Below are 114,087 nucleotides of genomic sequence, written 5' to 3' on the forward strand. Positions count from 1 at the left end.
TGACTTCGGCTGGTCTTTGGCGATTGGTGCGAAATAGCGCCGATGGCTGGGAAATCGTTAAAAGGAAACGATCTCTGATTTCCAGCCGCTCGTGAAGCGATAACATGGATTGGCTGCCTGACGACCATTACAGATTGCGTGCCGCCTCAAACCGGTCCAATTCTCCCAACAGGTCCTTGATCTGAAAGGTCTGCATCTGCGTTAGCGGAAATTCTTCCTGTATGCGCTGTAGCCTTTTACGCCAGTAATCCGGCGGAATCACCGGCTGTCCCCTGAATGCTTTTAGAGAAGGCACCATCACCCGGGCGACGTGCGCTATATCATCATCCATTGTCATTTGTTAACCCCCGTGAGCCCTCGGTCTTTAATTCTCATTGTTATACAGTGCGTCAGGGTGAAGCGAGTTGGAGTCAGTCCAGGTCAGCGACGCTAATATTAAAAAATCAGCGTCGTGTGGTCAAGGAATTAAAAAGATAATCGTCGCACTGCGGCATCGATATGGCTTTGGGTAATCTAAAGCATAGCGACCGTGCGGCGATCCGGTTATTTCATTGTCAGCGCGTTGTCGAGCGATAGCCTGCTCACACCAGCTTATCGGGAGTATGCGCGATGGCAAGGCCTCAGCCCTTCATCACCGATCCCAGACCTCATCCGGTAAGGGCAAACCGGCAAGATCTTCCGACGTTAGCGGACGATCCACCTTCACCCCTTCGCTTTCAAGCATCAACATGACCTGCCTCGTATGTTGCGCGCTATGCCAGGCAGTCCGTTCAAGTACTTCATGCATCGGACGTCGGCCGTAATAAGTCGGCACGTCGTAAGCAAGCGAACGATCTGTTTCGCCATCCCACCACTCGCGTAAGCGCGCCCTGACGCTCTGTCCCCAGACCGCGATCTCTTCCGGTCCCCACTCGGCGGGCGGCACCTCATCGAAACCCTCAAATCGCAGCTCCGTCTGCTGTGCCGCTTGAATACCCATCTCCGCCACACGGAAGACATGAAAGGTCAGCCCGGCCGGCGTGCGGTTCCGGTTCCTGAACGGCTGTGTAAATGCAGGACCGCTGAATTGCCGTGCGTAGCGCGCGTTGGATTCGAGGACAAGCTCAAGGCGTTGGACCAGCTCGGTAGGGGACAAAGGCTCCATGGCCTTCGTCTTCAGATCGAGGAACTTGATGACGTCATTGATCGTTTGACAGAAGGTGTATTTCCCGCCGAGCGCCACCACCGGCACGCTGCGTGCGCCGAGCGCTGCGAGTTGCTCGCGGCCGTCGGGATCGTTGTGCACGTCGATCGATTCAAATTCAATTCCCTGTTTGGTCAGAAACTCTTTCGTGCGCAGACACGACGAGCAGCCGGGCTGCCAGAACACTTTGATCTTTGCATGGGTCGCGGTTTGCATGGCGTTCTCCTCCAGACGGTTCGCCTCGGACGGGGCGGGGGTTCATGTCATTGTTCCCCCGCCGCACGTCGACGCAAAGCAGTGCTTGACCATGCCGTCATCGCGAACGACGATGGCAGGATGGACGCGCAATGTTCGAACCTCAGTGAGACAGCATGGCCACTCTCGATCCGCTTTCACTCCGGCTCTTTATCAGCGTCGCAGAGGCCGGTACGATCGCCGCGGCCGCGGAGCGTGAGCATATTGCTGCGGCAGCAATCAGTAAGCGAATCAGCGAGATTGAAGCGCAACTTGGCATCGCGCTTTTGCGGCGCACCAATAAAGGCGTCGAGGCAACGGCCGCCGGCCAGCGTCTCGTTGCATTGGCCCATCGTGCACTGCATGAACTGGACGACATTGCCGTGCACATGCGCGATTACGCGAGCGGCGTGAGCGGTCTGATCCGGCTTGGGGCAAACGTGTCGTCGGTCGTGCAATTCCTGCCACGAGAGATTCAGTCGTTTGCGCGCCAATATCCACGTATTCACATTCAGCTCGAAGAGAAGTCGAGTATCGGCGTGGTGAAGGCCGTCGCCGAAAATGCGGTGGATATCGGCATCTTCACGTCCGTGCCGCACGGCTACGATGTGCAGACCTTCCCTTACCATCATGACCGTCTGGCGCTCGTCATACCGCCAGATCAAGCGCTGGCGAGACATCAGTGCGTTGCTTTCGCCGATACGCTCGATTTCGAGTATGTCGGCCTGCCTCCTGATACGGCGATCAGTCAGCAACTCACGCGCGCCGCGCATGAGCATGCGCGGTCGGTCAACCTGCGGATTCAGGTGACTGGCTACGACGCGCAATGTCTGATGATTGCCGCGGGTCTCGGACTTGGCGTGATGCCGCATGCAGTGGCGCAGCACCAGGCGCAAACTCTCGGGTTGTCGGTGGTTTCACTGACCGACGCATGGGCCGAGCGCGAGTTGTTGCTCGCGGTACGCTCCCTCGCCGCGTTGCCGGTTGCCTGCAGTCTGCTGGTCGCGCATCTGCGGCGCGGGTGAGGGCGGCGCAGCACTTCACTGAAGTAAGCGTTTCCCTTTGTGTCGTCGCGCGAAAGGCGGTGCTAGCATCGTGACATGAGAGCAAGACGCGTTGCGTGCGAAGCAAAGTTCGCTCTACCGGGTCGCATTGCCGCGTCTACGGGCGCCGCGAGGAGAAACGTCGTGTCAGATCGCAAACCGTCCGCGTCGCCACGCATGGCGAAACGCCCCGCAGCGGAACAGATCGCGCAGGTGGACCCGCCAATCGAAACGCGCAACGGCAACTCGTCGCAACAGGCCTACGAAAGCCTTCGGCGCAAAATCATCGAAAGCGAACTGGCCCCGGGCTCTTACCTGCTGGAGCAGGAACTCGCGTTGATGCTCGGCGTGAGCCGCACGCCGATTCGCGAAGCCGCGATCCGGCTGCAGGGTGAAGGTCTAGTCGAAATCGTACCGCGCCACGGAATCCGAATCGTGCCGACGTCGGTGTCCGATATCAGTCATATCTATCAGGTGCTGATCAGTCTGGAATCCACCGCTGCTGCGTTGGTGGCGGCGCGCAGCGACGCAGACCTCACTCCGTTGGAAAACGCCTGCCAGCAGATGACGGCGGCACTTGCCTCTCAGGACATGCAGGCGTGGGCTCAAGCGGACGAGGCGTTCCACGAGGCACTCGTGCATCTGGGGGGCAACGCGCGCCTCACGCAGGTGGTGATGAACTGCCGCGATCAGGTTCATCGGGTCAGGCGCTTTACGCAGCAGCTTCGCCCACACCCGCAGCCAAAGAAATCGATCGCCGAGCACTACGAAATTATCGAGGCGATGCGTCGCGGCGACGCAGCGCGCGCGAGCCGTTTGTACCGCGCACATCGCGAACGTGGCTGGCGGGAGCAGACTGCGGTGCTGCAACAGCACGGAATACATCAGGCTTGAATCATGAGGATCGATTCGCTTCAGACGGGTAAACCCAGCCTCTGATGTCCGTCGTTCTTCTGTACTTTTGCCGATTTAATGCATACATTAACTTACACAGTAATCGGATTTGCCTGATTCGACGAGTCCGTTTGTTGTCCCGTTGCCGGCGCAGGAAAGTTCGGAGTCGTAGTTTTCCTGGCGCGCGGCGGCATAACAAAAAGACGGCCCACTGACCGTCAACCGTGGATGGAGACAAACCACATGGAAGCGATTCGCAATGTCGCGCGAGGCATCGGTCTGCGCGTCTGTCTGAGCGCGTGCCTGGCGCTTGCGGGTGTCGGCGCACACGCGGCCACGCTGACGGTCACGCACTGGGGCGACGGCATGTACGGCGTGCCTTTCGCAGTGGCGCTCGACAAAGGCTATTTCAAGGACGAGAAAGTGGACGTGACGGGCTTCATTACGTCCGAAGGCGGCGGCACGAGTATCCGTAACGCGATGGCGTCGGAAATTCCTTATGGCGAAGTCGCGCTACCCGCCGCGATTGCAGCGGTGAAGCAGGGCGTGGATCTGACGATCGTGCATGGCGGCGTGCAAAGTCTCGGAGACCTCGTCTGGGTCGAATTGAAGAACGGCTCGATCTCCAACATCAAACAGATGAAGGGCAAGACGATCGGCTATAGCAGTCCCAAGTCGACCACGGACATGATCTCCACCATTGCGCTCGATCGCGTCGGCCTGCTCGGTCAGGTGCAACGCAAACCGGTTGGCAGTTCGAGCGGGATGCTCACTTCGTTGCAACAGGGTGCGGTGGATGTCGGCTACATGACCGAGCCGTCATATAGCGCGAAGAAAGAGGGGCTACGCATTGCGTTCCGCTCGAATGATGTCGTGCCGAATGAGACGCAGACGGTCGGCATTGTGCGCACCGATTATCTGAAAGCGCATCCTGACGTGATACGCGGGATCATTGCGGCGCGACGCAAAGCAGTGGTCTATATGGCGGCCCATCGCGCCGAGGCGGCTCAGATTCTCGCGAAAGAGTACAAGCTGGACCCGGCGGTCGCGGCATCGGCAATCAACAATGTGCTCGATTCCGACCCGAAGTACTGGAGCGAAGGCAGCCTCGACTACAAGAGCATGGACGAAGTCCTGAAAGGCCTGGTACTCGTCAAGGCTATTCCGGAGGGTCCGTTCGACTGGTCGAAGATCGTCGACGAATCCATGTTGCCGGCCGATCTGCGCAGCAGGAAGTGAGGAATCGATGAGCGCTCTATCACGTCACAAGCCGAATATCTCCGTTGTCGCACCGAGTGCGTTATCGCCTGACGGCAAGCGCGTTCAGGCAACGCTCACCGACGTCACCCGTATCTATCACGGTGGGGACGGGAAGCCGCCCTTTCATGCGCTCGGTCCAGTGAGTCTCGAATTGCGAGCGGGGGAGTTCTTCTCCGTCGTCGGACCATCGGGGTGCGGCAAGTCGACATTGCTGGACGTGCTCGCCGGTCTGAATCCGGCGAGTGGCGGCACGGTGACATTCGAAGGCAGGCCGGTTGGCGCGCAGGTGCCCGATGGCGTGGCCGTCGTGTTTCAGGAGGACGCGAGTTTTCCGTGGCTCAACGTGTTCGACAACGCGGCATTCGCTGCGCGGCAGGCCGGCGTGGCGGAAACGGAAGTGCGCGAACGGGTCGATCACGCGCTTTCGTTCATGGGCCTCAAGTCGTTCGCCAAAGCGTATCCGGCGCAACTGTCGGGCGGCATGCGGCAACGTGTGTGCATCGCACGAGCAATGGTCGTGCGTCCCCGCCTGATGCTGCTCGACGAACCGTTTGGCGCGCTCGACCAGCAAACGCGCCTGCTGATGGGCGACGAAACGCTGAAGCTGTGGCGCGATACCGGCGCAACCATTCTGCTGATCACGCATTCGATCGACGAGGCCGTGCTGCTATCCGACCGGATCGGTGTGATGTCGGCGTGCCCTGGCCGCTTCATTGCGACGATCGAAACCGGCTGGCCGCGCATGCGCGACAGCACGACCGCGCTCGACGCACGCTTCGGAGAACTGACGGCCCAGGTGTGGGGCCTGCTGCGTGAAGAGGCGCTCAAGGCGCTCGGGAGTCAGCAATGAATGCCGCTGCGCGCTGGCGATTCGGGCTCGTCGTCGGCCTCATTGCGCTGCTCGAAATCGCGAGCCGGGCGGCGTGGATCAACCCGGTGTCGTTCATCCCGCCATCGAAGATGATCACGAGCGCGGTGCAACTGCTGCTTTCCGGACAATACACAACGGATATTCTGCAAACGCTCGGCACCGCGCTGCTTGCGATTGCGCTTGCGGTGGTGGTGGGGTTCGTCGGCGGCGTGTTGCTGTTCCGGCTGCCGCGCGTGCGCCGTGTGCTCGATCCACTGCTGTTGTCGTATTACGCGGTGCCCGTATTCGTGCTCTATCCGATCCTGATCGTGGTGTTCGGTTTGAACCGTTGGCCACTCGTGGGCATCGGCTTTCTCTTTGCGGTTGTCGCAATGGCCGTGAATACACTCAATGGCCTCGAACGCGTACCGCGCGTGCTGATGCGAACGGCCCGTGTATGCCGCCTGAACACGTTCGACGAAATCCGGCTCATCACCTTGCCGTCGAGTCTGCCTTTTGTTTTCACGGGCATCAAGCTCACGGTGGTGTATGCGTTCATCGCGGTCGTGGCCGGCGAATTCGTGCTGTCAGGTTCGGGATTCGGCTACCAGATCGCGTTTGCGTACAACAACTTCGACAATCCCACCATGTACGGTCTGATGGTGTTGATGCTGCTCTTCGTCGGCACGCTGAATGCGCTGCTGCGCACGGCGGAAGCGCGGCTTTACCGGCGTATTCGCAGGGAGGCCGCATGAGTACGATTGTCGTAGCCCATACCGCGAGACCCAGGCACGCGCGGCGCTGGCTGGACGGTCTGGCGCTGGTCATCGTGCTGATTGTGTTGTGGCAGATGATGAGCGTCGTGCTCGGACCGGATGCCGTGACCACACCGTGGCGCACCGTGCAGCGCGCGATCCACATTGTCAGCGATCCGGACTTTCCGGCGAGCCTGTATGTCACCGGCGTTGCGTTCGGTTCCGCGTTTCTGATCTCGGCCGTATGCGGCGTACTGCTCGGCATGCTGCTCGGCATGCGCAAGCTGGCCGCCGACGTGATGGAACCGCTGATGATGGGCTTCTATTCCATTCCGAAAGTCACGTTATATCCGGTGGTACTGCTCGCGTTTGGTCTCGGACTGTGGGCGAAGATCGTATTCGGCGTGATGCATGGCGTCGTGCCTATCACGATCTTCACGATGAACGCCGTGCGTAACATGCCACCCATCTATACGCGGGCGGCGCGCACCTATCGCCTGAGTCCCGCCGCCTTTGCTCGCCATGTTCTGCTGCCCGCATGCGTGCCGGAAGTGGTCGCGGGCTTGCGGATCGGCTTTTCGCTGACGCTGCTCGGCACCTTGATCGGCGAGATGTTCGCGTCGCAAAGTGGTATCGGCCATATGTTGATGATCGCGATGAATCGCAGCGAAACGAGCACGATCATGGCGCTTGCGCTGATGTTGTTCGTCTTCGCAACGCTCGTCAATCTGCTGTTGCTCGCGTGGCAGCGGCGCCTTACACATAGCAACTGAGCGGGAGATGTCGATGAGTACTTCAGAAAAGCTGAAAGAGATTCTCAAGAGCGGCCGTTTCGTGGTGGCGCCCGGCGTGTTCGACATGTTCTCGGCGCGTGTAGCCGATCGCCTGCCATTCGCCGCGCTGTACATGACGGGATATGGCGTATCCGGTTCCTATCTCGGCGTCGCCGATGCGGGCCTCGTCAGTTATGCCGATATGGTTGGACGTGCGAGGCAGATCGCGGAAGGCATCGGCAAGCCGCTGATTGCGGACGCGGACACCGGTTTCGGCGGCCTCATCAACGTGCGCCATACCGTGCGAGGTTACGAAGCGGCGGGCGTGCAGGCGATCCAGATGGAAGATCAGGTGATGCCGAAGAAATGCGGTCATACGCAAGGTCGCCAGGTGGTGCCGCTCAATGAGATGTTGAAGAAGATCGAAGTCGCATTGGAGGCGCGCCGTAGCGACGACATGCTGATTATCGCGCGCACGGATTCACGCACCACGCTCGGTCTGGATGAAGCGATCAAACGCGCGAAAGCTTTCGCAAAGGCAGGCGCGGATATCGTGTTCGTCGAGTCGCCCGAAACGGCGGAGGAATTCAAGCGCATTGGCGGTGAGCTGGCGGATACGGGTGCATGGATTTTCGCCAATATGGTCCCGACCGGGCGCTCGCCCGTCGTACCGAGCGCAACACTGAAGGAGTGGGGTTTCAGCATCGCGATCTATCCGTCGATCGGCATGGCCGCCGCCACCGCCGCACTGGATGGCGCCTACCGCCATCTGCTCGAACATGGCGATTCGGTCGACCTGAAAGTCCCTTCGTACACGATGGATCAGTTGCATGAACTCGTCGGCTTTCCCGACGTGTGGGAGTTCGAAAAGCGCCACGCGCAGGCCAGCGAGGCCGCATGATGAGTACGCCACGCACGCTGTTCGACAAACTGTGGGACAGCCACGTCATCGCGAATCTGCCTGGCGGTATCGACCTGTTGCAGGTGGATCGCAACCTGATGCATGAATTGACGGGTGTGGAGGCAATACGCGTACTCGAAGCGCGCGATCTGCCTGTCAGTCATCCCGAGTTGACGTTCGCTACGCTCGACCATGTGATTTCCACGCAACCAGGCCGCAGGGCAGGCGACGCGGACTGGAGCACCACGATGGTGGACGCACTGCGCGATCAGGTGGGGAAGCACGCCATTCCGCTGTTCGATATTGGTGCCCAAGGCAATCAGGGCATCGTTCACGTCATTGGGCCGGAGCTTGGCCTGTCATTGCCCGGAACGTTGATCGTCTGCGCGGACAGCCATACCTGTACGCACGGTGCAATGGGTGCGCTTTCGTTCGGCATCGGCTCGACGGAACTGGTTCACGTGCTCGCCACGCAAACCGTGCGGCAAAAGAAGCCGCGCACCATGCGGGTACGCATTCACGGCACGGTCGCGGGAGGCGTGACGTCGAAAGACATGATTCTCTACGTCATCGGTGCGCTCGGCGCGGGCGCCGGCACCGGTTACGCGGTGGAGTTTGCCGGCGAAGCGGTCGAGGCGCTGTCCATCGAGGCGCGGCTCACGCTGTGCAATCTGACTATCGAACTGGGCGCGAAATTTGGCCTGATTGCGCCGGATGAAAAAACCTTCGCTTATTTGCGAGGCCGTCCTTATGCCCCGCAAGGCGCGGACTTCGACGCTGCACTGAAAGACTGGAAAGCGCTCGCCACGGACCCGGATGCGCCATTCGATCGTGAAGTCGATATCGACGCAACGAAAATCGGCGTGCAAGTGACGTGGGGCACGAGCCCTGAACACGTAATCGCCATCGACGCCGAAGTGCCCGACCCATCGAATGAATCCGATCCCGCGCGGCGCGAAGCATTGCAACGCGCGCTCGACTATATGGGCGTGCACGCGGGGCAGCATCTGAATGAACTTCACGTGGACCGCGTATTCATCGGGTCCTGTACCAATAGCCGTATTGAAGATCTGCAGGCGGCAGCGCGCGTGGTCGCCGGCCAGCACGTGGCCGAGGGCGTTCAGGCGTGGGTGGTTCCTGGTTCGCTGAGTGTGGCGCGCGAAGCCGAGAGACAAGGTCTCGCGCAGATCTTTCGCGAAGCCGGTTTCGATTGGCGGGAACCGGGCTGCTCGATGTGCGTCGGCGCGAACGGCGACGTGGTCGGGCGGGGCGAGCGCTGCGTATCGACTTCGAACCGGAACTTCGTGGGTCGTCAGGGACCGGGCGCACGTACGCATCTCGCCAGCCCCGCCGTGGCCGCCGCGAGTGCGCTGGCGGGACATATCGCGTCGCCCGCAGCGTTGCAGACAGGAGTCGCGCAATGAAAGCGTTCACGGTGGTCAAAGGACCTGCTGCGCCTTTGCTGCGCAATAACGTCGATACGGATCTGATCATTCGCATTGAACGCATTGCGCAACTGGTGCGCGGGCAACTCGGGCCGTGGCTCTTCGAAACGCTACGCTATCGTGAAGGTGGTCCCGACCAGGGCGAGCGCGAAGACTTCGTGCTTAACCAGCCGGCTTTCCGGCATGCATGCATTCTGCTCGGCGGTGCCAATTTCGGTTGTGGCAGTTCGCGCGAAATGGCGGTGTGGGCGCTCGAAGAGTTTGGCATTCGCTGCGTGATTGCCCCTTCGTTCGGCGATATCTTTTACAACAATTGTCTACAGAACGGCTTGCTGCCAATCTGCCTCGACGCCGCGCTGATCGGGAAGATCGCGTCGGTGGCCGCCAATGGAACACTCGTCGAAGTCGATTTGCGAGAGCTGAAAATTCGCGCCGCCGGAATCGACGAGATACCTTTCATATTCGATCCTGCCCGGCAGTCGCTCATGCTCGAAGGGCTTGACGAAGTCGATCAAACGCTGCGCCTTGCCAGCACGATCGATGCGTTTCGCCGCGAGGATCAGGTGAAACGCGGTTGGGCTTACATGAAGTGACATCACGCGTCCGGTGCGCATCGCGTGGCCGGATCTTGCCCGATTCAATCTACCGGAGCAGCACTGTGAGCCGTTCAGCACATTTCAGGGAATTGTTGAAGTCGCCGCCATTCGTGTGTCTCGGCGCGCATGATGCCGTGACGGCGAAACTCGCCGAGCAGGCAGGCGCAAAAGCGCTGTACGTGAGCGGGTTCGCAGCCTCCGCGATCGTTGCAGGGCAGCCGGACGTGGGCCTTTTGACGCAAACGGAAATGTTCGAGCATATTCGCCGTATCTGCCGCGTCACTACGCTGCCTGTTTTCGCGGACGCCGATACCGGCTATGGCGGCATTCTCGACGTGCAGCGCACCATTCGCCTGTGGGAAGAAGCCGGCGCGTCCGTGCTTCATCTGGAAGATCAGGCGGTGCCAAAAAAATGCGGGCACTTCGCCGGCAAGCAGGTCATTCCCACGGAAGAGATGCAGGCGAAATTGCGCGCCATGCTGGCCGCGCGCACCGATCCCGACTTCTTCGTCGTCGCGCGTACCGATGCCATCGCGGTGACCGGCCTCGACGACGCGATTCATCGCCTCCAGGCTTACGCAGAAGCCGGAGCGGACGGTTTGTATGCGGACGCGCCGGAAAGCATCGAACACATGCAGGAGATCGTGCGCAGGCTGAAGCCGTTGGGTAAGCCAATTCTCTTCAACATGGCGCGCTCGGGAAAAAGTCCGTATCTCACACTCGATCAGGTGTACAAACTAGGTTTCGATTACGCTTTGTGTCCGATCGAGCCGATGTTCGCGATGCACAAGGCCGTCAAGGAAATGATGGAAATTTTCATGCGTGAAGGGTCGACGGATGCGGTCGCTGACCGCATGACGTCGTTCGAAGAGTTCAATCGCTTTGTCGGTCTGGATGAGGCCGTCGCGCAAGAAGCGTCGTACAACATCGCAGCAGCGTCAATGGAACGCAAAGCGGACTCTGCGTAGGGGGCGTCGGCTACATGTGTGTCATGTGTCGGCGGTGTCGGCGGTGTCGGTGGGGTTCGATGTGGCTTCCTTCACGATCCACTGACTGAATAGCAACATGGCAGCGGTCATGGGTTTGCCCTTCAGCCAGGTGAGCCAGTAACTGCCCGCATGGACTTCGACGCGAAATGGCCGCACGAGCCGGCCGGTGTTGATCTCGTGATCGAACATCAGGGCCGGCGCGAGAGCGATGCCAGCGCCTTGCATGGCGGCTTCCACCATCAGGCGCGACGAATCGAACACGGGGCCGCGAACCGGGCGCGGTGGAATGCCGGCGGCGTCGAACCAGTTCATCCAGTCGTCGGCACGATACGAGCGCAGCAAGGTTTCGTTGGCAATGTCCTCGGGCGACGAGAGCCGCGCGGCAACTTCCGGCGTGCACAGCAACGCGAGCGGCGCGTCGAGCAGGTGTCGGGCGCGCGAGCCGGGCCACGTGCCGTCGCCGAAACGGATGGCGAAGTCGAGGCCTTCGGTCGCGAGGTCGACGAGATTGTTGTTCGTCAGCAGTCGTAATTCGACGAACGGGTGCGCTTTGCGAAACGAGTTGAGGCGCGGCATCAACCAGCCTACGGCGAAGGTGCCCACCACGCCGACTGTCAGCACTTCGTGAAAGTGGCCGCCTTCGAACTGTTTGAGTACGGCTTCGATCCGGTCGAACGCATCGGTGAGCACGGGACGCAGCGCGAGGCCTTCGTCCGTCATCGCGAGGCCGCGCGGCAGGCGTTTGAAAAGCGTGGTGCCAAGCCGCTCTTCGAGCGATCTGACCTGCTGGCTAACGGCTGCCTGAGTGACGTTCAGCTCCGCTGCGGCGCGCGTGAAGCTGAGATGCCGGGCTGACGATTCAAAGGCGCGCAACGCGTTTAGCGGGAGGTAAGGTCTCATCGCGGATGCATAAGATTTTCTTGTAAGTGGATTAAATTATCACCGTTTCTGATGCGCAGGTGGAAAGCCGGCGGTTGAGGCTTCGCACGAGGCGCGACAACGGTCACGAGACGAACTTTTGCGGACGCACGTGCGCAGCGGATGACGTGGCGTCCTCCGGCCGACCGGACGAGGCCCGGTCATGGTTACAGCGAGTCCGAATCGCGACGAGTGGCAATCCCAGCCGGAGAAATGCTGCGATTACGGAGGCTGGAGCCTTTGTTGTGCAGGTGGGCTGAGTGTGTACGTTGGTTGACAAACGAGAGGCAGTGCCCCAGAATCAATGTTGCCCAAGGGCTACGAAAAATACCTGACTAGCAGCAGACGGTCGGCTATCCGTGGACTTGGGCTTTTTCATTTCCAGGCCGCGTCGCGGCCTTTTGCATTTCGGCGTCTCCTTTGTTTTGAATTGCATTTGCATTTGCGCTCGCCAGGCTCAGCATGCCGGCTGCAGGGTCAATCCGCGATTCCCTTTTCCAGATTAAAAGCCCTTTGGCCTTCCAGCGATCGATGACTGTGGGATCGTCTTTTGCATATGCGCTGGCCATCCAGTGAATGTTCGGCTTGTTTGCTGAATCCGGCACGTCGACCCGCACGGCGATCAGTAAAGGATTTTTGCCGTCTGGCGCCTCGACGGTGACGACCACGATGCTCTCGCGTTCGGTTGCCGATTGAAAGACGGCCGCAGGAATAAGAAGGAGCTTGCGTAAAGAAGCGACCGTCTCGGGCGAAAGGCCGTGTTTTTCCATTATTTTGACAAGCAGGCGCACCGACGTGACGACAGCGCGATCGGGGATTTTTATCGCCGTCAGTGTCTCTCTGGTAAATCGTCCAACGAGAATCTGGTGGCGATAATCAGCATCTGCAAGCTTGCCTTTCTGGTGGCGATGCAGTAACTCGGTAGTCAGTTCCACTGAGAGATCGAAACGGATGAACCTGCTCATTCTCGCTTGTGTTTTTGCCCGGCGGGCATTCAGGAGCTGGGCATTTTATCCATTGCGATCTCGATACATGACACTTTGGGCTCTATTCCCAAGTAGCCTGCAGAATCTTCGCCGCCACTTTAAGCGAGCATCCTGGAGTGGCTGAAATGCGTGCATAAGCGTCTAAGTCTTGGTCTGCCTTTTCGCTTGCTCCCCTCACCCCACCCGCACCACCCGCGCCTCCACCGCTTTCGTCGCGGAAGCCGCAACAGAGGCTGCGGCCGCCGGCGCAGCCGGCATCAGCTTGCCGTTCAGCAGCAATTGAACGGTCTTCACCGTCAGAATCGCAAAGATCACATTCGCGACGACGAAGAGAACCGGCGCGGCCCACTCGACCGGTCCCGTCGCGCCTCGTTCGACCATTCGCAGAACCATCGTCGGCAACGCGGCGACGCCGAAGCTGAAGGCCCAGTAGCCCGGCACGAATCCCTGAGCGCGAATCCACGGCAGCAGGCGCAGCAACAGCAGCCCCTGGTACAACCCATAGCCGAGCAGAGCGAACGCGAACAGATCAGGCATACCGCTCGTCAGGCTCAGGTAGGTCACGCCGCCCACCACCGGCGGCGCGAGCTGAACGCCCAGTGTCGGCCGCAATGCTTCAGGCAGCGCGTCGTGCACGGCTGCGCGATGCAGAATCAGCGACTCCAGCGCGAGCCAGGACAGCATGCCCGCCCCAAAGAACAGCTCGCCAAGCTGGTGATACCCGAACGCAGATGCAGCAGTGCCCGCGACGAAGCTGGGCGCGACCGTCGGCAAATAGATCGCCGGCGTCACCAGTTCGGGCGGTCGTCCACCTTGCCAGAGCCGGCCGTGTAGATAGACGCCGAGTGCCAGTTGTACAGCTACCGCGACCGCGAACAGTCCGAGTGCGAGCGTGTGCGCGTATGGCAGAACAAGTTGCGCGGCGAGCAGCGTCGACACCGGACCGAGTGCTGCGAATGACGACACGACCGGATGCTGCATTTCCACGCGCGCTTCGGCAGCGCGAGTGAGCCACTTGTGGCCGTAAGCGGCGAGCACCACGAGCCAGACGATGAGCGCCGCCAACGTCATCAGCGAGCCGATTGCTGCGGGCAGCTGCCAGAGCCGGATCGCCACTCGCCACAGATTGGCGAACGCGAGCGCGCCCACCGCGATCCCGAAGAAAGCAACTGGAATTGCACCTCGATTGCCATTCATGAACGTATCTCCGTCAGTTGCGACGCGCCCCGCTTTATGCGTGTTGCGCCATCGATGACGTACTGTAGAAGTCCATTAAGAAAACCAGAACGCGCCGAACGCTCAACAAATGGCGCAGGCGTCTCAATGGCAATCGTCCGCGGATGAGCGGCACGACATGGCACGCCGGTGGCCGGCACTCCGGTGGCCGGTGCCGGGCTCGCTCGCGGCACCCTCCGATAGAAGAGCTGATTGTGTTGGCGTAAAATTCCCGCTTCTTCACGAAGCGACCCGAATTCATGCCGACGCCCGCGGACAAATCGAACTCGAAGGAAAGCGAAGGTGTGGCCGTGATCGATCGTGCGTGCGCGATCCTGTTCGCGTTTCGCCCCGACGACGCCGCGCTCACGCTCGCCGAACTCGCGGCGCGCACAGGCTTGTATAAAAGCACGTTGCTGCGTCTCGCGGGTTCGCTGATCCAGCATCGTCTGCTGCTGCGTCTCGAGGACGGCCGCTATCAGCTCGGCGCCGCCACCTTCATGCTAGGCGCGCTCTATCAGCGCAGCCTGAACGTCGGCGACATTCTCGTGCCGTTGATGCACGAACTGGCTGACACGAGCGGCGAAAGCGTGTCGTTCTACGTGCGCGACGAAGCGGTGCGCGTCTGTCTGCATCGCGTAGATTCGAAACATGCGGTGCGCTTTCATGTGCGTGAGGGCGATGTGCTGCCGCTCGAAAGTGGCTCGGGCGGCCGTGCGCTGCTCGCATTCGGCGGCACGCCGGGTGAGCCTTACGAGAGGATCCGGGAAGATTTTTACTGCGTGTCGATCGGCGAACGCGATCGGGAGACGGCCGGCGTTTCCATGCCCGTGTTCGGTGTGCGTCAGAGCCTGCGCGGTGTCATCACGCTGGCGGGTCCGAGTTCGCGCATCGATCAGGCGTTCCTCGAACGCAACCTCGGCGCACTGTTCGATTGCGCGACGCGCGCCACGGATGCACTGGGCGGCGATTCGCGCGCGATGCGCAACGCGCGGCGGCGCGCGCTCGAAGTTCAGGGCAAATGACGTTCGGGCTCGCCCGTGTACGTGTAATTCATCTGGCGCGGCAGCGGACCTTTGTTGCGTTCGTGACGACCGCGCTGTTCCCACGCGTGCGAAAGAATGCCCACCGCGCGTGACAGGCAGAACACACCGCGCGCCAACTCCGGCGCGAAGCCGAGTTCCGCATAAATGACGGCCGTCGCGCCGTCGATATTCATAGGTACCGGCCGGTTCTTGCGCTGCTTGAGTAGCGCTTCGATACCACGCGCGATCGCCGCGTAGCGTCCGCCGATCGTTTTGCTCTCGACGCCATCGTCCACCAGCGCGAGCAAACGCGTGGCGCGCGGGTCGACGGGGTGAAAGCGGTGGCCGAAGCCGGGCAAATACTTGCCATGCTCCTCGACGAACGCGTCCACACCCTGTTGCACCGCTTCTTCCAGCGCAAGGCCGGTTTCCATGCGGGCGCCGATGGCATCGTACAGTTCGACCGCCTGCTGGCCGGCGCCGCCGTGCACGTCGTCGAGCGCGTTGATGGCCGAGGCCATTGCGCCGTTCAGCGGCAGCCCGCAACTGGTCGCGATTCGCGAGATCGCAATGGACGGCGCATGCGGCCCGTGGTCCACCGAGGCAACCAACGCTGCTTCGAGCAGACGCGCCTGCGCCGCGTCCGGCAACTCGCCGCGCAACATCAGCCAGATCATTTGCGGAAAGCTGATTGCGCCGATCAATTCCTCGATCGGAAATCCACGCACGTTGATCGACCCCGGATGAATGTCGATGATCGAGGTGCTCCAGTAGTCCGCGGCCAGCTTCGCAGCGTCGAACGGGGGTTGCGTCATGTCAGATCACTCCTTCTGCGCGCAGGTGGTCGATTTGCGCGTCGTCGTAGCCGAGCGCGGCCAGATGCTCGCGCGTGTGCGCCGATAGAACCGGCGCGGGCGTGGCGGGCGACGTGTCGGCGTCGTTCAGGCGAAAGCCGGCGCGTGTCACGCGCTGCCGGTCGGTCGCCATGTCGCCGTCGCCGCTGCCGGCAAACTCGGAAATGAAAGCGCGCGATTGCAGGTGCGAATGCCCAAGAATTTCCGGCACCGACATCACGCGTCCGGCCGGCACGCCCGCCTCGAAGCACTTCGCTTCCCAGTTCGCGGCGCTATCGCGCGCGAGGGCTTGTTCGATTTCCGCCTTCAACGCCGCACGATTCGCCTTGCGCGCGTTGCGCTCGGAAAAGCGCGCGTCGTCGAGCAGATCGGCGCGGCCGATCAGATGACACAGGCTTGTGAACTGCTTGTTCTCGTTCGCGGCGATGTTCAGCGGGCCGTCGCCGGTTCTGAACGTGCCGGACGGCGCGGCGGTGAAGTTTTCGTTGCCCATCGGCTCAGGCGTTACACCCGCGTTCAGATAGTTCGACACGACCCAGCCCATCGTCGACAGCGTGGCTTCGAGCATGGACACGTCGAGCATGCGGCCGTGCCCGGTGGTGCGCGCGTCGAGCAGCGCCGCACAAATGCCGAACGCGGCGGTAAGGCCGCCCACCGTGTCGGACACCGGGTAGCCGACGCGCAGCGGCGCGCTGTCGGCGTCGCCGGTCACGCTCATCACGCCGGCAATGCCCTGGATGATCTGGTCATACGCGGGGCGCTTCGAAAATTCACCGTCCATGCCGAAGCCGGAGATCGCGCAGTACACGAGCTTCGGATTCACTTCGCGCAGCGCGTCGAAGTCGAGGCCAAGGCGCTTCATGACGCCAGGCCGGAAATTTTCGACGAGTACGTCTGCGGTCTTTACGAGATCGCGCAGGATCTCCTTGCCGCGCGGGTCTTTCAGGTTGAGCGTGACCGACTGCTTGCCGGCGTTCACCGCGACGAACGAAGCGCCCATGTTGCGCGCCGACGCGGTTCTGTCGGCGCCCAGACGGCGCGCGAGGTCGCCGCCCTCGGGATGCTCGACCTTGATGACTTCAGCGCCGAGCAGCGCCAGTTGATACGCGCAAAACGGTCCCGCGAGCACATTCGACAAATCCAGTACCCGCACTCCAGCCAGCGGCAGCGTCATGTGTAAAGCCTCTTTCAATGCGAAATTTCATCGAGATTGCGGTGGTTGGTGCGCGGCCCGAAGAACCCGATCGCGCCCATGACCATCACCATCGAAACGGTGATCAACGCGAACACGCCCGTCACGTTGAAGTGACGCAGCGCAAACGCGATCATGAAACCCGAGAACATGGCGGACAGTCGCGACATCGAATAGACGAAGCCGACGGCGCGCGCCCGCAAACGCGTGGGGAACAGTTCCGTCTGGTACGCGTGATAGCCGACCGAGAGCAGCGTGCCGCACAACGTGATCAGGACGCCGAGCGTCATCAGGATCGCGGGCGAGGTCTGCGTGGCAAACAGGCTGCCGAACACGGCAATGCCGAGCGCCGACAGCACGATCAGCGTTTTCCGTTCGATGCGGTCCGCGAGCGCCATGCCGAGCAGCGGGCCAAATGGATTCGAGATCGCGATCACGAACGAGTAGAGCAGGCTGTGCGTGATCGTCACGCCTTTTGAAACCAGCAGCGTGGGCACCCAGGACGCAAAACCGTAGAAGCCGATCGACTGGAACAGGTTGAACACGAGCATCGTGATCGCGCGGCTGCGATACGGCGGCTGCCAGATTTCGCTGAAGGCGGCTTTGGTCGTTGCCGGCTCGACGGTCGGCACGGCGGCGGGCAGCGGCCGGCCGTATTGCGCGGCGACTTTGGCTTCCAGCGCCTGCAGCACCTGTTCGGCTTCGGCGGCGCGGCCCTGTTGCGCGAGCCAGCGCGGACTTTCGGGTAGACGTCGACGGATCGCCCACACCACAATTGCACCGAGCGCGCCGATGATCACGACCCAGCGCCAGCCGTCGAGACCGAACGGCGTGCGCGGCACCAGCCACCACGCGAGAAATGCTACCGTCGGCACGGCCGAATATTGCACGAGGTGAACGAACGCGAATGCGCGGCCGCGCAAGTGTTTCGGCATCAACTCGCTGACGTAGGTGTCGATCGTGACCAGCTCGACGCCCACGCCGATTCCCGCGATCAGCCGCCACACGTTGATCGCGGGCGCGGTGCTCTGCAGCGCCATGACCAGCGTCGCGACCGAGTACCACAGCAGCGAGACCGTGAAGACGGTCTTGCGGCCATAGCGGTCCGCCATGCCAGCCAGAAAGAACGTGCCGAGAAAGAGTCCCGCGAATGAAGCCGCCACGAAAGCGCCGAGACCGGACACGCCGAAGAACGACGCCGTAGTCGTCGAATACATGCCCGTTTTGACGAGGCCCGGTCCGACGTACGCGGTGAAAAACAGATCGTAAAACTCGAACCAGCCGCCGATCGACAGCAGGAACACGAGCATCCACACGGCGCGGGTGGCGGGCAGGCGGTCGATGCGGGCGTTGATGCCAGTCACGCCGCCCGTCGCGCTGGTGCTGGAATCGGGCGACGCGCGTGGCGTGTCGAGCGGCAGGCTGGCCATGAAATTCTCCGTCAGATGTCTCGTCTGGTCGTTCTGTTAGATAGAACGATGTTCTGTTTAATGAGTGTGTCGAGGTTAGTCGCAGTGGCTTTTGCGAGGAATACGGGGTTTACCTGGTGAACTGCAGCGTGATGGGCGCGCTGTGAGACGGGGTCAGACAAGAGGGCGCGCGGCTGCGCCCGGTTTGCTAGCCGAGCCGTTGCAACATGTCGAGCAGCATGTCGAACGAAAGCGGCTTGCGCGCATACTGGATGGTGGGATTGGGCTGCATGGGAATTTCCGCAGCTGCGCTACACAGGATGATTGGAATCTTGCGCAGATCCGCATCGGCGTTCAGTGCGGCGCACAGCTGCAATCCGGACATGACCGGCATCATGCAGTCGGAAACGATGATGTCGGGCCGCGTTCTGCCTATCTCTTCGAGCGCGGCTGCGCCGTTCGACGCAGTCAGCACCGTATAGCCGTGCCGCTCCAGCAACAGTCGCCAGACCGTGAGGATGTCGAACTCGTCGTCCACGACCAGAATGGTTTTCATGTGGGGCTACGAATGGCGTCGCGGCAACAGGGTGGCCGACAGGCCGGGCGCCGAATAGACGCTGGCGGGACTGACCACCCTGTCCAGCACGTCTAAACCCTCCGACGAGATCACCAGTTCCCGCAGCGACGTGTCGTGCGCGCTCTCGCGTTGCTTGACGGCGGAAATCATGCGCAGCAGGCCCGCGTCGGTTTCGGCATAGCGCAGCAGTACGAGGTTTTCCGTCAGCGCCGAGACGCGCACGCTCTTCGCATGCCCCGGATCGGCGTAAAGCGGGAGCTCTTCGGTCAGCAGCGTGGTGACTGCGGCCTCCCGGAGCTGATGCAGCAGCGCGTTCAAAAACAGGCCGAAGCGCTCACTTCGCATTGACGAGTCGCGGAAACCTTCAACGCCGTCGATCACGATGCGCGACGCACCGATCCGCTTTGCCGTGGCGAGCGCGTTGGCCGCGACTTCGTCGACCGCCAGCTCGATCGCAGGCTGCCACAGAATAACGAGCCGGCCGTCACGGTGCGCGTCGGCGAGCGCAATGGAAACGGCTTCGGCCTTGCCGATCAGCCGCTGTGGTCCTTCGTAAAAGCCCACGTACACGCAGCGCTCGCCACGTGCGACGCCCGCCGCGAGGAACTGCAGGCCGAGCAGCGTCTTGCCCACGCCGGACGGACCGATCAGCGTGGTCGTGGAGCCTTGCGCGAAGCCGCCGCCAAGCAGGTCGTCCAGATGCGGGAGCCCGAAGCCGAGGCGATTTTTCAGATCGACGGGACCAGGCATGTCGGCGCCTTGCGATTCCAGGCGCGGAAACATCAGCAGGCCGCTCTCCGTGATACGGAACAGGTGCTTGCCCATCAGATGATTGCGCCCGCGCATCTTGTGCACTTCGATTTCGCGCGCCCGGCGCATGCCGTCGCTGTAGCGATTCAGCTCGATGAGCCCGTCGACGAGCGTGTGCTCCGGATGCGGTTCGTTGCCCGAGAGCGGCGCGAGCAGCAGCGTGGTGCAGCCCATCGCCGCCACCAGCGCGTTCAGCTCGTGAATGAACTTCGACAGCGACAGTTCGGTTTCGCTGAATTCACGCGCGCTGCGAAACCCGTCGATGATCATCAGGCTCGGGCGGTAGTCGTAGATGCTCGACGCGAGCATTTTCAGGAAGCCGTCGAGACCGTCCTGCATCAGTTCGTGATAGCCGGACACGAACAGCATTTGCTGGGCGACCGCGGCTTCGTCGAAGAAACTCAGGTTTTTCAGGTGGCTCAGCAGTTTGTCGTGCGATTCGGCGATCAGGGTCGTATAGAGCACCTTCTCGCCCTGAGTGACGCGGTGAAATCCAATCTGACTCGACAGAATGGTCTTGCCGGCGCCGGCCATGCCTTCAAGAAGATAGACGCCGCCTTTCACCAGACCTCCGCCGAGAATCTCGTCGAGACCTGGAACACCCGTCTCCACATTGGAGCGGGACGACGCCGCGGGTTCATGCATAGTCATTGTGGTGTGTCATTCAGGGGGCGGACAAACGTAGCCTCGAACGCTGCGTCGCTTTGCTTAAACAGGTAACGGACGCAAGCGCCGTTCCCGCAAGCTGGCGGCGGCGACGACGTGACGACTCGGATGCAGGCGATTCTAACTGGCGCAGCGCAAGTTTGGCGGCACGGTGTGCGTAAGCCGACGCACCTTGCGGGTGCGCCCGCCTTCAGGCATGGCGCGCGGCAACGTGAACGCCCGGCCGTATACAATTCGGCAGCGTCGGATCTGCCGGCAACCCGTTCATCCTAAATCTGCCCCATCCATGCCGAATCAAACCCGGGCCTTTTTGCTTGGCCCGCTCCTGAAAGGCGTTTCACGCTCGTTTTACCTCACGTTGCGCGTACTGCCGGCCGGCATGCGCGATCCGATCGCTCTCGCGTATCTGCTCGCACGCGCCGCCGATACGATTGCCGACACGTCGCTCATTCCCCCGGGGCAACGCCTTGCGCTGCTGCTGTCGCTGCGCGAGCGCATCAACGGCACGACCTGCGACGACGCATTGATTCAACGCGTAGCCGAGGAGGTCGCGGGCCAGCAGATTCAATCCGACGAGAAGGTTTTGCTTGAATCACTCGGGCCGGCGCTCGACGTGCTGTCGCAACTGGGCGATCCAGATCGCGCGGCAGTGAGCGGTATCGTGTCGACGCTCACGGACGGCATGGAGTTCGACCTGCGCACTTTTCCGGACGAGCATTCCGGCCAGATCGTGGCGCTCAACGAATATGCCGATCTCGATCGCTATACCTATCTGGTGGCCGGTTGCGTCGGCGAATTCTGGACGACGATGACCTATGCACACCTGCCGGGCACGCTGAAGGAACGGCCTGACGTGATGGCGGCGCGCGGTGTGCGCTTCGGCAAGGCGCTGCAAATGACCAACGTACTGCGGGATTGCGGCAAGGATCTGCGTATTGGCCGCTGTTATCTTCCACAGACGTTGCTTGCTCGGCACGGACTGGATGCGCGCGACCTGCTGTTGCCCGCCAACTCGATGCGAGCACGGCCGCTGTTGATCGAACTGCTACGCAAGGCGCTCGACCACTTCCGCGCGGCGCTCGACTACACGCTGGCCATTCCCGCGTATGCGGTGCGTTTGCGTCTCGCCTGCCTGTGGCCGATCCTGATTGGCCTCGACACGCTCATCCTGCTCGCGCAGAACGAAGCATGGCTCGATCCGCAAAAAGTGTCGAAAGTGACGCGCCAACAGGTGTACCGGATGATCGCGTCGTCGCTGCTGGTGGCGCCGTTCGATAGCCGCGTGCGAAGCGCGGTGGAAGCGCGGATCGCGCAGATCGAAGCCCGATTCTGAGCGCGGCCCGATTGCGGGGGGGCGCAACGGTTTGTCGGCGATAAGACGAAAATCACGCGTTTTCGCCCCGATTTAATCTGCATCATTGAATAGTCAGCGATCGGGAAACCCCTAGGACCGTGCACCGGCGGTTCGCGTTAGTCTCTTTTAAAAGGAGACTAACCATGAGACAAGTGTTCAATATTGCCGTGGTGTTGCTGCTTGGCTATCTGCTCGCGGACCGGGCGCTGATGCGCGCGCAGGCCGGCGAAATAGGGACGATCACCTGCCACCAGGGCGCCGAAATGGTGAAATCGGGCGCGTTGAAAAAGGGCTTTGGAGAAGCGGGCGCCAGCAGCCAGAGTGAGAATTTCCTGTCGAGCTGTCTGGTGACCGGGCGCGGTCAGGTGGGGGATCTTGTCGCGCGTGACTGAGCGGAACGCCGCTTACAGCGCGGCTGTCGGGTTGCTGGGGTATGTGCTTGGCTGCCGGCCGGTGGCTGTGTACTGCTAATCAGCCGGAGCGCCGGGAAAGCGCTCGGACCGCGGAGGTCCAAGCGAAGTCATTGGTAGCCCGATGACGGAGGTATCGAATAAAGTGCTGGCCCGCGATCGGAAGGCATCCGTTCGCGGGCCAGTTTGTTTCCAGCGACCGTACCCCCAAGCCGATAGATTGCCGCGCTCTACCTGAACACTCTCAAGACCTTCGCGAACAGTCCGTTTCGTGCAATCCACGCTGCGTAGTCACGATATTGCGGATCGCGCATCAGGTGCCGCTCCTCGGTTTTGGCGCGCAGAAAATACAGCAGGTTGACGGCGACGAGCGACGCGCAATGCGTGAGCGCAGCCCGCCAGCCGAGCGGTTCGATGAACGGCACGGCGATCATCCAGTACGACAGGTTCTTTGCGATGTAAGCGGGATGCCTGGTCAGGCGATACGGCCCCGATGTGATGATGCCGCGATTCGTCAGGTTCGAGAAACGCAGGCCGAATGAGATGGTCGCCAACGCATAACAGATCAGCAACGCAATGATGACCGTGCCCCAGATGAATCGCACCACGGGCACCGAGATCAGCCAGTTGTCCCAGAACATCGAACCTTCATAGTGGATGTACTGGCTGGAGATCAGCGACCAGAACGGCTGATAGCAGATCAGCGCGACGAGCCAGCCGAGCGTGGTGGGCTCCGCGCTGCGCACGTGGCTGTCGAGAATGCGCAGCGTGCACAGATAGCCGACGGTGCCGAACATCAGGTCCATCGTGAATGACAGGTCGTACATGAACCTGAACGCCGACAGCGAGAAGGGCGCATTCATCGCCCGTGCGAACGACGCGCCCAGATGGTCGGCGTCGGTCGAAAGGTAGACGATCATCAGGGGCAGAAAGAATGCCTTCACCATCCAGCCGGCCAGCATCTCGCGCACGGGCCGCCAGTTTGCCGGGCGTTCGCCGCGATAAAGAAGGCGTGCCCATGCCAGATAGCCGTCGTCGACTTCGCGCTGGTGGCGGTCCATCCAGGCAAAGTAAAGCGGCGTTGCCACGACCAGATACGGCGCGAGCGTGCGAACGAGCGCCCAGAATGGTTGGTAGAACGCGCCGTGGTATTCCGGCAATAGCCAGTAAAGCGATCCGAGGCCGGCATAGACGGACAGAAGCGCCGCGATCCTCAAGCTCACGCGCGTGATGCTGAACGGCCTTAACGCATTGCTTGCGAGGCCGGCGCTTGGGCGTAAATAGACGCGCGCGACGAACAGTTCATGGCTCGCGATCGTCGCGATGATCACCAGACAGGCGGCTGTGCTGCGGGCCGCGCCATCGAGCGTGGTGTTGTCGCGCAATAGCCAGAGTGTGACCAGCCCGGCGACGATGCCAAGCAATCCTACCGAAAATGGCGTAGCGGATTGGGGCCGCGGGTCGTCGACGCGCGCTACGGTCTGGAAGGTCGAGTTCATGTCATCCTCGTATTCATGACACGGATAGGGGCCGGGCTATTGTTTTTTAAGGTCCGGCCGCTTCGCCAAGCATTGCTTCTCCGGTTGATGCTTACTTGCCAGCCGTCGCCAGCCCGCCAAGCAGGCCGCCGACCAGGTTTGTCGCCGGGGCGAGCGGATTCTTCGTCGTGCTGCTGTTCGAGCCGCTTGTCGTGCCGCCGGTCAGGCCGCTTACCAGGCTGGTGACAGGGCTGGTTGCCGTCGTCTGATTTTGCGTCGTGGTGACGCTGCCGCCCGCACTGCCCGCCACGCTGACCGTCAGCGATCCCGCCAGTCTAACGACTGGCGCGAGCGGGCCGCCCGAGCCCGACGTGCCGCCGAGCGAGCCGACCTTGCCGAGCAAACCGGTGATCGGCGCAAGCAGGCCGGCCGCTGCGCCCGTGCCGCCCGTGCCGCCGGTGCCGCCCATGCCGCCTGAGCTTCCCAGCGAGCCGAGATTGCCGATCAGGCCGGTGAGCGGCGGTATGGACATTCCGCCGCTGCCCGTGCCGCCGAGGCCGCCGAGCGGTCCGACCAAGCCTGCGAGCGGCGCGAGCGGATTGGTTGTCGCGCCGCTGAACAGGCCGCCCGTGCTGGTGACGGTCTTGCCCAGCTGGCTGACCACGCCGCCGACGTCCTTACCGACCTGATCACCGGTCGCGCCCGACACCTTCAGCCCGGCCGCATCGAGACCATTGCCGAGCGTGCTGAGCAGTGTGTCGACGGACGTGCCGAGGCCCGTCACATTGCCGACGGTTTGCGTGGTATTGGATACGGTCGTCGTGATTGGGTTGATGGCCGCGCTGAGTTGCGTTTCGATCTGCTGGACAGGCGCACTTGTAAGGGTCGAGTCCAGACCGGAACCGAGCGCGCCGACACCTTTGCCTGCGCCGTCGACGACGCCGCCGAGCGTCGACGTGACCGGAGCAAGCGGCGAGAGCGGCCCGCTGCCCAGGCTCGTCACGACCCCGCCGGCAGCGCTCGTCGCGGCGCCGGTGTTCGAGGCGACGCCCGAGATGGAGGTGAGCGTCGGGCCCAGCGGATTGGTCGCGGTGCCTACAGTGCCGAGGCCGACTGCCGTGCCGTTGCCCAGCACTTTGACGCCGTCGCCGAGGTCGGTGAGCGTGTCGCCGAGGCTGGTCGTCGTTGAGCCATTGACGCCCGGAACCGTTGTGCCGGTGATCTTGCTGCCGGTGTCGGCGGCGGTCGTGCCGACAGCGGTAATGAGATTGCCGGCTTGAGTGAGGATGTTACCGATGGAGGTGCCCGAGGTGCCCGAGGTGCCCGAGGTGCCCGAGGTGCCCGAGGTGCCCGAGGTGCCCGAGGTGCCCGAGGTGCCCGAGGTGCCCGAGGTGCCCGAGGTGCCCGAGGTGCCCGAGGTGCCCGAAGTGCCCGAAGTGCCCGAAGTGCCCGAAGTGCCCGAAGTGCCCGAAGTGCCCGAAGTGCCCGAAGTGCCCGAAGTGCCCGAAGTGCCCGAAGTGCCCGAAGTGCCCGAGGTGCCCGAAGTGCCCGAAGTGCCCGAAGTGCCCGAAGTGCCCGAGGTGCCCGAGGTGCCCGAGGTGCCCGAGGTGCCCGAGGTGCCCGAAGCGCCCGAAGTGCCCGAAGTGCCCGAAGTGCCCGAAGTGCCCGAAGTGCCCGAAGTGCCCGAAGTGCCCGAAGTGCCCGAAGTGCCCGAAGTGCCCGAAGTGCCCGAGGTGCCCGAGGTGCCCGAAGTGCCCGAGGTGCCCGAAGTACCCGAAGTACCCGAAGTACCCGAAGTACCCGAAGTACCGGAGCTACCTGAAGTACCTGCCGCACCTGAACCACCCGACGTCCCAGAGGTTCCCGCGAGTCCGCCGCCGCCGAGGCTGCCGGTGCCGGTGCCCGACCCAGTGCCAAGTGTCGACCCGCACCCGTAGAGTGCGATCAATGTGGATGTCGCGACAGCAATAGCGGTCCGACTCGCATATTTTTTCATGATGTCCTCGTTGAACGACGTGTGGTGAGGTCATCATCTGCAAGTTGTACGCCAAATGCCGAGTATGTCGCGCCTTGTCCTTTTTGGCGCTAATTCTGCGAAACGAAGCTGACTATAAAAAATTTAATACACAAAAAACCTGTTTTCCCACTCGCCGATCAAGCCGTGTTCCGATGTCGTGCTACGTAACGCGGCGTTCGCCGTAACAGCGCCCCGTGCCTCCCATGCGCGCGCACGACAACCCCACGCATCCGGCCTGAGTGCCGGGCAGCAACAAGAACCGGCGCCCCATCAAAACGCGGCGCTATAAATCGCCAGCGCGTCGGCCTCGGTTACGGGCCGCGGATTATTGACCAGCAGGCGCGTCTGGAGCATCGCGTCGCGGGCCATGCGCTCGAGCCCGCTCTCTTCAATACCGACATCGCGCAGTCGAGCTGGAATCGCCGTCGCGGCGATCAGCGCCTCGAGCCGTTCTATCAGCGCCTGGGTGCGGCTCGCTTCGCTTCCCGACGCCCCCGGCACGACCACATCCGCGAGTTGCGCATACAGCGGGGCGGCCGCCTCGGCGTTGAAGCGCAACACGTGCGGAAGGACGAGCGCATTCGATAGCCCATGCGGCACGTGATAGATGCCGCCGATCGGATAAGCAAGCGCGTGCACCGCGGCGACCGGCGAATTCGCAAACGCCTGTCCAGCGAAAGTCGCGCCGAGCAACATCGCTTCGCGCGCGTCGCGATTGCGTCCGTCTTCGCAAGCCGGCAGCAGATTGCGCGACAGCAGGTCGAGCGCCTTGACGGCAAGCATGTCGGAGATCGGATTCTTCAGATGCGCGGACGTGTAGGCCTCGATCGCATGAACCATCGCGTCGATGCCCGTCGCGGCGGTGGCGGCAGCCGGCAGGCCAAGCGTGAGCTCGGCATCGAGAATCGCCAGATCGGCAATCAGCTGCGGCGCCACCACGCCCATTTTTTTGGCCTCGCCGACGGTGACAATCGACACCGCCGTCACCTCGGAACCCGTGCCCGCGGTAGTCGGCATCTGCACGAGCGGCAGGCGCGACACCGTCACCTTGTTCACGCCGTACATTTCGCTGATCGGCTGTTGCTGCTGCGGGGCCAGTACGGCGATGAGCTTCGCCACGTCCATCGACGACCCGCCGCCGAGGCCGAGCACGATCTCCGCGTCGGCCGCCTGCGCGCGCGACGTCGCTTCGAGCACGATATGTTCCGGCGGGTCGGCGATGACGTCGTCGATCACGGTGACGTCCCAGCCGTGCGCCGCGAGATCCGCGAGCGCGGGCGCGAGCAGGCCGCTTTGATGAAGAAAGCCGTCCGTGACGACGCACAGCCGTTTCAGCGCTGGAAACTGCGCACGCAGCAATGCGCCGAGACGCCGCGCAGCGCCGAATTCGACGACCATCGCGGGTACGGTCTGAAAGCGGAAGGCGTTCATCATGCCGCGTCTCCAGGAACCATGTGGCTCGATACCTCGCGCCGGTCGAGCAGCGGAATGATGGTGCCGAAGCCGAGCCGCTGAAAATGCTCGGTTTCACGATGCTCGGCGAGGCCGTCGGCGTCGCTGTATTGCTCGAGGATCACGAAGTGGTCCGGGTCGAGCGGCGAGCGGAAGAAATCGTAGTACAGGTTTTTCGGCTCGTTGCGCGTGGCGTCCGCGAGTTCCGTGAGCGGCTTCAGGACCGCGTCGCCGTTGCCGGGTTTGGCGAAGTAATGCGCGATTACCTGCAGATATGCAACAGCCATCGATCACTCCAAATGTTGGGGACAACGCCACCGTGCGGCGTCGGGGAAGCTTGTTCGGGCCTCGCGCTGACAATTGCTGCGCGCAGGCAGATGCGTCTATTGTGTTTTACCAGATTTCGCCTCCGTTTCCCTCCGGAGCGGTCAATTAGCGCGGCGGCCGCACCTTCCGGGGCCGCGCAGCAATCGCCGGGCACCTTTGAAGGGGCCTCCGGTTCCCAACGTGCCACTTTCCTCTTACGATACGCCATGTAACGGTTTTGATACCCGGACCGTTACACCGGTCCGTCAAAGGAGGGGCAAAGACGTGGGCGATTTCGAATTAATCGATCACATCACGGATGGCGTGATGGCGCTCGACCGACACTGGAAGTTTCGAAACATCAACGGCACCGCTGCACGACTGCTCAAGCGTCAGCCCGCGGACCTGCTGGGTCGGGAAATCTGGGCCGAATATCCGGACCTCATCGGATCGGGCTACGAAGCAGCCTATCGACAGGCGGCCGAAACGGGCATCTCCACGACGGCGACGGACTTCTACGCGCCGTTAGGATGCTGGTTCGAAGTGCGGGCGTTCCCAAGCGACGACGGTATCGTCGTACTGGTTCGCGATGTCACGGAAGCGCGCGCGATCTCCGAACGTTTGTCGCGCCAGGCCACGCATGATGAGCTGACCGGCCTCATCAACCGCCGGGAATTGCTGATGCGGCTGAACCGGCTCGTCGACCAGGGCACGGCCGCTTCTGTCGATCTGCTCTTCATCGACCTTGACCGCTTCAAGGATGTCAACGACTCGTTTGGCCACGCGACGGGCGATGAGGTCTTGCGTGTCATCGGCGGGCGTCTTGCCGGCATGTTTGGCGAAGGCGTTCACGTTTCGCGCATCGGCGGTGATGAGTTCGTCATCTGCCTTGTCGACGCCGCAGAGGGCGAGGCTGCGCGCGTCGCGCACGACGTCGCGGTGCGCATGCGCGAGTCCATCCAGACGCCGTGCGTGCGTGCCTCGGTCGGCGCGAGCATCGGCATTGCACGCTACCCTGTTTCGGCGTCAGACGCGGGCGACCTGCTGCGCAATGCGGATACCGCGATGTACCACGCGAAGCGCGCGGGCGGTTCGCACGTGTGGTCGTTTGGCAAGGAGGATGCAAAGCGCCTGTCGCATCGCCGGCGGCTACGTGTGGACCTGGAGAGCGCGAGCGCCGGGCGCCACTTCGAACTGCACTACCAGCCCCAACTGGATCTGCATTCTGGCCGCGTCTACGGAGCCGAGGCGCTTTTGCGATGGAACCATCCGCAACTCGGGCTGCTGACGCCGGCCGACTTCCTCGACGTGCTGCTCGAATCGCCGGCCTACGAGGCGACGGGCGACTGGCTGATCCGCCTTGCATTCCGTCAGGCGGCGCAATGGCAGGCGGCCAACCGGAAGCCGTTCAAGGTCGCCGTCAATCTCTCCGCCACGACGATCCAGAACGGCGATCTCGCCGCTCTGGTGTCGCAGGCTGCCGAGGCGGCCGGCGTATGCGCGTCCGCACTCGACATCGAGGTGACGGAGACGGTCGTCATGAGCGACTTTGCCGCTGCATCGCGCGCGCTTGAGGCCGTACGAAGGCTCGGCGTGACGGTCTCGCTCGACGATTTCGGCACCGGCTATTCCAGCTTGGCCTACCTCACGCGCTTACCTGTCGATTGCATCAAGATCGACAAATCGTTCGTGCAGGAAATGACTGCGAGCGAGACTGGCCCCCGCGCGCGCGCGATGGTCGAAGCGATGGTGGCGCTCGCGCGCGCGCTCGGCATGAGGACGGTCGCGGAAGGCATTGAAACCGACACGCAGTTGTCACTTGTCAAAGAACTTGGCTGCGATGCCGTGCAGGGGTATTTCATTGGCAAGCCGGTCCCGGCAGTGCAGATCGAACCGTACGCCGGGGCGCGTTCGGGCCGACTGGAACTCGAACCCGCGGCCCTTCAGCGGCTTCGCTAGCGATCACGTGCGGGCGCCTGGTATGGACGGGTTCCCAACCGGCCGCGCGCACGCGCAACACACGGCGCCCGATCAACCGGGCGCCGCTTCCTCGCCTGACGCCTAAAACTGCAGCGTGGCGCTCGCGACCGCCGTGCGGGTCGCCGACGGCGCCACGTAGTAGCCCCAGGCCGTCGTCCAGTAACGGCGGTTAAATATATTGTTGATGCCCGCGCGGAACGTCACGTCCTTGCCGGCAATCTTCGTCTCGTACCGGCCGCTCAGGTCGAACGTGGTGTAGGCCGGCACGAACTGCGAGTTGGCCGCGTCCACCGCCTGGTTGCCGACGTACTTGCCGCCGAACGCCAGCGTCAGCGGACGCAGGTACGCCGGGTTGTACTCGACGCGTCCTGTCACGGTAAAGCGCGGCGCGCCATAAATGCGCTTGCCTTCGATCGTCGGATCGTCGATGCCCACCGCCTTCGTGTCGAGCCACATCACACCGCCCAGCACGCGCCATTCGCCGGTCACCGCAAGCCAGCCGCTCGCGTCGATACCGGTATAACGCTGCGTGCCGTCCTGCACGAACACGTGGGCCGGATTGGAATAGTAGTAGCCCTGATCCACCCGGAACAGCGCGAGGTTGGCGCCCCACTTGCTGTGGTCCGACTTGAAGCCGATCTCATACTGCTTGCTCCTGAGCGGACCGAAGGTCGCCGGATAATTGACGTCGGTGTTCGACGCCGCGCCGCCTTGCTGCAACGACTGCACATAGCTCGCGTACAGCGTCGAGTACGGGTCGGTCTTGAACATCAGCGCGAAGGTCGGCGAGACCGGATTGGCGCTGTATTGCGACGTGACGGCCTGCGTCGGATCGTACACGTGCTCTCGGTACTGCGTGTAACGCACGCCGGCGAGCGCGGACCAACGCGACGTGAATTGCAGGGTGTCGCTAGCGAACAGCGCGGCCTGCGTGGTGCGCTGCTGGCGATACAGATCTTCGCCAATGCTCACGTCGGCGTTGCTCAGCAACGTGCTGCCGTACAGGTTGCCATTGCCAAGGAAGTAGCCTTGGTTCCAGCCCGTGCTGTTGCTGTATTCGCTGGTCTGTGTTTCGAAGCTCGCGCCCATCACCACGTCGTGCCTGATACTGCCCGTGCTGAATTTGCCTTCCACCATCGCGTCGACGTTCTGATAGAAGTAGCGCGTCATGGCCGCGTACAGCGTGTTCGAGTAATTGCCCGCGTTATCGGATACATACAGCAAGCTGTCCGAATTCGTGCGGTTTTCCTTGGCGAAGCGATATTTCACACTGGCATGCCAGTTGTCGGAAAGGCGGTAATCGAGCCCGGTGCCGAATGACGCGAATTCCGTCTGATAGTAGTTTTGCGGCTGCGTGAGCGCATGCGTGACCGTACTTGCGTCGGGAATGCCCAGACCGCTGCCGAACATGAGGCCGAACAGCGTGCCATTGGTCTTGCGCTTCTGATACAGCGCGTCGGCGGTGAAGGTCAGGTCCGGTGTGATGCGGAAATCGAACGCGAGCGACGCGCTCTGGCGGCGTACGTGGCCGTTGTCTTCTGCGGTGTTGCCGTCTTCGTTCGCCAGATTCAGGCGGTAACCGAAGCGGTTGTCGTTGCCGAAGCGGCCGCCCAGATCGAGCGCCTCCGTGAACACGCCGGCCGATTTATAGCCGAACGTGAAGCTGCGGTACGGCGTGTCGGTGGGACGTTTCAACACATAGTTCACAATGCCGCCCGGCGCGCCGAACCCATACATGAAGCCCGACAGGCCCTTGAGCAACTCGACCTGCTCGAACGGTTCCAGCGACAGGTCGGCATCCCACGACGGAAACGTCTGGCCGTCAATCTTGACGCTGTTCAGCGTGTCGATCGGCATGCCGCGCACGGTGAACATCGAGTTCTCGCTGATTGCGTTGTCGCTCGTCACGGAGACGGCCGGGTCGTACTTGTACAGATCGTTCGCGGTCGTCGCGAACAGATCCTGTGCTTCGTCGCTCGTCACCACGTGGGTCGAAAAAGGCGTGTCGACCTGCTTGCGCGAACCCAGCGCACCGGCGCTGACGGTGTCGGCCTGCGCGACCGCAGCGTCTTTCGAAGCGGACACGCTGACGGCAGGCAAGGTGGCGCCGGCGTCGCTTGCCGCGGCCTGCGCCCATCCGGATTGCGACAATGTGGAAAGCGTCATGCCGACGCTGACCAGAAGCCCGGCGCTCAGCAGCGAAGGGGTACGACGAGGGCCGCGCGTAAAAAATGGCCGGCCGGCGACAAGTGGTTTCTGCATATTTTTTGATCTTGGCAGGCGTTGCCGTGCACGATCGGCGTGCGAACGGACGTCTGCGAGCGAGTGATTGTTTAACAGGTGATGAAAATGAAAGATTCGAGCGAATGTTAATGCATACGATTCGCATTTACAACTGTATAGACGCAGGGAGAGTCATCTATAAGACATATGTCTTAAGACATGGGTGACTTCGCTGGAAGCCTTATCTGGCGGGGCTCGATCACGTTTGCGCCGTTTGGGGAATGTGTTGGTCGGGCAGCGAATCGCCTAAAAGACGCATATACTGACGATCTGGCCGTGAAAGCAGTGCGTCCGCGCGCTGCGTTTTTCTGCCGGTTGCAAACTCGCAGCCTCGCGGGCTTAGCGCCACGAACGCTCTGTCTATCACCTCATTTAGCAAAGCATCAGACATGTCCACACCGCCGAAGATCATCTACACCCTGACCGACGAAGCGCCTGCTCTGGCGACCTACTCGCTGCTGCCGATCGTCAAGGCGTTCACGCGCTCGTCCGACGTGATCGTTGAAACGCGCGATATCTCGCTCGCCGGCCGGATCATCGCTGCATTTCCGGACTACCTGAGTGCGGAACAGAAGGGTTCCGACGATCTGGCGGAACTCGGTGGACTCACCACGCGTCCGGAAGCCAACATCATCAAGCTGCCGAACATCAGCGCGTCGGTGCCGCAGCTGAAGGCTGCGATTGCGGAACTGCGCGATCAGGGCTACAAGCTGCCGCCCTACCCGGACGTCGCCGCGACTGACGCTGAAAAAGACGTCAAGGCTCGCTACGACAAGATCAAGGGCAGCGCGGTGAACCCGGTGCTGCGCGAGGGCAATTCGGACCGCCGTGCGCCGCTATCGGTGAAAAATTACGCGCGCAAGCATCCGCACAAGATGGGCGCATGGACCGCCGATTCGAAGTCGCACGTTGCGCATATGAGCGGCGGCGATTTTTACGGTAGCGAAAAGTCGGCGCTGATCGCTAGGGCGGGCGCGGTCAAGATCGAATTGACAGCCGCTGACGGCAGCAAGACGGTTCTCAAAGAAAAAACCAATGTGCAAGCCGGCGAGATTATCGACGCGTCCGTGCTGAGCAAGAACGCGCTGCGCAAATTCATCGAAGCCGAGATCGACGATGCGAAGGCGAAAGGCGTGCTGTTTTCGGTGCACCTGAAAGCCACGATGATGAAGGTCTCGGACCCGATCATCTTCGGCCATGTGGTTTCGGTGTTCTACCAGGACGTGCTGACCAAGCACGCTGACGCACTGGCGAAAGCCGGCTTCAACCCGAACAACGGCATTGGCGACCTGTACGCGCGCCTGAAAGACCTGCCGGCGGAAACGCGCGAAGCGATTGAGGCCGACATCAAGGCGCAATACGAAAAGCGTCCGCATCTCGCCATGGTCAATTCGGACAAAGGCATTACCAGCCTGCATGTGCCGAGCGACGTGATCGTCGACGCTTCCATGCCGGCCATGATCCGCGAGTCGGGCAAGATGTGGGGCGCGGACGGCGCGCTGCACGACGCGAAGGCCGTGATTCCGGACCGTTGCTACGCGGGCGTGTATCAGGCAGTGATCGAAGACTGCAAGAAAAATGGCGCATTCGATCCGGTCACCATGGGCACGGTGCCGAACGTCGGCCTGATGGCGCAAGCCGCTGAGGAATACGGTTCACACGACAAGACGTTCCAGATTCCGGCTAACGGTGTGGTGAAAGTCACGGACGCCACCGGCACGGTGCTGATCGAGCAACCGGTGGAAGCGGGCGACATCTGGCGCATGTGCCAGACGAAAGACGCGCCGGTGCAGGACTGGGTGAAGCTCGCGGTCAACCGCGCACGCGCCACGAACACGCCCGCTGTGTTCTGGCTCGATCCGGCCCGCGCGCACGACGCGCAGATCATCAAGAAGGTCGAGCAGTACCTGAAAGACCACGACACGAACGGTCTGGACATCCGCATCATGACGCCGGTCGAAGCCACGAAGTTCTCGCTCGAGCGGATCCGCGCGGGTAAGGACACGATTTCGGTCACCGGTAACGTGCTGCGCGATTATCTGACGGACCTGTTCCCGATCATGGAACTGGGCACCAGCGCGAAGATGCTGTCCATCGTTCCGTTGATGGAAGGCGGCGGTCTGTTCGAAACGGGCGCGGGCGGTTCGGCGCCGAAGCACGTTCAGCAACTGGTAGAAGAAGGTTTCCTGCGGTGGGACTCGCTGGGCGAATTCCTGGCGCTGGCGGCGTCGCTCGAACATCTGAGCAACGCGTACCACAACCCGAAGGCGCAGGTTCTCGCCAAAACGCTGGATCAGGCTACCGGCAAGTTCCTCGACAACGACAAGTCGCCGGCGCGCAAGGTTGGCGGTATCGACAACCGGGGCAGCCACTTCTACCTCGCCATGTACTGGGCCGAAGCACTGGCCGCACAAACGGAAGACGCGCAGTTGCAGGCGCAATTCTCGGGTGTTGCCAAGGCCATGGCCGAAAACGAGGCGAGGATTCTCGAAGAGTTGGCGGCGGCACAGGGCAAGCCGGTGGATATCGGCGGCTACTATCGTCCGAACGTCGACAAGACGAGCCAGGCCATGCGGCCGAGCGCTACGCTGAACAAGATCGTGGACGCAATCGCGTAAGCAGGCACCTGAACAGGCGCCTGAATAAGCGCAAGTAGCAGCAATCACGACGATGGCGCTTTTGGGCGCCATCGTCGTTTTTACGTCTGCGTGGAAAGCCGCCATGCCAGCCTTAGACGTGGACGATTTCCCATTCGCTGAGCTTCTCAGGGATTTCCAGCGTGGACGTGTCGTCGCCTTCCGAGAGATGCGAGCAGGTCAGGCCGCGCGCCAGGTCGTCTGCCGCCTGTTGCGGGCTGGAGAACTCGCCGAGCGTCTGATTGCCGTACGTCGCCTCCCAGCCTTCCTGGCCCGGCAAAATGTAGAACGCTCCCTGGGTCGATCCAAAACGAAATCCTTTCATTTTTACTCTCCCAACGCCGATTAAAAAATGGGTGAGGCTACGGCGCTCCATGCACTGAGTGAGGGCTGGTGCTTCTGGCTTGCGTCCCATCTTTTGAAACACCCGTCAGACTGCCCTTGCATGAATCGTCGGCTCTTGTAAAAGAGTCTACGTCAGGCCGTCGGCGCGTAAGAGTCTGTTATCCAGTTCTTTACGTCGAAATAAATCGTTTATAAACAATGATTTGATTGCGACGTCTCGCGATGTGCAATGCGGGGCGACATTGCGAAATGACGGATTTGTGCCACGCACCACGAATTTTTACGAAGCAGTGGTTCGTTTCATATTGCGAAATTTCCGCGACTTTGAGCGTTTCGAAAGTTTTTTTCAACGGATTGCCGTGCACCGGTCGGCCAAACGCAGCCGCTTCAATCCGCCACGTCATTCAGAAAATCCAGCACAACACGATTGAATGCCGCTGGCCGCTGCAAGGGTGCGAAATGGCTGACATCCGCGAGCCTGATCAACTTGGCGCCGGGAATCGTGCGAGCCAGATAGTCGGCATGCTCTGGCTTGATGAACTCGTCGTGCTCGCTTTGCACGATGGCAACGCGCACGCCGATACGCGCGAGGTCGTTTGCGGAATAGTTGGGCTGGGTCTTCATCATGGCGCTGACCGCGGCCACGAACGTGTCGAAATCGTCCGGTGTGGACGAGAGTTCAGCGTAGTCCGCCGAATGACGACGGAAGCAGCGTTCAATCACCGGCGTCGGCACAAATGCCCTCGCGCCACTCGGGTCCATATTGCAGCCGAAGAAAAACACGCCCAACACGCGCTCGGGCGCGAGGCTGGCCAGTACCAGTGAAGTACACGCACCATCGCTCCAGCCGACGAACGCAGCCTTCGTGAGATCGAGCACGTCCATCACCGCGAGCACGTCGGACGCCATCAATTCATACGAGTAGGGCCGCGCGTCGCGCGTGCTGCGGCCATGCCCGCGGCTGTCGATCACGATGACGCGCCGCCCGGCATCGACGAGCGCGAGGACCTGATAACCCCAGTTGCCGCTATGCCCAAGCCCGCCGTGCAACAGGATCACTGGCGCGCCCGTTCCGAAGCACGCGTACCAGATACGCGCACCGTTGTGTTCCACATAGCCCGATTCGGCGGACGCAGGTAGCGGCGGCGCGCCGGACGTTTCGAAACGCTTCAGGTCATCGTCTTGGATCGGCGTGCTGGGTGGCATTGTCGTCCGCTCCATGGCTGGCCGATACGGATAGGTAGCCCGTCGAGATCGGTGCAATCAACGGACCTGCGAAAGGCTACGCGCGAGGAAATCGTTCCCTGCGCGGTGGCGAACGCGCGCCATAACCGGACAGAGTGAACAGACAAGCCGTGCCCGGGAGTCGTCAGACGCCTGCCGTTCCCACCTCATGCGCGCGCCGAAGGCGCTCGCGGCTATTGCTCAAATGCATGCGCATCGCGGCGCGGGCGTCGTCGGCATCCTGGCGTTCGATGGCGCGGTAAATGAGCCGATGCTCGTTGAGGACGTTGCGCAAATGCTCGACATGATCGAGTTCGGCAATCTCGGCGGACCCGAGCCGGGTGCGTGGACTTACGGCGCGCCCAAGCTGACTGAGCACGTCGAAGAAATAGCGGTTGCCGCTCGCCCGCGCAATCTGCAAATGAAACTCGATGTCGTGCGCTACCGTGTCGGTGCTACCGCGCTCAAGCTCTGTCTCGAAGCGTTCGAGCGCGCCACGCATCTGCTTCAGATGGTGTTCGCTGCGGCGCGAGGCCGCGAGCGCGGCAGACGCAGCTTCAACGTCGATCCGGAATTCGATGATCGCCATCACGTCGAGCATGCTGGACAGGTCGGCAGCCGGCAATTGCACCGGCTGCGCCGACACGGGCGCGAGCACGAACGTGCCAATCCCGTGGCGCGTCTCGACCACTCTCGCCGCCTGCAGACGCGAGATCGCTTCACGCACCACCGAGCGGCTGACGGACAGCTGTTTCATCATCGCGACTTCGGTCGGAATGCGGTCGCCGGGCCTCAGCGTGCCTCGGCGGATTTCATCGGACAGGGTGGCGACCACCTTCTCGGTCAGGCTGCTCATGAGTGGAATTAGTCAGTTGATCGGCTGGCGTGCGCACGTCGCGCGAGGGTGAGCGTCGCGTAAAACCCGGAGCGGCGCGCCGGTCGAGCCATCATAGCGCTAGTCAGGATCAAGACGCGCCGCGCTCACTTGTTGACAAGCCGCGCAGGCGTGACGAGCGCCAGCAAGCCACCGAGCACCATGAAGCCGGCGAGCAGGAACATACCGGCCGACGTACTGTGCGTGAGCACCGTCAAGTAGCCGAACAGCGACGGCGAGAAGAGCCCGGCCAGATTGCCGAGCGAACTGATCATCGCGATACCGGCAGCCGCTGCGCCGCCGCTCAGCAGCGCGGTCGGCTGCGCCCACAGCAGCGGCGCCACCGCGAACACGCACATCGATGCCGCGGTCATGATGACAACCGTCATCGTGAGATCGTTGCTCCACAGCGTGCTCAACGCGAGGAGCGCGGCGCCGGCAAACGCGGGTATGGCGAGATGCCAGCGGCGCTCGCGCCGCTTGTCCGAACTCATGGAGAGCGCAACCATCGCGATGGCCGCGAACGCGTATGGAATGGCCGTCAGAAAGCCCACGCTCAGCGAACTGCCGTGTCCCGCGCGCTGCACGAGGGTCGGCAGCCAGAAGCTGATGCCCATGTTGCCGGTGGCGAACGCGAACAGCATCAGGCTCATCAGCCAGATGCGAGGGTTCGTGAACACGCTGCTCGTGCTGGCGGCGGGCTTCTGGGCATTTTCGCGTGCGATGTTGGCCGCGATGACATTTTTCTGTTCATCGGAAAGCCAGCGCGCGTCGCTCACGCGATCGGGCAGCCGCATCCAGATCACCATGCCGATTAGCACGGCAGGAAGCGCCTCGATGAAGAACAGCCATTGCCAGCCATACAGACCCGACACGCCGGCGAGGCGCTGCATGATCCAGCCCGAAAGCGGGCCGCCGACCAGCCCCGAAATCGGCAGCGCCGCCATGAACATTGCGACGATCCGGCCGCGCCGATGCGCCGGATACCAGTAGGTGAGATACAGAATGATGCCGGGAAACAGTCCACACTCGGCCACGCCCAGCAGCAGCCGCAGCGCGTAGAACGACGCGGGCGTGCGCACGAACAGCATGCACATCGACACCAGTCCCCACGACACGGCAATCCGCGCGATCCAGCGGCGCGCGCCTACTCTATGCATGATCAGGTTGCTGGGGACTTCGAAAACGGCATACGCGAGATAGAAGATGCCCGCGCCAAACCCGTAGACAGCATCGCTGAAGCCGAGATCGGAGGCCATTTGCAGCTTCGCCAGTCCAACATTGATGCGATCCAGATAGGCGATGCAAAAGGCGGTCAGCAGAAGCGGCATGAGGCGGCGCGTCACCAGCGAGTAAAGCGAATCTTCTTCGGCCGTCGCGGGTTGTGCGGATCGTGAGTCGGCGGTGGATGGGGTCGCCAGTGATTTCATATGTCGTCTCCGGAATGTTCTTAAAGTGAGTTGTCAGACGTCCGAGTTTCTGCATTTCTCGCGATGGAGGAAGTATATGCCTGAAGGACGTGACGGTGCCCGGCCATAACCACAGGGTTAACGCATATGGAAATGACAATCTTTATGCGCATAATATGTCGTCAGACAACGTATCACATTGATGGAGACTTTTCTTGACATCTGCTCTTGCCGACGTCGCCGGCCCGCTCGAATCGGCCGTCTCAAAGGTCAAGCGGCACGTGTTGCCGCTTTTCCTGATCATGTTCATTGCGAATTACATCGACCGCGTCAACATTGGCTTCGTGAATTCGCACATGCAGACCGATCTGGGCATTGGTGCGGCAGCCTATGGTCTCGGCAGCGGGCTGTTCTTCATCGGCTACGCGCTGTTCGAGGTGCCGTCGAATGTGCTGATGCAGAAATACGGCGCGCGTGCATGGCTGACCCGCATCATGGGCACGTGGGGCCTCGTCGCGGGCGCGATGGCGTTCGTGTGGAACGACACATCGTTCTATGTATTGCGGTTTCTGCTCGGGGTGGCCGAGGCCGGCTTTTTTCCCGGCGTCGTCTTCTATTTCACCCAATGGCTGCCGCAGAAAGAGCGCGGCAAGGCGGTCGCGGTGTTTCTCGGCGGCTCCGCGCTCGCGTCGGTCCTCTCCGGGCCAATCACCGGCAGTCTGCTATCGGTTCGCGGCTTCGGGCTGCAGGGCTGGCAATGGATGTTTCTGATCGAAGGCGCTTTCTCGATCGTGCTGTGCGCGGTGAGCTGGCTGCTTTTGAAGTCGCGCATTCGCGACGCGTCATGGCTGACGGCGCAGGAGCGCATGGTGCTGGAGACGTCGATCGCCGCGGAGCAGGCCGAGCGCGACGCACTCGGCAGCGCGCATCTGCCGGCGCTGAGGCTGCTGAAAGACCCGCAGATCCTGCTGTTCTGCTTCCTCTACTTCGCGATCCAGTTGACGATTTACGCGGCCACGTTCTGGCTGCCCACCATCATCCGGAAGATAGGCGGCCTGTCCGATTTTCAAGTCGGCATGCTCAACGCCATTCCGTGGCTGATCGCGATGGTCGCGATGTACTGTTTCGCGCTGTTGTCGGCGAAATGGCGCTATCAGCAGGCCTGGCTTGCGGTGTCGCTGGTGATCGCGGCGTGCGGTCTGTTCGCATCGACTTCGGGTAACGCGGTGCTGTCGTTCGTCGCCATCTGCTTTTCGGCAATCGGCTTCAAGGCGGCGTCCTCGCTGTTCTGGCCTATCCCGCAAGGCTATCTCGACGCACGTGTGGCCGCCGCCGTGATCGCGCTGATCAACTCGGTCGGCAATCTCGGCGGATTCTTCGCGCCCGCCGCATTCGGTTATCTGCAGCAGCACACTGGATCAATCACCGGCGGTCTGTATGGATTGGGCGTGGCGTCGCTGATCGCGGCGGCGGCCGGTTTCCTGACCCGCAACCGACGGATCGATCGCGACGCGCTGCCGGATAATTTGCGCAGCAACGCGCGCTGACTACACTGATTCACGAACCGTCAGCATGCATGACCCACTGTCCTCGGGTCATCGTAGCTGGCTTTCTGGAAAGCGCCTTGTCGCATGCGATTGCCAGATGCAATGCGCTGCGGCAGGCCGCCTGCTCACTCAACGGATCTTTCCCATGTCGACGAATATGTCCCAAGTCCATGCCACACCGGTCGTCACCGAGTTGCGCGTCGTGCCGGTTGCCGGCCGCGACAGCATGCTGATGAATCTGAGCGGAGCGCATGGCCCGTTCTTCACGCGCAACATCGTGATTCTGCGCGACAGCGCCGGACATACGGGCGTCGGCGAAGTGCCGGGCGGCGAAAGTATCCGCAAGACGATCGACGACGCGCGGCCGTTCGTGGTCGGTCAATCGATCGGCAATCTGCAAGCCATCCTGAATAGCGCACGCACGCAATTCGCCGATCGCGACGCGGGCGGACGCGGTCTGCAAACCTTCGACCTGCGCACCACGATTCATGCGGTGACGGCGCTCGAAGCCGCGCTGCTCGATCTGCTCGGCCAGCACCTGGGCGTGCCGGTCGCGGCATTGCTCGGCGAAGGCCAGCAGCGCGACGAAGTGGAGATGCTCGGCTATCTGTTCTATATCGGCGATCGCAAGAAGACCGATCTGCCCTATGCGAGCGGCGCGGAAGGCCGCGACGACTGGGAACGTGTCCGCGCCGAGGAAGCAATGACGCCGGAAGCGGTCGTGCGTCTCGCTGAAGCCGCGCAAGCGCGTTATGGCTTTAACGACTTCAAGCTCAAAGGCGGCGTGCTGTCCGGCGACGCCGAAATCGAAGCCGTCACCGCGCTTGCCGAACGCTTTCCGGCCGCGCGCGTCACGCTCGATCCGAACGGCGCGTGGTCGCTTGCAGAAGCCGTACGTCTGTGCCGCGATCAGCACGACGTGCTCGCCTACGCGGAAGACCCATGCGGCGCGGAAAACGGTTACTCGGGCCGCGAAGTGATGGCCGAATTCCGCCGCGCAACCGGCTTGCCCACGGCGACCAACATGATTGCCACCGACTGGCGCCAGATGGGTCACGCAATCCAGCTTCAGTCCGTGGATATCCCGCTGGCCGATCCGCACTTCTGGACCATGCAGGGCTCGGTTCGCGTGGCGCAGATGTGCAACGATTGGGGCCTCACCTGGGGCTCGCATTCGAACAACCACTTCGACATTTCCCTTGCCATGTTCACGCACGTCGCCGCGGCTGCGCCCGGCAAGATCACCGCAATCGACACACACTGGATCTGGCAGGACGGCCAGCGTCTGACGCGCGACCCGTTGCAGATCGTCGGCGGCAAGGTGAAGGTGCCGCAGGCAGCGGGGCTGGGCGTCGAACTCGACATGGACGAGCTGGAAAAGGCGCATGCGCTCTATCAGCAGCACGGCCTCGGCGCACGCGACGACGGCGTGGCGATGCAATACCTGATTCCAAACTGGAATTTCGACAACAAGCGGCCGTGTCTCGTGCGCTGAGTGACGAACGATCGAGCGTCGGATGATTGAGCGCGACTGGACGCGATAAACGTCATAGACGTCATGAACGGGATGGAGCGGCGCCGATAACCCGCGACGCGCGTTCAATCAGCGGTCATGCCCATCTCAGCACACGCCGCGGCGCTCGATGCTCCGCGGCGTGTTGCGTTTCCGGCGGCGCGGTGTGCAGCGCTCAACTGCGCCGGAACACCACATGCGAAATGCGCTGCACCAGCAACGCCGCGGCGAGCGCCGCGACCGCCGTCAGCCAGACGCCGATATGAATGGACTGCACGAGCGCATCGCGCGCTGTGTCGATCAACGCGAGCGTATCGAGCCCGGACGGCTTCATGTCGGCAATCAGTTTCAGCCGCGATGCGTCGTCGATCAGAATCCGCAGATCGACGAAACGCGGGCGCCATTGCGATGCCGCGGGCTCGCCCAGCACGCTCATCGTGCGCGTGACGACATTGCGGTAATGATGCGACACGACGGTTGCAACGATACTCGTGCCGAGCATGCCGCCCACCATGCGCGTGGACTGCAGCAGCGCGGTCGTGATGCCGAAGCGCTCGCGCCCGGCAATTTCCTGACCGAACACGTTCAGATTGTTGAGGATGAAGCCCAGGCCGATACCCACCGCGCCCATCGGCAGTTCGAGCCAGACGTGCGGCGTTTCCGGATTCGCGAACGCGAGTGCGATCGACGCGAACAGCAGCAGCGCAAAGCCGATCGACAGAATACGCGTGGGCTTTTTCATGTGAATCACAATGCGCGTGTTCAGCAGGCTGCCGAGCGCAATGCATGCGGCAATCGGTGTGGCGAGCAGGCCGGCCTGTTGCGGCGACAAACCGAATCCGCCTTGCAGCAGCAGCGGCGCGAAGAAAATCAGCGAGAACATCACGAAGCCGGACAGCATGCCGAGCGTGAAGAGCGTGACCAGTTGCGCGTCTTTGAACAGATCGAGCGGAATGATTGGATGCGTTGCGCGCTGCTCGCACACGAGCAGCCCGATCGTTCCGACCACCACGCACGCGCCGAGTGCTAGGGTGCCGGCGGTGAGGCCGTCTTTCGGCACCGCTTCGATGAACGCCTGCAGGCAACCCAGCACGGCGGCCACGAGCGCCGCGCCGAGCCAGTCGATCCGGACTTCGCCGTCGTGCGGGCGGCGGAACGCGGGCAGATGCGCCCAGATGAAATACAACGCCGCCGCGCCGACGGGCAGGTTGATCAGGAAGGTGGAGCGCCAACCCCAGTGTTCGCTCATCCAGCCGCCGAGCGACGGTCCCGCCGCCGTGCCAATGCCATAGGCGGCCGCCATCACCACCTGCCAGCGCACCCGAGCGCGCGGGTCGGGAAAGAGATCGGGAATCGACGCGAACGCGGTGCCCACCATCATCCCGCCGCCCACACCTTGCAGGCCGCGCGCAATCACGAGGAACAGCATGTCGTTCGCGACGCCGCATAACACCGACGCCGCCGTGAACACGATCACCGCGGCAATCACGAAGCGTTTGCGGCCAAAGTAGTCGCCCAGCCGGCCGAACACCGGCACCGTGACGACCGACGCCAGCAAATAGGCGCTCGCAATCCACGCGTAGTACTCGAAGCCGTGCAATTCGGCGACGATCGACGGCAACGCGGTGCTGACGACGGTCTGGTCGAGCGCGACCAGCATGTTGACGAGGCCGATGCCGAGCATGGCAAAAAGGGCGTTTCTGAACGGCAAGGCGGCGGCGGGGGTGGCGGGAGCGGGGGAGTTCACGGGTCGGGAGCGCAGGCTTGGCGGGTCGGCGCAGCATGTGGAGCTGCGCAACGTAGGCCGATTATGTCATCTGGTTGTCTGACGACTTGACAGGTGATTATATGGGTTTTCCCTTAGTCGAAACTATCCGTCGCGCAGCCCGGGCATAAAAATATGCCGCGCGAATGGCGCGGCATGGTACGACATGGCATGCGGGGCGCCGGACCGACCCGCCGCCGACAACGCGCGTCGGCTAGGCGAAGTTCGGGCTCTTGCCAAGCGCCATCGCCATTGCCTGCATCGCAACGAGATAGCCGTTTGCGCCGAGTCCGCAGATCACGCCGGTGGCGGCGCGCGAAATCAGCGAGTGCCGATAGGTTTCGTCGCGCTTATGAATATTGGTGATGTGCAGCTCGATCAACGGATGTTCGATCAGCTTGACCGCGTCGAGCACGGGCACCGACGCGAACGAAAATCCGGCCGGATTGATGATCACCGCGGCGTCGCGTTCGAACGCCTCCTGCAACCAGTCGACAAGGGTAGCTTCACTGTTGGTCTGACGGAATTCGCATCGCAGTTCGAGCCGCTGAGCGAGTGTTTCCACCTGCTGCTGAATTTCCGCAAGGGTGGTCTTGCCATAAAGATGCGGCTCGCGCCTGCCGAGCATGTTCAGGTTCGAGCCGTTCAGGACATAGATGAGATCAGTCATTGTTCAATCGCCTTGGTGCAAATTCGCGCGCAGTCGCCGCGCCTTGTTCGATGCGCTCGCCACGTCGCTGGTCGCCGTGGCGAGCGCCGGGTTCTGATTTAACTGCGGTGACCGTTTCCGGCATTGGAGATGCCCGCCGTCGCAAAGGCGCTGTCGCCGGTTACGGCGGCCGCCGAATCGGCGCGATTCATGTCGATGCCGACTGTTTCACGGGCAGTCAGGATCATCACGAGCGAGATCACGTTAAACACCACGCACACCGCCACCACGCCCCACGGCGAGCCGTTGCAGATGGAGAACAGCCACACCGCGAGCACCGGCATCGGACCGCCGGCGATCAGGTTCGCGCCGGTATAGGCCAGCGCGGAGCCGGAGTAGCGCACGTTAGTCGGGAATGCTTCGGCGAATGCGACCGGCTGGATGCCGCTCTGAAACTGGGTGAAGCCGAGGAAGACGCACATCGCTGCGAGCATCGGCACAAAACTGCGGGTGTCGAGAATCTGGAAGTAGACGAACAGCATCAGCAGCGTCGCAATCGAGCCGACCGCCAGCGCTTTTTTGCGGCCGATGCGATCGCTCAGCATGCCGCCCGCCAGTGCGCCGGCGATCGCGCAGACGTTGGCGCCCATCAGCAGCAGGAAGCCGGTTTGCCTGGGAATCGCAAGTGTCTTCGTGATGTAACTCAGCGAGAACACCACGATCAGATAGAAGATCGCCGCCGGGCCGCAGAAAAACAGCATCCAGCGCAGCACGGTGCGCCAGTGCAGACGCAGCGCGTCGCGCAGCGGACTGCCCACGTGCACCACCTCGGTCTTGCGCAGCGCGACGAAGGCGGGCGTCTCGCTGACGCGCAAGCGAATGTAGACCCCTACCACCACGAGAACGAAGCTCAGGATGAAAGGGATACGCCAGCCGTAGGTGTCGAATGCCTGCGCGGTCATCGTGGACGACAGCAGGAGCAACACGCCATTGGCCATGATCTGGCTGAGCGGCGAACACAGGCCGAGCAAACCGGAATACTTGCCGCGACGCTTGGCGCTCGCATGTTCGATCGCCATCAGTTGCGCGCCGGTGGATTCGCCGCCGAGCGCGAAGCCTTGCACGATGCGCAGTAGCACGAGCAGCACCGGCGCCCATACGCCGATGCTGGCGTAAGTGGGCAGCAGGCCCATCAGCATCGACGCGAGTCCCATGACCGTGACGGTGCCAAGCATCAGATTGCGCCGGCCGAGCTTGTCGCCCAGGTGTCCGCAGATGATTGCGCCAAGCGGTCGCGCCGCGAGTCCGACACCGAAAGTCGCCAGCGACGCGAGCAACGCGGATGTCGAGTCCATCGCGGGGAAAAAGAGCTTGGGAAGCACCGTGGCGGCGAGCGCGCCGTATAGCGTGAAATCGAACCACTCCAGCGCGGTGCCGATCGCGGCGGCGGTGACCGCCCGCGTGCGCATGGCGGCGTGGTTTTCGTTCTGAACATCCTGAATCATGTGTCGTCTCCTTGTCCCTGCACGTTACGGCGTGCGCGTTGTCGGGGGCGCGTGCGTCGGTGACGCCGGCTCTCTTCCTTTATTTATCGATCGGTCGGCGGACGCGCCTAACGATTGCCATGCGGTCGGCGCGACCGTGAACACAGATTATCATCGGCAGGTGGGACACCATTCCAGGGTGGAATTTCATATCACAATGTGGAAGAATCAGCGCGGCGCGTCGGCGCTAACCCGATCCTTCAATGGAGCAACACATGCCTGGCGTGACTGAACGCACACTCGCGGTATTGGAATTTTTGGCGACGCAATTGGAAGGCACACCGCTCGCCATGATTTCAGACGAACTGGATATTCCGCGCAGCGCGTGCCATCGCCTGCTCGTTGATCTGAAGCAGTGCGGTTATGTGAGGCAGTTGCGCGAACATGGCGATTACGTGCTGACCACCAAACTCGTCGGCCTCGGACTCGGCTTTCTCGCGACGTCGGGCATCGTGGACATCGCGCAGACAATGCTCGACCGACTCGCCGAGCAGTCCGGCGAACTGGTGCGGCTCGCGATCGTTGACGGCGACCGTCTAACGTGGGTCGCGAAAGCGCAGGGCGCGTTAAAAGGGCTGCGTTACGACCCGGACATGGGCATGGACACGATTCTGTCGTGCAGCGCCACCGGCCACGCGTGGATGATGACCATGAGCGACGAACGCGCGCTCGAACTGGTGACGCGTCAGGGATTCGGTCAGCCGAAGCAATACGGACCCAATGCGCCGACTACTGTGGCCGGACTGTTGAAGTTCGTGCACGCCGCGCGCGAGCGAGGCTATGCGACGATCAACGAGGTCTTCGCGCCCGGTATGACGGCAATGGCCGCGCCCGTGCAAAGGCGCGGCTATGCCGCGATTGGCGTGATCAGTATCGCCGGGCCGCTGGTTCGCCTGGATGAGAAGCGCATGGCGACGCTCGGGGCAACACTGCTTGCAGCGGCCGCTGAACTGGCCACCGCGAGCCTTGCATCGCCGCTGTTCGGTCGCGGCCGCTAGCGACTAGCGGGCACTAGCGGCCACCGGCCGGACGGCCGTCGATCCAGGTGCGCCAGCGCCTGACAAGCGCGTGCGCACGCGAATCACTGCGGAATGATCCGCTCGGCTTTCAGCCGGTCGAAGAGCGCGTAGAACGAATCAGGCGTGCTTTGATAATCGAGAAAGCCGGCCTTGCGGCTTTTCGACATGTCCGTCAGCACTTCCATCGGCCGGCCGAGATCGGCGTCCGTGTGCCACCACGACGCAAGCTTCTGGATGTCGGGCTCTTTGAGGCTGAAGCGCGTCGCGAGTTCCTTCCACGCCTCGCCGGCGCCTTGCATGCGATTTTCGAGCGGCTGAGTCTCGCCGTCGAACGGCACGGCCTCTATGCCGAAATAATCGGCAAGGCACGACCACATCCACTTCCAGCGAAACACGTCGCCATTCACCACGTTGAACGCTTCATTGCGCGCATTCGCAGACATTGCCGCCCATTCCAGATGGCGTGCGAGCAGGCGCGCATCGGTCATGTCGGTGAGACCGTTCCATTGCGCCGCCGATCCCGGGAAGATGAACGGCTGACCGGTCGCCTTGCACAAGCTGGCATACACAGCGAGCGTGACGCCCATGTTCATCGCGTTGCCGAGCGCGAAGCCAATGATCGTATGCGGACGGTGCACGCTCCAGCTAAAGCCGAAGCGTTGCGCGGCTTCGAACAGGCGGTCTTCCTGCTCGTAGTAAAAGTTTTCGACGGGCTGACGCCCCTGCTCTTCGCGAAACGGGGTGATCGGCACGGCGCCGGTCGCATAGGCCTCGAACGGGCCGAGATAATGCTTCAGGCCGGTCACGAGCGCCGCATGCGTGACGGTGCCGGACGGGCCGACTGCGTCCATCACATGACGCACCATGCCGCCGTTCACGCGAATGTTGTCCCGCTCGGTGGCCTGGCGCGCCCACGCGGTGAAAAACACGTGGCTGAACTGCTTGCCGTCAAGCGCTGCGCTGACGGACTCCACCGATGTCAGATCGGCGGTGATCGGTTCGATCGACGGCGACACGGCCGTGCGGCCGCGCGAAAGTCCTGCGACGTGCCAGCCGTCGGCGAGCAGACGGTCGGCCAGATTACCGCCGACAATCCCGCTCGCGCCGATGATGAGTGCTCGTTTTTCCATGGGAATCAGACTCTGAAAGTGGATGCCTGTCGACACGGCCCGGACCTGCGGCCGTGGCCTCTAAATGTCTCGTGCCATCCGCATCATGCCCTGGTTGCGCGCGACAGGTTCGGCACGTGGGCGGAAGGCACGTGAGGCAAGCGGCATCCGGCGCGTCAGCCTTTTGCCCAGGCGGCCGCCATTTCGGTCGCAAACTCGCGATACGTTTTCGGCTGGCGGCCCAATAGCGTCGCGAGGCGCGCCACGTCATCGGCCGATGCGACGGCGCCGTCCTGCTGATAGCGGCTCATCATCAGGCGCATGTCGTAAGCGAGCCAGCCCGGCGCTGCGCTCTTCAGACGCTGTTCCAGCACGTCGAGATCGTCGCCGCCATATCGCACCGCGCGGCCCAATGCATCGGCCCAGATCGACGCCACGTCGGCGGACGTGATGGCATCCGGTCCAACGAGTTCGTATGTCTCACGCGGCAGCGGACCCGCGGCGCGCTCACGGCGCAGCAGTTCGATGGCGGCGGCCGAGCCGATGTCGCGGACGTCGACCATCGAGATACCCCTGGCTCCAATCGGCATGGCGTACACGCCGTGCGTGAGCAGCGGGTCCTTCTGCCGCACGTCGTTCTGGATGAAGTACGCGGGTCGCAGCACTGTGGCGGGAAGATCGCAATGTTCGATCAGGCGCTCAGCGGTGTGCTTGCTCGCAAAGTGCGGCACGTCGACATACTCCGCGCCCTTGAATACGGACAGATACACGATTCCCTTGACCCCGGTTTCGCGCGCGATATTCAACGTTTGCAACGCCTGGGTGAGTTCGTCGGCGGCGTTCGGCGCGAGGATGAATACCGTGCTGACCTCTTTCATCACGCTGCGCAAGCCGTCCAGGTCCGACAGCTCGCCCTTCACCGCCGTGACCCCCGCGGGAAATTGCGCTTTCTCAGGCGAGCGGGTCAGCGCGCGCACGTCCGCGCCGCTCCCGTTCAGATGTTCGATCACCTGCTGGCCGACTACGCCGGTGCTACCTGTTACGAGTATTGCCATGACCTTTCTCCTTGGTTGGTGAGGGCTGCGCTCAGCCCGTAAGACACACGATAGTCGTTCCATGAATGCACAGAAAGTGCCAGAATCAAGACAACATGTCTCATTTGTGGAACGTTCATGGATCTGATGTCGCTGGCCGACTTCAATGCGGTCGCTCTGCATGGCGGGTTCGGGCCGGCAAGCCGTGCGTTGGCGCGGCCCAAGGCGACGCTGTCACGGCGCGTCGCAGAGTTGGAGCAGGAGCTGGGCGTGCGGTTGATCGAGCGCGGCTCGCGCCGGCTTCGTCTGACGGAAGAGGGCCTCGTGCTGCACGAACGCACGCGCGGTTTGATGGCCGAGATTCAGGCGGCGGGGGAAGCGGTCGCGTCACGCGCGCCGCTGCCGCGCGGCCGGTTGCGGATCAGCGCGCCGATTGTGTTTGCGCACGTGGTGTTGGGCGCGATCGCCGCGCGATTCGCGCTGGCTTATCCGCAGGTCGAACTGGAAGTGGTCGCGGAAGACCGGCTGGTCGATCCCGTCGAAGATGGTTACGACCTCGTGATACGCATCAATCCTTCGCACGACGAGCCACTCGTGGGGCGGCGCATTCTCGGCGACCAGCGGCTGGCCGTTGCCGCGCCGACCTTGTCGATTCCCAATCAGCCCGCGGGCGCAGCCGCCGGCTCGCCCGTGCCTGCCGTCACGCTGGCAACGGCGACGTCGGCCGCGCCCTGGCGCGTGCGCTCGCCCGACGGAGCGCTGCGCGTGTACGAGCCGTCGCCGGTGCTGCGCTTTTCATCGCTGCTGATGGTGCGCGACGCGGCTGTGGCGGGTGTCGGGGCGGCGCTGTTGCCCAGGTTGCTGGTGGAGCAGGATGTGTCGGCGGGCCGGCTCGTTTGCTGGGGCATTGACGACGGGCCGCCGGTGGAAATCTGGGCGCTTTATCATTCGCGGCGTCTGCTGAGCGCCAAGGTGAGGGCCTTTATGGATCTGTTGCAAACCGTACCAGGGGCGGCGTGAGCGTCCTCGTCATTGTTCCGGTACGTGGCCCCTGTCGGTTCGGTCAGATCCGTCCGCGCTGCTCCGGACCGGCCGTCGCACCACCCTCAACTTGCCACTATGGCCGCCGCCGCAGAAAAACCGCTCGTCGCCATCGGACTCCAAACCCGATACGCCGACGCCTTCCGGCATGTCCAGGCTCTCCTGAACCTTGCCCGTGCGCGGATCGACCCGCCTTAATTCGCTCTGCTCGTTTTCCCACGTGCCGTGCCACAACTCGCCGTCGACCCAGGTCACGCCTGTCACGAAGCGATTCGACGCGATGGTGCGAAGAACCTCGCCCGTATGCGGATCGATCTGCACGATTGTGCGCGCCTGATATTGCCCGACCCAGAGCGTTCCTTCTGCCCACGTGAGCCCGGAGTCGGCGCCGCCGCCTGGCGCTGGAATCGTTGCGAGTATCGCGCCGGTTTGCGGGTCGATCTTCAGGATACGGTCTTCGGCGATCTGGAACAGGTGCTGGCCGTCGAACGCGGTGCCGGCATGCGCGGCGATGTCGAGCGAGCGCAGCGTCTTGCCGTTGGCCGGGTCCAGTTCGGTGAGACGGTCGCCGCCCGCGAGCCACACATGCCGACCGTCGTACGTGACGCCGTGAACTTTCTCAATGCCCTCGAAGGGTCCGTATTCGTTGATGATTTCCGCTGCTGACCGGTTCATGGCGCGTTCCTCGCTGACTGGGGTGGACAATTCGTGATGTCATCCTAATCAATCGGTAACGACGCGGGGAGTAACAAGGTCGTCGTGAAACCCGGCATGGGCGGCGCCATCCATCGGCGTGCGCGGCCGCAACCTACTGATTGCACCTTGCGCGCCGCCAGCAGCGAGTCGAGTGCGCGCTGCACGGTGCGCTGGCTCGTGTCGAGCGCCAATGCGAGCGCCGAACTCGACCACGACTCACCGTCCGCGAGCAGCGCGAGCACAGCGGCGTGCCGGTCGTCGACGAGGCGCGCGAGCACGGCCACATCGCGCGCGCGATGCGGCACGAGCGTGAAGCCTTGCTGCGTCGCGTTTATCCCGGCAACGCTCTTGAGCGCCTTGCGCAGCCTGCCCATTTCGACGCGCAGCCGCGCCCGGTGTGATTCGTCTGCGAGCTTCACCCTGAATGCCCGCGCGACGAGCGCGGTGCGCGACACGTCCAGAGGCCACGCCTCGGCCAGCGCGCGAACGAGCGTGAACAGAATAGGGCGGCGCGCAAGCGAGATCGTGTGGCCGTTTACGTACACGACATGCCGGCACGCATCGACCACCAGGGTCGCCGAGGCGAGCAGCGCCTCGACCGCATCGAGCCGCAGCGGCCGCTCTTCGCCACGCGTGATCAGTCGGGCGGCCGGCGTCTGCAACACGGCCAACGCGCTGTCGATCTCCGCAGTCAGCGCAGGGATGCGCGCGAGGTGCGCCGCATGCGACGCACGCGCGAGCGCTTCGCGGGCGGCCTGGCTGTGCAGCCGCCGCATCGCGATGCCGGCGACGGCCAGCTCATAGGCCGCGCGGGAAGCAGGCGGGAAGAAGGTGGGGTCGAGCGCCGCGAGCGCGTGCGCGGCTTCGTCGATCCGGCCGATCAGCAGCAGGCGACGCACTTCGAGATGGCGCGCATGAGCGGCATTGACGCGATCGCCGTGCGCTTCGAGCGTGGCGCGTGCCGAGTCGAGCGCTTTGGTGGGCCAGCTCAGATCGCGTGAGACGAGTGCGATCTCGGCCTCGGCGACGACGCAGCGCGCCCGGGCCACCGGCTCCTTCGGACCAAATGCGCGGGCCGCGCGCTGCACCAGCGCTTTTGCGCGCGCCAGGTCGCCGAGCTGCGCCATCGCGATGCCGCGCAACGCGAGCGCGGGGGCGTCGTCGCGCAACGCAACGCGGTTCAGTGCGCCAAGAGGGTCGCCCGCGGCAAGCGCATGCGCCGCAGCCGTGACTAGCGAATCCACGGCCATCCGAATCCCGTCACACCTGTCACTCCCTACCGTCGAATACCCGGGGCTAATCTATCACGACGCACTGCCTGCGCTTCGCGTCGTCGGACCGACCGCGGCGCGCTGATCGCGCCGGCTCCGCGGTCAGCAGGTCGGCGCGCGCACTGCTATTCCATCTGACATATTTTTTCAGACGCAGGGTCGGCATAATGGGCGGACTTTTTTTAGGCCGTCCTTACTGGCAAGCCGCTTACCTGCTCTGGAGAAACTGAACTGAACCGCGTCGCAAAACTCTTCAAGCCCCGTGTTGCACGGGAACCGGTTCACTTCACGTCTGCCGTCTCGCGCCGTTGCCTACGCTGGTGTGCGCATGGCGGCAGCGTCGTCATGCTGCTATGGATGCAAGGTGCGATTGCGGCTGGAGATACCGGCACCGTCGCGTTGTACGGTGTGATCGACACCAGCCTGGAAGTCACTGATCCGGGTTCGGGCTGGACGCCGCGCGTCGACTCCGGCGCCTATCGCGGCTCGCGCATCGGGCTGCGCGGCGCCGAGCCGCTGGGCAATGGCACGGACCTGATCTTCACACTGGAAAACGGCTTCAGTTCCGCCGACGGATCGCTGCAAACCGCCGGCGTGCTGTTCAATCGTCAGGCGTGGGTCGGCGCGCGTGGTGGGTGGGGCGAACTGCGCATGGGCCGCCAATATTCGCCGATCTATATTCCGTTCAAGGGCGATCTCGACGCGTTCGGCGCGGGCACCATCGCATCCGGCCTGAACAACCTGTCGAAAATCACGCCTTATGCGAGCAACGCGATCGCGTACCTGTCGCCGCTCGTCGGCGGTTTCGACGCGACCTTGATGGTTGCCACGCGCGATCCGTCGGAGCACGACGGCAATGGGCTCGACGGCTACTACCTGACTGCCGCGTACCGTTTCGATCAGTTCAAGTTGCTCTACGCGCGCCAGCAGACGCATGGTGCGGGGGCGTTGCGTGCGAATCTCGGTGGCGTGAACTACGCTTTTGGCAAGCTGCACCTATGGCTGGCCTTCTTCAATGGCGACGGCGGCACGCCGCTCTACCACGGCGCGGGCGGCTCGGTATCGGCGCAATACAGCTTCTCCACGGTGGCACGGGCGTCGCTCGGCTATACGCGCGTTCATGATTACACCGGCACCGGCGCCAATGCCGACCAGTTCAGCGCGTCGTTCGAGTACAACCTGTCGCGCACGTTGCTGCTCTACTTCAGCGCGGCCTATCTGGCCAACCACGACGACGCCAGCTTCACGCTGCGCGGTGTCAACGTCACAGGCTTGCCAGTGGCTTATGCGGGCGCGCCGGTCAAAGGCGTGCAGCTGGGTGTGGTGCGACGGTTCTAGCGGTTTCGTCAGAGACGGACCGGCGCCTGTCGCTGCATGTTTCTGATGCGATCTGTAATGAAGCGCATTTCGTCATACGAATGGAGAGTTGGTCTCTTTTATTTGTTAGGCCTTTACGCCAACCGGTTCTCATTCATGCGCTTTCATGACTTGTGTAAAGCGCGTCAAATTGCGTTTTAAAAGATAATTTGCTCTACTGCACTAGTGCAATTTAATCACCTTCGGCATTATCACTTTTGGGAAATAGCTATCGATTAATAGGAAATGGCGGGAACGCCGCGCGTACTCGCAAAAAAAAAGCCGACACAACGTGTCGGCCTTAAAGACTCTGGCGTCCGAGAAAATGCTTGCCAGAACCTGAGAGACGGTGGAAACGGAGCCTAATCCAAAGGGGCGGCCTCTTAATGGCGGCAAAGCGCGAAAACTCCCGCTTCGCATGCACCGAGACATACGTACTTAAAAGTATTTCGATTCCCGGCAGATATTAAACCAGAAATTCTTGAAAAAGATAGGGTATCGACCGAATCGGCGTTGGATTTTTCAGAACCGTTTGAAACGGAGTGCGCATTCAGGTCGTTGAATTCCCTGTTTCAGTCCATTTCATCAAGACACCGTGCGGACAGTCCGATGGCGAGCCGCCGCGTCAGCCAGATGCGAACCGGAGATCGTCCGAGCGTGACCCTGAGCGGCCAATCCGGCCGTACAGAGTGGGATTGCTCAGTCCCGTGTCCGGCGGTGCGACGTCAGGCACACGCGAGGAGACGCGGCTATGCTAGCGGTTCGGTCCATTTATGAGGAGCAAGCGATGAAACACACACAGGGTTCGATGATTACGTTCAGCCGCCCGGACGGGCAGCAGGCTCAGGGCTACCTCGCCACGCCGGCGAAACCGGAAGGCGCGCCGGCGGTCGTCGTAATTCAGGAGTGGTGGGGAGTGAATGACCAGATTCGCGGCGTGGCGGACCGCTATGCGCAAGCCGGCTACGTCGCGCTGGTGCCTGATCTGTATCGCGGCAAGGCAACCGTGGAAGAGGCCGAAGCCAAGCATCTGATGGACGAACTCGATTTTGCCGACGCCGCCACGCAAGATGTTCGCGGCGCGGTGCTGCATTTGAAGCAGCAAGCGGCCAACGTGGGCGTGACCGGCTATTGCATGGGCGGCGCGCTTACGCTGCTCGCGCTGTGCAATGTGCCCGAGGCGTCGGCGGGCGCGGTGTTCTACGGCTTTCCGCCGCTCGACTACGTCGACGCGTCGAAGATCAAGGTGCCGGTGCTCGGTCACTGGGCGACGCAGGATGAATTTTTCGCGCTGGAAACGGTGAGCGCGCTCGAGAAGAAGTTGCAGGACGCGAACGTGAACGTGGAGTTTCACCGCTACCTCGCTCACCATGCGTTTGCTAACGAGACGGCGGTGGGACCGGGCCGCATCGCTCAAACGCAATACGACCCGGTGTGGGCACAGCAGGCCTGGGACCGTACGCTGACGTTTTTCGGCCGCACGTTGTGGAAGTAATGGCCTTCCACGCGCATGGCGTGGATTGCTCAGAGCTTCGAACCGCCGTCCACGTGAAGTGTCTCGCCCGTGATCCAGCGGGCGGCTTCTGAAGCGAGAAAGGCGACCGCGCCGCCAATGTCGTCCGGCTGCGCCACGCGTTTCAATGCCTGCATGCCGAGCGTGACCGCGCGCCCCGCATCGGTTTTCGTGAAGTTCGACATGTCGGTTTCGACGACGCCGGGCGCAACGGCATTCACCCGGATGCCGCGCTCACCCAACGCGGACGCGAAGTGCTTCACGAGCGTATCCACCGCGCCCTTCGTGGCCGCATAAGCCGGTAGCGTGCCGACGGCGGCGCGCGCCGCGAGCGACGACAGCAGGATCACGCTGCTGCCCTTGCACATGACCGGCAACAGTTGCTGGACGAGGAAATAGGGCGCACGGACATTCACGGCGAACAGGTCGTCGAAATCCTTGACCGTCGTTTCTTCGATACTGGCTGCTTTCGATATGCCCGCGTTCGCCACCAGAATATCCAGCCGATGTCCGACCACGTCGCGTACCTGCCTCGCCAGTGCATGCGGACCTTCGGCGTCGCGCAGATTGGCCGCGACTTTCTGCGCATTGCCACCTGCCGCGCGAATCTCCGCGACGACGGCGTCTGCCGCCTGCTCGCCGCTGCTGTAGTGAACCAGCACCTGTGCGCCTTCTCTGGCAAGCGCAAGCGCCGTGGCTCGGCCGATACCGCGTGATGCGCCGGTTACGAGCGCGGTCTTTCCGGTGAGGCTGTTCATGGCAAGACTCCTTATGAATGCAATGCGATCCGCCGCCGCGCTCACGCGCTTTCGCGTCGGCACGTTTTGGTGTGTGTCGCGGGCGGCGTCTTTCGAACTGGTCTGCTCGTCATGTCCGGTGCCTTTGCGATATGAGCCGGTGCTCGCGAGCGGGGGAAGACGGTTCGCTAGTGCCTGCAAAAAGCGCGTTGCTGCCGCCGTCTAAGGCCAATGTAGAGTAACCTTGCGCGCGGGAAAAAGACTTTGTAGGCTGGCAGGTATGCCTCCAGAGCATACCTGGAGCGGATTGAAGTGCGGCGGCCCCGCATCGAGAAGGGACTATGGAGCTTCGTCACTTGCGGTATTTCATAGCCGTCGCCGAGTCGGGCAGTTTGACCGTGGCAGCCGAACGCCGGCTGCACACGTCGCAGCCCTCGCTGAGCCGCCAGATACGCGATCTCGAAGATGAGGTCGGCGCCGAACTGTTCAGCCGCAGCGCGCGCGGTGTGGAACTTACCGTGGCCGGCAAGGCGTTCCTCGACCATGCACGCCTCGCGCTGTCGCAGGTGGATGCCGCGACCGAGGCCGCGCGCCGCGCCGCGCGGCCGGCTAGGCAGGTGTTCGCGCTGGGCTTTCTGACCGGCCAGGAAATGACATGGTTACCGCGCGCGATGCAGGTGTTGCGCGATGAGTTACCCAATATCGATGTGACCATATCGAGCCACTATTCCCCCGATCTCGCCGACGCGCTCGCACGCGGCAAGCTCGATCTGGCGTTTTTGCGCGCCGAACCCGGTTTCGATCTCGACTATCGCGTGGTGAGCCGTGAAAAACTGCTCGTGCTGATGCCGAGCGACCACCCGCTCACCGAACGCGCGTCCATCCGGCCCGAAGATCTCGCGGGCGAGACTTTCGTCATGGCGTCGAACAAGGCGCGCGTGCTGCACGAGGTGATCGACCGGTATCTGCACGACAACGGGGTGACGGTCGCGCCGGCGCATGGCGTCGACAATCTGGCGATGGCCATGTCGCTCGTGGCGTCCACGCGGGGTCTCGCGTTGATGCCGGAGTACGCGAACAATCTGCTGCCGTGGTCGGTGGTGAGCCGGCCGCTCGATGGCGACGCGCCGACTGTCGATCTGGTGATGGGCTATAGCCGCTCGAACACGTCGCCAGTGCTCAAGCTGTTCTTGTCCCGCGCCGAGGAACTGACGGCATCGCGCTGATCCGGGCGAACGCGGCCGCATGAGACGGGCGCGTTCGCGCCAGCACAGAGGTGAACACCCTGAACGCGCCGGTGCGGCGCACGGATCAGTTGCCGAACAACGAGATTTGCGTGCCGCGCATCGATTCAGCGCGCTCGGCTTTCGCGCTGCGGCCGGATGTCGGCGCGACCTTCGCTTGTGCGTTTGCTTTTTCCAACGGTTGCGCCGCAAGGCCGGGGCTTTCCGCTGCCGTCTGCAGCGAAGCTTGCCCCGCTTCGAGCGACAACAGCAGCATCTTGTTGGCGAGGCCGCCGGCAAACCCCGTCAGCTCCCCAGATGCGCCAATCACGCGATGGCATGGCGCAACGATCGAGATGGGATTTCTGCCGTTCGCCGCGCCGACCGCGCGCACTGCATTCAGGTTGCCGATCTGCCGTGCGATCTCCGAATAGCTGCGTGTCTGGCCGAATGGGATCGTGAGCAGCGCGGCCCACACCTTCTTCTGAAAAGCCGTACCTTCGAAGTCGAGTGCGAGGTCAAATGTTTGACGCTCGCCAGCAAAATACTCGTGGAGTTGCCGCGCGGTGTCGAGCAGCACCGGGCGCTCATTCGCCTCGACCATGGTGCCGAGCCGCACGCGGTTCGGTTTGTCGTTCTCCCAGAGAACCGCCGCGAGCCGGTCACCTCTGGCAACGAGCTTCAACTGGCCGACCGGCGAATCCATCAGTGTGTATGCGTATGTCACGGTGATCATGTGTGGCTGGCTGGTGGCGAATCATCACTGTAGCCCATTTGCATTTTTCATTCGACGATCGGTCGGCGCAGGGCGGATGGCGGCGTGTCCCACCCATCGCGATCCGTCTTCGACGCGCGCGCGTTCACGAACCAGCGAGCGCGCAAAATTGGACGGGGATCGGCAATCGCGCCTTGTCTCAGTAAAATCGGATTCTCGGTACGACACGCACCGGCAACCGGACATCTCCTTCACGACTGTGACAACGACACTGGAACAACTGCGGGCCGGCCAGCTGACGGGCGCGCGCGAGCTCAAACTGGCGTGCGGCCTCACTGAATTTCCACGCGAGATTTTCGAGCTGGCCGATACGCTGGAAGTGCTCGACCTGTCGGGCAACGCGCTTCGCGCACTGCCCGACGACCTGCCGCGTCTTGGCAAGCTGCGTATTCTCTTCGCCTCGGGCAACCCGTTCACCGAACTGCCGGCCGTGTTGGGTCAATGTGCGCAGCTCGGCATGATCGGCTTCAAATCCAACCGCATTCGCCACGTGCCCGGCGGCGCGCTGCCGCCGCAATTGCGTTGGCTCATTCTCACTGACAACGAAATCGAAGTCCTGCCGCAGGAAATCGGCCGCTGTGCCCAGTTGCAGAAGCTGATGCTCTCCGGTAACCGGCTGCGCTCGCTGCCTGCGCAGATGGCCGCCTGCACGCGGCTCGAACTGCTGCGTATCGCGGCGAACCGGCTCGACGCTTTGCCGGACTGGCTGCTGCGTCTGCCACGGCTTGCGTGGCTGGCGTACGCTGGTAATCCGTTTGGCCGGACGCTGGAAAGCGCCGCGCTTGCCGATACGCAGAGCGCCTCGATCGAGTGGCGTGCGCTCGCGATCGAACAGAAACTGGGCGAGGGCGCATCGGGTGTCATCTACCGTGCGCGGCTCGCGGACGGCGGCTCTGACAAGTCGCGCCCGGTCGCCGTCAAGCTCTTCAAGGGCGCGGTGACGAGCGACGGCTTGCCCGACTGCGAGATGGCCGCGTGCATTCGTGCCGGCGATCATCCGAATCTGATTCCAGTGGCCGGGAAGGTGGCAAATCATCCGGCGGCCACGCATGGCCTCGTGATGGAACTGATCGACCCGCACTTTCGCAATCTTGCCGGACCACCGAGCTTTGCATCCTGCACGCGCGACATCTATGCGCCCGGCACGCGCTTGAGCGTCGCCGCCGTGCTCGATATGGCGCACGGTATCGCCGATGCCGCGCGTCATCTGCACCGCCAGGGAATCGTGCATGGCGATCTGTATGCGCACAATATCCTTTACGACGATCGTGGCCATGCATTGCTTGGCGACTTCGGCGCGGCGTCATTCCATGCCGTGCGCGATCAGGAGACGAGTCACGCGCTGCAGCGTATCGAGGTGAGAGCGTATGGTTGTCTGCTGGAGGAACTGATCGAACGATGTGACGCGCCTGACGCTCAGGCGGATGTCATGACCGAACTGGCGGCGTTGAAAGATCGCTGTCTGAGCGAAGATGTAGCCAGCCGTCCGTTGCCGGACGAGATCGTCAGCGCATTGCTGGCGTTGAAGGTCCATTGAACCGGCAGGACTGCGCGATGGCCCCGGGCCACGAGGAGAAACACTGATGACGCACAACATGCGCCGCCGCGTGCTGCTGGCCGGTACGCTGGCCGCTGCGGGACTCATGGGCTCGGCCAATGCCGGCGCGCGCCCGGGCGGCAAGCTGAACATCGCGCTGATCCTGAAGTCGCTTGGCGACCCGTTCACCGCGGCAATGCAGGGCGCCGCGCAGAACTATCACGAGCATTATGCATCGCAGTTCGATCTGACGGTGCGAGGAACGGCCACCGAAAAGCAGACCGACGCGCAGATCCATATGGTGGAAGACATGATTCGCGCAAGGATGGACGCAATCGTTGTTGCCGCAACGGACTCGAAAGCGCTCACGCCAGTGGTTGCGCGCGCGGTGAAGGCAGGCATCATCGTGATTGCGATCGACAATCCGCTCGACGACGCGTCGCAGGCAGCCGCAGGGGTCTCGGTCCCGTTCGTCGGACCGAACAATCACAACGGCGCGCTGCAGGTCGGCAATTATCTCGCGACGAAGCTCAAAGCGGGCGACATGGTGGGCATTGTCGAAGGCAATTCAGCCGACCGCAATGCGCAGCAGCGCACGGCCGGCTGCAAGGACGCGATGAATGCGGCGGGTCTGAGGATCGCAGCAGTCGAGGCCGCAGACTGGGACTATGCGAAAGGCCGCGACGTGGCCGGAAAAATGTTGAGCGACACGCCGCGAATCCGCGGCTTGCTGTGCGGCAACGACAACATGGCTATGGGCGCGGTCGACGCCGTGCGCGATGCGGGCAGAACCGGCGACGTCTACATTACCGGCTATAACGACATTGAAGCCATCAAGCCATTGATTGCCGATGGCCGCGTGCTCGCAACAATGAACCAGTTTGCCGAGCGGCAAGCGGTGTTTGGGCTGGACGTTGCGCTGAAGGCCGTAACCGAACAGCGCAAGCAGAGCGACTTGTCGAGAAGGATAGAAACGCCGCTGCAACTCGTGACGGCGCCGAATCATTGAGCGTGGTGCGAGTCAGGCCGTGCGCCTGCGCCCGGGGTCACCCGGGCAGGCCCGCGACGCTGTCACGGGCGAAGCAAGCGCTGCGTCACTCGACCTTGACCTTGCGGGGTTTGGTCGCTTTTTCGAGCTTGTTGTACTCGAATTCCGGCACCGACTTCAGCGCATCTTTCGTTGCGCCGGCGAGGAACAGATTGCCGTCGCGAATCTCGAAATGGTCGACCGGGATCGCCACATAATGCTTGCCCATGCCGAGGAAGCCGCCCACCGACACCACCGCGTAAGTCGCCTTGCGATCAGGCGCGATGATCACGTCATAGATGTTGCCGATCTTGTCGTTCAGGTCGTTGTAGACCGGTTCATCGACGAGCGCGCGGCGCACGCTCCAGCCTTTGAGCAACGCGTTGGTCTGCTCCACCGTGCCGCCTAGCGGCTGGATGCCAGCGATCTGCGCAAAAGCGCCTTGCGATGCGCAGACGGTGGCGAGAGCGGCAGCGCAAATCAGTGTTTTTGCTTTCAATGTTCACTCCTGGTTGTCTGTCGAACAATCGATTCGTTCAGGAGTGAGCGTGTAGCACGTCACGTGCCCATCAGCGGCGCACACGCGTGACGCTGTGTGCGCGGTCCGTCAGTCAGCGTGCAGTCGATCGAACTCCCATACGCCCGGAAAGCCCATCAGTTCGCACATGTCGGCGAATGGATAAAGCGCCTGCTTCGCACCTTCGGTCCCTTTGAGTTGTTTGATCTCGCCGTACATATCCTTCAGTGCCTTGGCGACGGCGAGAAAGCCCGACGCCGGATAAATCGCAAGCGAGAAGCCCAGCTTCTGCAAGTCTGCCGGTGCGAGTTGCGGCGTGCGGCCGCCTTCAACGACGTTCACGAGCAGCGGCAGGTCGAACGATCGACCGATCTTTTCCAGTTCCTCGACGCTCTCCGGCGATTCGATGAAAATCACATCCGCACCGGCCTTCGCGAACGCTTCGCCGCGGCGCAGGGCTTCGTCGAGTCCGAGGGACGTGCGCGCATCGGTTCGCGCGATGATCTGGAAATTGTTGTCCTGCCGCGCTTGCGCTGCGACCTTGATCTTGCGGACCATGTCGTCGAGCGGGATCACGCGGCGTCCCGGCGTGTGCCCGCATTTCTTCGGGAATTCCTGATCTTCGAGTTGAATGCCCGCCGCGCCGGCCTGCTCGTAGCCGCGCACCGTATGCGCCACGTTCAGCAAGCCGCCATAACCGGTGTCGCCGTCGCAGATCACCGGGGTGCGCGTGCCGCCGCAGAAAGCGGCCACGCGGTTGACCATGTCGGTGTACGTGGCGAGACCAGCATCGGGCAGGCCGAGATAGGACGCCACGGTGCCGAAGCCCGTCATGTACAGGCAGTCGAAGCCCATCGAGTCGGCCATCTTCGCGGAGATCATGTCGAAGATGCCGGGTGCGACCAGAATGTCCGGCTGCGCAAGGCGCGCGCGAAGCGCCTGACGGACGGAGGGCTGGCTGTCGTCGTTTATTGAGGTCATATCGTTTCCATACGGTCAGTGTTGCGACCAGCGTCGCAGCGAGGTTATCGGATCAGCGCGGCAGCGAGGAGCGGGCGAGCGCTGCATCCGTTTGCGGTTCAGGCTCGGGCGCGATCTCTTCGAGCGAGCGCTGATTCGTTTCGATGCCGAACACCGCCAGCACCAGCGCCATCACGATCAGCACGCCGACGATCACGGACAGCACGTCCTTCACGCCGCCCGCTGCATACATGACCACCACCAGTTGCGGCGCGAGAATGCCGGTAATGCGGCCCGCGCATCCGGCAATGCCATTGGCGCGCATGCGGTTCTCTGTGGCGAACAGTTCGGGAATGTAGGTGGCGACGCCGAGCGCGACCATCAGATACGTGAGCGTGAACAGGCAGAAGCCGAGCAATGTCGCCATTTCGAAACTGGTGGAATGGCCATACAGCCAGCCGACCACGGCCGCGATCGCGGCGACGGCGATCAGGCCGTTCCTGCGTCCGACCCGGTCCGCGATCAGCACGCCGAGTAGCGCGCCCGCCGGTCCGCCCAGCGACATCAGCGTCGTATAACCCAGCGACGACGCCATTGCGAGGCCCTGTTTCATCAGGAACGTCGGCACCCATACGATGAAGCCGTAGATCACCACATTCACGCCGATCTGCACGCAGACGGATAGCAGCGTACGGCGCAGTTGCGCGCCCTTGAACAGTTCGACGAGCGTGGTCGGGCGTGTGGCGATCCGCGCGGATTCCACGATCGGCGCAAGCGGCTGCCCTTGCGCGGATTCAGCTTCGGCGGCACGCAGGATCGCTTCGGCTTCGTCGTAGCGTCCTTTTGATTCGAGCCAGCGCGGCGACTCCGGCATTTTCTTGCGGATCACCCAGACGCCCAGCGCGCCGACGCCGACGATCGCGAACATGGCACGCCAGCCGATGGTCGGAATGATGAGGTAGCCGAGGAACGTCGAAAAGAAGAGGGCGGAATTCGTGATCAACGACAGATAGGCCGACCATTTGCCGCGCACCGCAGGCGGAATGAATTCGCCCACCGACCCATAGCCGACGACGATCTCCGCGCCGAGCCCGAGGCCCATGAAAAAGCGGCACACGATCAGCCACGTCATGTTCGGCGCAACGGCGCCCGCAATCGACGCGAGGCCGAAGATGGCCAGATTGAACTGATAGGTAAATTTGCGCCCTTTGGCATCGCCGAGCATGCCCGCGGTGAACGCGCCGACGAGCATGCCGATGAACGTCGACGACAGGAACGCGGCATTCAGTTGCATCGTCGACCAGCCGCTTCGGGTCAGCGCACCGAGCACGCCGCCGGCGAGATAAATGTCGAACGAGTCGAGAAACATTCCGCCACCGATCAACCACAAAATCCGTCGGTGAAAGCGCGAAATGGGTAGCCTGTCCAGCCGGGGCCCTGCGTTGACCGTGCTCAGCATGTCTTTGTCTCCCAAACAACGTCGTTACAGTCGTCTTGCGACTTTTATGGTTGCTACGGTAACTACGTGCGGTGATTACGGTGATTCGAATGCCTCGTTGCTGCTTTTCCCTGACTCGCGCTGTCTGCTCAGGCAGGCCGATGCTCGTCGGCATACCGGCCGAGCACGGCCTGTTGTGCGCCCAGAATGTGGCAACGCGTGATGGCTTCAGCCCACGCGGCATTGCGCTGCTCCAGTGCGAGGACGAGATCGACGTGCTGACGCGCGCTGCGCTCGCGGTCCGCATCGCTATAGGTGACGAACGTCCATTTGATGAGCGGCGTCTCTTTCATCGATCGCAATGAACGGTCGAGCCGCGTGTTGTCCGCGGCAGCGGTGATGATGGCGTGGAATTCGCCGTTCGCAGCGAACCACGCGTCGGTCGATTCGGGTGTGGACGGCGAGCGCGTGATCGACACCATCGCGTCCGCGAGCGCGCGCAGACGGTCCAGATCGGGCGCGCCAATTTTTAGCGCGGCCCGCCCGGCAAGAAACGGCTCGATCAGGAGGCGCGCTTCGAAGATTTCGCGCGCGTCCTGCAACGTCCACGCTTTCACGCGTACGCCGTAATTGGGCCGCGTTTCGACCCAGCCTTCGGCGTCGAGGCGACGTAGCGCCTCGCGCACCGGTGTACGGCTCACGCCGAGGCTTTTTGCCAACTGCTCTTCGCGAAGATATTGGCCCGCGCCGAACTGATTGCCGGCCAGCGCTTCCTTGATCGCGACGTAGACATCGTCGGCGGACCGTGCGGGCGGCATTGTATGCAAAAGTGCTTCGCTCTCGGCCATTGCAATCATCTAACGGTGCTGGATGAGATGATTGTATGCAATGTTTGCAGATTTGCTGCTCCGTGGTTTCCCCTGGTTGGTCAGGTTCTTTTGGGGAGGAGCGTCCGGCGTCCGGCGTCACGCGTCACGCGTCACGCTTCGCGGCGCCGCATCTGCTCGCGAATGGCGTCGACGAAGCGTTCTGCGCTCCATCCGTCCTTCAGTGCCTGCCTGAACAAGGTCTGCTGACTTTGCGGAGCAAGACCACCCAGCGGCGGATCGCGGTCGAGGTTGGTCGGAAACGGATAGCCGTCGGCGCACGATGCGATGACCAGGTCCGCTTCATCGAACGTGATCGCGTGGCTACGCCGCAGATCGATCAGCACGGGATACAGCACCTCGCACATCTTCGTGCGGTTCAGCGACTCCATTGCCCGGCCGTACGCCGATGAAATCTGCAACAGATTGGCCATGCGCTGCACGTTCGCAGTCCGGTTCGATCCGGCGGCATGAAAGAGTGCGGGACTAAAAAATAGCGCGTCGCCCTTTTCGAGCGGCAACTGCACGTAGTGCGTCTCGAAGTAGTCGCGGAAATCCTGGCGGCGCCACGCGAGGTAGCCCTCGGGATAGCGCTGCGAAAACGGCAAGAGCTTGGTGGGCCCGCTCGCGACCGGCATGTCGCCGTGCGCAATCGCGCCCTGCAGCGTGAGGAAGGGCGTCATGGCATGGACATGCGCCGGATAGCGCTCGGCTTGCCCGACGCTCTGGAATCCCAGGTGGTATCCCGGTGCGCCTGCTGCGCCTCGCCGCCAGGACGCACGACGTTCACCTGTGACGTCATCTGGAAGTGCGGGCCGAGCCACGCTTCGGCTATCGCGCACAGCACGGGATTCGCGAAGTAGCGCGTGAACACCCGCGGCGCGTGCAGGCACAGTTTCTCCTGCGCATTCCAGATCCGGTCGTTCGCGCCTGCTTTGGCGAAATGGTCCGCCGCGGCGCTCCCGGCGTCGCGCTCATCACGGATGATGGATTCGAACACCCTGGTTGCTTCGTCCACGGGCGAGGTGTCCGCGTACGCATGCTTGAGCACCAGCACGCCGGCGCCTGTTTTCAGCACGCGCGCCCATTCGGCCTGCAAATCGGCGCGCTGCGACGCGTCCTTGATGACGTCGCCGAGACTTTGGCAGTCATAAAGCGGTACGCAGCTGGTGATGGCACTCGCGAACGGGAGGCTGGTGTCGTGCGGACCTGGTTCGAGTGAAGCGACGAAATCCGTGAGCTGGCAATCCCGCTCGCGATACCACGGGCGAGCCCGTCCGTTTTCTGGCGGGACAAGAGCGTTCATGACGACTCCTCATTCGACGGCAACTCAGCTGGTTTCCGCCGCCGGCACCCGTTTGCGCTGACGTTCGAGTGTCTGCCGATAAATGCCCGGCACCGCGGCCAGTTCGGCGGGCGAGCCATCCTGCACGACACGGCCGCGATTGAGTACCACGATACGGTCGAAGTTCTGCAATGTCGACAGGCGGTGCGCGATCGCCACCACGGTGCGGTTTTTCATCAGACGTTCCAGCGCGGTCTGAATCGCGATTTCCGACGCCGTGTCTAGCGCGGAAGTGGCCTCGTCGAGCAACAGGATAGGCGAGTCCTTCAGGATAGCGCGTGCAATGGCGATCCGCTGACGCTGTCCGCCCGAGAGCTTCATGCCGCGATCGCCGGCGATGGTGTTGAGGCCGGCCGGCATCGTAGATAGAAAGTCCGTGCAGTTCGCGTCGTCGCATGCGCGGCGCACCTCTTCCTCGGTGGCGTCCGGGCAGCCGTAGCGGATGTTGTCGAGCAACGAGCGGTGAAACAGCGTGACGTCCTGCGGCACGATGGAGATCGCGTCCTGCAGACTTTGCAGCGTCACTTTCGAAATGTCCTGCCCGGAAATACGCACGCACCCGGACGCCGGCTCATAAAAATGCTGGATCAACGCGAAGATCGTGGATTTCCCCGCGCCGGACGGACCGATGAGGCCGACGCGTTCGCCCGCGCGAATGTGCAGGTTCAGTTCCGCGAGAACCGGCCGGCGTCCTGCGTACGAAAAGGTGACGTTGTCGAAATCCAGTGTGGCCTGTTCGATTTTCAGCGGCTGCGTGTTGCCGCGCTCCTGCATTTCGTGCGGTATCAGCAGCGTTTCCGTGGCCTCGCCCAGCCGCGCGACGTGTTGCGTCAGATCGACCAGCGCCACGGCGAGGTCGCGCGTGCCGTGCAGAATCGCAAAGCCGAGCGAGCTGATCAGCACCACGTCGCCGGTGGTGGCGCGGCCCTGTTCCCATAGATAGAGCGTCCAGCCGAGCAGCGCCGCGGAGAGCAACGCCGTGGCGACCGAATGCAGCAGCCGCAATTTTTCGAGGTAGCGCAGGCTGCGCGTGCGCGCGACGGTTTCGGTTTCCAGATGGCCGTCGAGGCGCTGGCTCTCGAGCGGCACGGCCGCGAACGAGCGCACAAGCCCCATATTGCCGATCACGTCCACCATTTCGCCGTCCACCGAAGCCGCCTGTGCAGCGAACGCCTGATGCCGCGCCGTGCCCTTGCTCGCGAGCCAGAACAGACAGACGGCAAGCACCGCGGAAATCGCCACCAGAGAGAGGCTCATCGGCACGCTGACCACGGCGACCATGGCGATCGCGCCTGCCACGGTCAGGCACGGCGGCAGCGCGGTCCAGGCGACCGTGTTTTCAATCACGTAGACGGCGTTCGCCATTGCCGAGACGCGGCTCGACAACACACCCGGCTGCTTGTCCGCGAAAAACACCGGGGCGTGCGCGGTCAGATAGCCGAACATCTCGTGCCGGATATCGCCGGTGACCGCGACAAACGCGCGGGCGGCGATCCAGCCGCCGACCCGCCAGAACAGATTGTCGGCGAGAATCAGGCCGACGAGAATCGCGAACGCGCGAATCACGGTTTCGGGATGCTGTCGTCCGCCCGGCAACGTGTCGACCAGATTCTTGATCCCGTATTGCGAAGCCAGCGCGCAACCCACGGCGATGAGAACGCTTGCGAGCACAACCACATGGGCGAACTTGCGCCGTCCGATGTAACGCCACAGCAGCCGCACCGGTTTGCCCGCATAGCGGGAAATTTCGCGCGAGCGCCGGCGGCGGCGCACGCGTCCCGCCCGACTCATGTCGGCGTCGTCGACAATTTCCATCGCACCGTGCTCCTGGCAGTTTTCCAGCGATGACCCGTGCGCAAGATTCGGATGAGCCGGGTGACGGCAATCGTCTTGCATGGAACCAGAGGGGCGCCTGAACGGGCGATTCTGGCGGACACGGGAGTGATGGGATAGTTCGTCCCGATGCGGCAATGCGCAACCGTCGTACCCGCTGCGCACGGAGTATTAATACAGGTGATTCACGCGAAAGTGAACCGCTGTCTCGCGGGATTCAGTCCAGCCAGACGGACCAGCTATCGATCAGACCGCCTGTTGCACCAGGCGGCCGGCCGGCAGAGCGGTGTACTCGGCGGCTCGTGCGAGAAAGAATTGCGTGTCAGCGCGCTCGTATTTCCATTAGGGCGTCTGCTTCAGCGCTACGTCGAAAATTGCGAGGAGTCTGGGCATTTCGCGAAGTTGTGGTGCAGCGACAAAGGACATTACGACACCACGCGTAATACAACCGTGACCCGTGCTGAGTAAGTCGAGCCTACGATTGCACGACGTTGATCCACGGCAGCGTTTGCGGCGGCGGAATGCCATCGTGCAGCGGGGCAGGAATCAGGCGGCGCATTCAACGCTCATCAGTCAGGATTGGGCGCGTGGACCGGTGCGCGATTGTCGAAGTAAAGGCCGTGCGGCGAGCGACCCACTGCAATCGTATCGACGAGCTTGTGAGTGGACATGTCGATGATGCCGACGTGCCTCGCGAAACGGAACGTGACCCACAGATAGCGGCGGTCTGCCGAGAGTTCCATATCGTCGGGGCCGGGCATCAGGCCGGTGATGTCAGCCACTTTCGTCAGCGTGTTGTAATCGAGAATGCTGATCGTGCTGTCGACCCGGTTCGTGACGGCGACGTGCTGGCCATCGTCGAGATTACGGAAGTTGTGCGCGCCGCGGCCGGTCCGGATTTTCTTCACCACCTGTCTGCTGTGCATGTCGATGACGGCAACGTCGTCCTCGCCCGTCATGCCGATCAACAGATAGCGGTCACCTGGCGTCATCCACAAGCCCGCGGGCGTCTTGCCCACCGGCAGCTTCCACAGCACCTTCTGCGAGGCCAGATCGATAGCGGCGACTTCGCCCGTGTCCTGCAGCGTGATGAATACCGTGCGGCTGTCGGAGGAGAAGGTCATGTGACTTGGCGTCTTCGACAACGGCACGCGGCTCGCGAGCGTGACGTTCTGCCCATCGTAGTGATAGATGTCGACCCGATCGAGCCGCAGCCCCGCTGTGACGAGCCATTTGTGATCCGGCGAAAAACCCAGTTGATACGGGTCTTCAATACCCTCGACCCGGCGTTGCACGCTGCCCGTGTGCGGATCCACGAACATCAGGTCGTTGGAGACGGAATCCGCGACGATCAGCGAACGGCCGTCGGGCGTAATCATCAGATGGTGCGGTTCCTTGCCGGTCGGCTCCGTACCGATCACCTTATGCGTGGCTGGATCGATCAGCGTGAGTTGAGCTTCACCGGAGTCGAGCACGATCACATTGTCTGCAGCGTACGCGAGGTGGGGCAAGGTCAGTGAACAGCAGGCCAGTGCGGCGAGAACGCCGGATTTTGTAATCGAATCGAGAGAGAATGTCACGAAGCAGTTAGGAGTATGAAATAAATCTGATAGGTATTGGCGCGGCCGACAAGGAAGACTCAGCCTATCGGTCGGCAATCCAATGGCGAAGTGTAAGCGCGCGGCTTATATACGCCGCTTAAACACACGGTGTAGAAGCGCAATTGGACACGCAGTGTAAATGGTATCGCGACGGCGTGCGCGGATGTTGACATGAAGACGCGCTGCATTGCAAAAAAAGAGTCCGGCACTGCGTCGGGCGCTTTTGCCGATAGCAAGCGGTACAGGCAATAGCAAGCGCAGGCAGCTGCGCAACCGCTCATTGCGCGTGCTGGCCGTTGGGCTCGCGAGGTTCAGCCGCGGCAATCCGGTCATGCAGGTCTTCATGCTGCGCTTTGCGTCACCTTTTTGTCAGGATCATACTGTGACGTATTGCAGTCTGCCTCGCTGATCATCTTTGCAGCGCCCGTCGGCATCGCGCCGCGAGCAAAACCTGAAGGAGACACCCGTTGACCAGTATTCTCTTCCGTAACGGATCACTTCTCGACCCACGCCATGCCGATCTGCTGGAAGGGCATGAGGTTCTCGTCGAAGACGGCATCATTCGTGAAGTGTCCGACAAGCCGATCAAAAGCAGCAGCGCCCACGTGATCGACGTCAAAGGCAAAACGATCATGCCGGGCCTGATCGATTTGCACGTGCATGTGGTAGCGGTCGAATTCAATCTGCCGCGCGTCGCGACGCTGCCTAACGTGCTCGTCACACTGCGCGCCGTGCCGATCATGCGCGCGATGCTGCGCCGTGGTTTTACGACGGTGCGTGACGCCGGCGGCGCGGGCTATCCGTTCAAACAGGCGGTCGAGTCGGGGCTGATCGAAGGCCCGCGACTTTTCGTCTCTGGCCGTGCGCTCAGTCAGACCGGCGGTCATGCCGACCCGCGTGCGCGCTCCGATTACATGCCGCCCGATGCGCCGTGCGGATGTTGCGTACGCGTGGGCGCGCTGGGGCGCGTGGCGGATGGCGTCGACGAAGTGCGCCGGGCCGTGCGCGAGGAGCTGCAGATGGGCGCCGATCAGATCAAGATCATGGCGTCGGGCGGCGTGGCGTCGCCGACGGATCCTGTCGGTGCGTTCGGTTACTCCGAGGACGAAATTCGCGCGATCGTCGCCGAAGCGCAGGGTCGCGGGACCTATGTACTCGCTCATGCGTACACGCCAGCCGCCATTGCCCGCGCGGTGCGTTGCGGCGTCCGGACGATCGAACACGGCAACCTGATCGACGATGAGACCGCGCGCCTCGTCGCGCAGCACGGCGCCTATGTGGTGCCCACGCTGGTCACCTACGACGCGCTCGCGAGCGAAGGGGAAAAGTACGGCTTGCCGCCCGCCAGCATCGCGAAAGTGGCCGATGTGCATGGCGCCGGCATGCAGTCGATCGAGATCATGAAACGTGCGGGAGTCAAACTTGGTTTCGGCACGGACCTGCTCGGCGAAGCACAGCGTTTGCAAAGCGACGAATTCCGGATTCTCGCCGAGGTCATGTCTCCCGCGGAAGTGATCGCGAGCGCGACGCTCGTCGGCGCGGAAGTGCTCGGCATGCAGGACAAGCTCGGCAGGATCATGCCGGGCGCTCACGCCGATCTGCTCGTGGTGGACGGCAATCCGTTGAAGTCCGTCGACTGCCTGCTAGGGCAGGGCGAGCATATCCCGCTCGTGATGAAAGATGGCCGCATCTTCGTCAACGAACTCGAAAGCGGGTGAGCGTACCGGTTCGACGAGCGTATGACCTTGTAGCCGCAGTGCGTCCCAGCCGTTCCTGTCGTCCCTAATGGAGCCCGTTTATGTCGATGATTGCCGCCCGGATCGAACGTTTGCCGTTTTCAGGTTTTCACCGCCGCCTGCTGCTGATGGGTGGCCTCGGCTACACGTTCGATGCGATGGACGCCGCCGTCATGGCATTCCTGCTTCCGGTGTTGCGCACGCAGTGGGGACTGACGAGCGTGCAGACCGGCGTGTTAGGCAGCGGCACGTTCATCGGCTACTTTATCGGCGCGATGCTTGCGGGCATGCTGGGCGATATCATCGGCCGCCGCAAGGTCATGATGTATGCGCTCGTGATCTACTGCATTGCGTCGCTTGCGAGCGCGCTCGCGCATGACTGGCCGTTCTTTCTCGGCACGCGGATTGTCGCTGGCCTCGGAACGGGGGCCGAAAGCGCGATCGTGGCGCCCTTCCTGTCCGAGTTCGTCGCGCGTCGCTATCGCGGGAGCTTTACGGGCAGTCTTGCCGGTTTCTTCTCGTTCGGCTTCGTGGCAGCGGCGCTGCTCGGCTATCTGGTGATTCCACTGTCGCCCAGCGCGTGGCGTGTAGTCATGGTCATCACCGCGCTACCCATCTTGATGCTGCTCTGGTGGCGTCGCGCATTGCCCGAATCGCCGCGCTGGCTCGAAGCACGCAATCGTCACGCGGAGGCTGCGGCAATCGTGTCGCAAATGGAAGCGGAGGTAAGCCGCGCGGGCGTGCATCTCGAACCGCTCGCGCCTGCCCGCGACGCTGCCGTGCCGCTCGCAGCCGGGCGGCCGTCGGTCGTCGCGAACGTGAAAGCGTTATGGGCCACGAAACTCGCCCGGATCACGGCCATGACCTGGCTGATGTGGCTCTCCATCACATTCAGCTATTACGCTTTTTTCACATGGATTCCCGGTCTGCTGGTGCAAAACGGCATGACGATCACGCGAAGCTTTTCTTATTCGCTCGTGATCTACATTGCGCAGATTCCCGGCTACTTTTCGGGCGCGTGGCTCAACGAAAAGATTGGCCGTCAGGCGACCATCGCGTCGTACATGATCCTCGGCGGCATCTCGGCGCTCGGCCTTGCATTGACGCGCACGGACGCGGGCATCATGGCGTCGGGCGTGCTGTTGTCGTTCTTCATGAACGGCACGTATGCCGGTGTGTATGCCTATACGCCGGAGGTTTTCCCGACCGATGTACGCGCGACAGGAACGGGGCTCGCGTCGTCGATTGGCCGTCTGGGCGCGATTGCCGCGCCAATTCTCGTCGGCTATGTGTACCCGCTGCTCGGTTTTGCCGGCGTGTTCGGCGCGACAACGCTCGTGCTGCTGATCGGCGCGCTCGCCGTGCTGCTAATGGGCGTGCCGACCCGCGGCAGATCGCTCGAAGACATTGCAGCGGAGCAGGTCGAGTCCTGATAACGCTCGAGCCTGTCTCAACCCTAACCCTTGCATATTTCGTCGGCGACGCTCGCGGCGGCGTCGTTGAGATACGCATGCGGCCCTACGTCGACCCTGAATCGGGCGCTGTTGTCCTTATCCGCACGATGCTCATCCTGACGTTCTGACGGGCAGATGACGCCGCAAGAAGCGGTCTGCGTGATCTGTCGCCGGACTGCGTCGGGAGCCTGCAGCATCCGAGCCATCCAACAGTCGTGCCGATCAGGTACGGCGCCTGCTTACAACACATCATCGTGCCGCGCGATAACGGCGGACTGTCGCACGACGCTTTCGAATCCCTTGAAGATCGATCGACGAAGATGTCGCGGGAGAAGGCAAATGAAACGGATCTTGTTGATTGCACTCGCGTCGGTGCCGCTGGCGTTCGGCACCGCGTCATGCGAGAAGGCCCACAAGGCGGGCAACGACAGCATGAGACTGCCAGGTGGTCAGATCGTCGCAACCGGCGGGTAACGGGCGTTGCAGGATTTCGCGCGTGACGTGCCTGCTATTCTGCAAGAGGACTGTTTCATGAAAACACCCAACCGACCGTATCGGTCCCGGTTTGCGACCGCGATTTTCGACGTGCTGAATCCCGTTCCTTATGGCATGTTTGTCGGCACGCTGATTTTCGACATCACCTACGCGATCACGCGCAATGTCTTCTGGGGCAAGGGTGCGGCGTGGCTCGTCACCGTGGGGCTGCTGTTCGCGATCATCCCGCGCTTCATTAATCTTTTCCATGTGTGGCTACCGTCGCGTTATCCGCGCGCGGCCGGCGAGAGACTCGACTTCTGGCTGAATCTGCTCGGCATTATCGCGGCGATCCTCAACGCGTTCGTTCATAGTCGGGACGCCTACGGAATGGTCCCGTTGAACGTTGTGTTGTCGGTCATGACGGTGGCGTTGCTGAGTGTCGGGCAATTCACACTGGCAGTGAGCAAGTTCCGTATCAGGGAGTCGGTCCGTGAATAAGTCCTTCCAGAGAAGTGCAATCGTCGTAGCGCTCGCGTTATCGGTCAGTGCCTGCAACGAGCAGGCAGCTTATGACGACCAGCATCAGGCAGGCGGTGCACCACCGTTGCCCAGCGCACGCAGCTTTCTCGCCCCGCCGATGCAGGTGCCGAAATATGTGGGCTGGCGCAACGGCGAAGCGCCAAAAGTGGCCGACGGGTTGAAGATCGAGAAGATCGCATCAGGCCTCGTGCATCCGCGTCAGGTGTACTGCCTTCCGAACGGCGACATACTCGTTGCCGAATCGAATAGCCCGAATGAGGAAGCCGTCACGACGCCCAAGCAGCTTATTGCGGGCATTATCTCGGGCCGGTCGGGCAAGAAAGCAGATGGCGCAAATCGCATTACGTTGCTGCGCAAGCGCGGCGACGGCAGTGGGCAGTGGGACCGCTATGTGTTCATCGACCACCTGCATTCGCCGTTTGGCATGCAACTCGTTGGCGATACGCTTTATGTTGCCGACACCGACGCAATCCTTAAGTATCCTTACAAATCGGGAGAGACGAGTATCCCCACGCGGGGAGTCGAACTCACCGATCTTCCCGACACAGTCAACCACCATTGGACCAAGGCGCTGCTCGCAAGTCCGGATGGCAAGAAGCTATATGTCGGCGTCGGCTCGAACAGCAATGTGGGTGAAAACGGACTGGACGTGGAATACCGGCGCGCCAACGTGCTCGAAGTCGATGTGGCGACCGGCGGCAGCCGTATTTACGCGGCCGGGATACGCAATCCGACCGGCCTGCAGTGGGAACCCGCGACCGGACGACTCTGGGCCATCGCCAACGAGCGTGACGAGATTGGCGCGGACCTGGTGCCGGATTACCTGACGTCGGTTCAGGAAGGCGCTTTCTACGGCTGGCCCTACAGCTATTGGGGTCAGCACGTGGACCGCCGCGCCCAACCACAACGGCCCGATCTGGTTGCCAAGGCCATTGCGCCGGACTACGCGATTGGCTCGCATGTCGCGCCACTCGGCATGATGTTCTACAGCGGCAACAACCTGCCGGCGCAATACCGGGGCGGCGCCTTTATCGGCGAGCATGGAAGCTGGGATCGTTCACCACTGAGCGGTTATGCGGTAGTGTTTGTTGCGTTTGAGAACGGCCGGCCGGTCGGTGTGCCCAAGCCGGTGGTGACGGGATTTGCATCGGACGACCAGAAGGAACTCTACGGCGCACCGGTTGGCGTCACGCAGGATGCCGACGGCGCACTCGTGATTGCCGACGACGTCGGCAACACGGTCTGGCGGGTGACGAAAGCGGGGACGAGCTGAATTTGGTTTATTGATAGCAATTTTTTTTCTGCGTACGCTAGCTCCATACCGCGCGAAGGCACGATTTGCAGAACGCGGCAATCAGAAGACGTCGGTGCAAGACGGGGAGCTTGGCGATGAAAATGTCTCACAGGTTTGCAAGCGCGAATACGGCAGGGCCGGTGTGGGGGCTCTTCCTTGGCGCGCTCATGACGTTTGTTGGAATGGGACTCTGGTTCAACACGACGCTGGCAGTCATGCCCGAACGACAGGAGCAGTCACTGGCCGTGGCGTCCATGCTCGTTGGGTTGTTTCTGGCCGTCTACGCGGGGCGTGAGGTCTGCCGCCAACGCAGGTAGATCGACAGCCAGGAGAGAGAAAATTCCGCAAGCCGCGCGCACCCTACCGGGTTCGTGGCCGCGTGTGCATCTTCGGCGCGGCGATCGACGCAACGGCGGCCGCTCCATGGATTAAGTGGCTAGAGCGCGCGACTGCTCGCGGCAAGTGTGCTCTGTTAATGCCTGTACCGTTTCGAGCGCACACGAGCCGTCGCGGATCCCGCTACTCCGCTCATCTCAATTCTTCACGCACCGGAATCCCGCATACACATACTGGTAATGCGGCTGGAACCAGTTGCGGAATTCCGGCCGCAGCATGCAGCGTGCGGTGCGAGCCGAGCCGCCTTTAATCACGTAATGCTGGCCGTCGAAGAAATTCGCTGAATAACCGGGATAGAACGGAAACGCTTCGAACGCCGGCAACGCGTCGAATACGGTCGATGTCCACTCCCAACCATTGCCGAACTGCCCTTCCACGCCGAACGTGCTGACGTTGTCCGGATGCTCGTCGACCGGATGCGGATCCCAGCTTCGAAAATCGAAATTGCCCGACGCCGCATGCGGCGCGCCGTGCGCTGCGCGCTGCCATTGCGCCTCGGTGGGCAACGACTTGCCGGCCCACCGCGCGTAGGCGCTCGCTTCGGCATGACTGACGTAGACCGGCCAGTCGAGCGGCAGCGGCACTTCGTCGAACATCGTGCGCAGCGTCCAACTGGCTTGTTCGCCCGGCACCTCGTGCCTGGTCCAGCCGGCAGGATGGCCGATCTGCTCGGCTTCCTTCCACGCCCAATCTTTTTCCGACCACCACTTCGGCTCGTGATAACCGCCAGCCTCGATGAATTCGCAAAACGCCCCGTTCGTTACCATGTGACGGTCGATCTCGAACGCAGGCACTTCCACGCGCAATTCGCCGAACTCGTTGTCCCAACCGAAGCGGCCGCTGTCGCGCGGCATGCCGAGCACCGCACTGCCCGCGGGCACGCTGACCATTGACGAGAGCGCGGCGCGCGGTTCCGCTCGCGTTCTCACGGGCTCGCGAAGATGGGTCACCTTCTGCTCGATTGGCAGTTGATGCAGCATGTACGCGAGCGTTTCAGCATGCATCAGCCGATGCTCGATCGCGACGTTCAGCAACTGCTCGCTGACGAGCGCGTCTTCGCTGCTCGCGAGCCGTGCGGAATCCGCCAGCGCATCCAGTTCGCGATCGATCTGCTCGCGCGCGCGCGACGCATATTCGCGAACGGCGTCGAGCGACGGCCAGTCGGCCGGTTGGTCGGTAGGGAAGCCACCGTCGACGGGATCGATGCCGAAAGCGAACAGCTGGTCGAGGTGCGGATCAAACGCCGGCAGATCAACCAGACGCTGGTCGAACAGATTGCGTTCGAACGCTTCGAGGTGGCCGATATAGAACACGATCCGGTGGCGCTCACGGATCGGCCGTTCGTAGAGGAATTCCGGTTTGACAATGGCAAACAGGGCGTCGGTGACTTGACGCGCGTCGATCAGACGCTGGACTAGCGGGTGATGCGGAGCGGGATCACGATTCATTTCGCCGGGTCTCCTTGCGGGGGACGGACCTGAAACTCTACCTGCTCGCAGGAGCCATGCCAAGGCAAAAAACGTGTGGGGAGGTGTGCAGCCGGAACCGTGGCGGCGCACGCCACGTACCGGAATCCTGCTTACACCTGGCGTAACCCGTCCAGATCGACAATACGGATATGTTTGCCCTGTGTATCGATTAGCCCGCGCTTTTGAAATCTTGACAGGGTGCGGCTCACGGTTTCGAGCGTCATGCCGAGGTAGCTGCCCATGTCCTCACGTGTCATGCGCAGGTTGAATTCCGCTGACGAATAACCGCGCTGACCGTTGCGCTCCGACACGTCGAGCAGAAATGCGGCGACCCGCTCATCCGCCGACAGTGAGCCGAGCACCATCATCTGCGCGGCCTCGCGGACAATCTGTTCGCCGAGCAATTTGTGCAAACGCTCCTGCATGGAGCTGATTTCACGACACAGCGATTTCAACGCGATATACGGCACGATGCATACGGTGCTGTCTTCCAGCGCCACCGCGCTGCACGCATGGATGTCCTCGCTGATGCCGTCGAGGCCGAGCGCTTCGCCAGCGAGACGCAGACCGGTGACCTGCTCGCGCCCGTCACGATGCGCCATCAAGGTTTTCAAGGAGCCGGAACGCACCGCGTAGATATTGTCGAAGCGGTCGCCGCTGCGATAAAGCGCTTCGCCGCGCTGAACACTGCGCGCGGAACAGATCAGCGTTTCCAGTTTCGAGAGTTCATCGGGCGCGAGGCCTTGCGGCATGCACAGCTGGCGCATCGAACAGTTCGAGCAGCGCGCGGCCGTGCGCGCCGTTGCTCGCGGCGGCGGCGCGCGGCGCCCGGCACGCGACGACGATGAGTGCAGCGCGGTCTCGGCGGCGCCGGCGGAGCGTGGAACAGCGTTGGGAGTGAGCATGGTTTGCAGCCATTGATCGAAGGTGATGGCTGATTGTCCCACCCGTCGCCGGCATGACTGAGCGACAAAACGACGCGCGCAATCAGTTAGGCATCTTGAGCAAGGTCAGGTTGTGCGCGTGCGGGTTTTGCATTGCTTGACACAGGCGAATCGTCGCGCCGTGTGACTCACGTGTCTTACTGATGACTGCCTGCCGCGGACGGAATCAGCAGCACGGGCAAGCTTGCCTGGCGCACGCAGCGTTCGGCAACGCTGCCCAGAATAAGCCGCTGGACGCCGCGCCGGCCGTGTGTGCCCATGACGAGCAGGTCGGCATTGAACTGGGCGGCGGCTTTCAGCACGGCCGTTGAAACATCATCGAGCGACGACGCTTCGCCGACGACCATTTCTCCTTTGACGCCTTGCCCGGCCATGGCCATGGCGAATTCGGCACCGAGCTCCTTACCTTCCTCGAGCAGCCGGTTACGCAGCACGGATGGATCGTAACCCGGTGCTTCGAAATAAATCGGCGTATTTTCGACGACATAAAACGGTTGCAATTGCGCGCCGTGCGCTTTGGCAAGGGCAAGCGCTGCATCGAACGCACGGCGTGAAGTCTGGCTGCCGTCGACCGCTACGAGAATGCGTGTGTACATATCGACTCCGCGTGGCAAAAAGATCGAATGTCATGGCCGGTGAAGCCGGTGTTGACGATTAATCGTTACTGCAAGCATGGATGATCGACGAAAAAGGTTTAGTGAATGTGGAGGTAGATCAAACGCTTCGTACATCGTGCGCGCCGCCTGCGCGACGGCGGCGCGCACGATGCTCGATCCTCACCACGGGCCGCATGCGTGTCACGCACTTAAAGGCGATGCGCCCCGTTCCGACACGCACGGCCAGCGCAACGGTATTTCCGCCGCATGTCGATTATGCGGCGGCGGCCATCGGTCCGAACAGCGCCGTGCGGGTTTTGGGGCTCACCGCAATGTTGAGCGCCACTGCACGCTCCACGCCGATCTGCAGCGGCGACCCGAGACGGCTGATCTCGATTCCGGTCTTGCGCAACAATCTTTCGATTGGCGTGGTGGTCACCGTCACGTAGCGCGTGATGCCCATGCGGTCGGCGAAGGTGACGAGTTCATGGATGGCCTGCATGGTCACGTCAGCGAAGCCAAACGTTTGCGTGTCGGCGCAGGTTTCGATCGCGAACCGGCTCAGTTCCCAGATGTGGCGGCCAACGGGCGCGGCCGCGCCGTGCAGCAACTGCGGAAAAGTGTCCTTCAGCATGTTGGGGCCTTCTGTCGGCATCAGGCGCCAGCAGCCGCGAACCTGCTGGTCGTCGCCCTGGATCAGCATGTAATGCGGCCCGAGCGCGTCGTAGCCGTCGATTTCCATGCCGGCAATTGTCGGAATATCCCAGCCGAGTCGCCCGTGAAAAACCCGAGCCCTGAGCCGATACATCTCGTTAATGTCCGCGTTATCGAATTCCTGCCGCATTCCAATCCGGATCGTTTGCATGGCGTTCTCCTGAACGTGTTGGGTGGCCCACTACGCAGGAAAACTTATGCATTTTGAATGGTTCTGGCACCTACCTACCTGGATAGGTGTGCATGCTTATCGGATACCGGAGAATTCGAGACAGGCATCAGCCTTTAACGGACGGGACACGAAAATGGAACATCTCGAACAACAATGGCAATCGCAGCCCACCATTGCAACGCGCCCGGCAGAGGCGTCCACCGGTGTGGATCGCGCGCTGATCATCGCTTACCGCAAAAAGAAGAAAGAGAGCCAGCGGCGTTTCTGGGCACGCTTCGGCGTCACTCAGTCGCGCGGCAGCCGATTTGAATCGGGCGCGGAGATCCCGGCACCTGTGTCGATCCTGCTCGGCCTTTACTTCACCAAAACCGTGTCTGACTCCGACCTTCACCGCGCCGAGCGCGTGCTGTATAGCCGCGACGTCGTGACATTGCTCAACCCGGGTCAATAAGTCCCAGTTGCGTTGCTATCACGGCGGCCGCACGCCGCGAATTCACGCCGAATTTGGTCCGGATATTTTTCATGTGGAAGTTCACCACGGCTTCCGAGCAATTCAGAATATGGGAAATTTCCCACGTGGATTTACCGCGGGCGGTCCACTTCAGGCATTCGCGCTCACGGGGCGTCAGTTTCGGTAATAAGGTCTGCGCGTGCGAGTTTAAATGGCGCTGACTGGTATCGATTACCAGATCGCGCAGCAACGCGAGATTTGGTAAAGCCACATCAATGTGACGCCAGAACTCGTTGCTCGGACTACTGTCGTTCACGAAGCACATCATGCCCGCTTCCTGATTGGGGCCGTGTATCGGCAGCGTAATGCCGGCGCGCAGTCCATGCGCGCGTGCTTCCTCATACATTGACTGTTGCTGGGGCGTCGTAAAGACATCCGGCGACCAGATCAACGGCACCGACCGAGTTGCGCAATGCGATACCGTCGGGTCGATATGGACTAGCCCCTGGTCGTCATAGGTGCGCCTCCACGCTGGCGCGTAGGTGCTGCGAACGTAAGCGTCTTCAAGGCGCATGGTAGGCCGAGGCAGCATGGCGACCAGTAATCTGTCAAATCCCCAATGCTCGGCGAGCCCTGCGATTGCACCAAACCATTCCGCTTCATCGGCGGCATTGTGTAAAGGTGCCATCTGCTCGATAAAATGTAGCGACAATTTTTTGCTCTCTCAGGCTCAAACCATCTGTTGTGTATTTCGGTCCGGCATTTTCAACCTGCCGTTCGCATAACACCGATATTTATCTCAATCTAGCACTAAAAAATAATTTTCAAAGCACGATGCGATTTCCCACAACGAAATTTCGCAACGATGACGGTGCGCAAAAGCGAAGAAAATCATGCGCCTATATCGAATCCGGGTTGGAAGAATAGACTTTCCGCCGTCTGCCCAGGCAATTTTATCGAAACAGCCGTTTTAATGCACTCAAAAGGCGTTTTTAACGTTAGCCGTGCGCAGCAGCATCCCCATGTCAGAAATTCGGTCAAAAATAATCTTATTGCCAATGACGTTCGAGCCAACGCTTCCGGCCGGCATCTATTTTTGATTTGCCCATATTGTCATACAAAACCATCTGAAGTTTGTGTCGTCTTTCGCCGGCGCTGTCATGGCTCATCCGCGCCGTGCGCCCGCCCGGCGGTTTGACAATGCAAGAAAACTGATGCTACCGTCAGCGACCCTTCTTACCCACATTGGCGCGCCCGTGATTATTGGTTGATTTCGCGCACCTTTGCCTTTCCCATATTGACTTCGCGCATGACCGACAACAAACGACGCTATCCCGACCCGTCCATCCGCGTGTTCGACCCGCGCTTCAAATCGTTGATTCTGGCCTCAGCGTCTGTCGAGTGTCTTTACGAGGGGGCGCGTTGGTCGGAAGGCCCGGTGTGGTTCGGCGACGGAAGGTATCTGTTGTGGAGCGACATTCCAAACGACCGCATGCTGCGCTGGGACGAGACAGGCGGCACCGTCACGACGTTCCGCCAATCGTCGAATAACTCGAACGGCAACACGCGCGACCGGCAGGGGCGCCTTGTCACGTGTGAGCACCTCACGCGCCGTGTGACGCGAACCGAATACGACGGTTCGATCACCGTGCTCGCCGATCGTTACCAGGGCAAGCGCTTCAATTCGCCGAACGACGTGGTCGTCAAGTCGGATGGTTCGATCTGGTTCACCGATCCGACATTCGGTATCGACAGCTTTTACGAGGGCGAGCGTCAGGAGTCGGAATTGTCGGCCTGCGTGTATCGCGTCGATGGTCAATCCGGCGAGGTCACCAGAGTGGCTGATGATGTCGTCGGCCCCAACGGACTCGCGTTTTCGCCCGACGAGTCGCTGCTGTATATCGTCGAGTCACGGGCGGAGCCGCGCAAGATACGCGCATTCGACGTGAACGGAGACGGCGCGACGCTGAGCAACAATCGCGTGCTGATCGACGCAGGCCCCGGCACGCCCGACGGATTTCGCGTCGATGTGCATGGCAATCTGTGGTGTGGCTGGGGCATGGGCACCGACGAACTGGACGGCGTGCGCGTATTCACGCCGCAAGGCGAAGCGCTGGGCCACATTGCGTTACCCGAGCGATGCGCGAATGTGTGCTTTGGCGGCCGGCACCGCAACCGGCTCTTCATGGCGGCAAGCCACGGCCTGTACTCGCTTTACGTGAACACGCAAGGCGTGCAGGGCGGCTAAATAAAACCCACGAAAGCGTTCCGGCGCGCAGCAGTATTAGCTCACGCAAGACCGTACGCGATAAACCTGCCCGGTCGGCGCGCCTTCGACGCTATCCAATACGCGAGCGCTGCGCCGTGACTGGCTCGAAGCCGCGAAAGTAGCACGCATGAGGGGGCCGTGATGGTCCAACCAGGCGGTAGGTGACCACCCCTCTTCGACCCGAGTTACTTCTTCATCGCCTTAAAAAAATTCAGCGCGCGCCGCTTTTCCAAACCGCGCGCATTCTGTCTTTTCGCAGACCAAGCCTGCAATGCGCAGAACTCCATCGCATTCACATTCCGCGAACCATTACTTCACGCGATGTAATTCGATCACGCGCGTGGGCCGTAAGTGATTAAGGGCATAGTGAAGGCGCCCGCGTGCATTGCGGCTGCCAATGCGTTCGGCGACCTCGAGTTCGTCGCCCGTCGTGTCGGACCCTTGCGGTTCTACCATGCCTCTGTCGATCACGGTGTAGCCGGGTTCGAGCGCGAGCAGCAAATGATTGCCGCCGACGCGGCTATCAAAGCCCGCCACGCCGTCACGCGATTCGGACACGCTGTTGGTTAGCGTAGCGTTCGTCGTGGTGATCTCGTCGGGCGAGATGGGGCTGTGGCCCGCAATGCGCGCGGCTTCGAGGTTCTTGCCGTCGGTGTCGACGGTGCTGTCATGCGTGCGATCGTTGTGCAGTTCAGTCGAACTGGGGCCGCTTGCCTGCGGCGGATTGGTGGCTTCCGCTGCCTTGTTGATATCGCTGTTCATCTTGCATTCTCCTTGAAGAGGACGTGTCGAACCCAGCAAAACCCGTTCCGCCCCGTTCGTTGCGTTGATGTACAAACGCCGCGGTCGACATTTTTCCGGGGCGATAGCGGCCAACATTCTTTTCGTTTTTTTTAATGGACGCCTATTTTCTACGGAGTATGATCTTACTCCGGCGAGCGAAGCGCAGTTAAATAACACTACGGGTCTGACTATAACTTTATAGTCGGATACACAAACGCGCACTACTCTAAACAATTTACGGGGACGTCAGGGCGGGTGACACATGCACTTCGATGCTGCATTCACACATCGCGGCTATCTGCTGAACTGCGCGCCGGCGTGCGCGGGCGATGGCACCTGGCAGCCTTATGTGGTCATCTCCCGTTCGAGCGACGGCGAACTGGTTGCCAACCGTTTCTTCCCTACAGAGCTCCGCTTTGCTGACGAAGCCGCTGCGATCGCGCACGCGCGCGACTGGGCCGTGCGCTGGATCGACGCAAGCAGTGTGACCATCTGAGCTTTGATCTTCGTCGCGAGACCGCGTCTTGCGTGTCGGCTTGTTAGCCTGCACGGCCATCGGCAAAACGCTGTAATCTCTCCTGATTAGTCACTTCCTGAACCGTGGTTTCGCACGGTGCTGTCCTTCCATGCCAAACGTGCCTTCCCAGAATTGGGGCCTTGAACAGATCGTCGCGGACCTGCGTGCGTCGCGCGAAGAGTTGCACCGAACGCGGCATCCGCTCGGTATTCGCGAATTGCCGTCGCGTGAAGCGGTGATCAACATTGTGGCGGGTTTGCGCGCGGCGCTGTTTCCCACGCACTACGGCGCGCCCGATCTGACTGACGAAACGGTCGATTACTACGTCGGCCATACACTCGAAAGCACGTTGCGCCTGCTGGCCGAACAGATCCGCCGGGCGCTGCGCTTCCTGCCCGAATTCGCGACCACCTCCGACAGCGACATGAAGCAGCGCGCGTTCGACGTGGCGCGTGAATTCGGCAAACAGTTACCCGGCATCCGCGCGCTGCTCGTGAGCGACATTCAGGCCGCGTTCACCGGCGACCCTGCCGCGCAGCACGTCACGGAAATTCTGCTCTGCTATCCGGGCATCTGGGCGATGACACATCATCGCCTCGCGCATGCGCTGCATCTTCTCGGCGTGCCGTTGCTCGCGCGCTTCATCAACGAAATCGCGCATTCCGCAACCGGCATTGACATTCATCCGGGCGCGACGATCGGGCCGAGTTTTTTCATCGACCACGGCACGGGCGTGGTGATCGGCGAGACCGCCATCATTGGTGAACATGTGCGCGTGTACCAGGCGGTGACGCTGGGCGCAAAGAGTTTCGCGGCGGATGTCGATGGCTCGCTGATTAAAGGCAACGCGCGCCATCCGATTGTCGAAGATCATGTGGTGATCTATGCGGGCGCGACCATTCTCGGACGCGTGACGATCGGGCGCGGTTCGGTGATCGGCGGCAACGTGTGGCTCACGCACAGTGTGCCGCCGGGCAGCAGCGTGTCGCAAGGCAAGGTGCGCGAAGGCGAGCGGAACGAAGAGGGGCGTCACTAATCATTCGCTTGTGCGACGCGCCCGGATGATGCGTTCGAGCGCAGCATCGCCATGCTGCGCTACTGCCGCCCACCGCTAACCGGCGCGCAGATAATGAAGCAACGCGCTGCCGTGCACGCCGAGCAATGCTACATGCTGGCCGACGAACCACGCCGCTGCCCACGAAGCGGCGACCACGATCAGATCGCAGTGCCCGCTGTTCCACAAGTTCAGTGAGTGACGTCCTGCAATCCACGGCACGCCGAGCGGATTCGGCCAGTCGGCGAGCAGGTGCATCAGGCCGCCGCACGCAAAGCCGAACGCAGGCGCCGCATAGATGGAATGGCCGAGCCAATGGTATGACACGGCGAGCAACGCTACCCAGCCAATGCCCCAATGCGTCAGGGTGCGGTGGGTGATCCACAGCCGCCGGGCACGCGACCACCAGGCGACTTCCAGCCAGTCAGGCGCGGTGGCACCCACGACGCCGGCTATGAAGCTCAGCAGCATGCCGGTTTGAAACGGGCCACTTCCGCCGATGCGCGCGACTACCGCCGCCGCGATAACGCCGGCGGCGAAACCGGTTGCGTGATGTGCTTTGCTGGATGCCATCGAAGCTCGGCTCACAGGCCGCGTCAGAACAAAGGGCGGCTATGTTCGCAGATGCGTCGATAAAAGCAAAGCCGGCGCGCGATATAAAAAGAAAGCGCGGACCGGCGTGGCGCTTCGGTACGACGTCAGGTCGCGCAGCGCGCGATGTCGAAACGCATTTCAGGCTCCGGCGGATCGTCCGGTGCATTCGCGGGATGCATTACCTTGACGACGGAGCCCGCGTTGAACGGCGTCAGCGTGACGAAATACGAGTTGTTCGAAGCCGAGCCAACGGCGATCTCCGTCGAACCGCCCGCTCGCGACACGCGCACACGTGACAGGCGGCTTTCGAGGCAGTCGGCGATATAGGCGGGTGTGCGCGCAGAGGAGACGTACATCAGGGGCAACGATGCGTCGCGTGCGGGGCTGGAGGAACCGCACGCCGCGAGCAGGGCGGTGACGGCAACAACGGGAGCAAGCAGGAAAAGTCGGTTCATGGGTCCGGTCGGCGGCGTTCCCGGTGGTGCGGGAACGTGGGGCGCGGGCGAAGCGCAACGCGTTCCAGTACGACGTCTTGCTTCGCGACGAAGCCGTCGCTCATCGTCGCAGTCGGATCGCGGCAACGAGCGCGGGCGCGGCCAGTATACCGGCCGCGTGCAGGCGTCGTCACGCCCCTTCATTAAGGTGCCGCGCGTAAAAAAACCCGCGACGCGATCGTGTCGCGCGCGGGTCGGGCTGCATGACGAACGGATCCATTCGTCATGCGTGAAGCGCCACATGAGCCTAGAAGCGGTGACGCAGGCCCACTGCCGCCGCCACCTGGTTGCCGGTCGACGAAGGGGCCAGCGTATTGATTGCCGCAACGTTCGCGCCTAGATTCCCCAGCTCGCCGGATGCATGCTGATACACGCCTTCCACATAGACGTCCGTGCGCTTGCTCAGCGAGTAGTCGCCTTGCAGCGAGACCGTATGCCACTTCGGATCGCCCGAGCCGTTCGAGCCAGTCATCTTGCCGTCGGTGAACGTGTACGACGCGGCGAGACTCAAAGCCGGCGTCAACGTGTATTTGCCGTTCACTTCGTAGTTGTCCAGATGCAGATTGGTGCCGGCCACGCCCGGCAGCGTCGCGCCGCCCACATCCACGCCGGTGATGCCGTCCAGCTGGGTATGCGTATAGACGAAGCCCGCGGTGGCCGGACCATAGCTGTAGTTGACGCCCGCGCCGAACGTGCGTTGCAGGTTCGCGGCGACTGCGGCGGTGCCGTCGCCTTGCGAGACCGCGCCGGCCAGGTTCGAACTGCCCGACTTGTTCAGTTGCAGATAAGCGGCCGCGACGCTGAGCGGGCCGTTTTCGTACGAAGCGCCCGCGCTCCATGCGCGATTGTTGGAGAATTGACCGGCCGAGTTGCTGAAGCCATACAGGCCGCCGAACTTGAGACCCGCGTAGTTCGCGCTCGTGTATTTCACGGCGTTTTTGATCGAGAACGAGTTGTCGAGGTTGTCGTTATCGAACGGGTGCGCCGCGAGGTTGTTGCCGTAACCGTTGCCCGCTTCGGACAGCGGCGCGAGGTAATCGACCACCGAGTCGTATTGGCGGCCAAGCGTGAGCGCGCCGTACTGATCGCTCTGCAGACCGACGAACGCCTGTCGGTTGAACATCGTGCTGCTTTCGGAGAACTGGCCGTTGTTCAGATTGAAGCCGTTTTCCAGCTTGAAGATCGCATGCAGACCGCCGCCGAGATCTTCGCTGCCGCGCAAGCCGAAGTACGTGTTCGACACGGAGCCACTGCCCTGTTGCCAGTTGCTGTGGCCTCCCTGGTTGTTCGAATAGACGAGGCCGGCGTCGAGCGAGCCGTATAACGTGACGCTGCTTTGCGCGTGAGCGGCGATGGCGAATGTGCCCATCAGGCCGGCTGCAATGAGGGTTTTCTTCATGTTTGATTGACTCCGGGACAGTGCTTGGAGAATCGCATTCCAGTGCTTTCCGCCGTTTTTCGCGGCTGCCTGACGATCCGCCGGGAAGTGTATTCCGGTTAATCGGCGCATTTATCGCGTGGCGCGCAACAGTCATTTACAGAATGGACAATCACGAAAACAATGTGAGTAAGTGTAGAAAAATAAAGACGAATTTCATTGGGCATCGCTTGCATTCGGGTACTGTCAACGGCAATGCTGTTGCAGCAGTACTACGGCCCGCATGTGGCAGGCGTGGCAAGGCTTTGCGCGACTATGTGGATTGCGACTGGTTCGTTCTGGTTTTCGCAATGCACTCTTTTTACGGGCATGCTCAATCGCAATCGATCGCCGCCCTACAATTGGCATCCCCTTGACCAAGGGTGTCTTTTTTATCTTTTATACGCGGCTTTCGGGCCGCGTTTTTTTATTTGTTTTTGTCGATTTGCAGATGCTGGTCAATTGAAAAGTTTGAAGATCCGGATTGACAGGACGACGCACGGAGCCTTGGCCGGTCGGTATAGGACCGCATGCCGGCAGGGCGGGGCAGGTAGAATCGTGGGCCTCAGTTGTGTTTTCGCCCCCGAACGTGAGTAAACCTGTAATGACCGAAACGCCTCCTTCCTCGTCCGACACCGCTATCGACATCACGACGCCAGGCACGGACGAGCTGCAAACCGACACGCTGCACGAAGCTCGGCTGTGGCGCGATGACGGCTGGACGGCGCGGGTCATCAAGAACGAAGATGACGAAGGCTGGGCCGTCGAAATGATCAAGGACGGTGAGGCGGAGCCTGCGCTCGTCGGTCCGTGGACAATGGGCCGCAACAAGAAAGATCCCAAGCCGCTCGACACCGGCGCATTCAATACGCTGGTGAAGACCGCGTCCGAAGTGCTGCGCCGGCACGAGCAGCAATTGCGCGCGCAGCTTCACAAGGCCGTGCGCGTGCCGAGTGCGGACGGCAACGACGAGATCGACATCACGCTCGACATCGTGCCCGATGAAGATGAACCTTACGCGCTGCTGACCGCGCTCGACGTGTTCGGCGAGCAGGTCGCGCAAGTGCAGGTCGCGCCGAACTTCAAGCTCAGCAAGGCAAGCGCGAGCGCGTGGGTGGAGAACGATTTCCGTCGGCCCGGCTAGGCGGGGAGGCCAGAAAGCGGCGCCTTGGGTAGCACGGCCTCAGGCAGCCGGCTCAGGCAGCCAGCTCAGCAGCGAGCTCAGACCGATTCGGTGAGACGCGAGAAAGAAGCGGTCCGGCCATTGAAACGAGCCAGGCTGCTCACTCGCCGCTCAGCTTCGCTTGCAAAAAATTGCGGTAATAAACGGCGCCACGTGGTGCACGAGCGCGGTGCTCCCTGCCTGCGTCAATGCAGCCTGGACCTTCGCTTCGCTGCCGAACACGACCACCCCGTAAGCCGAGCGCGCCACCGGCTCGCCGTCGCCGACGCGGAACATAGGGTCGTCCTTCTCATAGCCGACCACCGCGAACACGTGAAAACCGTAGGCCGTCAGCTCCGCGCCGGATGCAGGCGAGAACGCATTGATCGAATTGCTTTCGACGCGTGTCGGCTTGGGGTCGATCAGCTGTTGCTGTGCAAGATCGGCAATGAACCGGTGGCCACTTTCGTTGCAGGTGAGCGGAGCATCCAGAGCGGCGGCGTGACTGCTGACGGGCGACGCGGCCATGACCAGCGCGAGAACAAAATAAGAAAAAGACCTTTTCATGTGGTGAACCGCGACTCGTATCGATGTAGTGTATTGGCAACGGGTGACAGCAGGCTGTCCGCCAAGAAGGACGTTGCGCATTCGAAGGATCGGGGCGTGTCGGAAACATCGGGATTGCACTTTAGCGCATTCGGCAAAACTTGCTACGCTGCGTTTTTCGTGCTGGCAATCAAGCTTCCTTAAGAAAACGTTAAGGAGCGAAGCAAGGTTTTGCGTTCCCGTATATATTTCCGGGTTATGAATTCGAGACCCAACACTCCAATCAATGCCGCGCCGCCCAGAACATGGGACGCGCGGCTCGCGCGGCGACTCGTCACGCCGCTGGTCAACACGTGGGTAACACCTAACCATCTGACTACGCTACGCTTGCTGATCGGGCTCGCAGGCGCGTTGTGCCTCGCTCACGGCGACTTCGCGTGGGCCAATTCGGGCGCCTTGCTGATCGTGCTGTCGAACTTCGTCGACCATACCGACGGTGAATTGGCGCGCATCGGCGGGAAGTCGAGCCGTATCGGTCATTTTTACGACCTTGCGTGCGATGCGCTCGTGACGGTCATGCTCTTTATCGGCATGGGCGTCGGGGTCGGCGGTGCGCATCTGCAGGGTTTGAAGGTGCCGCCCGGTTGGCTCGGTGCACTCGCCGGCGTCGCCGTTGCGCTCATATTTTTCTTGCGTATGCGTATTGAAGAGAGAGTTGGCAAAGCAGGCACGAAGCAGGCGTCGATGGGCGGCTTCGAGACGGAAGACATCCTGTATTTGCTGCCGATCGTGACGTTGTTCAGTGTGGTGCTGCCGTTCGTCATGGCTGCGTCGATCGGCGCGCCGCTCTTCGCGGCCTACGTGGTGTTCGACTACTGGCGCGTGTCCCGCCGTGCCGCCCGTCCGGTTGCCGCGGTATCGGCAGCTGCCGACACCCGTCAAATGTGGGCAAGCGAATGAGCCTGCAAGCCCGGGAACCCGTGTTCGCACCCGCTTCCATCGACCGTTCGCCCCCGGCGCCGGCCGCCGCGCCTGCGCCCGACGCGGACCGCGCCGTGGCGAGCCGTACGCGTGTGTTTGATAATACGCGCCTGCGCAAGGATTTCGTCGATCAGGGCGCCTTCCTGTATCTCGAAGACTTTCTTGCACCGGACGTGACAGCGCAACTCGTGCACAGCGCGCGCTCGCTGCTCAATGAAGTCAACCGCAACTATCTGCCGGGTCATAAGCAGGGCGGCAGTGTGAGCCGCCATACGATCGACCGTCTCGCGCCATTCATCGCCGAGCTGTATCGTTCGAAAGAACTGATCGGCTGGCTCGAACAGTTAAGTGGCGACAAACTGCAGGTCTCTCCCGCCGACGACCCGCATGCATACGCGCTCTACTACTACACGCGTGCTGGCGACCACATCGGGTGGCACTACGACACCTCTTATTACGACGGACGCCGCTACACGCTGCTACTCGGCGTGATCGACGAATCGTCCTGCCGGCTCGATTACGAATTACATACGCGTAATCCAGACGTGCCGGATCAGCCGGGTTCGGTGCAGATTCCGCCGGGCGGCCTCGTCTTTTTCGACGGCGACAAGCTGCGCCATCGCATCACGCCGGCCGGTGCGAACGAGATGCGCGTGTCGCTCACCTTCGAATACGTGACCGATCCCAACATGCGGCCGTGGCGCCGCTTCATTTCGAACATGAAGGACGCCATCGCGTACTTCGGTTTCCGCCAGGTGTTCCGTCAGATGACGCGCGGCAAGGACCACGCATGAGTCGCGCGGCCCTCATTCTGCTGTCGATCGGGACGGCGCTGTTCGTCGGCCTGCTCGCGTGGCAGGGCTTCGGCTCCGTCGTGTCGACGCTGCTTGCGGCCGGCTGGGGGCTCGTACTGGTCGCGGCGTTTCACCTCGTGCCAGTGGTGCTCGACGCGGGCGCGATTTCCGTGCTGTTCCACCGTCGACGTGATGGCGTGCATCATGACCTCACGCTGCGCGACGCGCTATTCGCGCGCTGGATCGGCGAATCGGTGAATAGCCTGTTGCCGGCCGGCCAGATCGGCGGCCCGGTGGTGATGGTGCGGCAACTCTCGCAGCGCGGCATGCGCCTGCGCGACGCCGCTGCGGCAATCACCGTCAGCACCACGGTACAGGCGCTTGCGCAGATCGTGTTTGCGCTCGGCGGACTGCTGCTGTTCGGCGCTTACGCGGCGCACGGCGCACTTCACGATTTGCAGACCGCCACGCTGGTTGCAACCGGCGTGCTGGGCGCGATGATCGTCGGCTTCTACTATGCACAGCGGCGCGGGCTCTTCGGGCGCCTGCTCGGTGTGGTGTCGAAAGTGTTCGGCAAGCGTGACTGGTCATCGTTGATGACCCGCGCGGAAGCCGTCGATGCCGCCGTGCAGTCCACATATCGCGAACGCGGCCGCGTGGCGGCGAGTTGTGCGTTGAGCCTGGTGGGATGGATCGTCGGTACCGTCGAAGTGTGGCTTGCGCTGCACTTCCTTGGCCACCCGGTCGACTGGATCGACGCATTGCTGCTCGAAAGCATCGGCCAGGCCATTCGCGGCGCGGCGTTCATGATCCCGGGCTCACTCGGCGTACAGGAAGGCGGTTATCTGCTGCTCGCGCCGCTGGTCGGCCTGCCGCCCGACGCGGCCCTCGCGTTATCACTGACCAAGCGCGCGCGTGAAATCCTGCTAGGCTTGCCGGGACTGCTGGTTCTGCATTTCAGCGAACGACGCTGGCAACGGCGGCGAGCCTTGGGGCGCGTGCCGGTTATCGATTAATCTCCGTTTCTTTTCAAAAGGACCGCGCATGCGTGCCATCATTCTCGCAGCGGGCCTCGGCCTGCGTCTCCAGCAACCGCCGGAAGCACAGTTCCCGAAGTGTCTGTTGCAGTTCGACGGCATGAGCCTGCTCGAACGGCATCTGCAAATGCTCGAAACTGCGGGCATTACCGAGGTGGTGCTGGCGCTCGGCTTCCAGCCTGAGTCGGTGCAGGCGGAACTGGCGCGCATCAACTGGCCGCACGAGGTGGAGACGGTGCTGAACCCGCGTTTCGATCTGGGCAGCGTGCTGACCGTGCATACGGTGGCCGAGGCGCTGACGCGCGGCGGTGACGTGCTGCTGATGGACGCCGACGTGCTGTACGACGAACGCATTCTGAGCGCGCTGGTGGCGGGCGAAACCGTGAACCGTCTGCTGATCGACCGCGATTTCGAAGCCGGCGACGAGCCCGTCAAGCTGTGTCTGAAAGAGGGCGTGCCGGTCGAACTGCGCAAGCAACTCGCCGTGAATCTCGACTACGACACGATCGGCGAGTCGGTGGGGTTCTTCCGCTTCCGTCATGAAACCGCCCAGCGCTTTGCTGAAATCGTCGCAGGCTACGTGGATAGTGGCCGTGCCAATCTGCCTCACGAAGAAGCCGTGCGCGACCTGCTGCTGGAGCGCAGCCAGGTGTTCGACACTGCCGATGTGACCGGCGCGCCGTGGATCGAGATCGATTTCCCGAACGACGTGGCGCGTGCCGGCGCCGAGATCCTGCCGCAATTGCAGCCGCTCGTCACGTCGCGCTGATTCGCACGTCGCGCTGCGTCACAGGTATCGCCACGATGAGCCGGCCGCGCGCCGGCTCATTGCCGTGCTGCACCTTCATGACGTAGCCAGTTGCATGTCGTTGCGCGCTCAACCACCTTGCGATCGAACGCTTCGAGGCGGCAAAAACCCGGTCGTTCGACAACATCCGTTGCCGTTGCAATGCGATAATCCAGCCTTTACCCCGACGGCTCCCTCCGGCCCGTTGTCCTGCCAATGCCTCTCGCTTTAGGCACCTTCATTGTTCCGCTGATCGTCGCGTGCGCGATGTTCATGGAAAACGTGGACGGCACGGTTATCGTGACGTCGCTGCCGGTTCTGGCGCGCGACCTCGGACAGGACCCCATTACGCTCAAGCTGGCCGTGACGGCGTATGTCATCGGGCTCGGCGTGTTCATTCCCATTTGCGGCTGGGTCGCTGACCGGTTCGGTTCGCGCACCGTGTTTCGCACGGCCATCGGCATATTCATGGCCGGTTCGCTGATGTGCGCGGCGTCCCGATCACTCGAAACCTTCGTGTTCGCGCGTTTCGTACAAGGCATTGGCGGCGCGATGATGGTGCCGGTAGGACGCATCATCATCTTCCGGTCTTTGCCGAAGTCGGACTTTATCCGCGCGGTGAATTACCTGACCGTGCCCGCGCTGTTGGGGCCGGTCATCGGGCCGCCGCTCGGCGGCTTCATCACCACGTACCTGCACTGGCGGTTGATCTTTTTCATCAACATTCCGATCGGCCTGCTCGGCATCTGGCTCGCGAATAAACATATCGCCAACGTGCGTGAACCGCATCCCGGGCGGCTCGACTGGATCGGCTTCATGCTGTCAGCGAGCGGCGCGTCGTTGTTCATGCTGGGCCTGTCGCTCGTGGGCGGCGAACTGGTGTCGAACAGTACGTCGCTCGCCATGTGTGCGATCGGCGCGGCGTTGCTCGTGGTCTATGCGCTCTACGCGAGCCGCGTCGAGTTGCCGGTGCTCGACCTTCGCCTGTTGCGCATTCCCAGTTTTCACGCGAGCGTGGTCGGCGGGTCGCTGTTCCGTATCGGCCTTGGCGCAGTGCCGTTTCTGTTGCCGCTCGCGCTGCAGGAAGGACTGGGCATGACGGCGTTCAAGTCGGGCTCGATTACCTGCGCGTCCGCGTTCGGTTCGATCTTCATGAAGGCCGCCGCGTCGCGCATTCTCGAGCGCTTCGGCTTTCGCACCGTGCTGATGTTCAATGCCGTGTGCGCAGGACTTGCAATCGCGGTCTATGGTCTCTTTTTTCCCGGTACACCGCACTGGCTGATCTGGTGCGTCGTGCTGTTCGGCGGCTTCTTTCCGTCGCTGCAATTCACGTCGCTCAACACACTGGCCTACGCGGACATTCCGAGCCGCGACGTGGGCCGTGCAACGAGTGTTGCAAGCGTGGTCCAGCAAATCTCATTGGGCCTTGGCGTGACGATCGCGGGTCTTGTGCTGCAGATTTCGCACAACGTGCAGGGGCATGCCACGATCGTGTTCTCGGACTTCTGGCCGGCGTTCCTCGTGGTCGGCCTCTTCTCGCTCATGTCGATTCCTGTCACGGCGCGCCTGCCGTTGAACGCCGGCGACGAAATCGCACGCGGCACGCGCGGACGCGCGTAAGACCTCGTGCCTGCGCTCGCGCCGGGTGTCGCAGCACGCGGCTGATGGATGGCGATGGCTTCGCAAACGCATGCCGCGCATGTTATAAGCCCAAGGCAGCGGTTCGTTATTTCAGATCAAACAGTCGTCCTGGGGGATATGCAATGAGGTTGTTCCGCAACGCCAAGTCGTCCACCAGCGGGTTTGCGCTGGTCGCGCTCGTCTCCGTTTCTACCGGCTTTCTCGAAGCCACGCCCGCCGTCGCGAAGGCGCCCTCGAAAACTCCGCCTGCCGTTCTGAGCGCGTCCGCCATTGCGGTTGCCGACAAGTACAGCGCCGATGCCGCCGAGCAGATTTTCAAGGAAGGCGGTAACGCAGTCGACGCCGCGGTCGCCATTGCCTTCACGCTTGCCGTCACGTACCCGGAAGCGGGCAACATCGGCGGCGGCGGCTTCATGACGCTTTATGTCGACGGCAAGCCTTACTTCCTCGACTATCGCGAACGTGCGCCGCTTGCCGCGACGAGGAACATGTACCTCGACGACAAGGGCGAGGTCATCAAAGGCATGAGCCTGTTCGGTTATCGCGCAGTGGGTGTGCCCGGCACGGTGGACGGCATGTGGCAGGCGCAACGCCGCTTCGGCAAGCTCAAGTGGAAACAGGTGCTGGCGCCGGCCATTCACTATGCGCGCGATGGCTTCGAAGTCGACCAGCAATTGCAGGACCGTCGCGACGCGGCCGCGAAAGACTTCGACGGCAAGACCAACTTCGACACTTACTTTGGCAATCTGAAGAAAGGCGTCAATTTCAAACAGCCCGATCTCGCCGCCGTGTTGCAGCGCATTTCGGATCAGGGCGCGAAAGATTTCTATCAGGGTAAGACGGCTGATCTGATCGCGGAATCCATGCGCGGTCATGGCCTCATCACCAAGGCCGACCTGCAGCAGTACAAGGCAGTCTGGCGTCAGCCGGTGCAGGCGGACTGGAACGGCTATCGCGTCTACACCGCGCCGCCGCCGAGCTCCGGTGGTATCGGGCTCGTGCAGCTGCTGAAGATGAAGGCGGATCTCGCGCCGGACTTCAAGGGCGTCGCGCTCAATTCCGCACAATACGTGCATCTGATCGCGGAGATCGAGAAGCGCGTGTTCGCCGATCGCGCGCAGTATCTCGGCGATCCTGACTTCTACAAGGTGCCGATCGCGCAACTCACCGACGACGCCTATCTCGCCAAACGCGCCGCGGAGGTCAATCCCGACACGCCGTCGGACACGAAAAGCGTGCAACCGGGGCTCGGTACGTCGATGCCGGAAAAAGCGGAAACCACGCACTTTTCCGTGATCGACAAATGGGGTAATGCGGTGTCGAACACTTACACCATCAACGGTTATTTTGGGTCGGGCGTGGTGGCAGATCGCACCGGCATCGTGCTGAACGACGAGATGGATGACTTCTCCGCCAAGCCGGGCGTCGCCAATATGTTCGGCGTGGTGGGCAGCGACGCGAATGCGATCGAGCCGAAGAAGCGCCCGCTTTCGTCGATGAGCCCGACCATTCTGACGAAGGACGGCAAGGTGTCGCTCGTGATCGGCACGCCTGGCGGCTCACGCATCTTTACGTCCATTTTCCAGGTGATCAACAACGTGTATGACTTCAACATGCCGCTGCCGGACGCCGTCGCCGCGATGCGCTTCCATCATCAGCTGTTGCCGCCGAACACGATCTTCTGGGAGCCGTACAAGCCGATCGACGGCGAACTTGCGAAGCAGATCGAAGCGAAGGGCTACACGCTGAAGGGCCAGGATTTCAGCGGCGACATTCAGGCGATCAAGGTGAACGGCGATACGCCGGAGGCCGCCGCCGATCCACGCGGCCGTGGCGTAACGCGGATCATCCCGTAACCGCTCGAGCGGTTCGAGCGGCTACAACGCACAAAAAGCCTCGCGTCCCATCCTGCGGGCGCGAGGCTTTTTTCTGCACGAGCGTCGTGCCGCTTATCAACCCGCCTGTTCGACCGGCGTCAAGGTGAGTTCAAGACGCTGCGCGCCGCGCAACACCGTCACGCTGACGGGCCTGTCGATCCGAGACGCATCCAGCGCGCGTTGCAGGCCGTCCACGTCCTGCACGGCGAGCGAATCGATCGCGACGATCGTGTCGTCGGTACCTAGACCCCCGAGCGCGGCGGGGCTGCCTTTGACGATTTCCATCACGTACACGCCGCTTTCCGCGCTCAGGCCGAAATAGCGTTGCACGCGCCGCGACAGCGGCGTCGTGGTGCCAGCCACGCCGATATACGCGCGTCGCACGCGGCCATGCGCAAAAATCTGCATGATGACCCACTTGGCCGTATCGATTGCAGTTGCGAAGCAGATCGCCTGCGCGCCGGGAATGATCGCAGTGTTCACGCCGATCACCTGGCCCGCCGAATTGATCAGCGGACCGCCCGAATTGCCGGGGTTCAATGCAGCGTCGGTCTGAATCACGTCGTAGATCATGCGGCCCGAATTCGAGCGCAACGAACGGCCGAGCGCGGACACGACGCCTGTCGTCACGGTTTGCGCGAGGCCGAGCGGGTTGCCGACCGCGATCGCGATCTGTCCTACGCGCAGCTTCGACGATTCACCGAGTTCGACGTGCGGCAGCGGCTCCGGCGAGCCGATTCGCAACACGGCGAGATCGCTGCCGGGATCGTCGCCGACGAGATCGGCGTCGAATTTCGCGCCGTCGGCGAGCGTGACCTGGATGTGCGTGGCGCCATGCACGACATGGCTGTTGGTGAGCAGATAGCCGTCAGGCGTAAAGAGGAAGCCCGAGCCGGTGCCGCCGCGCGCGCCGCGACCACGCGCGGACGGCTCGCCGGGCACGCGTCGCTCGACGGAGATGAAGGCGACGGCCTGCTGGACGCGCTCCAGCGCGCCGATCACGGTGCGCGAATAGGCGTCGAGCACCATTTCGTCGGACAACGGGTTGAGTGTGGCTGACCCGGGTGCGTCGGATGCGGCGCGCGACAGGTCATCGATGAAGCGTGGGCGGCTTCCCATGGCGATGCTCCGGATAAACGGAAATGCAGATGCAGGGCGCGGCAGGCGTTTTCAAGTAGCAGTCCGTGGTCCGTGTATTGCGTCAGGCCGTGAGACACTTCAGCTTCGCTGCCACGCCAGACAGGGAGACAAGCATCATGAACACGCCCGCCGGCGCCACGAATTCAGGCGGCTCCACGGAGCCGCGCATCGAGTCGCTGAGCGCCATCACACTCGCCACGCACGACATGCCGCGCGCCGTTCACTTTTACGAGGCGCTCGGCTTTCCGTTGAGATTCGGCGGGCCGCAGGCCGCATTCACATCGTTTGCATTGGGTGACGGTTTTTTAAACCTGATCCTCGACACGCGTGCGCCGGTGGCTTGGTGGGGACGCGTGATCGTCTACGTGTCCGACGTCGACGCGCTGCATCGCAAAGCGCTGGGTGCGGGTTTGCAGCCGTCATCCGAACCGGCCGATGCGCCATGGGGCGAACGCTATTTCCACATGACAGATGTGGACGGACACGAGATCAGTTTCGCCAAACCATTGCGCTAGCAGGCGAGTGCGCGAAACTCGCTATCATGTCCAGGGAACGCGGCACGCGAGGCGGCCTTTGCATCGCGCGATGGGGCGCTCATCGCGCGCCGCCCGCGCCGGTAACACGGTTGACATTCGACGCTTCGATAATCGAGCGCGTCCGCGCCGCGCAAATCGCCGCGCGCCCCAATAGTTTTTTTCGCGAGGAGAGCCGCAATGAAAGAGCAGGATTCGAGACCTGATAATGAATTGCGCGCCGAGCGGCAGCGCCGTTTCGAGGAGGACCTCATCGACGCGTACGACGAGGAACTCGAAATGGAGGTCGATGACCGCATCGTCGACGGCGCGGACGGCTTTACGCCCGAGCATCGCGAAGCGCGCAAGATGTACTTTCGCGAGCTGTTCCGTCTGCAGGGCGAACTCGTCAAACTGCAGGACTGGATCGTGCAAACCGGCCACCGCCTCGTGGTGATTTTCGAAGGGCGCGACGCGGCCGGCAAGGGCGGTGCGATCAAGCGCATCACGCAGCGTCTGAATCCGCGCGTGTGCCGCGTAGCTGCGCTGCCCGCGCCGAACAACCGTGAGCGCACCCAGTGGTATTTCCAGCGGTACGTCTCGCACCTGCCCGCAGGCGGCGAAATGGTGCTGTTCGATCGCAGCTGGTACAACCGCGCCGGCGTGGAGCGCGTGATGAATTTCTGCAGCGACGAAGAGTATGAGGAGTTTTTCCGCTCGGTCCCCGAGTTTGAAAAGATGCTTGTGCGTAGCGGCGTGCAGATCCTCAAATACTGGTTTTCGATCACCGACGAAGAGCAGGAAATCCGCTTCCAGAACCGCATTCACGACCCGCTCAAGCAGTGGAAGCTCAGTCCAATGGACCTGGAGAGCCGGCGCCGCTGGGAAGCTTATACGCAGGCCAAGGAGGTCATGCTGCAGCGCTCGCACATTCCCGAGGCGCCGTGGTGGGTCGTGCAGGCCGTGGACAAGAAACGCGCGCGTCTGAACTGCATCCACCATCTGCTCAGTCAGGTGCCGTATCACGAGATCGATCACCCGAGCATCGAACTGCCGGCCCGTGTCTATCACGACGAATATAGCCGTCAGCCGGTGCCGGCTTCCATGATCGTGCCCGAGGTGTACTGATCGCATGATGCGGCGGCGCTCGGCGTCGCCGGTTTCAGGCAATAGAAAAGCGCGGCCAGGTCTGTTCGACCTGGCCGCGCTTTTTTCTGGTTGGCGGCAGCGGGGCTCGGGGCCCGGCTGCCGTGCGCCGAACCACCCGTTAGAACACCAGCCGGAACACCCAGTACAGGCCCGCCGCCAGCACGATCGAAGCCGGCAGTGTCAGCACCCATGCAAGCACCAGGCTGCGCACGGTGCCCCATTGCAGGCCCGAACCGTTGGCCGCCATCGTGCCCGCCACGCCCGACGAGAGCACGTGCGTCGTCGACACCGGCAGTCCGTACATGTCGGCCGCGCCAATGGTCAGCATCGCCACCAGTTCGGCGGACGCGCCCTGGCCGTAGGTCAGATGCTGCTTGCCGATCTTCTCGCCCACCGTCACCACGATGCGCTTCCAGCCGACCATCGTGCCGAGACCCAGCGCGATAGCGACAGCGACTTTCACCCAGGTGGGAATGAACTTGGTGGCGTGGTCGGTCTGCGCCTTGAAGTTGTCGATGACTTTCGCGTCGGCCGGGGCGAACGCCGGCTGTTTCGCTTTGGTCATCAGGCGGATCGCCTCGGACGCAACGTACATGTTGTTGCGCACGTTATCGACGATACTTTGCGGCACATTGGCCATGGAACCCGAATCGCCGACCTGCTGACCGATGATGCCGGTCAACTGCTGCAACGCCGGCAGCGTGGCAGGCGTGAGTTGACGAGTGCGCACATAGGCCTCCACATCGGCGCGCGGATTGGCCGACGCTGCCGCGCCGTTCGTGTATTTGCCGAGCGTGGCGGACGTCTCGTGTGCCACCGCGAGGAAAGTTTGCGTTTCGGCGGGCGTCACGGCCTTGTTCAGCGCGTAGGCGGTCGGCACCGTGCCGATCAGGATCAGCATGATGAGGCCCATGCCTTTCTGGCCGTCGTTCGAGCCATGCGCAAACGAGACGCCCGTGCAGGTCAGGATCAGCAGCGAGCGAATCCAGAACGGCGGCGGCTCGTTGCCCTTCGGCTCGGCGTACAGTGCGGGAATCCGTACCACGGCTTTAAGAATCAGCAGCAGCAGACCAGCCGCAAGAAAGCCGACGAGCGGTGAGAACAGCAGCGATTTGCCCACGCCGAGTGCCTGGGCCCAGTCCACGCCGCTCGTGCCGTCCCGGCCGTGCATCATCTGGTTCATCAGGCCGACGCCAATGATTGAGCCGATCAGCGTATGCGAGCTGGACGAGGGCAGCCCGAGCCACCACGTGCCGAGGTTCCAGATGATCGCCGCGATCAGCAGCGCGAAAACCATCGCGAAGCCGGCACTGCTGCCTACCTGCAAAATCAGTTCGACGGGCAGCAACTGCAGAATGCCGAAGGCGACCGCGCCGGTCGATGTCAGCACGCCAAGGAAATTCCACGCGCCTGACCACACGACCGCCAGATTCGGTGCGAGCGAATGGGTGTAGATGACGGTCGCGACCGCGTTGGCCGTGTCATGGAAACCGTTGACGAATTCGAAGCCCAACGCGATCAGCAATGCAACGCCGAGCAACAGGTAAGGCAGAACCGAGGCTTCGCGGACAGGTTGCAGATCGTCCAGCAGATGCACGGCGCAATACACTGCGCCAACTACGATGACCGCGAGAAAGACAATGAGGCCGATATTGCGCCCCTTGCCGCTCGCGGCCCCTTGCGGATACGAAAGTTCCGGCATGACGTGTGCCCCAGTAAAGTTGTCGCGGAGCTTACGATCGTGCGGTGGGCCTGTGTCGAAATGATGACAGTTACGTGTCCACTATTCAGGCCAAGACACGATCACGAGCCCGAAGGGCCGTGGTCTTGGCGTTCGCGGAACGGGGCCGGTGCGGGCTGGCGAAATCTGAAGGTAAGTCGTCCGAATCGTGCTGGCAGTTTCGTTACGCCGGATGATCGGGCGGCTTGATAGTCAATTCGCACCATGCAGGCGAACGCTAATATCCCGCGGGTTCTTTTCTTGCTAGGCTGATTGGGAGTAATCATCTGATAAAGGACTTCGATGAAGCGTGCAAGCCATCAGCCCACCGGGATTGCGGGCAATCCGTCGTCCGGCAGCGTGCAGGCGGGCGCCCAGAAGACGGGTCAGGCGGCGCGCCCGGTTCAAACCGCGCAATCCGCCTTCAGCGCGTATGCTGCGCCACTCGTCGACGAAGCGATCGAGCATGCGCACGCGGTGCGGGAAGACTCTTCGCCTGAAGCGCTCCACAGGCTGCGCGTGTCGTTGCGGCGCCTGCGTTCGCTATGGTGGGCCTTCGAACCGCTGCTCGACAAAGACGAGAGCACGCGCCACCGTTCGCTTTACAAATTTCTGGCAACGGCGGCCGGCAAGACGCGCGACTGGGACATCCTGATCCAGTTGTTCAAGGAAGACGAAAGCGGCGCGAGTGAAATGGCGCCCCGCCTCGAAGCCATTCGTGGCGACACGCTGGCGACGAGCCGCGAAACGCTGCTGAACGCCGACGTCAAACATATGCTGCGCGAAGCGCTGACAAGCGCGTCAAAAGAACTCAACACGGCGCATGAGCGTGTCAGTCTGCGCAAGTTTGCGAACAGGCGCGTGAAAGCGTCCGAACGCGCATTGAAGAAGCGCATGAAACGGGCGAGCCGCGCCAAACGTTCGAACTACGCGACTTATCACGACGTCAGGAAGGAGGGAAAGAAGCTTCGCTACCTGCTCGAATTTTTTGGGCCGGAGCTCAGCGGCAAGCATAAACGCACCGTCAAGCGTTTGAAGCAGATTCAGAACCGATTTGGTAAGCTGAATGATGTCGTCGCGAGCGAAACGCTGCTGCGCGAGAACGCGGCGCGGCTCGACGGCTCGGGCGACGCCGATGGTGCGCTGCAATGGCTCAAAAAAGAGCGCAAACGCCGGATGCGTTCGGCAGCAGCGCTACTTCGCTAGCATCGATGGCGAGGCATGAGCTTAGCCAAGGGCTCGGCAAGCGGCACTGCACCGCCGCAGCCGCGCGGACCGGATAACCACAAATAGAAGCGGTGTTCTCGCGCCAGACGGCGCGCGAAACATTGCGAAGGAGGCGAGGCGCACGTGGTACACCGATCGCGTTCGCTGCGTCGTCAGATGCGCAAGACACTACGCCTGAACCTAGCGGCCGCGTCCCGATACATGGGTAGCCACCCGTTTTTCGCGGGGCTCGCCGGCACACTGGTCGGCGTCTGCATGGCCGGAATGACGTTGCTGGCACTCAGCACCGGCCGCACGGACGCGATCGACCACGCGCGCGACACCTCGCAGAATCTCGTCGCGATCATTTCAACCGACCTCGCGCGCAACGTCGAGATCTACGACTTGTCGCTTCAGGCGATGGTGGACGGCGCGCAGGACCACGTCGCGTGGACCCTGCCCGTCGACGTGCGGCGGGCCGTGCTGTTCGACCGCGCGACGACCGCGGCTTATCTCGGCGGCGCCTACGTCATCGGTACAAACGGCGAGGTGCTCGCTTCGCAGCAAAGCGACGCGAACGCGGCAATCCGGCTCGCCGATCGCGATTACTTTGTTGCGCATCAGCATAATCCTACGGTCGGACTGTATTTTTCGCATCCATTCCGCTCGCGGCTGCGCGACGGCAAACTATCGATTGGTCTGTCGCGGCGTATCAACCAGCCGGACGGCAGCTTTGGCGGCGTTGCGTTGCTTGCCATTCGCATCGAATATTTCCAGCATCTGCTCGATCGCATCAACACGGGGCGGCTTGGCTCCGTATTCATTGTCATGGACGACGGCACGTTGCTCGCCCGCAAGCCTGTCTCTGCACGCGATGTAGGCTCGAGCATCGCGAAGTCGCCCACCTTCCAGATCATGGCCATGCACGATTCGGGCAGCTATGAAGCGGTTTCCGCGGTCGACGGCGTGCGCCGCATGTACACCTACGCGCACGTGCCGGGCACGCCGCTGATCGCGGCGGTCGCGCCGTCGGTTGACGAAGTGCTGGCGCCGTGGCGTCGGCGCAGCCGGGTGATCGGCGCGCTGACGCTCGCGTTTGGCGTAGCGTTCGTGATGGTCTCGTGGCTGTTCGCGTTCGTGCTGCGCGACAAGCTGCGGGCGCAGGACGCGCTGGTCCGGCTCGCCGCGACCGACCCGCTCACGGGCCTCAGCAACCGCCGCGTGCTCGACCGACGGCTCGACGAGGAATGGCAGCGCGCGCGGCGGAGCAAGAAGCCGCTGTCGGCGCTCTTCATCGACATCGATCATTTCAAGCGCTTTAACGATACCTACGGCCATGCAAGCGGCGACGAGGCGCTGATCGCCGTGTCCGAGTGCATTCTGGCGACGGTCAGACGCTCGATCGATCTCGTTGCGCGCTATGGCGGCGAGGAATTCGCGGTGCTGCTGCCGGAGACGTCGGCCGAAGGCGCGCTTAACGTCGCCGAGAAAGTCCGTCGCCAGGTGCAGGGCCAGCATGTCATTCATCACGAAGGCGACCCCGTTACCGTGACGGTCAGCATTGGCTGCTCGACGTGCGTGCCCGCCGACGGCACGAACGCGCTCGACCTGCTGACCTCGGCCGACCGGCAACTCTATGCTGCCAAAGCAGCGGGTCGTAACCGGGTCAGTTCGGCGGCACAGGCGGCGCAAGCGGCGGCGCAGGCTTCGTCGCCGTAAATGGACAGCGCGCTTTAGCCACCGCCGCAGCGCAAGGCTGCCTCGCTCACGCGCTGCCGCTGCGGCGCGGCGCGAACCCGCGCAGCGTGACCGCGCCGCGCATCTCGCTGCGCGACGTGACAACGCGTTTGCCCGTGCTCAGTTCGTCGGCGGGACCGGGCGGCGGTTCGACAGGAAAGCCTCGCCGCTGCCACGCATCGAGACCGCCGCGCAACGCGCGAATACGCGTGTAGCCGTTGCTGCGCATGCGCTGCGTGATCTCGACGGCGGTTGCGCTATCCGGACAGATGCAATAGATCACCATGTCGTACGCACGCAATGCGCCGTCGATCTGATCGGGCGAGTTCGGGTCGAGTGTCAGCGCGCCGGGAATACTGCGCTGCTGTCCGGGCACGCCTTGCGGACGGGCGTCGAGCACTTTCGGCTGCGCGATGCGGCGCCACACGCCCGGCGCGGCTCGCGCCGATGCCGCGGCGTCCGCGGCCCGAGTGTCGGCCATGGTGCGGCGCGCGCGACGGCGCAGCAGCAGGCGATAAACCAGAAAGATCAGCGCCGCGCCCAACAGCACATCGATTACCGTGCCGCCTTGCGCTCTGACAAACGACAGCAGCATATGTAACTGGCGTTCCGCCGCTGCGCCGCCGACCAGCCAGAAAGTGGCCCACGCGGTTGCGCCGGCGAAATCCCAGATCGCGTAGATACGCGTATCGACAGCCGTCGTGCCCATCAGCGGCGGCGTGATCAATGCGAGTCCGGGGACAAACTTGGAAATCGACACGAGCGGTACGCCGAAGCGCTCGAATAACGCACGCGCCTTGTCGACCTTTGAGTCGATGGCTGGCGACACCCGCCCGAGCGCGCCGATCAGCCTGCGCCCATAGATGCGTCCCGCCGCGAACCATGTGCCGTCGCCGATCAGCGCAGCGGCCACCGCCGCGCACAGGATCGGCCAGAAAGAGAGCGTATGCGCAGCGATCGCCGAGCCTGCGAACAGCAGTACCGGCACGGCGGGAATCGGCACGCCGAGACGCGTGAGCAGCACGTTGATGAACACGACTGCGCCGCCCCAGGTGGAAACCGCCGAAGACGGAAACTCGATCAATTGAGACGCTCCTGTTATTGCGGCTGAGCCGGTGGGCCATCATGGCTTTCCGGTGCTCCCTGCAAAGCGTGTTCCCGAATGGCGGTTGGCGCGGTTAGACAGGCGTTTCGGCTGCGCGGCGCGCGGCATGGTGACCCGCAGGCAGCGTCTGCGTGCACGAGGTCGGAGCGCGCCTCGCTGTGCGCCGACTTTGAGGCTACGTATTGGGGATCGCCACCACGCCAGGATTGCCGACGATCGAAAGAAACTCGCGGCGCGTCGACGGGTCCGTCCGGAACGTGCCCAGCATGCGCGATGTGACCATGGTGACACCGGCCTTATGGACGCCGCGGGTCGACATGCACTGATGCGCGGCTTCCAGAATCACGCCGACGCCGGCCGGTTGCAGCACTTCGTTCAACGTGTCGGCAATCTGCACCGTCATCTTTTCCTGGATCTGCAGGCGCTTGGCGAATGCGTCGACGAGACGCGCCAGCTTGGAAATGCCCACCACGCGATGCTCGGGCAGATAGGCGACGTGCGCCCGCCCGATGATCGGCACCATGTGGTGCTCGCAGTAGCTTTCGAAGCGGATGTCTTTCAGCACGATCATCTCGTCGTAGCCGTCCACCTCGGAAAACGTGCGGGCGAGGATTTCGCGCGGGTCGACCTGATAGCCCGCGAAGAACTCCTCGTAAGAGCGCACCACGCGTGCCGGCGTGTCGAGCAGACCTTCGCGCGAGGGATCGTCACCGGCCCAACGCAATAGCACGCGTACCGCTGCTTCCGCTTCTTCGCGACTCGGGCGCTCGGCTGCCACCCCGTTGGCGGCTTTCTTTGTTTTGCTGTCTGTCATCCGTCGCTCCTGCGATCGCGCGCCGATCCTGTACGGTGCGCGCAAGTTCTATGAGTGCAGCCATTGTTCCATGTTTTGATCGATATCGTGTCGATGTCCCCGCGTCGGTGTCTCCTTTTGCAGTGGGCATTGCGGTTGGCGGGCAGCTACTTTGGCCACTCGTCGAGCGCGTCGTTGAAGAGTTCGGCAACCACGCCGCGCAGCCACGTGCCGCGCGGATCGTTGTGGAATTTGCGATGCCAGTGCTGCCGCAGGTCGAAGCGCGGCAGCGGCAGCGGCGGCTCGACCAGCGTAATCGACGCATGCTCCGACACATAAGCGAAGCCGATGGCGTGCGGCACCGTGGCGAGCAGATCCGTGCGCGCGAGAATGAACGGCAGGCTCATGAAGTGAGGCGTTTCGAGCACCGCGCGCCGCTTGATGCGCTTTTTTTCCAGGAACTGTTCGAGCACTTCCTGGCTGCGGCCTTCCGCGCGCACCACCGCATGACCCGCGGCCACGAATTGGGCGAGCGTGAGCGGTCCGCGCGACAGCGGATGACCCGTGCGCATCAGGCAGATGAAGCGATGCGTAAAGAGCCGCTGCTGGAAGAAGTTGTTGCCCGCCAGGTCGGGGAAATAGCCGACGGCAAGGTCCACGTCGCCCGATTCGAGCCCGCGTTCGACGTTAGACGGCGGCAGCGTCACCGAACGCAGATTGGCATTGGGCGCGCGCTCGGCGAATAGCTGGAGAAGGCGCGGCAGGAATACGATCTCGCCGACGTCGGAGAGCGCGATGGAGAAGGTGTGCGTGCTGGTGGCGGGATCGAAGTCCTGCACGTCGAGCATGCCTTTTTCGATTCGCAGCAGCGCGTCGCGGGCGGCGGGCAAGATGGCGAGCGCGCGCGGCGTCGGCTCCATGCCTTTCGACGTGCGGACGAATAGCGGATCGTCGAAATACTCGCGCAGCCGGCCGAGCGCAGTGCTCACGCGCGGCTGGCTGACGCCGAGTTGCTCCGCCGCGCGGCTGACATTGCGCATGTCGCCCATTGCGACGAGGTAGGGGATCAGATTCAGATCCAGTTGAGTCTCTGACATGTGTGTTGTAGTTGGCGGCGTTCAACGCGACGGAGGACTGCCCTGTTGCGCAATATTGGCCAGGTGGATAAAGGGTAGCCTGGAGATTCCGCCAATGGATAGACGTCGGTCGTTCGTGCAGCCCGCCGGGCCGAAGACGGCCGTCTCTTGTGCGGCTTAAAACCTATGATGGTGGGGAAGGCCCTGCCTTGACAATTCGTCTGGACGCCAACCATAATCGCCGAATCGTTCGCTAAACGAATCCATGTTCATATATCGAACAATTTTCGCGCGAATGTACCGAAGGCGCCAGCCCGCATTAACACCCGCGGTCGCGCCTGGCCCGGCCCGGAGACCGTGCGCCGCGACTGGCTGCCTTGGCGGACAATCGCGCGGCACGTAGCGCCTTTAGAGGAATCGACATGATCAACAAGATTTTCGAGTCATTGCAGTCGGCGGTTGCCGATGTCCACGACGGCGCGACCGTCATGATCGGCGGCTTCGGCACCGCTGGCATGCCGTCGGAATTGATCGACGCGCTGATCGAGCAGGGCGCGCGCGAGCTGACCATCGTCAACAACAACGCGGGAAATGGCGACATCGGCCTCGCGGCGTTGCTGAAAGCCAAACGCGTGCGCAAGATCATCTGCTCGTTTCCGCGTCAGACGGATTCGTATGTGTTCGATGCGCTTTATCGGGCGGGCGAGATCGAGCTCGAACTCGTGCCGCAGGGCAATCTGGCCGAACGGATTCGCGCGGCTGGCGCCGGCATCGGCGGGTTCTTCACGCCCACGGGATATGGCACCCGTCTCGCGGAAGGCAAGGAAACGCGCCTGATCGACGGCAAGCACTATGTGCTCGAATCGCCGCTGCATGCCGACTTCGCACTGATCAAGGCGTTCAAGGGCGACCGCTGGGGCAATCTGGTGTATCGCAAGACCGCGCGCAACTTTGGCCCGATCATGGCGAGCGCGGCGAAAACGGCGATCGTGCAAGTGTCGCAAGTCGTCCCGCTTGGCGAACTCGACCCGGAGAACATCGTGACGCCCGGCATTTTCGTGCAGCGCGTGGTCGAAGTGCCGCAAGCCGCACACCGAGCCGAACTCGCGTCCGCGAACGCCGCCTGAGGAGACTGAGATGAAAAAACTGACTCGCGATGAAATGGCCCAACGCGTGGCCCAGGATATTCCCGAAGGCGCGTACGTGAATCTCGGCATCGGCGTGCCGACATTGGTGGCCAACCACCTTGGCGCCGACAAGGAAATCTTTCTGCATAGCGAAAACGGGCTGCTCGGCATGGGCCCGGCGCCCGCAAAAGGCGAGGAAGACGACGAACTGATCAACGCCGGCAAGCAGCACGTGACGCTGCTCACCGGCGGTGCATTTTTCCACCATGCCGATTCATTCGCGATGATGCGGGGCGGCCATCTGGATTTCTGCGTGCTCGGCGCGTTCCAGGTGTCGGCGAAAGGCGATCTGGCCAACTGGCATACCGGCGCGCCCGACGCGATTCCGGCCGTCGGCGGTGCGATGGATCTGGCGATCGGCGCAAAGCAGGTCTACGTGATGATGGAGCACCTGACCCGGCAAGGCGAGAGCAAGATTGCCGCCGAATGCAGCTATCCTGTCACGGGCGTGGGTTGCGTGGACCGAATCTATACGGACCTGGCGATGATCGACGTCACTGACCAGGGGCTCGTGGTGCGCGAAATTTTCTCCGACATCGACTTCGATGCGTTGCAGAAGCTGACCGGCGTGCCGATGATCGACGGTACGCAGGCGGCGCAGGCAGCCTGAAGGGTTCAGCGCGCAGCGCTGTAGCTGAGTTGCTGTGCGCGGCTGTGTGCTTGAGCCGATACACAGCCGCTTCGCTTGCGGTACGCTATCTGCTGCCGTGTAACGGATCGCCGCATGTCGAATGAACGGGCGCCGCGAGGCGGCCCGCTCGTTGTAATCGCACGCGAACCGCGACCTCATCTCATCCGCCTTCTCCGAACACCGACGCCACCATGCTCGACTCCAGCGGCCGTCTGACCGGCCTTCTTTGCGGCACGCAGTCCATGAACGACGTCTGGTCCCCGCGTGCCACGTTGCAACGCATGCTCGATGTCGAAGCCGCGCTCGCTCGCGCGTCCGCCGCGCATCAGGTGATTCCGCAAAGCGCGGTGCCCGCGATCGAGGCGTCGTGCCAGGCTGCGCAACTCGACGCCGACGCGCTTGCGCGCGACGCCGCGCTCGGCGGCAACCTTGCGATTCCGCTCGTCAAGCAACTCACCGCGCGCGTCAAGGCAGCCGATGCGGAAGCATCCAAATACGTGCACTGGGGCGCGACGAGCCAGGACATCATCGACACGGCGACGGTGCTGCAACTGCGCGATACCTTCAATCTGCTCGACACCGGCTTGCAGTCCACCTGCGACGCGTTGGCCGCACTCGCAGCCACCCATCGCGCGACGCCGATGATCGGCCGCACCTGGCTGCAGCAGGCGTTGCCGATCACGCTCGGCCTGAAATTCGCGCAGTGGCTCGATGCGCTGCTGCGTCATCGCGACCGGCTCGACGCATTGCGCGAGCGCGTGCTCGTGGTGCAATTCGGCGGCGCGGCCGGTACGCTCGCGAGTCTGCGCGAGGCCGCACCGCACGTCACACGAACACTTGCCGCTGAACTCGGCCTCGCCGTGCCCACGCTGCCGTGGCACACGCAGCGTGACCGGATCGCCGAGACGGCGTCGCTGTTCGGCATGCTGATCGGCACGCTCGGCAAGATTGCGCGCGACGTTTCGTTGCAGATGCAAACCGAAATCGACGAACTGGCCGAGCCCTCGGCAGCGGGCAAGGGCGGTTCATCGACGATGCCGCATAAGCGCAACCCCGTGGGCTGCGCGGCCGTGCTGACGGCGGCCACGCGCGCGCCCGGCCTCGTTGCGACAGTGTTCGCCGGCATGGTGCAGGAACATGAACGCGCGCTCGGCGGCTGGCAAGCCGAATGGGACGCGCTGCCGGACCTCGCGCGTCTCGCGGGCGGCGCGCTGGCCCACTTCGAACAGATTGCCGGCGGGCTCAACGTGAATGTGGCAGGCCTTGCCAGGAATCTCGACGTCACGCATGGCCTGATTCTCGGCGAGGCCGTCATGCTCGCGCTTGGCGACCGGATCGGAAGGCTTGATGCGCATCATCTGGTGGAGCGCGCGTCGAAGGCCGCGATCGCGGAGGGCACAACGCTGTTCGACGTGCTGTCCGCGGACCTGGCTGTCACGCAGCATCTGCCGGTCGAGCGCTTGCAGCAACTGCTCGATCCGGCTCAATACGTCGGTCAGGCCCACGCGTACGTGGACGCCGCGCTGGCACTTCACACCGCGCGCGCCAAGCGCGCCCATCACAAGGAGTAACGGGCATGCCTTACGCCGCAGTCAACGGCACCGAGCTTCACTATCGAATCGACGGCGACAGGCACGGCAGCGCGCCGTGGATCGTGCTGTCGAATTCGCTCGGCAGCGATATGTCGATGTGGGCGCCGCAAGTCGCGGCGTTGTCGAAGCACTTTCGCGTGCTGCGCTACGACACGCGTGGGCACGGTCATTCGGAAACGCCGAAGGGGCCCTATACGATCGGGCAACTGACCGGCGACGTGATCGGCCTGATGGACACGCTGAAGATCACGCGCGCACACTTTTGCGGCCTGTCGATGGGCGGTTTGACCGGTATCGCGCTCGCGGCGCGTCACGGCGACCGCTTCGATCGCTTCGTGCTGTGCAATACGGCCGCGCGCATCGGCTCCCCGGAAGTGTGGGTGCCGCGCGCCGCAAAGGCGCGCGGCGAAGGGATGCTCGCGCTGGCCGATGCGGTTCTGCCGCGCTGGTTCACCGCCGATTACATGGAGCGCGAACCGGTCGTGCTGGCGATGATCCGCGATACGTTCGTCCACACGGATAAAGAAGGCTACGCATCCAATTGCGAAGCCATCGACGCGGCCGACCTGCGCCCCGAAGCGCCCGGCATCAAGGCGCCGGTGCTGGTGATCAGCGGCACGCACGATCTCGCCGCAACGCCCGCGCAAGGGCGCGATCTCGCGCAATCGATCCCCGGCGCGCGCTATGTCGAACTGGACGCTTCCCATATTTCCAACATCGAGCAGGTGAGCGCGTTCAACCGAACCCTGCTCGATTTCCTGACGGAGCAGAAATGAACGACGAAGACCGCTATGAAGCCGGGCTTGGCGTGCGTCGCGCGGTGCTTGGCAGTGCGCATGTCGATCGCTCGCTCGCAAACCGGAATGAACTGACCGAGGAATTCCAGAACTTCATCACCCGTTATGCCTGGGGAGAAATCTGGACGCGTGAAGGTTTGCCGCGCCACACGCGCAGCCTGCTCACCATTTCGATGATGGTTGCGCTCAATCGCAGCGAGGAACTGGCTTTGCATTTGCGTGCGGCGAAAAACAACGGCGTGACGCGCGAGCAGATCAAGGAAGTGCTGCTGCAATCCGCGATCTACTGCGGAGTGCCGGCCGCGAATTCGGCGTTTCATCTGGCCGACAAAATATTCCGCGAAGACGACGCCGCAGCGGCCAACCCATAAAGCCGCTTCGTCGACTCGTCAGAACGCGCACTTCTGCAAAGAGTGCGCGTTTTTTTATACGGCGCCACGCACGGATTCGCTTTCCGCCAGCGCATGAGCAGCATCGACCGGCAAATGCAGCCGCACCGCGCGCAGCACGGTGTCTTTGATGACCCCACGCCAATGTTCCAAAGCCGCCTTCTCCATCAGCGGTTCTCCGAGAAACGCGCCGAGCGTGTACTGATTGGCATTGTAGAAATAACCGAGCGACGCGATCATCAGATAAACGTCGCGCGCCTTTACGTCGGCGCGGAAAACGTTTTGAGCCTGCCCCGCATCCAGCAGCTTCTGCACGACTGAAATCGCATAACCGGAAATCTCCTTTAGCTTCGATGATTTCTTCGCATGCTTGCCCTGGTGCAGATTTTCGCTCGACAGCAGCGTGACGAATTCAGGGTGATCCAGGTAGTACTGCCACACGAATTCGACCATCTGTTCGAGTCCATGCACGGGATCGGCCAGATCCAGATCGAGCCGGCTTTCCGCCTCATTGAATTGCGTATAGATCGTCTCGAGCACTTCGACGAACAACTGTTCCTTGCTGCCGAAGTAGTAGTAAATCATGCGATCGTGCGAGCGCGCGGCCTTCGAGATGCTTTCGACGCGACCGCTCGCATAGCCTTGCTTCGCAAAAACCTTGATTGCCGCTTTCAGGATCTTCGCGCGCGTGTCCTGCGCCTGTTTCGCACGGATGCCGGTAGCGCCCGGCTTGCGGGCCGCGGTGGGACTCATGGCGGTCTCGTCTCTTTGTCGGTTCTCGTTGCGTGTTGATTGCAGATTGTGCGCGTCGCCTCGTGCCGCACGCGAAGCGCTCGCCTTCATCATACAGCCCGCCTGATCGGTTGCGAACGCCGCAGCGTGCGCGAGGAGATCGGCGTACATTGAATCATCAGTCACGCGTCGATGTCGCGCTGCACCATGGGTGCCGCATCCGGAAACGCGTTGCGCACTCTATTTTGATCAGGTAAATTTCATTCAGCTTTGGTGTAGCGGATACTACACGAACGGTAAGTGGCCGCAACATGGGATAACGCGCAGCGCGAGAAAATGCCCTGAATCAAGGGTCTTTCTGCGAGCCGGCAGCACCGATTGTAATGTCGTCGTATGGAATCCCCCACCATGACAGAACATACGAAGGTCGATTTCGGAGCGGAAAGCGTCGATGGCGAAACCGCCTCGACACCGGGACCGACCGTGCTCGAAAAGGCCGCACCGCGCAGCGAGCGTATGGCCGCGAACAAGATCGAATGTAATGCGTGTCCGGTGTTGTGCCAGATATCCGAAGGGCGCACGGGCGCATGTGACCGTTATGCGAATGCAGAGGGCCGGCTCATTCGGGTCGATCCCGTGGTGTTCCTGTCGCGCGCGGCGCTGCCTTCGCACACCCATGCGGGTTTGCACGACGCGACGATCGAATTCGGTGCATCGTCCGAAGCGGCCGATACTGTGGCCGATCCCATCGTCGAACAGGCGTTGTTCGTCACCGGCGTCGGCGCGTCTTCGACCTATCCTGACTACAAGCCCGCGCCTTTCATCGTCGCCTCCAAACTCGACGACGTCGACATGATTACGGTCGTCACCGAGGGCATTTTCAGCTACTGCAGTTTCAAGGTAAAGATCGACACGGACCGCTTTCTCGGCCCGGAGCAATCCAACGTGCGTTGCCGCGGCGAGATTGTCGGTCACGTGACCACCGCGGAATACGGCTCGCAGATGCTGAGCCTCGGCGGCGTGCATCATCTGACGGGCGGCAGCAAGAAAGAAGGCCGCGTGACCTGCGACATGATGCTCGCGCTCGGCAACAAGGAAGCGGTGGAGCTCACCATCGACGGCGGCGCGAGTCTCGTCATTCGCGCAGGCGCCGCGCCGATTGTCGACGGGGTGGAAGAACAGCGCATGCGGGTAGGGTGCGGCTCGGCGACCATCGGCATCTTCGCCAAACAGTGGTTTGGCCATGCCGATGAAGTCGTCGTCGTGGACGATCACATTACCGGCGTACTCACCGAGCACCAGGCCGGCAGATGCCTCGGTATGGAACGATCGGGGCTGAAGATTCGCGGCCGCAAATCCACACCGGGGCGCTATTTCCAGGTCGCCAATCCCGGCACCGGTTGGGGCGGCACGGATATTCAGGACCCTCTGGCGATCGTCGAAGGCTTCGATCCCGAGTTAGCGAAGCCAGGCATGCGCCTGCTGATGGTGTCGACCACCGGCGAGCACGCTCAGTGGTATGAGCTCGACCGCGATCTCGTGCCTCGCGTCGCCGCCATGCCGGACGCGGTGCGCCGCACGGTCGAGCGCATCGGCGAGAACTGCGAACCGTCGCTGGCCACGGTGTTGTTTCTGGGCGGCGCGGGCGGCAGTCTGCGCGCGGGTGCCACGGAAAATCCCGTCTTGCTGACACGCGCCATCAAGCAGAGCCTCGTGAACGTGACGTGCGGCGGTGCGCCGGCCTATGTGTGGCCAGGCGGCGGCATTACCGTGATGGTCGACGTGTCGCGCATGCCCGACCGTTCGTTCGGCACCGTCCCCACGCCGGCGATCGTCGCGCCAATCGAATTCACGATGACGTATCACACGTATCGCGATCTCGGCGGCCATCTCGATGCGGTGCGCTCGTTGCAGAGCGTGCTGGCGAATGGCCCGGAACATACCGACGGCGCGCCGCGTGCGCGTCGGACGCTGGCGCGCCATGCCGCGAATCCGTGGCCGCCTGCCATGCCGCCGATGCTCGGCTAACCCGGCCCGCGCGACCCCGATGAATCCAACCCGAACCCGACTCGACGCCACCCGCTGGCACTGGCAATACGGGCCGATCGACCTGATCCTGAGCGCAGACGGCGAACCCGCCGCGCTGGAGGCGGCTGATGCCGCTGCCTGGACGCGCTTCGCCGACGTTCTGCCGGAACTGGTGCGCGAACTGAAGTGGCTGCGCAAACCCGTGGCGCGCGAAGCGACGTCAAACGATTGCCCGCTGGAAGGCGCAGTTGCGCGACGCATGTGGTCGGCGTGCCATATTCATCGGTCGCGCTACATCACGCCAATGGCAGCGGTCGCGGGCAGTGTCGCCGATGAACTGATCGCCGCCTTCGCGCGTGAAGGCGTGGCGCGAGCGTTCATCAACAATGGCGGTGATATCGCGTTACATCTGGGCGAACGGCAGCAGTACCGGGTCGGCGTGTTTGCGGATCTGTCGGATTACGCGGGCGGCCGTGTGGCAAGCAGCCACGCTTTCGACGCCAATCTGACGCTCGACGCAAGCCAACCGGTGCGCGGTGTGGCGACGAGCGGCTGGCGCGGCCGCAGCTTCAGTCTTGGCATTGCCGATAGCGTGACGGTACTCGCGCGCAACGCCGCTGCGGCCGATGCCGCCGCCACGATGATCGCCAACGCCGTCAATGTGGATCACGCTGGCGTACTGCGCCGGCCGGCGTCGTCATTGAAAGACGACAGCGATCTCGGCGATCTGCTCGTCACCGTCGACGTGCCGCGCCTGCCGCAGCCGCTGATCGATTATGCGCTCGCGCGCGGCGTCGATACGGCGCGGCATCTGCTCGACGAGGGCGTGATCGAAGGCGCCGCGCTGTTCCTGCAAGGGCAGGTGCGCGTCGCCGGGATTGAACAAACAGGGGCGCTGCTCAAGCCGCGCGCCGCGACAATAACGGAGGCTCCGTGTTCGAAATACGCCGCGTGCTGACGCACGTCGAAGATATCTTCCACGAGTTTGGCCCTGCACCAAGGCAGCCTTTGCGGCGCGGCGCCATCGCGGCGGTGATGACGAACCCGTTCGCCGGCCGCTACGAAGCAAAAATCGAGCATGCGATGGAAGCGCTCAAACCGATCGGCTTCGACATGGCGCAGCGGCTGCTTGCCTCGATGGCAGTGCCGCATGCATCGATCGAAGGTTATGGCAAGGGGGCGATCGTCGGCTCGCGCGGCGAACTCGAGCACGGCGCGCTGTGGCACGTTCCCGGCGGCTATGCAATGCGGGAGCTGCTGGAGAACAACGGGGTGCCCACCCACGCAATCGTCCCGTCCACGAAGAAGGTCGGGGCGCCGTCCACCTCGCTCGACGTGCCGCTCACGCACGTCAACGCCAGCTACGTGCGCAGTCATTTTGACGCGATGGAAGTACGCGTGCCAGGCGCGCCCGCCGCGGACGAAGTGGTGTACATCCTCGTGATGAGCACCGGGCAGCGCGTGCATGCGCGCGTCGGCGGTCTGGCGAAAGAGGCGATTGCCGGCAAGGACGGCTTGCGCTGAGCGCGCGAACCTATCGGCATCGAGCGCAGCAAGGAACACGCGGTATCAGGCATCGAAACACGGAGAACGAGATGGCAATCAAGCTTCGCAAGCTGATCGTACAGGTGGACGAAACGCGCATTGAAATGGGACAGACGATCGATCCGCCGGCGCGCCGCGCCGTTGCGATCGCCGTGATCGACAACCCGTATGCGGGCCGCTATGAGCCCAGACTCGACGCGCTGATCGAAGCGGGCGAAGAATTGGGCGCACTGCTCGGCAAGCGCTGCGTCGAGGCACTCGGCATCGCGCCGGGCGATGCGCAGAGTTACGGC

104 protein-coding genes and 1 pseudogene (1 of these 105 running past the window's edge) are annotated in these 114,087 nt (G+C 62.5%); 54 read left to right on the top strand and 51 right to left on the bottom strand.

All coding sequences use genetic code 11. The features are described 5' to 3' along the window. Positions 1-127: 127 nt before the first annotated feature. Both AAGS40_RS16335 and AAGS40_RS16340 read right to left on the bottom strand, forming a co-directional pair. Positions 128-331, bottom strand: a complete 204-nt coding sequence (locus AAGS40_RS16335; RefSeq protein ID WP_345815822.1) for a hypothetical protein — start codon at positions 329-331, stop codon at positions 128-130. A 300-nt stretch (positions 332-631) separates the two neighbouring features. After that, complete coding sequence (locus AAGS40_RS16340) at positions 632-1,399, bottom strand: glutaredoxin domain-containing protein (RefSeq protein WP_345815823.1); 768 nt, start codon at positions 1,397-1,399, stop codon at positions 632-634. A gap of 155 nt (positions 1,400-1,554) precedes the next feature. On the opposite strand from AAGS40_RS16340, the gene AAGS40_RS16345 reads away from it, so the two are divergent. From AAGS40_RS16345 to AAGS40_RS16390, 10 genes are all read left to right on the top strand, one after another. Next, positions 1,555-2,442, top strand: a complete 888-nt coding sequence (locus AAGS40_RS16345) for a LysR substrate-binding domain-containing protein (protein WP_345815825.1) — start codon at positions 1,555-1,557, stop codon at positions 2,440-2,442. 162 nt (positions 2,443-2,604) lie between these two features. Further along, complete coding sequence (locus tag AAGS40_RS16350; protein WP_345815826.1) at positions 2,605-3,354, top strand: GntR family transcriptional regulator; 750 nt, start codon at positions 2,605-2,607, stop codon at positions 3,352-3,354. Between the two features lie 243 nt (positions 3,355-3,597). Then, positions 3,598-4,593, top strand: coding sequence for an ABC transporter substrate-binding protein (locus AAGS40_RS16355; RefSeq protein ID WP_345815827.1), 996 nt, complete (start codon positions 3,598-3,600; stop codon positions 4,591-4,593). A 7-nt stretch (positions 4,594-4,600) separates the two neighbouring features. Then, the gene (locus AAGS40_RS16360; protein ID WP_345815828.1) at positions 4,601-5,464 is read left to right on the top strand and encodes an ABC transporter ATP-binding protein; all 864 of its coding nucleotides are present in this window, start codon (positions 4,601-4,603) and stop codon (positions 5,462-5,464) included. Further along, entirely contained in the window at positions 5,461-6,219 is a 759-nt protein-coding gene (locus AAGS40_RS16365) for an ABC transporter permease subunit (RefSeq protein ID WP_345815830.1), read from the top strand. The genes AAGS40_RS16360 and AAGS40_RS16365 overlap by 4 nt, the downstream gene beginning before the upstream one ends. After that, positions 6,216-6,992 carry an ABC transporter permease gene (locus AAGS40_RS16370; RefSeq protein WP_345815831.1) on the top strand — a complete coding sequence of 259 codons (777 nt, stop codon included), beginning with the start codon at positions 6,216-6,218 and terminating at the stop codon, positions 6,990-6,992. The genes AAGS40_RS16365 and AAGS40_RS16370 overlap by 4 nt, the downstream gene beginning before the upstream one ends. A 13-nt stretch (positions 6,993-7,005) precedes the next feature. Next, positions 7,006-7,893: an isocitrate lyase/PEP mutase family protein gene (locus tag AAGS40_RS16375; RefSeq protein WP_345815832.1), complete on the top strand. Its 888-nt coding sequence runs from the start codon at positions 7,006-7,008 to the stop codon at positions 7,891-7,893. After that, a complete protein-coding gene (leuC, locus tag AAGS40_RS16380; RefSeq protein ID WP_345816586.1) occupies positions 7,893-9,317 on the top strand; it encodes a 3-isopropylmalate dehydratase large subunit in 1,425 nt (474 codons plus the stop codon). The genes AAGS40_RS16375 and leuC overlap by 1 nt, the downstream gene beginning before the upstream one ends. Continuing rightward, the gene (gene leuD, locus AAGS40_RS16385) at positions 9,314-9,931 is read left to right on the top strand and encodes a 3-isopropylmalate dehydratase small subunit (RefSeq protein WP_345815833.1); all 618 of its coding nucleotides are present in this window, start codon (positions 9,314-9,316) and stop codon (positions 9,929-9,931) included. The genes leuC and leuD overlap by 4 nt, the downstream gene beginning before the upstream one ends. Positions 9,932-9,996: 65 nt before the next feature. Then, positions 9,997-10,902, top strand: a complete 906-nt coding sequence (locus AAGS40_RS16390) for an isocitrate lyase/PEP mutase family protein (protein ID WP_345815835.1) — start codon at positions 9,997-9,999, stop codon at positions 10,900-10,902. A gap of 21 nt (positions 10,903-10,923) precedes the next feature. Here the strand turns inward: AAGS40_RS16390 and AAGS40_RS16395 are convergent, their stop codons facing one another. The 3 genes from AAGS40_RS16395 to tehA all read right to left on the bottom strand — a co-directional run bounded on the left by AAGS40_RS16395 (position 10,924) and on the right by tehA (position 14,024). Beyond that, entirely contained in the window at positions 10,924-11,823 is a 900-nt protein-coding gene (locus AAGS40_RS16395; RefSeq protein ID WP_345815836.1) for a LysR family transcriptional regulator, read from the bottom strand. Between the two features lie 371 nt (positions 11,824-12,194). Continuing rightward, the gene (locus AAGS40_RS16400) at positions 12,195-12,806 is read right to left on the bottom strand and encodes a hypothetical protein (protein WP_345815838.1); all 612 of its coding nucleotides are present in this window, start codon (positions 12,804-12,806) and stop codon (positions 12,195-12,197) included. Between the two features lie 195 nt (positions 12,807-13,001). Beyond that, positions 13,002-14,024, bottom strand: coding sequence for a dicarboxylate transporter/tellurite-resistance protein TehA (gene tehA / locus AAGS40_RS16405; RefSeq protein WP_345815839.1), 1,023 nt, complete (start codon positions 14,022-14,024; stop codon positions 13,002-13,004). A gap of 278 nt (positions 14,025-14,302) precedes the next feature. On the opposite strand from tehA, the gene AAGS40_RS16410 reads away from it, so the two are divergent. Next, the gene (locus tag AAGS40_RS16410) at positions 14,303-15,067 is read left to right on the top strand and encodes an IclR family transcriptional regulator (protein WP_345815841.1); all 765 of its coding nucleotides are present in this window, start codon (positions 14,303-14,305) and stop codon (positions 15,065-15,067) included. On the opposite strand, the gene AAGS40_RS16415 is transcribed toward AAGS40_RS16410, so the two are convergent. The 5 genes from AAGS40_RS16415 to AAGS40_RS16435 all read right to left on the bottom strand — a co-directional run bounded on the left by AAGS40_RS16415 (position 15,055) and on the right by AAGS40_RS16435 (position 20,560). Beyond that, the gene (locus AAGS40_RS16415; RefSeq protein WP_345815842.1) at positions 15,055-15,882 is read right to left on the bottom strand and encodes a citryl-CoA lyase; all 828 of its coding nucleotides are present in this window, start codon (positions 15,880-15,882) and stop codon (positions 15,055-15,057) included. The two genes, AAGS40_RS16410 and AAGS40_RS16415, sit on opposite strands and share 13 nt — an antisense overlap. A 1-nt stretch (position 15,883) precedes the next feature. Further along, positions 15,884-17,095 carry a CoA transferase gene (locus AAGS40_RS16420; protein ID WP_345815843.1) on the bottom strand — a complete coding sequence of 404 codons (1,212 nt, stop codon included), beginning with the start codon at positions 17,093-17,095 and terminating at the stop codon, positions 15,884-15,886. A gap of 14 nt (positions 17,096-17,109) precedes the next feature. Further along, a complete protein-coding gene (locus AAGS40_RS16425; RefSeq protein ID WP_345815844.1) occupies positions 17,110-18,543 on the bottom strand; it encodes an MFS transporter in 1,434 nt (477 codons plus the stop codon). Between the two features lie 187 nt (positions 18,544-18,730). Continuing rightward, a complete protein-coding gene (locus AAGS40_RS16430) occupies positions 18,731-19,078 on the bottom strand; it encodes a response regulator (protein WP_345815846.1) in 348 nt (115 codons plus the stop codon). A gap of 6 nt (positions 19,079-19,084) precedes the next feature. Beyond that, positions 19,085-20,560, bottom strand: a complete 1,476-nt coding sequence (locus tag AAGS40_RS16435) for an ATPase domain-containing protein (protein WP_345815847.1) — start codon at positions 20,558-20,560, stop codon at positions 19,085-19,087. Positions 20,561-20,861: 301 nt separating this feature from the next. On the opposite strand from AAGS40_RS16435, the gene AAGS40_RS16440 reads away from it, so the two are divergent. Both AAGS40_RS16440 and AAGS40_RS16445 read left to right on the top strand, forming a co-directional pair. Continuing rightward, complete coding sequence (locus AAGS40_RS16440) at positions 20,862-21,908, top strand: phytoene/squalene synthase family protein (protein ID WP_345815849.1); 1,047 nt, start codon at positions 20,862-20,864, stop codon at positions 21,906-21,908. A 164-nt stretch (positions 21,909-22,072) separates the two neighbouring features. Continuing rightward, positions 22,073-22,321, top strand: coding sequence for a hypothetical protein (locus AAGS40_RS16445; RefSeq protein WP_345815850.1), 249 nt, complete (start codon positions 22,073-22,075; stop codon positions 22,319-22,321). Positions 22,322-22,569: 248 nt separating this feature from the next. On the opposite strand, the gene AAGS40_RS16450 is transcribed toward AAGS40_RS16445, so the two are convergent. The 4 genes from AAGS40_RS16450 to AAGS40_RS16465 all read right to left on the bottom strand — a co-directional run bounded on the left by AAGS40_RS16450 (position 22,570) and on the right by AAGS40_RS16465 (position 27,573). Next, on the bottom strand, positions 22,570-23,838 hold the full coding sequence (locus AAGS40_RS16450) for an isoprenylcysteine carboxylmethyltransferase family protein (protein WP_345815851.1): 1,269 nt from the start codon (positions 23,836-23,838) through the stop codon (positions 22,570-22,572). Positions 23,839-23,929: 91 nt separating this feature from the next. Beyond that, positions 23,930-25,813 (bottom strand): collagen-like triple helix repeat-containing protein, encoded by a 1,884-nt coding sequence (locus AAGS40_RS16455; RefSeq protein ID WP_345815852.1) that lies wholly within the window; start codon positions 25,811-25,813, stop codon positions 23,930-23,932. A gap of 291 nt (positions 25,814-26,104) precedes the next feature. Further along, positions 26,105-27,265 carry an iron-containing alcohol dehydrogenase gene (locus AAGS40_RS16460; RefSeq protein ID WP_345816588.1) on the bottom strand — a complete coding sequence of 387 codons (1,161 nt, stop codon included), beginning with the start codon at positions 27,263-27,265 and terminating at the stop codon, positions 26,105-26,107. Then, positions 27,265-27,573, bottom strand: coding sequence for a putative quinol monooxygenase (locus tag AAGS40_RS16465; RefSeq protein ID WP_345815853.1), 309 nt, complete (start codon positions 27,571-27,573; stop codon positions 27,265-27,267). The genes AAGS40_RS16460 and AAGS40_RS16465 overlap by 1 nt, the downstream gene beginning before the upstream one ends. A gap of 73 nt (positions 27,574-27,646) precedes the next feature. On the opposite strand from AAGS40_RS16465, the gene AAGS40_RS16470 reads away from it, so the two are divergent. Next, positions 27,647-29,551, top strand: coding sequence for an EAL domain-containing protein (locus AAGS40_RS16470; protein ID WP_345815854.1), 1,905 nt, complete (start codon positions 27,647-27,649; stop codon positions 29,549-29,551). A 102-nt stretch (positions 29,552-29,653) separates the two neighbouring features. Here the strand turns inward: AAGS40_RS16470 and AAGS40_RS16475 are convergent, their stop codons facing one another. Next, positions 29,654-31,834, bottom strand: coding sequence for a TonB-dependent siderophore receptor (locus AAGS40_RS16475; RefSeq protein WP_345815855.1), 2,181 nt, complete (start codon positions 31,832-31,834; stop codon positions 29,654-29,656). A 410-nt stretch (positions 31,835-32,244) separates the two neighbouring features. Between AAGS40_RS16475 and AAGS40_RS16480 the strand changes: the two genes are divergently transcribed. Next, entirely contained in the window at positions 32,245-34,473 is a 2,229-nt protein-coding gene (locus tag AAGS40_RS16480) for an NADP-dependent isocitrate dehydrogenase (protein WP_345815856.1), read from the top strand. Between the two features lie 112 nt (positions 34,474-34,585). Here the strand turns inward: AAGS40_RS16480 and AAGS40_RS16485 are convergent, their stop codons facing one another. The 4 genes from AAGS40_RS16485 to AAGS40_RS16500 all read right to left on the bottom strand — a co-directional run bounded on the left by AAGS40_RS16485 (position 34,586) and on the right by AAGS40_RS16500 (position 38,364). Then, positions 34,586-34,816: a hypothetical protein gene (locus AAGS40_RS16485; protein WP_345815857.1), complete on the bottom strand. Its 231-nt coding sequence runs from the start codon at positions 34,814-34,816 to the stop codon at positions 34,586-34,588. A gap of 407 nt (positions 34,817-35,223) precedes the next feature. After that, positions 35,224-36,042 (bottom strand): alpha/beta hydrolase, encoded by an 819-nt coding sequence (locus AAGS40_RS16490; RefSeq protein ID WP_345815858.1) that lies wholly within the window; start codon positions 36,040-36,042, stop codon positions 35,224-35,226. A gap of 163 nt (positions 36,043-36,205) precedes the next feature. After that, positions 36,206-36,916 (bottom strand): FadR/GntR family transcriptional regulator, encoded by a 711-nt coding sequence (locus tag AAGS40_RS16495; RefSeq protein WP_345815859.1) that lies wholly within the window; start codon positions 36,914-36,916, stop codon positions 36,206-36,208. Positions 36,917-37,041: 125 nt separating this feature from the next. Beyond that, positions 37,042-38,364 (bottom strand): MFS transporter, encoded by a 1,323-nt coding sequence (locus AAGS40_RS16500; protein ID WP_345815860.1) that lies wholly within the window; start codon positions 38,362-38,364, stop codon positions 37,042-37,044. A gap of 281 nt (positions 38,365-38,645) precedes the next feature. Between AAGS40_RS16500 and AAGS40_RS16505 the strand changes: the two genes are divergently transcribed. Beyond that, entirely contained in the window at positions 38,646-39,890 is a 1,245-nt protein-coding gene (locus AAGS40_RS16505; RefSeq protein ID WP_345816589.1) for an MFS transporter, read from the top strand. A gap of 145 nt (positions 39,891-40,035) precedes the next feature. Further along, entirely contained in the window at positions 40,036-41,385 is a 1,350-nt protein-coding gene (gene gudD, locus AAGS40_RS16510; RefSeq protein ID WP_345815861.1) for a glucarate dehydratase, read from the top strand. 193 nt (positions 41,386-41,578) lie between these two features. On the opposite strand, the gene AAGS40_RS16515 is transcribed toward gudD, so the two are convergent. From AAGS40_RS16515 to AAGS40_RS16525, 3 genes are all read right to left on the bottom strand, one after another. After that, complete coding sequence (locus tag AAGS40_RS16515) at positions 41,579-43,087, bottom strand: MFS transporter (protein WP_345816591.1); 1,509 nt, start codon at positions 43,085-43,087, stop codon at positions 41,579-41,581. A gap of 295 nt (positions 43,088-43,382) precedes the next feature. Next, positions 43,383-43,838, bottom strand: coding sequence for a type II 3-dehydroquinate dehydratase (locus AAGS40_RS16520; protein WP_345815862.1), 456 nt, complete (start codon positions 43,836-43,838; stop codon positions 43,383-43,385). A 98-nt stretch (positions 43,839-43,936) separates the two neighbouring features. Next, positions 43,937-45,322, bottom strand: coding sequence for an MFS transporter (locus AAGS40_RS16525; protein WP_345815864.1), 1,386 nt, complete (start codon positions 45,320-45,322; stop codon positions 43,937-43,939). Between the two features lie 254 nt (positions 45,323-45,576). Here AAGS40_RS16525 and AAGS40_RS16530 point away from each other — a divergent pair, with 254 nt between their 5' ends. Beyond that, positions 45,577-46,359, top strand: a complete 783-nt coding sequence (locus AAGS40_RS16530; protein ID WP_345815866.1) for an IclR family transcriptional regulator — start codon at positions 45,577-45,579, stop codon at positions 46,357-46,359. 83 nt (positions 46,360-46,442) lie between these two features. On the opposite strand, the gene AAGS40_RS16535 is transcribed toward AAGS40_RS16530, so the two are convergent. After that, positions 46,443-47,510 carry an SDR family oxidoreductase gene (locus AAGS40_RS16535; protein ID WP_345815867.1) on the bottom strand — a complete coding sequence of 356 codons (1,068 nt, stop codon included), beginning with the start codon at positions 47,508-47,510 and terminating at the stop codon, positions 46,443-46,445. Positions 47,511-47,665: 155 nt separating this feature from the next. Further along, the gene (locus AAGS40_RS16540; RefSeq protein ID WP_345815868.1) at positions 47,666-48,544 is read right to left on the bottom strand and encodes an NmrA family NAD(P)-binding protein; all 879 of its coding nucleotides are present in this window, start codon (positions 48,542-48,544) and stop codon (positions 47,666-47,668) included. Between the two features lie 117 nt (positions 48,545-48,661). On the opposite strand from AAGS40_RS16540, the gene AAGS40_RS16545 reads away from it, so the two are divergent. Further along, positions 48,662-49,543, top strand: a complete 882-nt coding sequence (locus AAGS40_RS16545; RefSeq protein ID WP_345815869.1) for a LysR substrate-binding domain-containing protein — start codon at positions 48,662-48,664, stop codon at positions 49,541-49,543. Between the two features lie 9 nt (positions 49,544-49,552). Here the strand turns inward: AAGS40_RS16545 and AAGS40_RS16550 are convergent, their stop codons facing one another. Both AAGS40_RS16550 and AAGS40_RS16555 read right to left on the bottom strand, forming a co-directional pair. Beyond that, complete coding sequence (locus AAGS40_RS16550) at positions 49,553-50,239, bottom strand: glutamine cyclotransferase (protein WP_345815870.1); 687 nt, start codon at positions 50,237-50,239, stop codon at positions 49,553-49,555. A 44-nt stretch (positions 50,240-50,283) separates the two neighbouring features. Continuing rightward, complete coding sequence (locus tag AAGS40_RS16555) at positions 50,284-51,504, bottom strand: helix-turn-helix domain-containing protein (RefSeq protein ID WP_345815871.1); 1,221 nt, start codon at positions 51,502-51,504, stop codon at positions 50,284-50,286. Positions 51,505-51,876: 372 nt separating this feature from the next. On the opposite strand from AAGS40_RS16555, the gene AAGS40_RS16560 reads away from it, so the two are divergent. Together AAGS40_RS16560 and AAGS40_RS16565 are read left to right on the top strand one after the other, a co-directional pair. Beyond that, complete coding sequence (locus AAGS40_RS16560) at positions 51,877-52,869, top strand: porin (protein WP_345815872.1); 993 nt, start codon at positions 51,877-51,879, stop codon at positions 52,867-52,869. A gap of 805 nt (positions 52,870-53,674) precedes the next feature. Then, positions 53,675-54,382 carry a dienelactone hydrolase family protein gene (locus AAGS40_RS16565; RefSeq protein ID WP_345815873.1) on the top strand — a complete coding sequence of 236 codons (708 nt, stop codon included), beginning with the start codon at positions 53,675-53,677 and terminating at the stop codon, positions 54,380-54,382. A gap of 29 nt (positions 54,383-54,411) precedes the next feature. Here AAGS40_RS16565 and AAGS40_RS16570 read toward each other — a convergent pair whose 3' ends face one another. Beyond that, complete coding sequence (locus tag AAGS40_RS16570) at positions 54,412-55,158, bottom strand: SDR family oxidoreductase (protein WP_345815874.1); 747 nt, start codon at positions 55,156-55,158, stop codon at positions 54,412-54,414. A gap of 320 nt (positions 55,159-55,478) precedes the next feature. Between AAGS40_RS16570 and AAGS40_RS16575 the strand changes: the two genes are divergently transcribed. Next, on the top strand, positions 55,479-56,363 hold the full coding sequence (locus AAGS40_RS16575) for a LysR substrate-binding domain-containing protein (RefSeq protein ID WP_345815875.1): 885 nt from the start codon (positions 55,479-55,481) through the stop codon (positions 56,361-56,363). 85 nt (positions 56,364-56,448) lie between these two features. Here the strand turns inward: AAGS40_RS16575 and AAGS40_RS16580 are convergent, their stop codons facing one another. Next, positions 56,449-57,087, bottom strand: a complete 639-nt coding sequence (locus AAGS40_RS16580; protein WP_345816592.1) for a methylated-DNA--[protein]-cysteine S-methyltransferase — start codon at positions 57,085-57,087, stop codon at positions 56,449-56,451. Positions 57,088-57,334: 247 nt separating this feature from the next. Here AAGS40_RS16580 and AAGS40_RS16585 point away from each other — a divergent pair, with 247 nt between their 5' ends. Further along, the gene (locus AAGS40_RS16585) at positions 57,335-58,672 is read left to right on the top strand and encodes a leucine-rich repeat-containing protein kinase family protein (protein WP_345815876.1); all 1,338 of its coding nucleotides are present in this window, start codon (positions 57,335-57,337) and stop codon (positions 58,670-58,672) included. A gap of 46 nt (positions 58,673-58,718) precedes the next feature. Then, on the top strand, positions 58,719-59,681 hold the full coding sequence (locus tag AAGS40_RS16590) for a substrate-binding domain-containing protein (protein ID WP_345815877.1): 963 nt from the start codon (positions 58,719-58,721) through the stop codon (positions 59,679-59,681). An 85-nt stretch (positions 59,682-59,766) separates the two neighbouring features. Here AAGS40_RS16590 and AAGS40_RS16595 read toward each other — a convergent pair whose 3' ends face one another. The 7 genes and pseudogenes from AAGS40_RS16595 to AAGS40_RS16625 form a co-directional block, all read right to left on the bottom strand. Continuing rightward, positions 59,767-60,198: a PRC-barrel domain-containing protein gene (locus tag AAGS40_RS16595; protein ID WP_345815878.1), complete on the bottom strand. Its 432-nt coding sequence runs from the start codon at positions 60,196-60,198 to the stop codon at positions 59,767-59,769. A gap of 108 nt (positions 60,199-60,306) precedes the next feature. Further along, positions 60,307-61,197: an isocitrate lyase/PEP mutase family protein gene (locus AAGS40_RS16600; protein ID WP_345815879.1), complete on the bottom strand. Its 891-nt coding sequence runs from the start codon at positions 61,195-61,197 to the stop codon at positions 60,307-60,309. 52 nt (positions 61,198-61,249) lie between these two features. Next, positions 61,250-62,635, bottom strand: coding sequence for an MFS transporter (locus AAGS40_RS16605; protein WP_345815880.1), 1,386 nt, complete (start codon positions 62,633-62,635; stop codon positions 61,250-61,252). Positions 62,636-62,763: 128 nt separating this feature from the next. Beyond that, positions 62,764-63,462 carry a GntR family transcriptional regulator gene (locus AAGS40_RS16610; protein WP_345816594.1) on the bottom strand — a complete coding sequence of 233 codons (699 nt, stop codon included), beginning with the start codon at positions 63,460-63,462 and terminating at the stop codon, positions 62,764-62,766. 131 nt (positions 63,463-63,593) lie between these two features. Then, positions 63,594-64,786 (bottom strand): annotated as a pseudogene (locus AAGS40_RS16615) (phytanoyl-CoA dioxygenase family protein). Positions 64,787-64,810: 24 nt separating this feature from the next. Further along, complete coding sequence (locus AAGS40_RS16620; RefSeq protein WP_345815881.1) at positions 64,811-66,640, bottom strand: ABC transporter ATP-binding protein; 1,830 nt, start codon at positions 66,638-66,640, stop codon at positions 64,811-64,813. Between the two features lie 587 nt (positions 66,641-67,227). Beyond that, entirely contained in the window at positions 67,228-68,190 is a 963-nt protein-coding gene (locus tag AAGS40_RS16625; RefSeq protein WP_345816595.1) for a cytochrome D1 domain-containing protein, read from the bottom strand. 536 nt (positions 68,191-68,726) lie between these two features. On the opposite strand from AAGS40_RS16625, the gene AAGS40_RS16630 reads away from it, so the two are divergent. The 6 genes from AAGS40_RS16630 (at position 68,727) to AAGS40_RS16655 (ending at position 74,077) form a co-directional block, all read left to right on the top strand. Beyond that, positions 68,727-69,977 (top strand): amidohydrolase family protein, encoded by a 1,251-nt coding sequence (locus AAGS40_RS16630; RefSeq protein ID WP_345815882.1) that lies wholly within the window; start codon positions 68,727-68,729, stop codon positions 69,975-69,977. 80 nt (positions 69,978-70,057) lie between these two features. Continuing rightward, entirely contained in the window at positions 70,058-71,428 is a 1,371-nt protein-coding gene (locus AAGS40_RS16635) for an MFS transporter (RefSeq protein ID WP_345815883.1), read from the top strand. Between the two features lie 360 nt (positions 71,429-71,788). Further along, entirely contained in the window at positions 71,789-71,923 is a 135-nt protein-coding gene (locus AAGS40_RS16640) for a hypothetical protein (protein ID WP_345815884.1), read from the top strand. A gap of 57 nt (positions 71,924-71,980) precedes the next feature. Beyond that, positions 71,981-72,424, top strand: a complete 444-nt coding sequence (locus AAGS40_RS16645; protein WP_345815885.1) for a DUF2231 domain-containing protein — start codon at positions 71,981-71,983, stop codon at positions 72,422-72,424. Continuing rightward, positions 72,417-73,739 carry a sorbosone dehydrogenase family protein gene (locus AAGS40_RS16650; RefSeq protein WP_345815886.1) on the top strand — a complete coding sequence of 441 codons (1,323 nt, stop codon included), beginning with the start codon at positions 72,417-72,419 and terminating at the stop codon, positions 73,737-73,739. Before AAGS40_RS16645 ends, AAGS40_RS16650 begins: the two co-directional genes overlap by 8 nt. A 122-nt stretch (positions 73,740-73,861) precedes the next feature. Then, the gene (locus AAGS40_RS16655) at positions 73,862-74,077 is read left to right on the top strand and encodes a hypothetical protein (RefSeq protein WP_345815887.1); all 216 of its coding nucleotides are present in this window, start codon (positions 73,862-73,864) and stop codon (positions 74,075-74,077) included. Positions 74,078-74,293: 216 nt separating this feature from the next. On the opposite strand, the gene AAGS40_RS16660 is transcribed toward AAGS40_RS16655, so the two are convergent. The 4 genes from AAGS40_RS16660 to AAGS40_RS16675 all read right to left on the bottom strand — a co-directional run bounded on the left by AAGS40_RS16660 (position 74,294) and on the right by AAGS40_RS16675 (position 78,030). After that, a complete protein-coding gene (locus tag AAGS40_RS16660; RefSeq protein ID WP_345815888.1) occupies positions 74,294-75,604 on the bottom strand; it encodes an SUMF1/EgtB/PvdO family nonheme iron enzyme in 1,311 nt (436 codons plus the stop codon). A gap of 131 nt (positions 75,605-75,735) precedes the next feature. Continuing rightward, a complete protein-coding gene (gene fnr / locus AAGS40_RS16665; protein WP_345815889.1) occupies positions 75,736-76,530 on the bottom strand; it encodes a fumarate/nitrate reduction transcriptional regulator Fnr in 795 nt (264 codons plus the stop codon). A gap of 176 nt (positions 76,531-76,706) precedes the next feature. Further along, a complete protein-coding gene (locus AAGS40_RS16670) occupies positions 76,707-77,165 on the bottom strand; it encodes a universal stress protein (protein ID WP_345815890.1) in 459 nt (152 codons plus the stop codon). Positions 77,166-77,439: 274 nt separating this feature from the next. Next, positions 77,440-78,030 (bottom strand): acyl-homoserine-lactone synthase, encoded by a 591-nt coding sequence (locus AAGS40_RS16675; RefSeq protein WP_345815891.1) that lies wholly within the window; start codon positions 78,028-78,030, stop codon positions 77,440-77,442. 154 nt (positions 78,031-78,184) lie between these two features. Here AAGS40_RS16675 and AAGS40_RS16680 point away from each other — a divergent pair, with 154 nt between their 5' ends. Beyond that, the gene (locus tag AAGS40_RS16680) at positions 78,185-78,502 is read left to right on the top strand and encodes an XRE family transcriptional regulator (RefSeq protein WP_345816596.1); all 318 of its coding nucleotides are present in this window, start codon (positions 78,185-78,187) and stop codon (positions 78,500-78,502) included. Here AAGS40_RS16680 and AAGS40_RS16685 read toward each other — a convergent pair. Beyond that, positions 78,486-79,190: a LuxR family transcriptional regulator gene (locus AAGS40_RS16685; RefSeq protein WP_345816598.1), complete on the bottom strand. Its 705-nt coding sequence runs from the start codon at positions 79,188-79,190 to the stop codon at positions 78,486-78,488. The two genes, AAGS40_RS16680 and AAGS40_RS16685, sit on opposite strands and share 17 nt — an antisense overlap. A gap of 621 nt (positions 79,191-79,811) precedes the next feature. On the opposite strand from AAGS40_RS16685, the gene AAGS40_RS16690 reads away from it, so the two are divergent. Continuing rightward, positions 79,812-80,750 carry an SMP-30/gluconolactonase/LRE family protein gene (locus AAGS40_RS16690; protein WP_345815892.1) on the top strand — a complete coding sequence of 313 codons (939 nt, stop codon included), beginning with the start codon at positions 79,812-79,814 and terminating at the stop codon, positions 80,748-80,750. A gap of 330 nt (positions 80,751-81,080) precedes the next feature. Here AAGS40_RS16690 and AAGS40_RS16695 read toward each other — a convergent pair whose 3' ends face one another. Beyond that, positions 81,081-81,533, bottom strand: a complete 453-nt coding sequence (locus AAGS40_RS16695) for a DUF3005 domain-containing protein (protein ID WP_345815893.1) — start codon at positions 81,531-81,533, stop codon at positions 81,081-81,083. A 283-nt stretch (positions 81,534-81,816) separates the two neighbouring features. On the opposite strand from AAGS40_RS16695, the gene AAGS40_RS16700 reads away from it, so the two are divergent. Then, the gene (locus AAGS40_RS16700) at positions 81,817-82,050 is read left to right on the top strand and encodes a hypothetical protein (protein ID WP_345815894.1); all 234 of its coding nucleotides are present in this window, start codon (positions 81,817-81,819) and stop codon (positions 82,048-82,050) included. Positions 82,051-82,180: 130 nt separating this feature from the next. After that, complete coding sequence (gene epsC, locus AAGS40_RS16705) at positions 82,181-83,107, top strand: serine O-acetyltransferase EpsC (RefSeq protein WP_345815895.1); 927 nt, start codon at positions 82,181-82,183, stop codon at positions 83,105-83,107. 75 nt (positions 83,108-83,182) lie between these two features. Here epsC and AAGS40_RS16710 read toward each other — a convergent pair whose 3' ends face one another. The 3 genes from AAGS40_RS16710 to AAGS40_RS16720 form a co-directional block, all read right to left on the bottom strand. After that, on the bottom strand, positions 83,183-83,698 hold the full coding sequence (locus AAGS40_RS16710) for a metal-dependent hydrolase (RefSeq protein ID WP_345815896.1): 516 nt from the start codon (positions 83,696-83,698) through the stop codon (positions 83,183-83,185). Positions 83,699-83,823: 125 nt separating this feature from the next. Beyond that, positions 83,824-84,174, bottom strand: coding sequence for a sugar ABC transporter ATPase (locus AAGS40_RS16715; protein WP_345815897.1), 351 nt, complete (start codon positions 84,172-84,174; stop codon positions 83,824-83,826). A gap of 286 nt (positions 84,175-84,460) precedes the next feature. After that, the gene (locus tag AAGS40_RS16720; protein WP_345815898.1) at positions 84,461-85,612 is read right to left on the bottom strand and encodes a porin; all 1,152 of its coding nucleotides are present in this window, start codon (positions 85,610-85,612) and stop codon (positions 84,461-84,463) included. 622 nt (positions 85,613-86,234) lie between these two features. Here AAGS40_RS16720 and AAGS40_RS16725 point away from each other — a divergent pair. Next, a complete protein-coding gene (locus AAGS40_RS16725) occupies positions 86,235-86,774 on the top strand; it encodes a hypothetical protein (protein WP_345815899.1) in 540 nt (179 codons plus the stop codon). A gap of 150 nt (positions 86,775-86,924) precedes the next feature. Here the strand turns inward: AAGS40_RS16725 and AAGS40_RS16730 are convergent, their stop codons facing one another. Further along, a complete protein-coding gene (locus tag AAGS40_RS16730; RefSeq protein ID WP_345815900.1) occupies positions 86,925-87,359 on the bottom strand; it encodes a hypothetical protein in 435 nt (144 codons plus the stop codon). A 237-nt stretch (positions 87,360-87,596) separates the two neighbouring features. On the opposite strand from AAGS40_RS16730, the gene AAGS40_RS16735 reads away from it, so the two are divergent. The 6 genes from AAGS40_RS16735 (at position 87,597) to ggt (ending at position 94,434) form a co-directional block, all read left to right on the top strand. After that, a complete protein-coding gene (locus AAGS40_RS16735; protein WP_345815901.1) occupies positions 87,597-88,298 on the top strand; it encodes a CDP-alcohol phosphatidyltransferase family protein in 702 nt (233 codons plus the stop codon). Continuing rightward, on the top strand, positions 88,295-89,113 hold the full coding sequence (locus tag AAGS40_RS16740; protein ID WP_345815902.1) for a 2OG-Fe(II) oxygenase: 819 nt from the start codon (positions 88,295-88,297) through the stop codon (positions 89,111-89,113). The genes AAGS40_RS16735 and AAGS40_RS16740 overlap by 4 nt, the downstream gene beginning before the upstream one ends. Further along, the gene (locus AAGS40_RS16745; protein ID WP_345815903.1) at positions 89,110-90,129 is read left to right on the top strand and encodes a lysylphosphatidylglycerol synthase domain-containing protein; all 1,020 of its coding nucleotides are present in this window, start codon (positions 89,110-89,112) and stop codon (positions 90,127-90,129) included. Before AAGS40_RS16740 ends, AAGS40_RS16745 begins: the two co-directional genes overlap by 4 nt. Before the next feature lie 28 nt (positions 90,130-90,157). Beyond that, positions 90,158-90,919: a phosphocholine cytidylyltransferase family protein gene (locus tag AAGS40_RS16750; RefSeq protein ID WP_345815904.1), complete on the top strand. Its 762-nt coding sequence runs from the start codon at positions 90,158-90,160 to the stop codon at positions 90,917-90,919. A gap of 234 nt (positions 90,920-91,153) precedes the next feature. Next, positions 91,154-92,557, top strand: a complete 1,404-nt coding sequence (locus AAGS40_RS16755; RefSeq protein WP_345815905.1) for an MFS transporter — start codon at positions 91,154-91,156, stop codon at positions 92,555-92,557. Between the two features lie 143 nt (positions 92,558-92,700). Next, entirely contained in the window at positions 92,701-94,434 is a 1,734-nt protein-coding gene (gene ggt, locus AAGS40_RS16760) for a gamma-glutamyltransferase (protein WP_345815906.1), read from the top strand. A 96-nt stretch (positions 94,435-94,530) separates the two neighbouring features. Here the strand turns inward: ggt and AAGS40_RS16765 are convergent, their stop codons facing one another. After that, positions 94,531-95,574 carry a trypsin-like peptidase domain-containing protein gene (locus tag AAGS40_RS16765; protein ID WP_345815907.1) on the bottom strand — a complete coding sequence of 348 codons (1,044 nt, stop codon included), beginning with the start codon at positions 95,572-95,574 and terminating at the stop codon, positions 94,531-94,533. A gap of 137 nt (positions 95,575-95,711) precedes the next feature. Here AAGS40_RS16765 and AAGS40_RS16770 point away from each other — a divergent pair, with 137 nt between their 5' ends. Together AAGS40_RS16770 and ppk2 are read left to right on the top strand one after the other, a co-directional pair. Next, positions 95,712-96,110, top strand: a complete 399-nt coding sequence (locus tag AAGS40_RS16770; protein WP_345815908.1) for a VOC family protein — start codon at positions 95,712-95,714, stop codon at positions 96,108-96,110. Between the two features lie 198 nt (positions 96,111-96,308). Further along, positions 96,309-97,235, top strand: coding sequence for a polyphosphate kinase 2 (ppk2, locus tag AAGS40_RS16775; protein ID WP_345815909.1), 927 nt, complete (start codon positions 96,309-96,311; stop codon positions 97,233-97,235). Between the two features lie 139 nt (positions 97,236-97,374). Here ppk2 and AAGS40_RS16780 read toward each other — a convergent pair whose 3' ends face one another. Then, complete coding sequence (locus AAGS40_RS16780) at positions 97,375-98,958, bottom strand: inorganic phosphate transporter (protein ID WP_345815910.1); 1,584 nt, start codon at positions 98,956-98,958, stop codon at positions 97,375-97,377. A gap of 321 nt (positions 98,959-99,279) precedes the next feature. On the opposite strand from AAGS40_RS16780, the gene AAGS40_RS16785 reads away from it, so the two are divergent. Next, positions 99,280-100,182 (top strand): CHAD domain-containing protein, encoded by a 903-nt coding sequence (locus tag AAGS40_RS16785; RefSeq protein WP_345815911.1) that lies wholly within the window; start codon positions 99,280-99,282, stop codon positions 100,180-100,182. A gap of 144 nt (positions 100,183-100,326) precedes the next feature. Beyond that, positions 100,327-101,901: a diguanylate cyclase gene (locus AAGS40_RS16790; protein WP_345815912.1), complete on the top strand. Its 1,575-nt coding sequence runs from the start codon at positions 100,327-100,329 to the stop codon at positions 101,899-101,901. A gap of 46 nt (positions 101,902-101,947) precedes the next feature. On the opposite strand, the gene AAGS40_RS16795 is transcribed toward AAGS40_RS16790, so the two are convergent. From AAGS40_RS16795 to AAGS40_RS16805, 3 genes are all read right to left on the bottom strand, one after another. Continuing rightward, entirely contained in the window at positions 101,948-103,003 is a 1,056-nt protein-coding gene (locus tag AAGS40_RS16795) for a VTT domain-containing protein (protein ID WP_345815913.1), read from the bottom strand. Between the two features lie 196 nt (positions 103,004-103,199). Next, on the bottom strand, positions 103,200-103,838 hold the full coding sequence (gene folE / locus AAGS40_RS16800) for a GTP cyclohydrolase I FolE (RefSeq protein ID WP_345815914.1): 639 nt from the start codon (positions 103,836-103,838) through the stop codon (positions 103,200-103,202). 146 nt (positions 103,839-103,984) lie between these two features. Then, positions 103,985-104,914, bottom strand: coding sequence for a LysR family transcriptional regulator (locus AAGS40_RS16805; protein WP_345815915.1), 930 nt, complete (start codon positions 104,912-104,914; stop codon positions 103,985-103,987). A gap of 401 nt (positions 104,915-105,315) precedes the next feature. Here AAGS40_RS16805 and AAGS40_RS16810 point away from each other — a divergent pair, with 401 nt between their 5' ends. The 5 genes from AAGS40_RS16810 (at position 105,316) to pcaC (ending at position 109,471) form a co-directional block, all read left to right on the top strand. After that, on the top strand, positions 105,316-106,020 hold the full coding sequence (locus AAGS40_RS16810) for a 3-oxoacid CoA-transferase subunit A (protein WP_345815916.1): 705 nt from the start codon (positions 105,316-105,318) through the stop codon (positions 106,018-106,020). 10 nt (positions 106,021-106,030) lie between these two features. Then, a complete protein-coding gene (locus AAGS40_RS16815) occupies positions 106,031-106,690 on the top strand; it encodes a 3-oxoacid CoA-transferase subunit B (RefSeq protein WP_345815917.1) in 660 nt (219 codons plus the stop codon). A 212-nt stretch (positions 106,691-106,902) separates the two neighbouring features. Continuing rightward, positions 106,903-108,282, top strand: coding sequence for a 3-carboxy-cis,cis-muconate cycloisomerase (locus AAGS40_RS16820; RefSeq protein ID WP_345815918.1), 1,380 nt, complete (start codon positions 106,903-106,905; stop codon positions 108,280-108,282). A gap of 5 nt (positions 108,283-108,287) precedes the next feature. Beyond that, complete coding sequence (gene pcaD, locus AAGS40_RS16825; RefSeq protein WP_345815919.1) at positions 108,288-109,079, top strand: 3-oxoadipate enol-lactonase; 792 nt, start codon at positions 108,288-108,290, stop codon at positions 109,077-109,079. Beyond that, positions 109,076-109,471 carry a 4-carboxymuconolactone decarboxylase gene (gene pcaC / locus AAGS40_RS16830; protein ID WP_345815920.1) on the top strand — a complete coding sequence of 132 codons (396 nt, stop codon included), beginning with the start codon at positions 109,076-109,078 and terminating at the stop codon, positions 109,469-109,471. Before pcaD ends, pcaC begins: the two co-directional genes overlap by 4 nt. A gap of 54 nt (positions 109,472-109,525) precedes the next feature. On the opposite strand, the gene AAGS40_RS16835 is transcribed toward pcaC, so the two are convergent. Further along, positions 109,526-110,242 (bottom strand): TetR/AcrR family transcriptional regulator, encoded by a 717-nt coding sequence (locus AAGS40_RS16835; RefSeq protein ID WP_345815921.1) that lies wholly within the window; start codon positions 110,240-110,242, stop codon positions 109,526-109,528. Between the two features lie 387 nt (positions 110,243-110,629). Between AAGS40_RS16835 and AAGS40_RS16840 the strand changes: the two genes are divergently transcribed. The 4 genes from AAGS40_RS16840 to AAGS40_RS16855 form a co-directional block, all read left to right on the top strand. Further along, on the top strand, positions 110,630-112,249 hold the full coding sequence (locus AAGS40_RS16840; protein WP_345815922.1) for a 6-hydroxynicotinate reductase: 1,620 nt from the start codon (positions 110,630-110,632) through the stop codon (positions 112,247-112,249). Positions 112,250-112,268: 19 nt separating this feature from the next. After that, positions 112,269-113,207 carry a UPF0280 family protein gene (locus AAGS40_RS16845; protein ID WP_345815923.1) on the top strand — a complete coding sequence of 313 codons (939 nt, stop codon included), beginning with the start codon at positions 112,269-112,271 and terminating at the stop codon, positions 113,205-113,207. Then, a complete protein-coding gene (locus AAGS40_RS16850; RefSeq protein ID WP_345815924.1) occupies positions 113,183-113,773 on the top strand; it encodes an amino acid synthesis family protein in 591 nt (196 codons plus the stop codon). Before AAGS40_RS16845 ends, AAGS40_RS16850 begins: the two co-directional genes overlap by 25 nt. A gap of 71 nt (positions 113,774-113,844) precedes the next feature. Beyond that, positions 113,845-114,087, top strand: partial view of an amino acid synthesis family protein gene (locus AAGS40_RS16855; protein ID WP_345815925.1) — the start only. 342 nt of this gene lie beyond the right edge of the window; the window shows 243 of its 585 coding nt (coding positions 1-243); the start codon lies at positions 113,845-113,847; the stop codon falls past the right edge of the window.

This window comes from Paraburkholderia sp. PREW-6R (assembly GCF_039621805.1).
Lineage (GTDB): Bacteria > Pseudomonadota > Gammaproteobacteria > Burkholderiales > Burkholderiaceae > Paraburkholderia.

Coding starts and splice junctions, on each gene's coding strand:
- AAGS40_RS16335 (WP_345815822.1), bottom strand. CDS start 331: ATGGATGATGATATAGCGCACGTCGCCCGGGTGATGGTGCCTTCTCTA.
- AAGS40_RS16340 (WP_345815823.1), bottom strand. CDS start 1,399: ATGCAAACCGCGACCCATGCAAAGATCAAAGTGTTCTGGCAGCCCGGC.
- AAGS40_RS16345 (WP_345815825.1), top strand. CDS start 1,555: ATGGCCACTCTCGATCCGCTTTCACTCCGGCTCTTTATCAGCGTCGCA.
- AAGS40_RS16355 (WP_345815827.1), top strand. CDS start 3,598: ATGGAAGCGATTCGCAATGTCGCGCGAGGCATCGGTCTGCGCGTCTGT.
- AAGS40_RS16360 (WP_345815828.1), top strand. CDS start 4,601: ATGAGCGCTCTATCACGTCACAAGCCGAATATCTCCGTTGTCGCACCG.
- AAGS40_RS16365 (WP_345815830.1), top strand. CDS start 5,461: ATGAATGCCGCTGCGCGCTGGCGATTCGGGCTCGTCGTCGGCCTCATT.
- AAGS40_RS16370 (WP_345815831.1), top strand. CDS start 6,216: ATGAGTACGATTGTCGTAGCCCATACCGCGAGACCCAGGCACGCGCGG.
- AAGS40_RS16375 (WP_345815832.1), top strand. CDS start 7,006: ATGAGTACTTCAGAAAAGCTGAAAGAGATTCTCAAGAGCGGCCGTTTC.
- leuC (WP_345816586.1), top strand. CDS start 7,893: ATGAGTACGCCACGCACGCTGTTCGACAAACTGTGGGACAGCCACGTC.
- leuD (WP_345815833.1), top strand. CDS start 9,314: ATGAAAGCGTTCACGGTGGTCAAAGGACCTGCTGCGCCTTTGCTGCGC.
- AAGS40_RS16395 (WP_345815836.1), bottom strand. CDS start 11,823: ATGAGACCTTACCTCCCGCTAAACGCGTTGCGCGCCTTTGAATCGTCA.
- AAGS40_RS16400 (WP_345815838.1), bottom strand. CDS start 12,806: ATGAGCAGGTTCATCCGTTTCGATCTCTCAGTGGAACTGACTACCGAG.
- tehA (WP_345815839.1), bottom strand. CDS start 14,024: ATGAATGGCAATCGAGGTGCAATTCCAGTTGCTTTCTTCGGGATCGCG.
- AAGS40_RS16410 (WP_345815841.1), top strand. CDS start 14,303: ATGCCGACGCCCGCGGACAAATCGAACTCGAAGGAAAGCGAAGGTGTG.
- AAGS40_RS16415 (WP_345815842.1), bottom strand. CDS start 15,882: ATGACGCAACCCCCGTTCGACGCTGCGAAGCTGGCCGCGGACTACTGG.
- AAGS40_RS16420 (WP_345815843.1), bottom strand. CDS start 17,095: ATGACGCTGCCGCTGGCTGGAGTGCGGGTACTGGATTTGTCGAATGTG.
- AAGS40_RS16425 (WP_345815844.1), bottom strand. CDS start 18,543: ATGGCCAGCCTGCCGCTCGACACGCCACGCGCGTCGCCCGATTCCAGC.
- AAGS40_RS16430 (WP_345815846.1), bottom strand. CDS start 19,078: ATGAAAACCATTCTGGTCGTGGACGACGAGTTCGACATCCTCACGGTC.
- AAGS40_RS16435 (WP_345815847.1), bottom strand. CDS start 20,560: ATGACTATGCATGAACCCGCGGCGTCGTCCCGCTCCAATGTGGAGACG.
- AAGS40_RS16440 (WP_345815849.1), top strand. CDS start 20,862: ATGCCGAATCAAACCCGGGCCTTTTTGCTTGGCCCGCTCCTGAAAGGC.
- AAGS40_RS16445 (WP_345815850.1), top strand. CDS start 22,073: ATGAGACAAGTGTTCAATATTGCCGTGGTGTTGCTGCTTGGCTATCTG.
- AAGS40_RS16450 (WP_345815851.1), bottom strand. CDS start 23,838: ATGAACTCGACCTTCCAGACCGTAGCGCGCGTCGACGACCCGCGGCCC.
- AAGS40_RS16455 (WP_345815852.1), bottom strand. CDS start 25,813: ATGAAAAAATATGCGAGTCGGACCGCTATTGCTGTCGCGACATCCACA.
- AAGS40_RS16460 (WP_345816588.1), bottom strand. CDS start 27,265: ATGAACGCCTTCCGCTTTCAGACCGTACCCGCGATGGTCGTCGAATTC.
- AAGS40_RS16465 (WP_345815853.1), bottom strand. CDS start 27,573: ATGGCTGTTGCATATCTGCAGGTAATCGCGCATTACTTCGCCAAACCC.
- AAGS40_RS16475 (WP_345815855.1), bottom strand. CDS start 31,834: ATGCAGAAACCACTTGTCGCCGGCCGGCCATTTTTTACGCGCGGCCCT.
- AAGS40_RS16480 (WP_345815856.1), top strand. CDS start 32,245: ATGTCCACACCGCCGAAGATCATCTACACCCTGACCGACGAAGCGCCT.
- AAGS40_RS16485 (WP_345815857.1), bottom strand. CDS start 34,816: ATGAAAGGATTTCGTTTTGGATCGACCCAGGGAGCGTTCTACATTTTG.
- AAGS40_RS16490 (WP_345815858.1), bottom strand. CDS start 36,042: ATGCCACCCAGCACGCCGATCCAAGACGATGACCTGAAGCGTTTCGAA.
- AAGS40_RS16495 (WP_345815859.1), bottom strand. CDS start 36,916: ATGAGCAGCCTGACCGAGAAGGTGGTCGCCACCCTGTCCGATGAAATC.
- AAGS40_RS16500 (WP_345815860.1), bottom strand. CDS start 38,364: ATGAAATCACTGGCGACCCCATCCACCGCCGACTCACGATCCGCACAA.
- AAGS40_RS16505 (WP_345816589.1), top strand. CDS start 38,646: ATGTTCATTGCGAATTACATCGACCGCGTCAACATTGGCTTCGTGAAT.
- gudD (WP_345815861.1), top strand. CDS start 40,036: ATGTCGACGAATATGTCCCAAGTCCATGCCACACCGGTCGTCACCGAG.
- AAGS40_RS16515 (WP_345816591.1), bottom strand. CDS start 43,087: ATGCTCGGCATCGGCCTCGTCAACATGCTGGTCGCGCTCGACCAGACC.
- AAGS40_RS16520 (WP_345815862.1), bottom strand. CDS start 43,838: ATGACTGATCTCATCTATGTCCTGAACGGCTCGAACCTGAACATGCTC.
- AAGS40_RS16525 (WP_345815864.1), bottom strand. CDS start 45,322: ATGATTCAGGATGTTCAGAACGAAAACCACGCCGCCATGCGCACGCGG.
- AAGS40_RS16530 (WP_345815866.1), top strand. CDS start 45,577: ATGCCTGGCGTGACTGAACGCACACTCGCGGTATTGGAATTTTTGGCG.
- AAGS40_RS16535 (WP_345815867.1), bottom strand. CDS start 47,510: ATGGAAAAACGAGCACTCATCATCGGCGCGAGCGGGATTGTCGGCGGT.
- AAGS40_RS16540 (WP_345815868.1), bottom strand. CDS start 48,544: ATGGCAATACTCGTAACAGGTAGCACCGGCGTAGTCGGCCAGCAGGTG.
- AAGS40_RS16545 (WP_345815869.1), top strand. CDS start 48,662: ATGGATCTGATGTCGCTGGCCGACTTCAATGCGGTCGCTCTGCATGGC.
- AAGS40_RS16550 (WP_345815870.1), bottom strand. CDS start 50,239: ATGAACCGGTCAGCAGCGGAAATCATCAACGAATACGGACCCTTCGAG.
- AAGS40_RS16560 (WP_345815872.1), top strand. CDS start 51,877: ATGCTGCTATGGATGCAAGGTGCGATTGCGGCTGGAGATACCGGCACC.
- AAGS40_RS16565 (WP_345815873.1), top strand. CDS start 53,675: ATGAAACACACACAGGGTTCGATGATTACGTTCAGCCGCCCGGACGGG.
- AAGS40_RS16570 (WP_345815874.1), bottom strand. CDS start 55,158: ATGAACAGCCTCACCGGAAAGACCGCGCTCGTAACCGGCGCATCACGC.
- AAGS40_RS16575 (WP_345815875.1), top strand. CDS start 55,479: ATGGAGCTTCGTCACTTGCGGTATTTCATAGCCGTCGCCGAGTCGGGC.
- AAGS40_RS16590 (WP_345815877.1), top strand. CDS start 58,719: ATGACGCACAACATGCGCCGCCGCGTGCTGCTGGCCGGTACGCTGGCC.
- AAGS40_RS16600 (WP_345815879.1), bottom strand. CDS start 61,197: ATGACCTCAATAAACGACGACAGCCAGCCCTCCGTCCGTCAGGCGCTT.
- AAGS40_RS16605 (WP_345815880.1), bottom strand. CDS start 62,635: ATGCTGAGCACGGTCAACGCAGGGCCCCGGCTGGACAGGCTACCCATT.
- AAGS40_RS16610 (WP_345816594.1), bottom strand. CDS start 63,462: ATGGCCGAGAGCGAAGCACTTTTGCATACAATGCCGCCCGCACGGTCC.
- AAGS40_RS16620 (WP_345815881.1), bottom strand. CDS start 66,640: ATGGAAATTGTCGACGACGCCGACATGAGTCGGGCGGGACGCGTGCGC.
- AAGS40_RS16635 (WP_345815883.1), top strand. CDS start 70,058: ATGTCGATGATTGCCGCCCGGATCGAACGTTTGCCGTTTTCAGGTTTT.
- AAGS40_RS16640 (WP_345815884.1), top strand. CDS start 71,789: ATGAAACGGATCTTGTTGATTGCACTCGCGTCGGTGCCGCTGGCGTTC.
- AAGS40_RS16645 (WP_345815885.1), top strand. CDS start 71,981: ATGAAAACACCCAACCGACCGTATCGGTCCCGGTTTGCGACCGCGATT.
- AAGS40_RS16655 (WP_345815887.1), top strand. CDS start 73,862: ATGTCTCACAGGTTTGCAAGCGCGAATACGGCAGGGCCGGTGTGGGGG.
- AAGS40_RS16660 (WP_345815888.1), bottom strand. CDS start 75,604: ATGAATCGTGATCCCGCTCCGCATCACCCGCTAGTCCAGCGTCTGATC.
- fnr (WP_345815889.1), bottom strand. CDS start 76,530: ATGCTCACTCCCAACGCTGTTCCACGCTCCGCCGGCGCCGCCGAGACC.
- AAGS40_RS16670 (WP_345815890.1), bottom strand. CDS start 77,165: ATGTACACACGCATTCTCGTAGCGGTCGACGGCAGCCAGACTTCACGC.
- AAGS40_RS16675 (WP_345815891.1), bottom strand. CDS start 78,030: ATGCAAACGATCCGGATTGGAATGCGGCAGGAATTCGATAACGCGGAC.
- AAGS40_RS16680 (WP_345816596.1), top strand. CDS start 78,185: ATGGAACATCTCGAACAACAATGGCAATCGCAGCCCACCATTGCAACG.
- AAGS40_RS16685 (WP_345816598.1), bottom strand. CDS start 79,190: ATGGCACCTTTACACAATGCCGCCGATGAAGCGGAATGGTTTGGTGCA.
- AAGS40_RS16690 (WP_345815892.1), top strand. CDS start 79,812: ATGACCGACAACAAACGACGCTATCCCGACCCGTCCATCCGCGTGTTC.
- AAGS40_RS16695 (WP_345815893.1), bottom strand. CDS start 81,533: ATGAACAGCGATATCAACAAGGCAGCGGAAGCCACCAATCCGCCGCAG.
- AAGS40_RS16700 (WP_345815894.1), top strand. CDS start 81,817: ATGCACTTCGATGCTGCATTCACACATCGCGGCTATCTGCTGAACTGC.
- epsC (WP_345815895.1), top strand. CDS start 82,181: ATGCCAAACGTGCCTTCCCAGAATTGGGGCCTTGAACAGATCGTCGCG.
- AAGS40_RS16710 (WP_345815896.1), bottom strand. CDS start 83,698: ATGGCATCCAGCAAAGCACATCACGCAACCGGTTTCGCCGCCGGCGTT.
- AAGS40_RS16715 (WP_345815897.1), bottom strand. CDS start 84,174: ATGAACCGACTTTTCCTGCTTGCTCCCGTTGTTGCCGTCACCGCCCTG.
- AAGS40_RS16720 (WP_345815898.1), bottom strand. CDS start 85,612: ATGAAGAAAACCCTCATTGCAGCCGGCCTGATGGGCACATTCGCCATC.
- AAGS40_RS16725 (WP_345815899.1), top strand. CDS start 86,235: ATGACCGAAACGCCTCCTTCCTCGTCCGACACCGCTATCGACATCACG.
- AAGS40_RS16730 (WP_345815900.1), bottom strand. CDS start 87,359: ATGAAAAGGTCTTTTTCTTATTTTGTTCTCGCGCTGGTCATGGCCGCG.
- AAGS40_RS16735 (WP_345815901.1), top strand. CDS start 87,597: ATGAATTCGAGACCCAACACTCCAATCAATGCCGCGCCGCCCAGAACA.
- AAGS40_RS16740 (WP_345815902.1), top strand. CDS start 88,295: ATGAGCCTGCAAGCCCGGGAACCCGTGTTCGCACCCGCTTCCATCGAC.
- AAGS40_RS16745 (WP_345815903.1), top strand. CDS start 89,110: ATGAGTCGCGCGGCCCTCATTCTGCTGTCGATCGGGACGGCGCTGTTC.
- AAGS40_RS16750 (WP_345815904.1), top strand. CDS start 90,158: ATGCGTGCCATCATTCTCGCAGCGGGCCTCGGCCTGCGTCTCCAGCAA.
- AAGS40_RS16755 (WP_345815905.1), top strand. CDS start 91,154: ATGCCTCTCGCTTTAGGCACCTTCATTGTTCCGCTGATCGTCGCGTGC.
- ggt (WP_345815906.1), top strand. CDS start 92,701: ATGAGGTTGTTCCGCAACGCCAAGTCGTCCACCAGCGGGTTTGCGCTG.
- AAGS40_RS16765 (WP_345815907.1), bottom strand. CDS start 95,574: ATGGGAAGCCGCCCACGCTTCATCGATGACCTGTCGCGCGCCGCATCC.
- AAGS40_RS16770 (WP_345815908.1), top strand. CDS start 95,712: ATGAACACGCCCGCCGGCGCCACGAATTCAGGCGGCTCCACGGAGCCG.
- ppk2 (WP_345815909.1), top strand. CDS start 96,309: ATGAAAGAGCAGGATTCGAGACCTGATAATGAATTGCGCGCCGAGCGG.
- AAGS40_RS16780 (WP_345815910.1), bottom strand. CDS start 98,958: ATGCCGGAACTTTCGTATCCGCAAGGGGCCGCGAGCGGCAAGGGGCGC.
- AAGS40_RS16785 (WP_345815911.1), top strand. CDS start 99,280: ATGAAGCGTGCAAGCCATCAGCCCACCGGGATTGCGGGCAATCCGTCG.
- folE (WP_345815914.1), bottom strand. CDS start 103,838: ATGACAGACAGCAAAACAAAGAAAGCCGCCAACGGGGTGGCAGCCGAG.
- AAGS40_RS16805 (WP_345815915.1), bottom strand. CDS start 104,914: ATGTCAGAGACTCAACTGGATCTGAATCTGATCCCCTACCTCGTCGCA.
- AAGS40_RS16810 (WP_345815916.1), top strand. CDS start 105,316: ATGATCAACAAGATTTTCGAGTCATTGCAGTCGGCGGTTGCCGATGTC.
- AAGS40_RS16815 (WP_345815917.1), top strand. CDS start 106,031: ATGAAAAAACTGACTCGCGATGAAATGGCCCAACGCGTGGCCCAGGAT.
- AAGS40_RS16820 (WP_345815918.1), top strand. CDS start 106,903: ATGCTCGACTCCAGCGGCCGTCTGACCGGCCTTCTTTGCGGCACGCAG.
- pcaD (WP_345815919.1), top strand. CDS start 108,288: ATGCCTTACGCCGCAGTCAACGGCACCGAGCTTCACTATCGAATCGAC.
- pcaC (WP_345815920.1), top strand. CDS start 109,076: ATGAACGACGAAGACCGCTATGAAGCCGGGCTTGGCGTGCGTCGCGCG.
- AAGS40_RS16835 (WP_345815921.1), bottom strand. CDS start 110,242: ATGAGTCCCACCGCGGCCCGCAAGCCGGGCGCTACCGGCATCCGTGCG.
- AAGS40_RS16840 (WP_345815922.1), top strand. CDS start 110,630: ATGACAGAACATACGAAGGTCGATTTCGGAGCGGAAAGCGTCGATGGC.
- AAGS40_RS16845 (WP_345815923.1), top strand. CDS start 112,269: ATGAATCCAACCCGAACCCGACTCGACGCCACCCGCTGGCACTGGCAA.